Origin of the sequence: Pseudomonas sp. NGC7 (assembly GCF_047159675.1) — a bacterium.
GTDB lineage: Bacteria > Pseudomonadota > Gammaproteobacteria > Pseudomonadales > Pseudomonadaceae > Aquipseudomonas > Aquipseudomonas kermanshahensis.
On record NZ_BAAFZY010000001.1, the window covers coordinates 1468963 to 1582293 of the forward strand.

106 protein-coding genes (2 of these 106 cut by a window edge) are annotated in these 113331 nt (G+C 62.8%); 58 read left to right on the forward strand and 48 right to left on the reverse strand.

Annotation, left to right across the window (positions count from 1 at the left end):
- From hscA to ACMCNM_RS06805, 14 genes are all read left to right on the forward strand, one after another.
- On the forward strand, positions 1 to 1743 hold the 3' portion of the coding sequence (hscA, locus tag ACMCNM_RS06740; protein WP_412764117.1) for a Fe-S protein assembly chaperone HscA. The gene continues 120 nt to the left of window position 1, outside the view; only the last 1743 of its 1863 coding nucleotides appear in the window; its start codon lies off the left edge, out of view; it ends in the stop codon at positions 1741 to 1743.
- A gap of 3 nt (positions 1744 to 1746) precedes the next feature.
- The gene (fdx, locus tag ACMCNM_RS06745) at positions 1747 to 2088 is read left to right on the forward strand and encodes an ISC system 2Fe-2S type ferredoxin (RefSeq protein ID WP_027595546.1); all 342 of its coding nucleotides are present in this window, start codon (positions 1747 to 1749) and stop codon (positions 2086 to 2088) included.
- Between the two features lie 10 nt (positions 2089 to 2098).
- The gene (gene iscX, locus ACMCNM_RS06750) at positions 2099 to 2299 is read left to right on the forward strand and encodes a Fe-S cluster assembly protein IscX (protein ID WP_024762959.1); all 201 of its coding nucleotides are present in this window, start codon (positions 2099 to 2101) and stop codon (positions 2297 to 2299) included.
- Positions 2300 to 2389: 90 nt separating this feature from the next.
- Complete coding sequence (ndk, locus tag ACMCNM_RS06755) at positions 2390 to 2815, forward strand: nucleoside-diphosphate kinase (protein WP_012316140.1); 426 nt, start codon at positions 2390 to 2392, stop codon at positions 2813 to 2815.
- A 28-nt stretch (positions 2816 to 2843) separates the two neighbouring features.
- Positions 2844 to 3989, forward strand: coding sequence for a 23S rRNA (adenine(2503)-C(2))-methyltransferase RlmN (rlmN, locus tag ACMCNM_RS06760; RefSeq protein WP_027595547.1), 1146 nt, complete (start codon positions 2844 to 2846; stop codon positions 3987 to 3989).
- 13 nt (positions 3990 to 4002) lie between these two features.
- A complete protein-coding gene (pilW, locus tag ACMCNM_RS06765) occupies positions 4003 to 4764 on the forward strand; it encodes a type IV pilus biogenesis/stability protein PilW (RefSeq protein ID WP_186675549.1) in 762 nt (253 codons plus the stop codon).
- Positions 4761 to 5792, forward strand: coding sequence for a RodZ domain-containing protein (locus ACMCNM_RS06770; protein ID WP_412764118.1), 1032 nt, complete (start codon positions 4761 to 4763; stop codon positions 5790 to 5792). Before pilW ends, ACMCNM_RS06770 begins: the two co-directional genes overlap by 4 nt.
- A gap of 3 nt (positions 5793 to 5795) precedes the next feature.
- The gene (gene ispG, locus ACMCNM_RS06775) at positions 5796 to 6905 is read left to right on the forward strand and encodes a flavodoxin-dependent (E)-4-hydroxy-3-methylbut-2-enyl-diphosphate synthase (RefSeq protein WP_027595550.1); all 1110 of its coding nucleotides are present in this window, start codon (positions 5796 to 5798) and stop codon (positions 6903 to 6905) included.
- Between the two features lie 25 nt (positions 6906 to 6930).
- The gene (hisS, locus tag ACMCNM_RS06780; protein WP_027595551.1) at positions 6931 to 8220 is read left to right on the forward strand and encodes a histidine--tRNA ligase; all 1290 of its coding nucleotides are present in this window, start codon (positions 6931 to 6933) and stop codon (positions 8218 to 8220) included.
- A 39-nt stretch (positions 8221 to 8259) separates the two neighbouring features.
- On the forward strand, positions 8260 to 8901 hold the full coding sequence (locus ACMCNM_RS06785; protein ID WP_027595552.1) for a tetratricopeptide repeat protein: 642 nt from the start codon (positions 8260 to 8262) through the stop codon (positions 8899 to 8901).
- 1 nt (position 8902) lies between these two features.
- Positions 8903 to 10045, forward strand: a complete 1143-nt coding sequence (bamB, locus tag ACMCNM_RS06790; RefSeq protein WP_027595553.1) for an outer membrane protein assembly factor BamB — start codon at positions 8903 to 8905, stop codon at positions 10043 to 10045.
- Positions 10046 to 10162: 117 nt separating this feature from the next.
- Positions 10163 to 11626: a ribosome biogenesis GTPase Der gene (der, locus tag ACMCNM_RS06795; protein ID WP_186675552.1), complete on the forward strand. Its 1464-nt coding sequence runs from the start codon at positions 10163 to 10165 to the stop codon at positions 11624 to 11626.
- Between the two features lie 208 nt (positions 11627 to 11834).
- Positions 11835 to 12983, forward strand: coding sequence for a pyridoxal phosphate-dependent aminotransferase (locus ACMCNM_RS06800; protein WP_085272640.1), 1149 nt, complete (start codon positions 11835 to 11837; stop codon positions 12981 to 12983).
- A complete protein-coding gene (locus ACMCNM_RS06805; protein ID WP_412764119.1) occupies positions 12971 to 13762 on the forward strand; it encodes an amidohydrolase in 792 nt (263 codons plus the stop codon). Before ACMCNM_RS06800 ends, ACMCNM_RS06805 begins: the two co-directional genes overlap by 13 nt.
- A gap of 162 nt (positions 13763 to 13924) precedes the next feature.
- On the opposite strand, the gene ACMCNM_RS06810 is transcribed toward ACMCNM_RS06805, so the two are convergent.
- A complete protein-coding gene (locus tag ACMCNM_RS06810) occupies positions 13925 to 16480 on the reverse strand; it encodes a PepSY domain-containing protein (protein ID WP_412765905.1) in 2556 nt (851 codons plus the stop codon).
- Between the two features lie 228 nt (positions 16481 to 16708).
- Positions 16709 to 19015, reverse strand: coding sequence for a TonB-dependent receptor (locus ACMCNM_RS06815; RefSeq protein ID WP_186675555.1), 2307 nt, complete (start codon positions 19013 to 19015; stop codon positions 16709 to 16711).
- Between the two features lie 221 nt (positions 19016 to 19236).
- Between ACMCNM_RS06815 and ACMCNM_RS06820 the strand changes: the two genes are divergently transcribed.
- Positions 19237 to 19917, forward strand: coding sequence for a Fe2+-dependent dioxygenase (locus tag ACMCNM_RS06820; protein ID WP_186675557.1), 681 nt, complete (start codon positions 19237 to 19239; stop codon positions 19915 to 19917).
- Between the two features lie 3 nt (positions 19918 to 19920).
- Entirely contained in the window at positions 19921 to 20670 is a 750-nt protein-coding gene (locus tag ACMCNM_RS06825) for a tetratricopeptide repeat protein (protein WP_186675559.1), read from the forward strand.
- Between the two features lie 156 nt (positions 20671 to 20826).
- On the opposite strand, the gene ACMCNM_RS06830 is transcribed toward ACMCNM_RS06825, so the two are convergent.
- Positions 20827 to 21990, reverse strand: coding sequence for a type III PLP-dependent enzyme (locus tag ACMCNM_RS06830; RefSeq protein ID WP_027595561.1), 1164 nt, complete (start codon positions 21988 to 21990; stop codon positions 20827 to 20829).
- 504 nt (positions 21991 to 22494) lie between these two features.
- Here ACMCNM_RS06830 and ACMCNM_RS06835 point away from each other — a divergent pair.
- From ACMCNM_RS06835 to ACMCNM_RS06845, 3 genes are all read left to right on the forward strand, one after another.
- Positions 22495 to 22977 carry a sigma-70 family RNA polymerase sigma factor gene (locus ACMCNM_RS06835; protein ID WP_412764120.1) on the forward strand — a complete coding sequence of 161 codons (483 nt, stop codon included), beginning with the start codon at positions 22495 to 22497 and terminating at the stop codon, positions 22975 to 22977.
- 17 nt (positions 22978 to 22994) lie between these two features.
- Entirely contained in the window at positions 22995 to 23957 is a 963-nt protein-coding gene (locus ACMCNM_RS06840) for a FecR family protein (RefSeq protein WP_412764121.1), read from the forward strand.
- A 108-nt stretch (positions 23958 to 24065) separates the two neighbouring features.
- Positions 24066 to 26495, forward strand: coding sequence for a TonB-dependent siderophore receptor (locus tag ACMCNM_RS06845; RefSeq protein ID WP_412764122.1), 2430 nt, complete (start codon positions 24066 to 24068; stop codon positions 26493 to 26495).
- A 123-nt stretch (positions 26496 to 26618) separates the two neighbouring features.
- Here ACMCNM_RS06845 and ACMCNM_RS06850 read toward each other — a convergent pair whose 3' ends face one another.
- The 4 genes from ACMCNM_RS06850 to ACMCNM_RS06865 are packed head-to-tail and all read right to left on the reverse strand — an operon-like array spanning position 26619 to position 30061.
- Positions 26619 to 27776, reverse strand: coding sequence for a betaine/proline/choline family ABC transporter ATP-binding protein (locus ACMCNM_RS06850; protein ID WP_186675571.1), 1158 nt, complete (start codon positions 27774 to 27776; stop codon positions 26619 to 26621).
- Positions 27773 to 28426, reverse strand: coding sequence for an ABC transporter permease (locus ACMCNM_RS06855; RefSeq protein ID WP_008090677.1), 654 nt, complete (start codon positions 28424 to 28426; stop codon positions 27773 to 27775). The genes ACMCNM_RS06850 and ACMCNM_RS06855 overlap by 4 nt, the downstream gene beginning before the upstream one ends.
- Entirely contained in the window at positions 28423 to 29334 is a 912-nt protein-coding gene (locus ACMCNM_RS06860; protein WP_412764123.1) for a glycine betaine ABC transporter substrate-binding protein, read from the reverse strand. Before ACMCNM_RS06860 ends, ACMCNM_RS06855 begins: the two co-directional genes overlap by 4 nt.
- Before the next feature lie 13 nt (positions 29335 to 29347).
- On the reverse strand, positions 29348 to 30061 hold the full coding sequence (locus tag ACMCNM_RS06865) for an ABC transporter permease (RefSeq protein ID WP_027595567.1): 714 nt from the start codon (positions 30059 to 30061) through the stop codon (positions 29348 to 29350).
- 400 nt (positions 30062 to 30461) lie between these two features.
- On the opposite strand from ACMCNM_RS06865, the gene ACMCNM_RS06870 reads away from it, so the two are divergent.
- The 3 genes from ACMCNM_RS06870 (at position 30462) to ACMCNM_RS06880 (ending at position 32827) form a co-directional block, all read left to right on the forward strand.
- On the forward strand, positions 30462 to 30830 hold the full coding sequence (locus ACMCNM_RS06870; RefSeq protein ID WP_412764124.1) for a type II toxin-antitoxin system RelE/ParE family toxin: 369 nt from the start codon (positions 30462 to 30464) through the stop codon (positions 30828 to 30830).
- Positions 30814 to 31143 carry an XRE family transcriptional regulator gene (locus tag ACMCNM_RS06875; RefSeq protein ID WP_186675581.1) on the forward strand — a complete coding sequence of 110 codons (330 nt, stop codon included), beginning with the start codon at positions 30814 to 30816 and terminating at the stop codon, positions 31141 to 31143. Before ACMCNM_RS06870 ends, ACMCNM_RS06875 begins: the two co-directional genes overlap by 17 nt.
- 100 nt (positions 31144 to 31243) lie before the next feature.
- Positions 31244 to 32827 (forward strand): peptide chain release factor 3, encoded by a 1584-nt coding sequence (locus tag ACMCNM_RS06880; RefSeq protein WP_027595568.1) that lies wholly within the window; start codon positions 31244 to 31246, stop codon positions 32825 to 32827.
- A 74-nt stretch (positions 32828 to 32901) separates the two neighbouring features.
- Here ACMCNM_RS06880 and ACMCNM_RS06885 read toward each other — a convergent pair whose 3' ends face one another.
- The 4 genes from ACMCNM_RS06885 to ACMCNM_RS06900 form a co-directional block, all read right to left on the reverse strand.
- Positions 32902 to 33981 carry a polyamine ABC transporter substrate-binding protein gene (locus tag ACMCNM_RS06885; RefSeq protein WP_412764125.1) on the reverse strand — a complete coding sequence of 360 codons (1080 nt, stop codon included), beginning with the start codon at positions 33979 to 33981 and terminating at the stop codon, positions 32902 to 32904.
- Between the two features lie 52 nt (positions 33982 to 34033).
- Positions 34034 to 34375, reverse strand: coding sequence for a cupin domain-containing protein (locus ACMCNM_RS06890; RefSeq protein WP_099452974.1), 342 nt, complete (start codon positions 34373 to 34375; stop codon positions 34034 to 34036).
- A gap of 32 nt (positions 34376 to 34407) precedes the next feature.
- On the reverse strand, positions 34408 to 35814 hold the full coding sequence (locus tag ACMCNM_RS06895; protein WP_412764126.1) for an NAD(P)/FAD-dependent oxidoreductase: 1407 nt from the start codon (positions 35812 to 35814) through the stop codon (positions 34408 to 34410).
- A 64-nt stretch (positions 35815 to 35878) separates the two neighbouring features.
- On the reverse strand, positions 35879 to 36688 hold the full coding sequence (locus tag ACMCNM_RS06900) for a helix-turn-helix domain-containing protein (protein WP_412764127.1): 810 nt from the start codon (positions 36686 to 36688) through the stop codon (positions 35879 to 35881).
- 231 nt (positions 36689 to 36919) lie between these two features.
- On the opposite strand from ACMCNM_RS06900, the gene ACMCNM_RS06905 reads away from it, so the two are divergent.
- A complete protein-coding gene (locus ACMCNM_RS06905) occupies positions 36920 to 37810 on the forward strand; it encodes a hypothetical protein (protein ID WP_186675596.1) in 891 nt (296 codons plus the stop codon).
- Positions 37811 to 38023: 213 nt separating this feature from the next.
- Here the strand turns inward: ACMCNM_RS06905 and ACMCNM_RS06910 are convergent, their stop codons facing one another.
- The 9 genes from ACMCNM_RS06910 to ACMCNM_RS06950 form a co-directional block, all read right to left on the reverse strand.
- Entirely contained in the window at positions 38024 to 38992 is a 969-nt protein-coding gene (locus tag ACMCNM_RS06910) for a peptide ABC transporter ATP-binding protein (RefSeq protein ID WP_186675598.1), read from the reverse strand.
- A complete protein-coding gene (locus tag ACMCNM_RS06915; RefSeq protein WP_027595573.1) occupies positions 38992 to 39960 on the reverse strand; it encodes an ABC transporter ATP-binding protein in 969 nt (322 codons plus the stop codon). The genes ACMCNM_RS06910 and ACMCNM_RS06915 overlap by 1 nt, the downstream gene beginning before the upstream one ends.
- Before the next feature lie 10 nt (positions 39961 to 39970).
- Entirely contained in the window at positions 39971 to 40897 is a 927-nt protein-coding gene (locus tag ACMCNM_RS06920; protein ID WP_027595574.1) for an ABC transporter permease subunit, read from the reverse strand.
- 10 nt (positions 40898 to 40907) lie between these two features.
- Positions 40908 to 41918 (reverse strand): ABC transporter permease subunit, encoded by a 1011-nt coding sequence (locus ACMCNM_RS06925; RefSeq protein ID WP_016485006.1) that lies wholly within the window; start codon positions 41916 to 41918, stop codon positions 40908 to 40910.
- Between the two features lie 91 nt (positions 41919 to 42009).
- Positions 42010 to 43605 carry an ABC transporter substrate-binding protein gene (locus ACMCNM_RS06930; RefSeq protein ID WP_412764128.1) on the reverse strand — a complete coding sequence of 532 codons (1596 nt, stop codon included), beginning with the start codon at positions 43603 to 43605 and terminating at the stop codon, positions 42010 to 42012.
- A gap of 84 nt (positions 43606 to 43689) precedes the next feature.
- Positions 43690 to 45069 carry an OprD family porin gene (locus ACMCNM_RS06935; RefSeq protein ID WP_412764129.1) on the reverse strand — a complete coding sequence of 460 codons (1380 nt, stop codon included), beginning with the start codon at positions 45067 to 45069 and terminating at the stop codon, positions 43690 to 43692.
- A gap of 223 nt (positions 45070 to 45292) precedes the next feature.
- A complete protein-coding gene (locus ACMCNM_RS06940) occupies positions 45293 to 46885 on the reverse strand; it encodes an ABC transporter substrate-binding protein (RefSeq protein WP_186675604.1) in 1593 nt (530 codons plus the stop codon).
- A 153-nt stretch (positions 46886 to 47038) separates the two neighbouring features.
- Positions 47039 to 48664, reverse strand: coding sequence for an ABC transporter substrate-binding protein (locus ACMCNM_RS06945; RefSeq protein ID WP_412764130.1), 1626 nt, complete (start codon positions 48662 to 48664; stop codon positions 47039 to 47041).
- 398 nt (positions 48665 to 49062) lie between these two features.
- Positions 49063 to 49779 carry an SIMPL domain-containing protein gene (locus ACMCNM_RS06950; protein WP_027595579.1) on the reverse strand — a complete coding sequence of 239 codons (717 nt, stop codon included), beginning with the start codon at positions 49777 to 49779 and terminating at the stop codon, positions 49063 to 49065.
- A gap of 202 nt (positions 49780 to 49981) precedes the next feature.
- Here ACMCNM_RS06950 and ACMCNM_RS06955 point away from each other — a divergent pair, with 202 nt between their 5' ends.
- The 4 genes from ACMCNM_RS06955 (at position 49982) to ACMCNM_RS06970 (ending at position 54349) form a co-directional block, all read left to right on the forward strand.
- On the forward strand, positions 49982 to 51238 hold the full coding sequence (locus ACMCNM_RS06955; protein WP_099428388.1) for an ATP-binding protein: 1257 nt from the start codon (positions 49982 to 49984) through the stop codon (positions 51236 to 51238).
- Entirely contained in the window at positions 51238 to 51798 is a 561-nt protein-coding gene (locus ACMCNM_RS06960; protein ID WP_027595581.1) for a response regulator transcription factor, read from the forward strand. Before ACMCNM_RS06955 ends, ACMCNM_RS06960 begins: the two co-directional genes overlap by 1 nt.
- A gap of 197 nt (positions 51799 to 51995) precedes the next feature.
- Positions 51996 to 52937: an AEC family transporter gene (locus ACMCNM_RS06965; protein WP_085272652.1), complete on the forward strand. Its 942-nt coding sequence runs from the start codon at positions 51996 to 51998 to the stop codon at positions 52935 to 52937.
- A 56-nt stretch (positions 52938 to 52993) separates the two neighbouring features.
- Positions 52994 to 54349, forward strand: coding sequence for an amino acid permease (locus ACMCNM_RS06970; RefSeq protein WP_412764131.1), 1356 nt, complete (start codon positions 52994 to 52996; stop codon positions 54347 to 54349).
- A 25-nt stretch (positions 54350 to 54374) separates the two neighbouring features.
- Here the strand turns inward: ACMCNM_RS06970 and ACMCNM_RS06975 are convergent, their stop codons facing one another.
- From ACMCNM_RS06975 to gatC, 5 genes are all read right to left on the reverse strand, one after another.
- Complete coding sequence (locus ACMCNM_RS06975) at positions 54375 to 55418, reverse strand: calcium/sodium antiporter (RefSeq protein WP_027595584.1); 1044 nt, start codon at positions 55416 to 55418, stop codon at positions 54375 to 54377.
- 61 nt (positions 55419 to 55479) lie between these two features.
- A complete protein-coding gene (locus tag ACMCNM_RS06980; protein ID WP_027595585.1) occupies positions 55480 to 55854 on the reverse strand; it encodes a septal ring lytic transglycosylase RlpA family protein in 375 nt (124 codons plus the stop codon).
- 93 nt (positions 55855 to 55947) lie between these two features.
- Complete coding sequence (gene gatB / locus ACMCNM_RS06985) at positions 55948 to 57393, reverse strand: Asp-tRNA(Asn)/Glu-tRNA(Gln) amidotransferase subunit GatB (protein WP_085272653.1); 1446 nt, start codon at positions 57391 to 57393, stop codon at positions 55948 to 55950.
- An 11-nt stretch (positions 57394 to 57404) separates the two neighbouring features.
- Positions 57405 to 58856, reverse strand: coding sequence for an Asp-tRNA(Asn)/Glu-tRNA(Gln) amidotransferase subunit GatA (gene gatA / locus ACMCNM_RS06990; protein ID WP_085272654.1), 1452 nt, complete (start codon positions 58854 to 58856; stop codon positions 57405 to 57407).
- Positions 58857 to 58871: 15 nt separating this feature from the next.
- The gene (gene gatC, locus ACMCNM_RS06995; protein ID WP_412764132.1) at positions 58872 to 59159 is read right to left on the reverse strand and encodes an Asp-tRNA(Asn)/Glu-tRNA(Gln) amidotransferase subunit GatC; all 288 of its coding nucleotides are present in this window, start codon (positions 59157 to 59159) and stop codon (positions 58872 to 58874) included.
- Positions 59160 to 59364: 205 nt separating this feature from the next.
- Between gatC and mreB the strand changes: the two genes are divergently transcribed.
- The 8 genes from mreB to tldD all read left to right on the forward strand — a co-directional run bounded on the left by mreB (position 59365) and on the right by tldD (position 70462).
- Positions 59365 to 60402: a rod shape-determining protein MreB gene (mreB, locus tag ACMCNM_RS07000; protein WP_003255163.1), complete on the forward strand. Its 1038-nt coding sequence runs from the start codon at positions 59365 to 59367 to the stop codon at positions 60400 to 60402.
- 195 nt (positions 60403 to 60597) lie between these two features.
- Entirely contained in the window at positions 60598 to 61611 is a 1014-nt protein-coding gene (gene mreC / locus ACMCNM_RS07005; RefSeq protein WP_189662653.1) for a rod shape-determining protein MreC, read from the forward strand.
- Positions 61611 to 62099, forward strand: a complete 489-nt coding sequence (mreD, locus tag ACMCNM_RS07010) for a rod shape-determining protein MreD (protein WP_027595590.1) — start codon at positions 61611 to 61613, stop codon at positions 62097 to 62099. Before mreC ends, mreD begins: the two co-directional genes overlap by 1 nt.
- 33 nt (positions 62100 to 62132) lie before the next feature.
- Positions 62133 to 62744, forward strand: a complete 612-nt coding sequence (locus tag ACMCNM_RS07015) for a Maf family protein (RefSeq protein WP_238210397.1) — start codon at positions 62133 to 62135, stop codon at positions 62742 to 62744.
- A 54-nt stretch (positions 62745 to 62798) separates the two neighbouring features.
- A complete protein-coding gene (gene rng / locus ACMCNM_RS07020; protein ID WP_027595592.1) occupies positions 62799 to 64256 on the forward strand; it encodes a ribonuclease G in 1458 nt (485 codons plus the stop codon).
- 82 nt (positions 64257 to 64338) lie between these two features.
- On the forward strand, positions 64339 to 68154 hold the full coding sequence (locus ACMCNM_RS07025) for a YhdP family protein (protein WP_412764133.1): 3816 nt from the start codon (positions 64339 to 64341) through the stop codon (positions 68152 to 68154).
- 14 nt (positions 68155 to 68168) lie between these two features.
- The gene (locus ACMCNM_RS07030) at positions 68169 to 69020 is read left to right on the forward strand and encodes a carbon-nitrogen hydrolase family protein (RefSeq protein WP_412764134.1); all 852 of its coding nucleotides are present in this window, start codon (positions 68169 to 68171) and stop codon (positions 69018 to 69020) included.
- Positions 69021 to 69022: 2 nt separating this feature from the next.
- On the forward strand, positions 69023 to 70462 hold the full coding sequence (gene tldD, locus ACMCNM_RS07035; RefSeq protein WP_412764135.1) for a metalloprotease TldD: 1440 nt from the start codon (positions 69023 to 69025) through the stop codon (positions 70460 to 70462).
- A gap of 117 nt (positions 70463 to 70579) precedes the next feature.
- Here the strand turns inward: tldD and yjgA are convergent, their stop codons facing one another.
- Complete coding sequence (gene yjgA, locus ACMCNM_RS07040; RefSeq protein WP_027595596.1) at positions 70580 to 71098, reverse strand: ribosome biogenesis factor YjgA; 519 nt, start codon at positions 71096 to 71098, stop codon at positions 70580 to 70582.
- A 108-nt stretch (positions 71099 to 71206) separates the two neighbouring features.
- Between yjgA and pmbA the strand changes: the two genes are divergently transcribed.
- From pmbA to ACMCNM_RS07070, 6 genes are all read left to right on the forward strand, one after another.
- Positions 71207 to 72553, forward strand: coding sequence for a metalloprotease PmbA (gene pmbA / locus ACMCNM_RS07045; RefSeq protein ID WP_275749284.1), 1347 nt, complete (start codon positions 71207 to 71209; stop codon positions 72551 to 72553).
- A gap of 251 nt (positions 72554 to 72804) precedes the next feature.
- Positions 72805 to 73206 (forward strand): hypothetical protein, encoded by a 402-nt coding sequence (locus ACMCNM_RS07050; RefSeq protein WP_027595598.1) that lies wholly within the window; start codon positions 72805 to 72807, stop codon positions 73204 to 73206.
- On the forward strand, positions 73199 to 74575 hold the full coding sequence (locus tag ACMCNM_RS07055) for a class II fumarate hydratase (protein WP_412764136.1): 1377 nt from the start codon (positions 73199 to 73201) through the stop codon (positions 74573 to 74575). Before ACMCNM_RS07050 ends, ACMCNM_RS07055 begins: the two co-directional genes overlap by 8 nt.
- Before the next feature lie 49 nt (positions 74576 to 74624).
- Positions 74625 to 75086 carry a hypothetical protein gene (locus tag ACMCNM_RS07060; RefSeq protein WP_027595600.1) on the forward strand — a complete coding sequence of 154 codons (462 nt, stop codon included), beginning with the start codon at positions 74625 to 74627 and terminating at the stop codon, positions 75084 to 75086.
- A gap of 1 nt (position 75087) precedes the next feature.
- A complete protein-coding gene (locus tag ACMCNM_RS07065; protein ID WP_099452995.1) occupies positions 75088 to 75699 on the forward strand; it encodes a superoxide dismutase in 612 nt (203 codons plus the stop codon).
- An 11-nt stretch (positions 75700 to 75710) separates the two neighbouring features.
- Complete coding sequence (locus ACMCNM_RS07070) at positions 75711 to 76604, forward strand: ZIP family metal transporter (RefSeq protein WP_027595602.1); 894 nt, start codon at positions 75711 to 75713, stop codon at positions 76602 to 76604.
- A gap of 136 nt (positions 76605 to 76740) precedes the next feature.
- Here the strand turns inward: ACMCNM_RS07070 and ACMCNM_RS07075 are convergent, their stop codons facing one another.
- From ACMCNM_RS07075 to ACMCNM_RS07120, 10 genes are all read right to left on the reverse strand, one after another.
- Positions 76741 to 77013 (reverse strand): HPr family phosphocarrier protein, encoded by a 273-nt coding sequence (locus ACMCNM_RS07075; RefSeq protein ID WP_186675631.1) that lies wholly within the window; start codon positions 77011 to 77013, stop codon positions 76741 to 76743.
- A 20-nt stretch (positions 77014 to 77033) separates the two neighbouring features.
- A complete protein-coding gene (gene rapZ, locus ACMCNM_RS07080; RefSeq protein ID WP_027595604.1) occupies positions 77034 to 77888 on the reverse strand; it encodes an RNase adapter RapZ in 855 nt (284 codons plus the stop codon).
- A 2-nt stretch (positions 77889 to 77890) separates the two neighbouring features.
- Positions 77891 to 78355, reverse strand: coding sequence for a PTS IIA-like nitrogen regulatory protein PtsN (ptsN, locus tag ACMCNM_RS07085; RefSeq protein WP_099453000.1), 465 nt, complete (start codon positions 78353 to 78355; stop codon positions 77891 to 77893).
- A 12-nt stretch (positions 78356 to 78367) separates the two neighbouring features.
- Complete coding sequence (gene hpf, locus ACMCNM_RS07090) at positions 78368 to 78676, reverse strand: ribosome hibernation-promoting factor, HPF/YfiA family (protein WP_003255135.1); 309 nt, start codon at positions 78674 to 78676, stop codon at positions 78368 to 78370.
- A 79-nt stretch (positions 78677 to 78755) separates the two neighbouring features.
- Entirely contained in the window at positions 78756 to 80249 is a 1494-nt protein-coding gene (locus tag ACMCNM_RS07095) for an RNA polymerase factor sigma-54 (RefSeq protein ID WP_027595606.1), read from the reverse strand.
- Between the two features lie 175 nt (positions 80250 to 80424).
- Positions 80425 to 81150: an LPS export ABC transporter ATP-binding protein gene (lptB, locus tag ACMCNM_RS07100; RefSeq protein WP_027595607.1), complete on the reverse strand. Its 726-nt coding sequence runs from the start codon at positions 81148 to 81150 to the stop codon at positions 80425 to 80427.
- Positions 81151 to 81675 (reverse strand): lipopolysaccharide transport periplasmic protein LptA, encoded by a 525-nt coding sequence (gene lptA / locus ACMCNM_RS07105; protein ID WP_027595608.1) that lies wholly within the window; start codon positions 81673 to 81675, stop codon positions 81151 to 81153.
- Positions 81662 to 82234, reverse strand: coding sequence for an LPS export ABC transporter periplasmic protein LptC (lptC, locus tag ACMCNM_RS07110; protein ID WP_412764137.1), 573 nt, complete (start codon positions 82232 to 82234; stop codon positions 81662 to 81664). Before lptC ends, lptA begins: the two co-directional genes overlap by 14 nt.
- Positions 82235 to 82242: 8 nt before the next feature.
- Positions 82243 to 82767 (reverse strand): KdsC family phosphatase, encoded by a 525-nt coding sequence (locus ACMCNM_RS07115; RefSeq protein WP_186675632.1) that lies wholly within the window; start codon positions 82765 to 82767, stop codon positions 82243 to 82245.
- Positions 82768 to 83742, reverse strand: a complete 975-nt coding sequence (locus ACMCNM_RS07120) for a KpsF/GutQ family sugar-phosphate isomerase (protein WP_027595611.1) — start codon at positions 83740 to 83742, stop codon at positions 82768 to 82770.
- 246 nt (positions 83743 to 83988) lie between these two features.
- Here ACMCNM_RS07120 and ACMCNM_RS07125 point away from each other — a divergent pair, with 246 nt between their 5' ends.
- From ACMCNM_RS07125 to hisC, 10 genes are all read left to right on the forward strand, one after another.
- Entirely contained in the window at positions 83989 to 84798 is an 810-nt protein-coding gene (locus tag ACMCNM_RS07125) for an ATP-binding cassette domain-containing protein (RefSeq protein WP_099453002.1), read from the forward strand.
- The gene (gene mlaE, locus ACMCNM_RS07130) at positions 84798 to 85595 is read left to right on the forward strand and encodes a lipid asymmetry maintenance ABC transporter permease subunit MlaE (RefSeq protein ID WP_027595612.1); all 798 of its coding nucleotides are present in this window, start codon (positions 84798 to 84800) and stop codon (positions 85593 to 85595) included. The genes ACMCNM_RS07125 and mlaE overlap by 1 nt, the downstream gene beginning before the upstream one ends.
- On the forward strand, positions 85595 to 86080 hold the full coding sequence (gene mlaD, locus ACMCNM_RS07135) for an outer membrane lipid asymmetry maintenance protein MlaD (protein ID WP_027595613.1): 486 nt from the start codon (positions 85595 to 85597) through the stop codon (positions 86078 to 86080). The genes mlaE and mlaD overlap by 1 nt, the downstream gene beginning before the upstream one ends.
- 9 nt (positions 86081 to 86089) lie before the next feature.
- Positions 86090 to 86737 carry a phospholipid-binding protein MlaC gene (locus ACMCNM_RS07140; protein WP_027595614.1) on the forward strand — a complete coding sequence of 216 codons (648 nt, stop codon included), beginning with the start codon at positions 86090 to 86092 and terminating at the stop codon, positions 86735 to 86737.
- Positions 86734 to 87036, forward strand: a complete 303-nt coding sequence (locus tag ACMCNM_RS07145) for a lipid asymmetry maintenance protein MlaB (protein ID WP_027595615.1) — start codon at positions 86734 to 86736, stop codon at positions 87034 to 87036. Before ACMCNM_RS07140 ends, ACMCNM_RS07145 begins: the two co-directional genes overlap by 4 nt.
- A 119-nt stretch (positions 87037 to 87155) precedes the next feature.
- A complete protein-coding gene (locus ACMCNM_RS07150; RefSeq protein WP_003255121.1) occupies positions 87156 to 87395 on the forward strand; it encodes a BolA family protein in 240 nt (79 codons plus the stop codon).
- Between the two features lie 23 nt (positions 87396 to 87418).
- Positions 87419 to 88684: a UDP-N-acetylglucosamine 1-carboxyvinyltransferase gene (murA, locus tag ACMCNM_RS07155; RefSeq protein WP_027595616.1), complete on the forward strand. Its 1266-nt coding sequence runs from the start codon at positions 87419 to 87421 to the stop codon at positions 88682 to 88684.
- 170 nt (positions 88685 to 88854) lie between these two features.
- Positions 88855 to 89490, forward strand: a complete 636-nt coding sequence (gene hisG, locus ACMCNM_RS07160; RefSeq protein ID WP_027595617.1) for an ATP phosphoribosyltransferase — start codon at positions 88855 to 88857, stop codon at positions 89488 to 89490.
- A 126-nt stretch (positions 89491 to 89616) separates the two neighbouring features.
- Positions 89617 to 90942: a histidinol dehydrogenase gene (gene hisD / locus ACMCNM_RS07165; protein ID WP_027595618.1), complete on the forward strand. Its 1326-nt coding sequence runs from the start codon at positions 89617 to 89619 to the stop codon at positions 90940 to 90942.
- A gap of 2 nt (positions 90943 to 90944) precedes the next feature.
- The gene (gene hisC, locus ACMCNM_RS07170; protein WP_027595619.1) at positions 90945 to 91991 is read left to right on the forward strand and encodes a histidinol-phosphate transaminase; all 1047 of its coding nucleotides are present in this window, start codon (positions 90945 to 90947) and stop codon (positions 91989 to 91991) included.
- 94 nt (positions 91992 to 92085) lie between these two features.
- Here hisC and ACMCNM_RS07175 read toward each other — a convergent pair whose 3' ends face one another.
- The gene (locus tag ACMCNM_RS07175) at positions 92086 to 93267 is read right to left on the reverse strand and encodes an alkaline phosphatase family protein (protein WP_412764138.1); all 1182 of its coding nucleotides are present in this window, start codon (positions 93265 to 93267) and stop codon (positions 92086 to 92088) included.
- Positions 93268 to 93405: 138 nt separating this feature from the next.
- Between ACMCNM_RS07175 and ACMCNM_RS07180 the strand changes: the two genes are divergently transcribed.
- From ACMCNM_RS07180 to ACMCNM_RS07195, 4 genes are all read left to right on the forward strand, one after another.
- Complete coding sequence (locus ACMCNM_RS07180; protein WP_099428398.1) at positions 93406 to 94056, forward strand: FadR/GntR family transcriptional regulator; 651 nt, start codon at positions 93406 to 93408, stop codon at positions 94054 to 94056.
- Between the two features lie 13 nt (positions 94057 to 94069).
- A complete protein-coding gene (locus tag ACMCNM_RS07185) occupies positions 94070 to 95350 on the forward strand; it encodes a CynX/NimT family MFS transporter (protein WP_412764139.1) in 1281 nt (426 codons plus the stop codon).
- 177 nt (positions 95351 to 95527) lie between these two features.
- The gene (locus tag ACMCNM_RS07190; RefSeq protein ID WP_027595623.1) at positions 95528 to 96004 is read left to right on the forward strand and encodes a nuclear transport factor 2 family protein; all 477 of its coding nucleotides are present in this window, start codon (positions 95528 to 95530) and stop codon (positions 96002 to 96004) included.
- A 17-nt stretch (positions 96005 to 96021) separates the two neighbouring features.
- Positions 96022 to 96306: a GIY-YIG nuclease family protein gene (locus tag ACMCNM_RS07195; RefSeq protein WP_085272663.1), complete on the forward strand. Its 285-nt coding sequence runs from the start codon at positions 96022 to 96024 to the stop codon at positions 96304 to 96306.
- A gap of 25 nt (positions 96307 to 96331) precedes the next feature.
- Here the strand turns inward: ACMCNM_RS07195 and yejK are convergent, their stop codons facing one another.
- Positions 96332 to 97339 carry a nucleoid-associated protein YejK gene (gene yejK / locus ACMCNM_RS07200; protein WP_027595625.1) on the reverse strand — a complete coding sequence of 336 codons (1008 nt, stop codon included), beginning with the start codon at positions 97337 to 97339 and terminating at the stop codon, positions 96332 to 96334.
- 394 nt (positions 97340 to 97733) lie between these two features.
- Here yejK and ACMCNM_RS07205 point away from each other — a divergent pair, with 394 nt between their 5' ends.
- Positions 97734 to 98015: an HU family DNA-binding protein gene (locus ACMCNM_RS07205; protein ID WP_003255106.1), complete on the forward strand. Its 282-nt coding sequence runs from the start codon at positions 97734 to 97736 to the stop codon at positions 98013 to 98015.
- Between the two features lie 52 nt (positions 98016 to 98067).
- Here ACMCNM_RS07205 and rlmF read toward each other — a convergent pair whose 3' ends face one another.
- The 5 genes from rlmF to ACMCNM_RS07230 form a co-directional block, all read right to left on the reverse strand.
- Complete coding sequence (gene rlmF, locus ACMCNM_RS07210; protein WP_412764140.1) at positions 98068 to 99018, reverse strand: 23S rRNA (adenine(1618)-N(6))-methyltransferase RlmF; 951 nt, start codon at positions 99016 to 99018, stop codon at positions 98068 to 98070.
- Between the two features lie 163 nt (positions 99019 to 99181).
- Positions 99182 to 102028: a valine--tRNA ligase gene (locus ACMCNM_RS07215; protein WP_027595627.1), complete on the reverse strand. Its 2847-nt coding sequence runs from the start codon at positions 102026 to 102028 to the stop codon at positions 99182 to 99184.
- 184 nt (positions 102029 to 102212) lie between these two features.
- Positions 102213 to 102578 (reverse strand): DNA polymerase III subunit chi, encoded by a 366-nt coding sequence (locus tag ACMCNM_RS07220; protein ID WP_275749327.1) that lies wholly within the window; start codon positions 102576 to 102578, stop codon positions 102213 to 102215.
- A 5-nt stretch (positions 102579 to 102583) separates the two neighbouring features.
- A complete protein-coding gene (locus ACMCNM_RS07225; protein ID WP_099428403.1) occupies positions 102584 to 103012 on the reverse strand; it encodes a DNA polymerase III subunit chi in 429 nt (142 codons plus the stop codon).
- A 50-nt stretch (positions 103013 to 103062) separates the two neighbouring features.
- On the reverse strand, positions 103063 to 104556 hold the full coding sequence (locus ACMCNM_RS07230; RefSeq protein WP_412764141.1) for a leucyl aminopeptidase: 1494 nt from the start codon (positions 104554 to 104556) through the stop codon (positions 103063 to 103065).
- A gap of 301 nt (positions 104557 to 104857) precedes the next feature.
- Between ACMCNM_RS07230 and lptF the strand changes: the two genes are divergently transcribed.
- Both lptF and lptG read left to right on the forward strand, forming a co-directional pair.
- The gene (gene lptF / locus ACMCNM_RS07235) at positions 104858 to 105973 is read left to right on the forward strand and encodes an LPS export ABC transporter permease LptF (protein WP_027595632.1); all 1116 of its coding nucleotides are present in this window, start codon (positions 104858 to 104860) and stop codon (positions 105971 to 105973) included.
- Positions 105966 to 107027 (forward strand): LPS export ABC transporter permease LptG, encoded by a 1062-nt coding sequence (gene lptG, locus ACMCNM_RS07240; RefSeq protein WP_099453018.1) that lies wholly within the window; start codon positions 105966 to 105968, stop codon positions 107025 to 107027. Before lptF ends, lptG begins: the two co-directional genes overlap by 8 nt.
- Positions 107028 to 107249: 222 nt before the next feature.
- Here lptG and ACMCNM_RS07245 read toward each other — a convergent pair whose 3' ends face one another.
- From ACMCNM_RS07245 to gcvP, 5 genes are all read right to left on the reverse strand, one after another.
- The gene (locus ACMCNM_RS07245) at positions 107250 to 107738 is read right to left on the reverse strand and encodes an RDD family protein (protein ID WP_099428405.1); all 489 of its coding nucleotides are present in this window, start codon (positions 107736 to 107738) and stop codon (positions 107250 to 107252) included.
- Between the two features lie 96 nt (positions 107739 to 107834).
- On the reverse strand, positions 107835 to 108047 hold the full coding sequence (locus ACMCNM_RS07250) for a cold-shock protein (protein ID WP_186675667.1): 213 nt from the start codon (positions 108045 to 108047) through the stop codon (positions 107835 to 107837).
- Positions 108048 to 108404: 357 nt separating this feature from the next.
- A complete protein-coding gene (gcvT, locus tag ACMCNM_RS07255; protein WP_099453020.1) occupies positions 108405 to 109529 on the reverse strand; it encodes a glycine cleavage system aminomethyltransferase GcvT in 1125 nt (374 codons plus the stop codon).
- Between the two features lie 24 nt (positions 109530 to 109553).
- Positions 109554 to 110930 (reverse strand): L-serine ammonia-lyase, encoded by a 1377-nt coding sequence (locus ACMCNM_RS07260; protein ID WP_186675668.1) that lies wholly within the window; start codon positions 110928 to 110930, stop codon positions 109554 to 109556.
- Between the two features lie 147 nt (positions 110931 to 111077).
- On the reverse strand, positions 111078 to 113331 hold the 3' portion of the coding sequence (gene gcvP, locus ACMCNM_RS07265) for an aminomethyl-transferring glycine dehydrogenase (protein ID WP_412764142.1). Its footprint extends 602 nt past the window's final position; the window shows 2254 of its 2856 coding nt (coding positions 603–2856); the start codon falls outside the window, past its right edge — the gene reads right to left on this strand; its stop codon occupies positions 111078 to 111080.

The following is a 113331-nucleotide window of genomic DNA, read 5'->3' on the forward strand; positions in this document are numbered from 1 at the left end:
AGCGAGCCCCTGCCGGATGCGCAGGGTAATGTCATTTTGCCGTCTGCGGTGCGCTACCTCGAAGGGCGCAGCGAAGTCGGGCAGGCTGCGCGCGATGCCGCTTCCAGCGACCCTTTGAACACCGTGCTGTCGGTAAAGCGCCTGATGGGGCGCGGCCTGGCCGACGTCAAGCAGTTGGGCGAGCAGCTGCCGTACCGCTTCATTGGCGGTGAGTCGCACATGCCGTTCATCGATACCGTCCAAGGCCCGAAAAGCCCGGTGGAGGTGTCGGCCGACATCCTCAAGGTGCTGCGCGAACGCGCCGAGCAAACCCTCGGTGGCGACTTGGTGGGGGCGGTGATCACCGTGCCAGCCTATTTCGACGACGCCCAGCGCCAAGCGACCAAGGATGCCGCGCGCCTGGCCGGCCTCAATGTGTTGCGCCTGCTCAACGAGCCGACCGCAGCGGCCGTGGCCTATGGCCTGGACCAGAACGCCGAAGGCGTGGTGGCCATCTATGACCTGGGTGGCGGCACGTTCGATATCTCCATCCTGCGCCTGACGGCCGGTGTGTTTGAAGTGCTGGCCACCGGTGGCGATACCGCCCTGGGTGGCGATGACTTCGACCACGCCATTGCCGGTTGGATCATTGAACAGGCTGGGCTGTCTTCCGACCTCGACCCGGGTACTCAGCGCCAGCTGCTGCAGGCCGCCTGCGCCGCCAAGGAAGCCCTGACCGATGCCGACGTGGTCAGCGTCAGCCACGGTGCCTGGCAGGGTGAGCTCAGCCGGGCCGCCTTCGATGCCATGATCGAGCCGCTGATCGCTCGCAGCCTTAAAGCCTGCCGCCGCGCCGTGCGCGACAGCGGTGTCGAGCTGGAAGAGGTGGGTGCAGTGGTCATGGTCGGTGGTTCGACCCGCGTTCCACGCGTGCGTGACGCTGTTGGCACACTGTTCGGCCGTACCCCATTGACCTCGATCGACCCTGACCAGGTGGTGGCCATCGGTGCTGCCATTCAGGCCGACACCCTGGCTGGCAACCGCCGTGAAGGTGGCGAGTTGCTGCTGCTCGACGTCATCCCTCTGTCCCTGGGCCTTGAGACCATGGGCGGGTTGATGGAGAAGGTGATCCCGCGCAACACCACCATTCCGGTGGCGCGTGCGCAAGAGTTCACCACCTATAAAGATGGCCAGTCGGCCATGATGATTCACGTCCTGCAAGGCGAGCGCGAGCTGATCAGCGACTGCCGCTCGCTGGCGCGCTTCGAGCTGCGCGGCATCCCGGCCATGGTCGCCGGTGCGGCGAAAATCCGCGTGACCTTCCAGGTCGATGCCGATGGCCTGCTCAGCGTCGCTGCCCGCGAACTGGGCTCGGGCGTCGAAGCCAGCATTCAGGTCAAGCCGTCCTACGGCCTGACCGACGGCGAGATCGCCCGCATGCTCAAGGATTCGTTCGAGCACGCAGGCAGCGACAAGCAGGCCCGTCAGCTGCGTGAACACCAGGTTGACGGTGAGCGCCTGCTCGAAGCAGTACAGGGCGCCCTGGACGCCGATGGCGAGCGCCTGCTCAGCAGCGAAGAGCGCGAAGCCATCGAATTCCAGATGCAAGAACTACGTGATTTGCTGACCGGCACCGATGGCCCCGCCATCGAGCAACAGACCAAGCGTCTGTCGCAGGTGACCGATGCATTTGCCGCCCGTCGCCTTGATTCGACGGTCAAAGCCGCACTGGCCGGGCGCAACCTGAATGAGATCGAGGAGTAACCGATGCCGCTGGTGACATTCCTGCCGCACGAGAAGTTTTGCCCGGAAGGGCTGACCGTGGAGGTCGAGCCTGGGACCAACATCCTGGAGCTGGCCCACGAGCATCACATCGAAATGGAAAGCGCTTGCGGTGGGGTCAAGGCCTGCACCACCTGTCACTGTATTGTTCGCAAAGGTTTCGATTCGCTGGAAGAAGCGGACGAGCTGGAAGAGGACATGCTGGACAAGGCCTGGGGCCTGGAAGCCCAGTCGCGCCTCGGCTGCCAGGTGGTCGTCGCCGACCAGGACCTGACCATCGAGATCCCCAAGTATTCGCTTAACCACGCTGCTGAAGCGCCCCACTGAGGATTTTTGCATGAGTCTGAAATGGGTTGATGTACTTGAGATCGCCATCCAGCTTGCAGAAAGCAAGCCGGACGTCGATCCTCGTTATGTGAATTTCGTCGATCTGCACCGCTGGGTGCTGGCATTGCCAGAGTTCAGCGACGATCCGTCACGCGGCGGTGAGAAAGTGCTCGAGGCCATCCAGGCGGCCTGGATTGATGAAGCCGACTAAGCGCGTCGCTGCAGGTTAGGCAATCCCCTGAAACCCGCGTATAATTCGCGGGTTTAATTTTTCGCAACACTCATATTTCTGGAGTTTTCCATGGCTGTTCAACGTACTTTCTCGATCATCAAGCCTGACGCCGTTGCCAAAAACGTCATCGGCAAGATCACCACTCGCTTCGAAGAAGCTGGCCTGAAAATCGTTGCCTCGAAAATCAAGCAACTGTCCAAAGCCGAAGCCGAAGGCTTCTACGCTGAGCACAGCGAGCGCGGCTTCTTCGGCGACCTGGTTGCCTTCATGACTTCCGGCCCGGTTGTTGTTCAGGTTCTGGAAGGCGAAAACGCCATCGCTCTGAACCGTGAGCTGATGGGCGCTACCAACCCTAAAGAAGCTGCTGCCGGCACCATCCGTGCTGACTTCGCCGAGTCGATCGACGCCAACGCCGTTCACGGTTCGGACTCCGAAGCTGCTGCTGCTCGCGAAATCGCTTACTTCTTCGCTGCTACCGAGGTAACCACTCGCTAAGCGAAAGCTTACGGGTGAGGGTGAATCCATGACGACATCTACTGGCAAAATCAACCTGTTGGGCCTGACCCAGCCGGAAATGGAACAATTCTTCGACTCTATAGGGGAGAAGCGCTTCCGTGCCGGCCAGGTGATGAAATGGATTCACCATTTTGGCGTCGATGATTTCGCCGCCATGACGAACGTCGGCAAGGCCTTGCGCGAAAAGCTCGAGGCTGTTGCCGAAATTCGCCCACCGGAAGTGGTCAGTGAAGACATTTCCGCCGACGGCACCCGTAAATGGGTGATCCGCGTTGCCTCTGGCAGCTGCGTCGAGACCGTCTACATTCCTACCGACGACCGCGGCACGCTGTGCGTATCGTCGCAAGCCGGCTGCGCCCTGGACTGCAGTTTCTGCTCCACCGGCAAGCAAGGCTTCAACAGCAACCTCACCGCCGCCGAAGTGATTGGCCAGGTGTGGCTTGCCAACAAATCTTTCGGGACCGTCCCGGCCAAAGTCGACCGCGCGATTACCAACGTGGTCATGATGGGCATGGGCGAGCCTTTGCTGAACTTCGACAATGTCATCGCCGCCATGAAGATCATGATGGATGATCTGGGCTATGGCATTTCCAAGCGTCGCGTCACCTTGTCCACCTCGGGCGTGGTGCCGATGATTGACGAACTGGCCAAGCACATCGACGTGTCGCTGGCCCTGTCGCTGCACGCGCCGAACGACGAGCTGCGTAACCAGCTGGTGCCGATCAACAAGAAGTACCCGCTGAAGGTGCTGCTGGAGTCGTGCATGGGCTACATGGCCACCCTGGGTGGCAAGCGCGTGTTGACGGTTGAGTACACCCTGCTCAAGGACGTCAACGACCAGCCTGAACATGCCGCGCAGATGATCGAACTGCTGCGCGACGTGCCCTGCAAGATCAACCTGATCCCGTTCAACCCGTTCCCGCATTCCGGTTACGAGCGGCCGAGCAACAACGCCATCCGCCGCTTCCAGGACCTGCTCCACCACGGTGGTTTCAACGTCACCACCCGTACCACCCGTGGCGAAGACATCGACGCCGCCTGTGGTCAGTTGGTCGGCCAGGTCAACGACCGCACCCGCCGCAGTGAGCGCTACATCGCTGTGCGCCAGCTCTCTGCCGACGCCGAGCTGCAAGACAGCGCCGCGCGCCACTGACCGAGAACTCGCCATGACCCTGCGCGCCGCGCTGTCGATCCTTGCGCTTTTGCTGCTGGCCGGCTGCGTGTCGGGCGGCGCGGGTGACCCGCTGGCCAGCCGCCAAGGGCGGCAAGAGGCGGGCAGGGCGTATGTGCAGTTGGGGCTTGGTTATTTGCAACAAGGCTTGACCGAACAGGCCAAGGCCCCGCTGGGCAAGGCGCTTGCCCTGGACGCCAGCGATGCCGGCGCGCATGCGGCGCTGGCGCTGGTGTTTCAGGCTGAAGGTGAGCCAGCCCTGGCCGAGCAGCACTTTCAAAAAGCCCTGCAGGCACGCCCTGGCGACACGCGAATTCGCAACAACTACGGCAGTTTCCTTTATGCTCAGGGGCGATTTGCCGAGGCCAAGCAGATGTTTCGCCTGGCCAGTGCCGATACCCTGTATCCTGAACGCTCACGCGTGTACGAGAACCTTGGCTTGACCGCCCTGAAGCTCGAGCGTCGAGACCAGGCGCACGCCTATCTGCTCAAAGCGTTGCAACTCAACCCACGGCAACCCAAGGCGTTGCTGGAAATGGCTGAGTTGTCCTACGAAAACAGGCATTATGTGCCGTCCCTGGACTACTACGATCGTTTCAGCCAGTTGAGCGACCACGACGCCCGTAGCCTCCTGCTGGGCAGCCGCCTTGCCCGGGTGTTCGACGAGCAGGGCACATTGGCCAATTTGGGCCAGCAATTACAACGACTTTATCCCGGTACGCCGGAATATCAGCAATACCTGTCGGAGCAACGATGAACGCCGCGCATCCCGAAGTAGCCGTAGCGCCTGGCCAGAACCCCGGTGAGCTTTTGCGTCAGGCCCGTGAGAAGCGGGACTGGTCACAAGCCGAGGTGGCCCGCAAGCTCAACCTCACTGTCAGTTCGTTGAACCACGTTGAAACCGGCGCCTTCGACAAGTTGCCCGGGCACACGTTCGCCCGTGGCTATATCCGCGCCTACGCCAAACTGATGGACCTGGACCAAGCCACGCTGGTCGAGGCCTTTGACCGTTACACTGGCACCCACGCCAAAGGCAGCGAAGTGCATTCGCTGGGCCGCATCGAAGAGCCTGTACGCCTCTCGCACAACATCCTGCGCGGCGTCAGCCTGTTGCTGCTGGTGGCGGTAGTCGGTGGCGGCTTCGTCTGGTGGCAGGACCAAGGCAGCCTGCGTGGCAAGGACCTGGCCAAGATCGCCCTGGAGCACGTCGAAGTCGAGAGCGCCGACGGCACCACGCAGATTCACCCGCTGGACGAGCCTGAAGACCAGGCCGTGAGCGCCGGCCAGCAACCCGAGAGCGCCCCGTTGCCGCTGGAGCAGCCCGCAGGTGAACAGTCGGCCGCCGCTGCCGAGCAAGCACCCGCCAGCGCTGCGCAGCCCCCTGCAACAACCGTAACACCAGCCCCCGCTCAGCAGCCCCAAGCGGCCACCGCAGCCACTGCGCCAACGCCTGCGCCTGCTCCGGCAGCGCCGGCTGCAACCGCGCCCGTGGCTGCCGCGCCCGCTGCCACTGTGCCCGCCGCGCCCGTCGCAGTGCCGGCCGGTAGCGCCAGTGTCTCGATTCAGTTCAGCGCCAATTGCTGGACCCAAGTCAACGATGGCAATGGCAAGGTGCTGTTCAGCGGCGTCAAGCGCAAGGGCGACAACCTCGAGCTGACCGGCAAGCCGCCGTTCGCGGTACGCCTGGGCTTTGCCCGTGGCGCGCAGGTCAGCTACAACGGCCAGGCCGTCGATGTTGCTCCGTTTACAAGTGGCGAGACTGCTCGCCTGAAGTTGGGACAGTAAGTCATGCACGGCGAATCTCCGATCAAACGTCGCGAATCCCGCAAAATCTGGGTCGGCAATGTGCCGGTGGGTGGTGATGCGCCCATCGCGGTACAAAGCATGACCAACACCGACACCAACGATGTCGATGCCACCGTCGGGCAGATCCAGCGCCTGGTCGATGCCGGTGTCGACATCGTGCGTGTCTCGGTACCAGACATGGACGCCGCCGAGGCGTTCGGCCGCATCAAGCAACGGGTCAGCGTGCCGCTGGTTGCCGACATTCACTTCGACTACAAGATCGCCTTGCGTGTGGCCGAGCTGGGCGTCGACTGCCTGCGCATCAACCCGGGTAACATCGGCCGTGAAGACCGTGTGCGTGCCGTGGTCGATGCGGCCCGCGACCGCGGTATCCCGATCCGTATAGGCGTCAACGCAGGCTCCCTGGAAAAGGACCTGCAGAAGAAGTACGGCGAACCGACTCCAGCCGCGCTGGTCGAGTCGGCGCTGCGCCATGTCGAGCACCTGGACCGCCTGGACTTCCAGGACTTCAAAGTCAGCGTCAAGGCCTCCGACGTGTTCATGGCCGTCGAAGCCTACCGCCTGTTGGCCAAGCAGATCATCCAGCCCCTGCACCTGGGCATCACCGAAGCCGGTGGCCTGCGCTCGGGGACAGTGAAATCCGCCGTCGGCCTCGGTATGCTGCTGGCCGAAGGCATCGGCGATACCATTCGTATCTCGCTGGCTGCTGACCCGGTCGAGGAAGTGAAAGTCGGTTACGACATCCTCAAGTCGCTGCACCTGCGTTCGCGTGGCATCAACTTCATCGCCTGCCCAAGCTGCTCGCGGCAGAACTTCGATGTGGTCAAGACCATGAACGAGCTGGAAGGGCGCCTGGAAGACCTGTTGGTGCCGCTGGACGTCGCGGTGATCGGTTGCGTGGTCAACGGCCCCGGCGAAGCCAAGGAAGCACACGTAGGGCTGACCGGCGGCACGCCGAACCTGATCTACATCGACGGCAAGCCGGCGCAGAAGCTGACCAATGACAACCTGGTCGATGAGCTCGAAAAGCTCATCCGCCAGAAAGCGGCCGAAAAGGTCGAAGCCGACGCGGCGCTGATCGCCCGTGGCTGACACACAGAATTCGTAAGGACTTTTCGTGAGCAAATCGCTGCAAGCCATCCGTGGCATGAACGACATCCTGCCTGAACAGTCGCCACTGTGGCGCTACTTCGAAGGCACCGTGGCCGGCCTGCTGGACACCTACGGGTACAGCCAGATCCGCACACCGATCGTCGAGTTCACCGAGCTGTTCAAGCGCTCCATCGGTGAGGTGACCGACATCGTCGAAAAAGAGATGTACACCTTCGAGGACCGCAACGGCGATTCGCTCACCTTGCGCCCCGAAGGCACTGCCGCCTGTGTGCGTGCCGTGCTGGAGCATGGCATCACCGGCAACGGCCAGGTGCAGAAACTCTGGTACATCGGCCAGATGTTCCGCCACGAGCGCCCGCAAAAAGGCCGCTACCGCCAGTTCCACCAGATCGGCGTGGAAGTGTTCAACCTTGACGGGCCGGACATCGACGCCGAACTGATCATGCTGACCTGGCGCCTGTGGGGCCTGCTGGGCATCCAGGACGCCGTTAAGCTCGAGCTCAACAGCCTGGGTACCAGCGAAGCCCGTGCCCGCTACCGTGATGCGCTGGTCGAGTTCCTCTCGGCACGCCTCGAGCAGCTGGACGAAGACAGCCAGCGTCGCCTGAAGAGCAACCCGCTGCGCATCCTCGACAGCAAGGACCAGAACACCCAGGCGGTGCTGGTTGGCGCGCCGAAGCTCGAAGATTACCTGGACGAAGAATCCCGCGTGCACTTCGAGGGCCTCAAGGCCCGCCTGGAGGCTGCTGGTATCCCGTTCGTGATCAACACCAAGCTGGTGCGTGGCCTGGACTACTACAGCAAGACCGTGTTCGAGTGGGTCACCGACAAGCTCGGCGCCCAGGGCACTGTCTGCGCCGGTGGCCGCTACGACGGCCTGGTCGAGCAGATGGGCGGCAAGCCGACCACCGGCGTTGGTTTCGCCATGGGTATCGAGCGCTTGATTCTGCTGCTGGAGACCCTGGGCAAGGTGCCCGAGTCGATCAGCCGTCAGGTCGACGTCTATCTCTGCGCCTTCGGCGAACAGGCCGAGCTGGCTGGCCTGCGCTTGTCCGAACGCCTGCGTGATCGTCTGCCAGGCCTGCGCCTGGTGGTCAACGCCGGGGGTGGCAGCTTCAAGAGCCAGTTCAAGAAAGCCGACAAGAGCGGCGCGCTGTTCGCTCTGATTCTTGGCGACGACGAGCTGGCCCAGCAAGCGATCGGCTTCAAGCCCCTGCGTGGTCAGGGCGAACAACAGAACATTGCCTGGGATGCTCTGGCTGAGCACCTGGAAACCGCGGTCGCACAGGCGTAACGCGGTCCAACAAGCGAATAGGCGAAAAGGAGTATTGGGGTGTCGAGTACCGATGATGATGACCTGGCAGGGGTCAAGGACTGGTGGAACCGCAACGGCAAGCCGCTGCTGACGGGCGCGTTGCTGGCCGGTGTGGTGGTACTGGGCTGGAATACCTGGCACAAGTACCAGAACAACCAGTCGCAAGGTGCCTCGCAGCTGTACCAGGCTTTGCTTGAAACCAGCCTGACGCCGAGTGGCCAGCCTGACGCAACCAAGGTCGCGGAACTGGCCGGCAAGCTCAAGAGCGAGTTCGGTGGTACCGCCTACGCCCAGTACGGCAGCCTGTTCGTGGCCAAGGTCGCGGTCGAGAGCGGCAAGCTCGACGACGCTGCTGCCGAGCTCAAAGCTGTGTTGGACAAGCCAGCCGATGCCACCCTGGGCGAGATTTCGCGCCAGCGCCTGGCCCGTGTACTGGCTGCCCAGGACAAGGCCGAAGAGGCACTCAAGCTGCTCGACGGCGATGCCGACAAGGCGTTCCTGGCCAGCCGCGAAGAATTGAAGGGTGACCTGCTGGTGCAGCTGGGTCGCGCCGACGATGCTCACAGCGCTTATGAGAAAGCCAAGGCCTCGCTGTCGGATGAAGCAGCGGTCGGTGGCCTGCAACTGAAGCTGGATGACTTGGCCAAAGGGGACGCGTGACGTGATCGGTTGGAAACAAGCAGCAGTGCTGACCCTGGCCGTACTGGCCGCGGGTTGCAGCAGCAACAGCAAGAAGGAACTGCCCCCGGCCGAGCTGACCAAGTTCACCGAGGAAGTGGTACTGAAAAAGCAGTGGAGCCGCTCGATCGGTGACGGCCAGGGCGAGACGTACAACACCCTGGTACCGGCCATCGAAAACGACCGTATCTACGCCTCCGACGTCAACGGCGAAGTCTTCGCCCTCGACCGTATCACCGGCGACGTGGTGTGGAAAAAAGACCTGGACCTGCAAGTGTCGGGCGCTGTCGGCGTGGGTTACGGGCTGGTCATGCTCGGCACCCTCAAAGGCGAGGTCATCGCGCTGGACTCCAGCACCGGTGAAGAGCGCTGGCGTTCGCGCGTGACCAGTGAAGTGCTGGCACCGCCCGCCAACAACGGCGACGTGGTGGTAGTGCAGACCCAGGACGACCGCCTGATCGGCCTCGATGCCGCGACCGGCGACCGCCGCTGGATCTACGAAAACACCCCGGCCGTACTGACCCTGCGCGGCACCGGTGCACCGATCGCGACCAACCGCCTGGCGGTTGCCGGCCTGTCCACCGGTAAAGTGATCGCGGTGGATATCAACAACGGCGTGCCAGTGTGGGAGAGCCGTGTGGCCATCCCGCAGGGGCGTTCCGAGTTGGACCGCGTGGTAGATATCGACGGCGGCTTGCTGCTGTCCGGTGGTACTCTGTACGTCAGCACCTACCAGGGCCGCGTAGCGGGCCTGGACCTGGAAAGCGGCCGCGTGCTGTGGCAGCGTGATGCGTCCAGCTATGTGGGTGTCGCCCAGGGTTACGGTAACGTCTATGTCAGCGAAGCCTCGGGTACCGTTGAAAGCGTCGACGAGCGCTCTTCCAGCGCCCTGTGGACCAACGATTCCATGGCTCGCCGTCAGCTGTCGGCACCGGAAGTGTTCTCCAGCTACGTGGCTGTCGGGGACTTCGAGGGTTACCTGCACCTGCTCAGCCAGGTCGATGGTCGCTTCGTCGGCCGTGAACGAATCGACAGCGATGGCCTGCGCGCCCGGCCCCTGGTGGTCGGCGACACCATCTACGTCTTCGGCAACAGCGGCAAGCTCGAGGCACTGACCGTCCGCTGAAGCTAAGCTCAAGACCGCCAACGGTCTTGAGCCGCGGTGTAGGAAACGCCGCACAAACTCCGGCCGCTGCCTTGCAGCGGCCTTTGCATTTTCAAGAATTCAAGAGTGGAGAGCCGCATGGTTCCCGTAATCGCCCTGGTGGGACGGCCGAACGTCGGCAAATCCACCATGTTCAACCGCCTGACCAAGACCCGCGATGCCATCGTCGGTGACCTGTCGGGCCTGACCCGTGACCGCCAGTATGGTGATGCCTCCTGGCAGGGTCGTTCTTTCATCCTGATCGACACCGGCGGTATCACCGGTGACGAAGTGGGCATGGACGAGAAAATGGCCGAGCAGTCGCTCATGGCCATCGAAGAAGCCGACTATGTGCTGTTCCTGGTCGATGCCCGTGCGGGCATGACCGCAGCCGACCAGATGATTGCCGAGCACCTGCGCAAGCGCAACAAGTCGGCGATTCTGGTTGCCAACAAGATCGACAACATCGACCCCGACGTTGCGCGTGCCGAGTTCTCGCCGATGGGCATGGGCAACGCCATTCCGGTGGCGGGCTCCCAGGGCCGTGGTATCAACGCCCTGATGGAAGCCGTGCTCGGCCACCTGCCGCGTGATGCCGAGGACGAAGCCCTTGACCAGGACGTCGCCGAAGGCGAGGAAGCCGCGCGCATTCCTGGCCCAAGCGAAAAAGATGGCATCAAGATCGCCATCATCGGCCGCCCGAACGTCGGCAAGTCGACCTTGGTCAACCGCATGCTCGGCGAAGAGCGCGTGGTGGTCTACGACGAGCCGGGCACCACCCGAGACAGTATCTACATCCCGTTCGAGCGCGATGGCGACAAGTACACCTTCATCGACACCGCCGGGGTGCGCAAGCGCGGCAAGATCCACGAGGAAGTCGAGAAGTTCTCGGTGGTCAAGACACTGCAGGCGATCAAAGACGCCAACGTGGTCATCTTCGTCATGGATGCCCGCGAAGGTGTGGTTGACCACGACCTGAACCTGCTGGGCTTTGCCCTCGAAGCCGGCCGCGCCATCGTCATCGCCCTGAACAAATGGGATGGCATGGAGCCGGGTGAGCGCGCCTACGTGAAGACCGAGCTGGAACGCCGGCTGTTCTTCGTCGATTTCGCCGACATCCACTTCATTTCCGCGCTTCACGGCACGGGCGTAGGCAACCTGTACAAGTCGGTACAGGCCGCGTTCACGTCGGCGGTCACCCGTTGGCCAACCAGCCGCCTGACGCAAATCCTCGAAGACGCGGTCAGCGAGCACCAGCCGCCGTTGGTCAATGGCCGCCGCATCAAGCTGCGTTATGCCCACCTGGGCGGTGCCAACCCGCCGCTGATCGTGATCCACGGCAACCAGACCGAGAGCATTCCCAAGTCGTACTCGCGTTACCTGGAAAACACCTACCGCCGCGTGCTGAAACTGGTCGGTACGCCGATCCGCATCGAGTACAAGGGCGGTGAGAACCCGTACGAGGGCAAGAAAAACACCCTCACCGATCGCCAGGTCAACAAGAAGCGCCGCTTGATGTCGCACCACAAGAAGGCCGAGAAGAAGCGCCGCGACAAGCGCTGATCAACTCCATGTGGGAGCGGGCTTGCCCCGCGAAGCAGGCAACGCGATGGATGGCACGGGCTTTGCCCGTGTTCGCGGGGCAAGCCCGCTCCCACAGGGTCTCTTGATCCAACGCAATCCCCTATTGTTTCAACCTTTTTCCTGACCGCTCGATCCGCTATGCTCGGACTCCACCCCGTGCCGGATAAACCCCAGGAAAGAGGGCTCCATGATCCGCAGCAAACTGCCGAATGTCGGCACGACCATCTTCACCACCATGTCCCAGCTCGCCGTGCAGACCGGTGCGCTCAACCTTTCCCAAGGCTTCCCCGACTTCAACGGCCCGCAGGCGTTGCTCGATGCAGTGGGCCGGCATGTGGCCGCCGGGCATAACCAGTACGCGCCAATGACTGGCCTGCCGGCTCTGCGCCAGCAGGTAGCGGCCAAGGTCGCACGTTTGTATGGCGCACAGGTGGATGCCGATCACGAAGTGACCATCACCCCAGGTGCCACCGAGGCAATCTTTTGCGCCATTCAGGCGGTGATCCAGGCCGGTGACGAAGTCATCGTCTTCGACCCGTGCTATGACAGCTACGAGCCTTCCGTGGAGCTGGCCGGTGGCCGTTGTGTGCATGTGCAACTGAGCGACGGCGACTTCCGCATCGACTGGCAGCGGTTCAGCGATGCCCTCAGCCCGCGTACCCGCATGGTCATTCTCAACTCGCCGCACAACCCCAGCGGCGCACTGATCACCCGAGAAGACCTGGACCAGCTGGCGCAGCTGATCGCTGATCGCGATATCTACCTGGTCAGCGACGAAGTCTACGAGCACCTGGTGTATGACGGCGTACGCCACGCCAGCGTGCTGGCCCATGCCGAGCTCTATAACCGTGCCTTCGTGGTCAGTTCGTTCGGCAAGACCTACCATGTGACCGGTTGGAAAACCGGCTACGTGATCGCGCCACCGGCCCTGAGCGCCGAGCTGCGCAAGGTGCACCAGTACGTCAATTTTTGCGGCGTCACGCCGTTGCAGTGCGCGCTGGCCGACTTCATGGCCGAGCACCCCGAGCACCTCGATGAACTGCCAGGCTTCTACCAGGCCAAGCGCGACCTGTTCTGCGATTTGCTCGAAGGTTCGCGCTTCAGTTTCCGCCGCACGGCCGGTACCTATTTCCAGCTGGTGGACTATTCGCAGATCCGCCCGGACCTGAACGATGTCGAGATGTCGTTGTGGCTGACCCGTGAGCACGGCGTGGCGACCATTCCGGTGTCGGTGTTCTACCAGCAACCCATCCCCGAGCAACGCCTGGTGCGCCTGTGCTTTGCCAAACGTGAGGAGACGCTGCGTCAGGCGGCGGAAAAACTATGCGCGATCTGAGTACACTGCCCGACCTGAAAATCGCCTTGGTGCAGACCACCCTGGCCTGGCACGACCGCGAGGCCAATTATGCGCACTTCGAGGAACTGCTGAAGCAAGTGGGTGAGGTGGACCTGGTGATCCTGCCAGAGATGTTCACCACCGGCTTCTCGATGCAGTCCGATAGCCTGGCCGAGCCCGAGAACGGCCCGACCTACAAATGGCTCAAGGCCCAGGCGAAGAAGTACAACGCGGTGATCACCGGCAGCGTGATCATCCAGGCCGCCGATGGCAGCCACCGCAACCGCCTGCTGTGGGCGCGCCCGGACGGTGAGATCTTGCACTACGACAAGCGCCACCTGTTCCGCATGGCGGGTGAGCACAAGCATTACACCCCCGGCGAGCGTCAGGTGCAGTTCGAGATCAAGGGCTGGCGGGTACGCCCGTTGATCTGCTACGACCTGCGCTTCCCGGTGTGGAGCCGTGATGCCCAGGACACCGACCTGCTGCTGTATACCGCCAATTGGCCGGCGGCGCGCCGCCAGCACTGGAACCGACTGCTGCCGGCGCGGGGCATCGAGAACCTGTGCTTTGTCGCGGCGGTGAACCGCGTGGGCACCGATGGCAAAGGCTTCGCCTATTCCGGTGACAGCCAAGTGCTGGACTTCCAGGGCGAGAGCCTGCTCAGTGCTGGCGAAGCGGACGGGGTGTTCACGGTGGTGTTGAGAGCGGCGGAGCTGGCGGCGTACCGGGCCAAGTTCCCGGCGAACCTGGATGCCGATACCTTCGAGCTGCACTAAGGCAGTACTGGCCCAGTTGTAGGAGCGGCCTTGCGTCGCGAAAGGGCCGCAAAGCGGCCCTGGGGTTTCGGCGTTACAGCATAAATTGCTGGGGCTGCTTTGCAGTTTTTTCGCGACGCAAGGCCGCTCCTACAGGCCCTCAGTGGCTAGCACGGGCCAGTATCAGTACACATCCCGCCGATACCGCCCATCCTCGATCAGTTGCTCTACAACGGTCTCTCCAAGCATGCCCTTGAGCGCCGCATCAACGCCGGCCGCCATGCCCTGCAAGCTGCCGCAGACGTACACACAGGCGCCATCCGCCACCCAGCGTTTGAACGCTTCAGCCTGCTGCAGCAACACATCCTGCACATACACCTTCTCGGCCTGATCCCGCGAAAACGCCAGGTCCAGGCGTGCCAGGTCGCCGTTGTCGAGCCAGCCCTGCAGTTCATTGCCGCACAGCAGGTCATGCGCGCGGTTACGTTCACCGAACAGCAGCCAATTGCGTTGTTCGCCCGCGTTAACCCGCGCGCGCAGCAGGCTGCGCAGGCCAGCCAGGCCAGTACCGTTGCCGATCAGAATCATCGGCACCGGTGACTCGGGCAGGTGGAAGCCACTGTTGCGGCGCAGGCGCATGCTCAGCAGGCCATTCACCGGCAGGTACTCGGTCAGCCAACCAGACCCCAGCCCGAAATTGCCATCCGGGTGACGTTCCTGGCGCACGATCAATTCCAATACACCGTCACTGGCGATCGACGCGATGGAGTATTCACGCGTGCCGATCGGTACCAGCGCATCGACCAGCGCCTGTGCGTGCAAGCCCACCAACTGATCGCGCCGGCTGGGCAACTGACGGCTGGCCAGCGCCTGGCCCAAGGTTTCGCTCAGGCCGTCGAGCTGTACGGTTGCGTTGGCATCCAGGCCCAGGCCGTCGAGGAAGGCGTCGACCCGCAGCTGAGCATTGCGCGGCAGGATTTCCACCAGGTCGCCGGCTTGCCAGCTGGCAGGCTCCTCGGGGCGCAGGCCGATCAGGTAGACCGGCAAGCCCTGGCTGCCCGGGTTCATCAACTCACGTTGCACCAGCGTCCAGTTGCCGAAACTCGGCGGCTGCCAGGCCGTGACCGGCTGGGCCCCCGTCAGCTGCGCCAGTGCCTGTTGCCATTGTTGCAGCGCCGCCTGGTCGGCGTTGTCCACCTCCACCGGGCTGAACGCCGTGCTGGCGCCGCGTTCCCCCAACCAAGCCTGCAGGCGACGGGCAAAGCCGCAGAAGTGCGGATATTGGCGGTCGCCTAGGGCGAGCACGGCATAGTGCAGGTTGTTCAGCGCCCAGGGTTGGCCAAGCACCTTGCGCTCGAACGCGCGGGCGCTATCTGGCGCTTCGCCATCGCCGAAGGTACTGACCACGAACAAGGCACGACGGGCCTGGCGCAGGTCATCCTCGCCCAGCTCGGCCAAGGCGCGGACTTGCACCGGCAGGCCAGCCGCTTGCAATTGCCCGGCACTTTGCCAGGCCAGCTGTTCGGCGAAGCCGCTCTGGCTGGCAAAGCCGATCAGCCAGCTGTCGCTGCCAACCTGGGTGCTTTCGACGCCGCCTCGGGCAGCGCGAACCTGGCGTTTCTTGCGCCGGCGGTCAAGGTACAGCAGCCAGCCGGTGACGAAGAACAGCGGCATGGTCAGGCTGGCGAGGGTGACGATGATCCGGCCCGGCAAGCCGAAGTATTCGCCTACGTGCAGGGCGTAAACGCTCTGCAGCAACTGCGCCTTGAAGGATTTGTCGGTGTAGCGGTCGTGGCTTTTCACCTGGCCGGTGGCCGGGTCGAGGACCAGCGTGTTGAAGGCGCGCGGGTGCGCGGCATCGTCTACTAGGTAGAAGAGGTTGGCCGGCTGGCCACCTGCCGGTGGCAGGCGAAGGTTGTACATGGCCAGGCCCGGGCCCGCGGCCTCCTTGAGGTTGGCCCAGATAGCGTCGTAGTCGACCACCAGCGGCGGTGCGTTCTTGTCGACCTTCTGTGGCCCGTGGCGGCCACGGCCTTCGCCGCGTTTTTGCTGCTGGCCCGCTGCTGGCGTATCGGCCAGCAGTTTGTTCAGGCCTTCGCGGTACCATTCATAGGACCAGAACAGGCCGGTGAGGGCGAACAGCAGGTAGAACAGCAGGCACCAGGTACCGGCCACGGCGTGCAGGTCCCAGTTGAAGGCCCGGCCTTTCTTGGCCCACTCGAAGGTCAGCCAGACCCGCCAGTTGAGCGCCTTGCGCGGCCAGCGCAGGTACAGGCCAGAGAGGCAGAAGAAGATCAGCATCAAGGTGCAGGCACCGGTGATCTGCCGGCCGCTGTCGCCCATGGCCAGGAACCGGTGCAGGTTGAGCATCAGGTTGAAGAAGTCCTGCCCGGCCACTTCACCCTTGAGCTCGCCGGTGTACGGGTCGGCATAACGCAGCTCACCACGGCGCTGGCCTGGCGGCGGGGTGAAGAAGATCCGCGCAGCGTTGCCTTCGTGCAGGTCCACCCACAGCATCGCGACCTTGTCGCCTCGCGCGGCCTCGACTCGCTGCACCAGTTCGGCGGGCGGTAATACGCCCTCGGGGCGTACTTCGATCTTCAGCACATCGGCATTGAAGGCCCGAAGCAGTTCTTCCTGAAACGACCAGATCGCCCCGGTGATGCCCATCAAGGCCAGCACCAGGCCAGCGGTGATGCCAAAGAACCAGTGCAATTGGAACAGCGTCTTCTTCACCACATCGATCACCTTGTCTTGCCGTTTCAGTTCAGGCGGCGTGCATTATGCCTTGGTATAGGTAAATACGAATCATTGATACACACAAACCCTGTGGGAGCGGGCTTGCCCGCGAATACGTCGGTGAATCCACCAACGCATTCGCGGGCAAGCCCGCTCCCACAGGGTCCACGTTTGCGGCCTAGATCGCAGGTACATCCACCGGCCTTGGCCGGCGGATGTACCTTCACATCAGAAGTGAACGCTGGTGGTCAGCAACGCTGTCCGCCCAGCCGCCTGGTTGGCGAAGTGGGTGGAGAACGCCTTGTCGTAGTACACCTCGTTGGTCAGGTTCTGCACGTTCAGCTGCAGGTCGACGTTCTTGGTCAGCTTGTAGGCGGCCATGGCGTCGTAGCGCACGTAGCTGTCGACCATGGTGGTGTTGGCCACACTGCCGTACACGTCATCCACATAGAACGCGCCACCCCCGACGGTCAGCTTCGGCGTGATCGAATACGTGGTCCACAGGCTGGCGCTGTTGTTCGGCGTGTTCGGCAGCTGGTTGCCATCGTTGGCCTTGCCCAGCGCGCCGCCATCGATCTGGCGCGCCTGCATGTAGGTGTAGCCGGCAAAGACCTGCCACTTGTCAGTGAGCTTGCCGCTGGCCGACAGCTCGATACCCTGCACGCGGGTTTCGCCGACGTTTTCGTAGGTGGTGGTGTCCACCTGAACGCGGGCGTTTTCCTTCTCGGTACGGAACAGCGCGGCGGCCAGGGACAGGCGCTGGTCGAGCAGGTCCCACTTGGTGCCGATTTCGTAGTTGGTGGTTTCTTCCGGCTCCATGTCGCTGCTCAGCAGGTTGCCGGCACGGTCGCTGGTGTTGCCCAATGGGTTGCCTTCGGTGCCCTCGCCGAGCATCGCGCCAGGTGGCGTCGCGGAGGTGGCGTAGGAGACATAGATGCTGCCGTTTTCGGCCGGCTTCCAGACCAGGCCCAGTTGGCCGGTGATGAACTCGCTGGTATCACGGCCCTTGGAGGCCACGCCCTTGGCGTTGACCACGGTGGCGCCAGCGGCATCGTAGGTGCGGTACTGAGTGTCGAAGTGGTCGTAGCGCAGGCCCATGTTCAGCAGCCAGTCAGGCGTCAGCTCCAAGGTGTCGAAGACGTACAGGGCGCGGGTGTTGCTCTTGGTGTCGGTGCCGGCGTAGTTGCGCGAGATCGCGCCATTCCACGGATCATCCGGGTTCGGATTGCTCAACGAGGTGCAGTTGTAGCCACTGTTTGCGCCGATCAGGCTTGGGTTGCACGTCGAGGCAGTGGAGCCCCCCGTGTTGGTATCAACGGTGTACGACGAACGCTTGCTCTCTTCCCGGCTCAGCTCGATACCGGTGGAGAAGCTGTTCTTCATCCCACCCACATAGAACTCACCAAACAGGTCGGTCTGGTTGGTGGTGGTGGCGGTGTTGCCAACGCGGCTGTTGGCGCGGCGCCAGACGCTGCCGTTGTTGACGTTGCCCTTGCTGTCGTCGGGCTGGGTCAGGATGTAATCCTGCATGCTGTTGCCGTGACGCAGGGTGTTCTTGATGGTCAGCGCGTCGGTCAGGTCGTGCTCGATCGCGAAGGTGGCGATGTCGACGCGGCTCTTGCGGAAGTCGCGGCCGGTCAGGCCATAGAAGTTATCACTGTCCCCGCCATCGTACGGTTTGCTCGGGTGCGCCGAGGTACGGGCGCCGCTACCACCGGTAGGAATGGTGTACGGGATGCCGGAATCCGGCAGGTCGTCGCTTTCCAGGTGGTAGTAGTCGAGGTTGACGCGGGTCGGGGTGCCCAAGCCGAAAGCCAGGGACGGGGCGATGCCCCAGCGGTCGTAGTTGACCTTGTCGCGGCCGGCGACGTTGCTCTCGTGGGTCATCAGGTTGAGACGACCGGCCACTGTGTCGCTGAACTGGTAGTTACCATCGAAGGTGTAGCGTTGGGTCTGGTCACTGCCCCAGGTCCAGGCGCCATCCAGCGAGTTGCCCAGGTGCGCGCGCTTGCTCACCAGGTTGATGGTCCCGCCCGCGGCGCCACGGCCGCCGATGGCCGAGTTCGGGCCCTTGGCCACTTCCACCGACTCGATGGCGAAGATCTCGCGGGTTTGCGCGCCGGTATCGCGTACGCCGTCCAGGTAGGTGTCGCCCTGGGCGTCGAAGCCGCGGATGAACGGCCGGTCACCTTGCGGGTTGCCGCCTTCACCGGCACCAAAGGTGATGCCAGGTACCGTGCGCAGGGCGTCCTGCAGGCTGAGGGCGTTGGTGTCCTTGATGACCTGTTGCGGGATCACCGTGACCGAGCGTGGGGTGTCTACCAGCGGCGCGGTGTACTTCTGCGATGAGGCTTTCTCGACCTTGTAGTCGGTGCTGGCCTGTTCGGCCTTGCCGTTGACGCTGGTGGCATCCAGGGTGACGGCGTTGTTGGCGGCAGGCTCGGCAGCGTAGGCGGTCGAGGCAGTGATGGCGACGCCGATGGCAGTCACGATCAGGCGTGGTGAACTCACAGCAGATGGCACGTAGTGACGCATTGGTAAGGACCTTCCCCAAGGTGATAAGGCGGCGGATCTTAATGTAAGCAATTGTGACTAACAATTGAGAGTCGTTACCATTCGTGAAGAATTTACAATCTTTACAGTTTGCCTTTACGGTTTTCAGTGTCTGAAACGTCTTAAGCGGCGAATGGGGCTTGTGGTATGTAAAAGGGAATCAATATCATTGACGCCTTTACATTTGCCCAGGTGCCGCCGCCATGCTGCTTCACATTCCCGGCCTGTTCGATGCCGACGAACTCACGCGTATCCGCGAGGCGCTGGAGCAGGCTGATTGGGCCGATGGTAAGGTCACTGCCGGGTATCAATCGGCCAAGGCCAAGCACAACCTGCAGTTGCCTGAAGGCCACCCGCTGGCCAAGGAGCTGGGCAGCGCGCTGATCGACCGCCTCTGGAACACCCCGCGCTTCATGTCGGCAGCGCTGCCGCACAAGGTGTTTCCACCGCTGATCAACTGCTACCGCGAAGGCGGCAACTTCGGCTTCCACATCGACAATGCGCTGCGCCAGCCCAAGGGCAGCCCGGAGCGCGTGCGTACCGACCTGTCCTCGACGCTGTTCCTCAGCGACCCGGACAGCTACGACGGCGGCGAACTGGTGATTCAGGACACTTACGGCGAGCAGCAGGTCAAGTTGGCAGCTGGCGACCTGGTGCTGTACCCCGGCACCAGCCTGCACAAGGTCAACCCGGTGACCCGCGGCCAGCGTTATGCGGCGTTTTTCTGGACGCAGAGCCTGGTACGCGAGGACAGCCAGCGTGCGCTGCTGTTCGAGATGGACAATGCCATCCAGCAACTCACTGCCGATGTGCCCGATCACCCATCGCTGCTGCAGTTGACGGGGACTTACCACAACCTGCTGCGCCGCTGGGCTGAGGTCTGAACCGTGTCATACCCGTTGCGTCGTGAAGAAGTGGTGGATGTTGCAGGCCTCAAGGCCATGCTCGAAGACAGCCCGGGCAAGGCGGCCCAGGCGATCCTGGCGGCAGCGGGGGAGGGGGTGGTCGAGGCGCAGTTGCTGCTGGGTCAGATTCTGCTGGATGGGCGCGGTATTGAGCAGGATGTAGACCTGGCCCGGCGCTGGTTCGCCATTGCCACGCAGGGAGGCAGTGTCATGGCCTGCAACATGCTGGGGCGTTGCCTGGAGCATGGCTGGGGCGGTGAAGTCAGCCTAACGCAGGCGGCCATTCACTATGCCCGGGCGGCAGACGCCGGGCTGGACTGGGGCCTTTACAATTTGGGCAACCTGCTGGCCACCGGGCGCGGGGTGCCGGCCAATCAGGCCCAGGCCTTGGTCTGTTACGAGAAGGCCGCGCAGTTAGGGCATGCCAAGTCGATGAACCTGTACGGGCGTTACCTGGAGCAGGGCATTGCCACGGCGGCAAGCCCGGCGCGGGCGGTGCGCTGGTATCGGCGTTCGGCCGAGGCGGGGGACTTTCGCGGGATGTTCAGTTTGGCGATGGTGCTGGTTGAGCGGGGGCAACTGGCTGAAGCCGGGCCTTGGCTGGAGCGGGCGCGGGTTGAGGGGAATGTGAATTTCTTGCGCAGTGCGGTAGCGACATTGCGCGGGGCAGGGCCTTTGCTGGCGGGGTATGCAGCAGGGTATGCCGAGGAACTCGAACAGCGCGGGGAATGATGTCTAGACGGCTGGCATCTTCGCGGGGCAAGCCCGCTCCCACAAGTTATCTGTTGCCTGTGGCACATCAGGGTCCTGTGGGAGCGGGCTTGCCCCGCGAAGAGGCCGGCACAAGCCAGCACACATGAAAACGGGGCCTTGCGGCCCCGTTGTTCATTACAGGTAGTAGGCCTTCAGCGGCGGGAAGCCGTTGAATTCCACCGCGCTGTAGCTGGTGGTGTAGGCACCGGTCGACAGCCAGTACAGGCGGTCACCGATCGCCAGGTTCAGCGGCAGGCCGTACTTGTAGTGCTCGTACATGATGTCGGCGCTGTCGCACGTCGGGCCGGCGATGACCACTTCTTCCATCTCGCCTTTCTTCTCGGTCCAGATCGGGAACTTGATGGACTCGTCCATGGTTTCGATCAGGCCCGAGAACTTGCCCACGTCGGTGTACACCCAGCGCTCGACCGCGGTGCGCGACTTGCGCGCCACCAGCACCACTTCGCTGACCAGGATGCCGGCGTTGGCGATCAGCGAACGGCCTGGCTCGAGGATGATTTCCGGCAGGTCGTCACCGAAGTCTTCCTTCAGGAAGCGGATGATCTCTTCGGCGTAGGTTTCGAGGCTGTTGGTACGGGTGATGTAGTTGGCCGGGAAGCCGCCACCCATGTTGATCAGCTTCAGTTCGATGCCGTCTTCTTCTTTCAGGCGCTCGAAGATCACCTTGACCTTGGCGATGGCAGCGTCCCAGACGCTGATGTCGCGCTGCTGCGAGCCCACGTGGAAGGAGATGCCGTAGGGCACCAGGCCCAGGTCGCGGGCGAGGATCAGCAGGTCCATGGCCATGTCGGTCTGGCAGCCGAATTTGCGCGACAGCGGCCAGTCGGCAGTGGTCGAGCCTTCGGTGAGGATACGCACGTAAACCTTGGAGCCCGGTGCGGCCTTGGCGATGTTGCGCAGGTCGGCTTCCGAGTCGGTGGCATACAGGCGCACGCCCTTCTCGTAGAAGTAGCGGATGTCCTTGGATTTCTTGATGGTGTTGCCGTAGCTGATGCGGTCGGCGCTGACGCCACGGTCCATCACTTTGTCCAGCTCGTAGATCGAGGCGATGTCGAAGCTCGAACCTTTTTCTTTGAGCAGGTCGATGATCTCGACCGCCGGGTTGGCCTTGACCGCGTAGTAGACCTTGGCGAATTCGAAACCGGCGCGCAGGTCGTCATAGGCCTGGCTGATCATCTGGGTATCGATGAGTACGAACGGGGTTTCCTGCTTGTCGGCGAACGCCTTCATTTTCTGGAAGGTGTCACGCGCGAAATAGTCTTCGACCTGGATCGACATGCTCAGGGACTCCATGGGCAAACTGAAAAGATAAGTGGCTGCAAACTGAACGTCCTCCGTATCCCCACTTTGGTTCGCCTACTCAGTACTTGAGCCGGATGGATCGTTTCCAGCATGGACGTTCGGCGCGCACTTTAGGGCGTGAAGAATGCAAGATCAACAGGCAATCCGGGCGTGTTCGTCGCGGATCGACGACCTGCCATTTGAATAACCGACTCATGTGACCGGCAGATGTTCCCCTCGATGTTTGAAGCGTTAAATATTGTGGAAGGACCCTCCCGGCCTCTTCGCGGGCAAGCCCGCTCCCACAGGGTTTGCAGGGCTTGTGTGGGAGCGGGCTTGCCCGCGAACAGGCGCAAGGTGTTCATATTTATGGCCACGCTCTTCAGGCACTTCCGTCCATGAAATCCGCAAAAATTTTTTATTACCGACTGGCGGATTTGCCGGTTTTGATGAGAAACATTACTATTCGCACCCTAGTCTGCCTCCCTGACGACCCCCACCGTGTCCGCACACAAAGGCTTCCTCGACCACTACCATGAGCTGATCGGCACCTGGACGCGCAAGCTGCGCAGTCGCCAGCAGGCCGAGGACCTCACGCACGATGCCTTCGTCAGGGTTCTGGAGAACCCCCGCGAGCAGGTCGAGCAGCCACGCGCTTACCTGCACCAGACGGCGCGCAACATTGCCGTGGATGGTTTTCGCCGCGAGGATCGGCGCCAGGCGCTGGAAGTGTTCGGCGAAAGCAGCACAAGCAGCAGCGGCGACCCCGAAGCCTACGTGCACGCCCTGGAGCTGGCCGACAGCGTCGAACGGGCGCTGGCCGAATTGCCCCTCAACTGCCGCCGTGTGTTCATCTGGCAGAAGCTCGAAGGCCTGACCCAGGCCGAGATCGCTCAGCGCATGGGCTTGAGCAAGAACATGGTCGAAAAGTATATGATCCGCACGCTCCGACACCTGCGTGAACACCTGGATGTGTCGGGATGATGAGTCAGGAGACCTCGATGAAACAGCACGGCACCGACACCGTCCGCAAGCAGGCGGCCGAATGGTTCGCCCGCGTGCAGGACGCGCCGCGGGATGCCGAGCTGCAGGCGCGCTTGCACACCTGGTTGGCAGCGGACCCGCGCCATCGCGATGAATTCGAGCAGCTTGCCAGCCTGTGGCGCGCCGCCGACTTCATTCCGCGCCAGCGCCTCGAGGCGCTGTGCCAAGCAGAGCCCGTGCATCAACTGCCACGGCGGCGCCTGGTACGCCAGGCACTGGCGGCCGGGGTGGCAGTGGTTGCCCTGGGGCTGGGTTGGAGTGGCTGGCAGTACCAGCGCCTCAACCATCAGGGCCAGTTGCAGACCGCCTTTGCCGAACGTCGGCAGGTCGAGTTGCCGGATGGGTCGCAGCTGACGCTGAACGGCGGCACGCAACTGCAGGTTGATTTCAGCGCCGGGCGTCGGCACATCCAGCTGAATGCCGGCGAAGCCATGTTCATCGTGGCCCACGACAGCAGCCGGCCGTTTGTGGTCGATACCGCCCAAGGCAGCGTGACCGTCACCGGCACCCGCTTCGATGTGCGCCTGGACCCGGCCGCCACCCGCGTGGCGGTGGAGCAGGGTTCGGTGCGTGTGCAGGGCAAGGATGCCTCGCAGGCGCAACTGACGGCCGGCCTGGGCGCGCATATAGATGCACAAGGCAAGGTCACGCCTCCCTACGCGGTCAATGCCGCCGCGCTCACCGCCTGGCGCCAGGGCAAGCTGGTGTTCGACAACGCCACCCTGGCCGAGGTGGTGGCCGAAGTGTCGCGCTACCGCACTGAGCCGCTGCGCGTTGCCCCCGGCAAGGTGGCGCAGTTGCGCCTGTCCAGCACCTTCAGCAGCGACGACACCGATGCCTTGCTGCGCGCCTTGCCGAGCATTCTGCCGGTGGCCATCAAAGCCCATGAAGACGGTTCTCGCGAAATAATCGCGAAATAGATTCAGGTTTTTTTCAGCCCGTTCGTCTTCCTCGCCAGCTGCAACTGCCAAGCATTTCCATTTGCATGCGGTTGGCGTTTATCCCGAACTTCAGGATGTCTCGACGACGTGAACAACAACAAGCCTTTCCCACGCGTGCGCGCCCTGGCGCTGGCCCTTGCGGTCAGTGCCGTGGCCGTCAACAGCCAGGCCGAGCAGGCCGGCACTGCCATTCAGATCCAGGCGCAACCGCTGGCTTCGGCGCTGAGCCAGCTGGGCCAACAAACCAACCTGCAGCTGTTCTACAGCCCGGAGCTTGTGGCTGGTAAGCAGGCCCCGGCAGTGTCCGGCAACCTGGCGCCGGTGCAGGCGCTGCAACAGTTGCTGCAAGGCAGCGGGCTGACGTTCGAGGTGTCGCAGGACACCGTGGTGGTCAAGCCACTGCCCACCACGCTCGACCTGGGCAGCGGTAGCCTGGAGCTGGCGCCCACTGACATCAACGTTGTCGGCGACTGGCTGGGCGATGCTGACCAGGCCGTGGTCCAGAACCACCCAGGCGCGCGCACCGTGGTGCGGCGTGAGGCCATGGTGGAGAAGGGCGCGATGAACGTGCGCGACGTGCTGCGCGGGATCCCCGGCGTACAGGTGCAGGACTCCAACGGCACCGGTGGCAGCGACCTGTCCCTGAACGTTGGCGTGCGCGGCCTGACTTCGCGTTTGTCGCCACGCTCGACCGTGTTGATCGATGGCATCCCGGCTGCCTTCGCCCCTTATGGCCAGCCGCAGTTGTCGATGGCGCCGATCTCTTCGGGCAACCTCGACAGCATCGACGTGGTGCGCGGTGCCGGCTCTGTGCGCTATGGCCCGCAGAACGTCGGAGGGGTGATCAACTTCGTCACCCGGGCAATCCCGGAGCAGGCCTCGGCACAACTTTCCACCACCCTTGAAACCTCGCAGCACGGCGGCTGGAAGCACACCGAATCGGCCTTCGTCGGCGGCACCGCCGACAACGGCATGGGCGTTGCGCTGTTGTACACCGGGGTGAACGGCAACGGCTACCGCGAGAGCAACAACGGCAACGACATCGACGACGTCATCCTCAAGACCCACTGGGCGCCGACCGACGTCGACGAGTTCTGGCTCAACTTCCACTACTACGATGGCCGTGCCGACATGCCCGGTGGCTTGACCCAAGCTCAGTACGACAGCAACCCGTACCAGTCGCTGCGTGACTACGACTACTTTGCCGGCCGGCGCAAAGACGTGTCGTTCAAGTGGCAGCGCCAGCTCGACGACGCCACCCAGTTCGAAGTGCTGACCTACTACACCGACAGTTTTCGCGGCAGTGCCATCGCCTCGCGTGACATGAAGACCCTGTCCTCGTACCCACGCAACTACCACACCTTCGCCATCGAGCCGCGGGTGTCGCGGATCTTCTTCGCCGGCCCGACCACCCAGGAAGTCAGTTTTGGCTATCGCTACCTGAAAGAAGCCATGCGCGAGCAGTCGACCCGCCTGGCGCTGATCGACAACGTACCGACGTCGACCCCGACCTCCGATGGCCACGTGTTCCAGGACCGCAGCGGCGGCACCGAAGCCAGCGCCTACTACATCGATGACAAGATCGACGTCGGCAACTGGACCATCACCCCGGGCGTGCGCTTTGAGCACATCAACACCGACTGGCGCGACCGCCCGGTGCTGGACGCCAACAACCGCCCGGTGGCGGAGAAAAAGCGCAGCATCACCAGCAACGAGCCGCTGCCGGCGCTGAGTGTGATGTACCACCTCTCCGATGCCTGGAAGGTGTTCGCCAACTACGAGACCTCGTTCGGCAGCCTGCAGTACTTCCAGCTGGGCCAAGGCGGCACCGGCAACAGCACGGCCAATGGCCTGGAGCCGGAAAAGGCCAAGACCTACGAGGTTGGTACGCGTTATGACAATGGCGGCTTCGCCGGTGAGCTGACAGCGTTCTATATCGACTTCGATGACGAGCTGCAGTACATCAGCAACGATGTCGGCTGGACCAACCTGGGTGCGACCAAGCACCAAGGGATCGAGGCGTCGGTGCGCTATGACCTGGCCGGGCTGGATGCACGGCTGGAGGGGTTGTCGGTCAATGGCGGCTATACCTATACCCGCGCGACATACGAGGGGGAGATTCCTGGCTTCAAGGGCCGTGACCTGCCGTTCTATTCACGCCAGGTGGCCACTGCCGGCGTGCGTTACGCGGTCAACCACTGGACCTGGAACCTGGACGCCTACGCTCAATCCAAACAGCGCGCGCCGGGTACCGGTATCAATGCCGATGGCAGCTTCAATGGCGACTACATCACCGAGCCGAGTGCCGATGGGCAGTACGGCGACATTCCGGGCTACGTGACCTGGCATGCCCGCGGTGGGTACGACTTCGGGCCGAAACTGTCCAACCTGACGCTGGCGGCGGGGGTGAAGAACCTGTTCGACAAGCAGTACTTCACCCGCTCCAGCGATAACAATGCGGGCATTTATGTGGGTGAGCCGCGGACGTTCTATGTGCAGGCCAGTGTAGGGTTCTGATATTGCGTCGCCTGCTTCGCGGGACAAGCCCGCTCCCACAGGACTTTTGCAAGCCTTGAGGCTGGTGCTTAACCTGTGGGAGCGGGCTTGCCCCGCGAATGGGGCGCAAAGCGCCCCAGGTTTTTATGAAAGCACTGCCTCAGCCGGCGATACGATCGAAGTCTTCGCCCCCCGCGAACGCCCCGAGCTCAAGTAAGCCGCAATCGACTCCTGCGTCACCTCGCCCAAAAACACCTGCTCGGCATCCAGCACCGGCAACCACGCCCGATTGAACTCGTACATCCGCGACAGCAGGATGCGCAAGTGCTCATCGTGCGACGCCGTGGCGTTGAATTGGCGCAGGAAGTCGCCACAGGTCCCTTGCTGGCGGTGCATGTCGCGCCGACGCACATAGCCCATCGCCTTGTTCTGCGCATCGGTCACTACCACATAGCGGCGGTCGTGCTCGTCCAGCAGCTCCAGCGCATCGCTCACCGGCGTCTCCGGGCTTACCGACGGTGCGTTGTCTGCCGCATCCTCGGCCCGCACCAGCAACAGGCGTTTCAATGTGCTGTCCTGGCCGACGAAGTTGCTGACAAAATCATCCACTGGGTGCGCCAGCAGGGTGTCCGGGTGGTCCAGCTGCAACAGCTTGCCGGCACGGAAGATGGCAATCTTGTCGCCCAGCTTGATCGCTTCGTCGATGTCATGGCTGACCATGATCACGGTCTTGTTCAGCGCCCGCTGCATCTCGAAGAACTCGTTCTGGATCATCTCGCGGTTGATCGGGTCGACCGCGCCGAACGGCTCGTCCATCAACAACACCGGGGCCTCGGCCGCCAGGGCGCGGATCACGCCAATACGCTGCTGCTGGCCGCCGGACAGCTCGCGTGGGTAGCGCTGCAGGTACTGCTTGGGTTCGAGCTTGATCATGTGCATCAGCTCGCGGGCGCGGTCGTGGCACTTCTGCTTGTCCCAACCGAGCAGGCGCGGGACCACGGTGATGTTCTCTTCGATGGTCATGTTGGGGAACAGGCCGATCTGCTGGATCACGTAGCCAATGCGCCGGCGCAGGGTCACTTCGTCCAGCGCGCTGGTGTCTTCGCCATTGATGAACACTTGGCCCGAGGTGGGCGTGATCAGGCGGTTGATCATCTTCAGCGTGGTGCTCTTGCCGCAGCCCGAAGGGCCGAGGAACACGCAGATTTCGCCCTCGTTGACGGTGAGGTTGACCGCGTCGACGGCTTTGACGTCCTTGCCGTTGACGTTGAAGGTTTTGCTGAGGTTCTTGAGTTCGATCATGAGCGCAGTCCTTCTGGAGTCAGGGCACGTTGCAGGGTTTGCAGCAGCAGGTCGGCGATGATCGCCAGCAGGCTGACCAATACGGCGCCGACCAGCAGCATCGACATGTCGCTGCGGCTGATGGAGGTGAGGATGAGGACGCCCAGGCCGCCAGCACCGATGGTCGCGGCAATGGTCATCACGCCGATGTTCATCACTACGGCGGTGCGTACGCCGGCCAGGATCACCGGCACCGCGATGGGCAGCTCGACCATGCGCAGGCGCTGGCCGAAGGTCATGCCGATGCCGCGTGCGGCTTCGCGGATGCCGGGCTCGACGTTGGTCAGCGCCAGGTAGGTGTTGCGCAGAATCGGCAGCAGTGAATAAAGGAACACGGCGGTGATCGCCGGCAGCGGGCCGAGGCCCTGGCCGAACTTGGAATAGAACGGCAGCAGCAGGCCGAACAGGGCGATCGAGGGGATGGTCAGCAGCACCGTGGCACTGGCTTGCAGGGGGCCGGCGACAGCCGGGAAGCGGGTCATCAGGATGCCCAGGGGCACGCCGACGAGGATGGCCAGGCTGACGGCAATGCCGACCAACATGATGTGCTGCCAGGTCAATTGCAGGACCTGGGCCCAATCGAGGTGGGCGAAGGTGTCGAGCAGGCTCATGGCTGTACCTCCTTCAAGGGGTGTTCACGCAGGAAGGCTGCGGCCACGGCGGTCGGGTTCTGGTGTTCGACGTCGACCTTGGCGTTGAGCTGACGCATGGTTTCGTCGTCGAGCTGCTCGGCCAGCGGTTTGAGCAAGGCGGCCAGTTGCGGGTTGGCGTCGAGCACGGCTTTGCGTACGACAGGCGCAGCGGTGTAGTCAGGGAAGTAGTGCTTGTCGTCTTCGAGCAACTTGAGGTCGAACGCGTTCAGGCGCCCGTCGGTGGTGTAGACCAGCCCGGCGAACACCTGGTTGTTGTGCATGGCGGTGTAAACCAGCCCCGCGTCCATCTGGCGGATGTTGGCCCTGCCGACTTGCAGGTCGTACATGGCTTTGAGGCCGACCAGGCCGTCCGGGCGATTGGCGAACTCGGTGTCCAGGGCTACCAGGTGGTTGCGTTTGCTTTCGTCACGTAGCACCTGGTTGAGGTCGCTGATCGTATTCACCTGCGGGTAGGCCTCGGCGATCTGTTTCGGTAGGCCAAGGGCATAGGTGTTGCTGAATTTCGACGGGGTCAGCCAGATCAGGTCTTTTTTCGCATCAAGCGCCTTGACCTTGGCGTAGGTGGCTTCGGCGTTTGGCATGCGTTCATCGATGTGGTTGTACGACACCAACGACACACCGGTGTACTCCCACATCAGGTCGAGCTGGCCGGTTTCCTGCGCCTGGCGTGCAATGCTGCTGCCAAGGCCGGTGGTCACGCGCACATCGAAGCCGTTGGCGCGCAGGTATTGGGCGGTGATTTCGGCAAGCACGGTCTGTTCGGTGAACACCCGCGCGCCGATACGCACCAGCGGTTTGTCCGCTGCCTGGGCCACACCTGCAAACAGCAGGGCTGCGCCGAGCAGCAAGGCGATTCTCTTCTTCATACGTTCCCTCGTCTTATTGGGCCAGGCCACGTTCTAGCCAGCGCTTGCTGGAGAAGCTCACCAGGGCGTCGAGCAGCAAGGCCAGCAGCGCCGTACATGCGGCGCCCAGCAGCAGCTGCGGCTGGTTGTTCAGGGCAATGCCAGGGAAAATCAGGCTGCCCAGGCTGTTGGCGCCAATCAGGAATGCCAGGGGTGCGGTGCCCACGTTCAGCGCCAGGGCCACACGCACACCGCCGACGATGATTGGCACGGCATTGGGCAGTTCCACCTGCCACAGTTGCTGGCGCGGGGTCATGCCGATGCCGGTGGCGGCTTCCTTGAGCGAGGCGGGGACGTTTTTCAGGCCTTCGTAAGTGTTGCGCACGATGGGCAGGAGGGAGGCGAGGAACAGCGCGAAGATCGCAGGCCCGGCGCCGATGCCCAGGATACTGAGCGCGATGGCCAGAACGGCCAGCGGGGGAATGGTATTGCCAACGTTGAAGAACTGCATGAAGCGCTCGGCTTTGTCGACCCGGTGCGGTCGACTAAGCGCAATGCCAGCGGGGATGCCCACGGCCAACGCCGCCGCCATCGAAGCCAGCACCAGTATCAGGTGCGCTTGCAGGTAGAACCCAAGATCGTCGCGGTAACGCGCGATCGTGTCGATGCCGATCCAGTGGATCAGCAGGGCCAGGATGACGAGCACGGTGGCGCATCCCAACAGCCCTTTTCCGTAGCGTGTAGCCACAGGCGGACTCCTTGTGTTGTCGGCGAGCACACTCTTTTTTTGGCCGGCCATACCTGGCAGCGAGTGGTGTGTTCGCGAGTAGCAGCGTGAAGCAACCGAAGGCTGCGATCAGGCCATGAGCCGAACCCCGTCGGGCCCGAAAAAGCTGATGAAACCAGTCCCCAACCGAAGCGGGTTGCAGGGGAGTGGACGTCTCCGAGGGCGTAAAGGTTCCCATCTGAGGCGGCATTTGGCCAGTGTTAATCACTGGGAGAGGTGTTTTTTCATACGAGAAAACAACGTTATTCCTACGTAAAGGCGTTGGTTTACCTGCTATCAATCCAATTGTGCTGATGGACAAAATTCCCCTCTCGGTTCTTTCAATATTTACTTGAGGGAATATTCCTCTGGAGGTATTTTGTTGGCGTGGACGATCAGATTTTGTGAGGAGTTCATCAGCGATTTCGATGCGTTGGATGACAGCGTTCAGGAGCGAATGCTGGGTCACCTGCGGTTGCTGCAATCATCAGTGCCAGCGCTTGGGCGACCTCATGTCGATACATTGAATGGATCCCGATATCCGAACATGAAAGAGTTGAGATTCACTGGGCGCAATGCGGTCTGGCGGGTCGCATTTGCTTTCGATCCTGACCGTCAGGCAGTCATCCTGGTGGCAGGTGACAAGTGCGGTGTTGGGGAGCACAGGTTTTATCAGGGGTTGATCAAGCAAGCAGACGCTCGCTTTGAGAATCACCTGTCGAGAGGAGAGAAAGATGTCCAAGACACTTGATGAGGTCATCAACGGATTGTCCCCTGAACGCAGGGAGCGGGTGGAGCAGCTGGGGCGTCAATTGATTCGCGAAGAAATGACGCTTCAGGCATTGCGTAAACAGCTCGAATTCACTCAAGAAGGTTTGGCAGAGCGTCTGGACATTCGTCAGGCCAACATATCCAAGGTGGAGAAGCGCAGTGACATGTTGATTTCGACCCTGCGTAGTTATGTGGAGGCATTGGGTGGCACCCTGGAGCTCGTCGTTCATATGCCTGGCCGTCCACCTGTAACGCTTGACGGCTTTTGTGAGGATCAGGCAAAGCGCGCCTGATTGACCGTCATTGACCAACGGCGGGGATCAAATTTTGGTCCCCGCCCAACTTCAGGTATGATATCGCCCCTTTTTGAATCCCCCAGTCAGGCGATTTCCCATGACCAACCAGGCCGCCGAAGTCGCGAAACGCCGCACTTTCGCCATTATTTCCCACCCCGACGCCGGTAAGACCACCATCACCGAGAAGCTCCTGCTGATGGGCAAGGCCATTGCCGTCGCCGGTACCGTGAAGTCGCGCAAGTCCGACCGCCACGCCACCTCCGACTGGATGGAAATGGAGAAGCAGCGCGGCATCTCCATCACCACCTCGGTGATGCAGTTCCCCTATCGCGAGCACATGATCAACCTGCTCGACACCCCCGGCCACGAAGACTTCTCGGAAGACACCTACCGCACCCTGACCGCAGTGGACTCGGCGCTGATGGTGCTCGACGGCGGTAAAGGTGTAGAGCCGCGGACCATCGCTCTGATGGACGTCTGCCGCCTGCGCGACACGCCCATCGTCAGCTTCATCAACAAACTCGACCGTGACATCCGCGACCCGATCGAACTGCTCGACGAGATCGAAGCCGTTCTGAAGATCAAGGCCGCGCCGATCACCTGGCCGATCGGTTGCTACCGCGATTTCAAGGGCGTGTACCACCTGGCCGGCGACTACATCATCGTCTACACCCCGGGCCACGGCCATGAGCGTACTGAGGTCAAGATCATCGAGAAGCTCGATTCCGATGAAGCCCGTGCGCACCTGGGTGACGAATATGATCGCTTCCTCGAGCAGCTTGAGCTGGTTCAGGGCGCTTGCCATGAATTCGATCAGGACGAGTTCATCAATGGCCAGCTGACACCGGTGTTCTTCGGTACCGCACTGGGCAACTTCGGTGTCGACCATGTGCTCGACGCCGTTGTCGACTGGGCGCCGCGCCCGCTGGCCCGTGTGGCCCACGAGCGTACCGTGGAGCCGGTGGAAGAGAAGTTCACAGGCTTCGTGTTCAAGATCCAGGCGAACATGGACCCGAAACACCGCGACCGTATCGCCTTCATGCGCATCTGCTCGGGCAAGTACGAGAAGGGCATGAAAATGCGCCACGTGCGCACCGGCAAGGACCTGCGCATCGGTGACGCGCTGACCTTCTTCTCTTCCGAGCGCGAGCAGCTGGAAGAAGCCTTTGCTGGCGACATCATCGGCCTGCACAACCACGGCACCATCCAGATCGGCGACACCTTCACCGAAGGCGAGGCGCTGGGCTTCACCGGTATTCCGCACTTCGCTCCAGAGCTTTTCCGCCGCGTGCGCCTGAAAGACCCGCTCAAGTCCAAGCAGTTGCGTCAGGGCCTGCAGCAATTGGCCGAAGAGGGCGCGACCCAGGTGTTCTTCCCAGAACGCAGCAACGACATCATCCTCGGTGCCGTCGGTGTGCTGCAGTTCGATGTGGTCGCCAGCCGCCTGAAGGAAGAGTACAAGGTCGAGTGCGCCTACGAGCCGATCACTGTGTGGTCCGCGCGCTGGATCAGCTGTGACGACAAGAAGAAGCTCGAGGAATTCCAGACCAAGGCCATGGAGAACCTGGCCATCGACGGTGGCGGTCACCTGACCTACCTGGCGCCGACCCGGGTCAACCTGTCGCTGATGGAAGAGCGCTGGCCGGACGTCAAGTTCCGCGCTACCCGCGAACACCACTGATTTCGGGAGCCTGCTAACTGACCCTGTGGGAGCGGCGAACCGCCGCTCCCACAGTGACCGCGTTACGGCCGCATTCAGTTGCCTGCCTTGATACTGGTCCAGATCCGCGTCCGGATGCGGTCGATCTTGGCCGGCATCGCCTCCAGTGCATACAGTTTGCCCATCAGATCGTCGCTGGGGTAAATCATCGTATTGCCCTTCATCGCCGGGTCCACCAGCCCGTCGGCCTTGAGGTTGCCGTTGGCGTACTGCACATGGTTGCTGATGTTGGCCATCACGTCTGGCTGCAACAAGTAATTCATGTAAGCATACCCGGCCTTCTCATCCGGTGCATCGGCTGGCATGGCGACCATGTCGAACCACATTGGCGCACCTTCCTTCGGGATTGAATACCCCACCTTCACACCATTGTTCGCTTCATCCGCACGGTTTTTCGCCTGTAGCACGTCACCCGAGAAGCCCACCACCACGCAGATATCGCCATTCGCCAGGTCGCCGGTGTATTTGGAAGAATGGAAGTAGCTGATGTACGGCCGTACCTTCATCAACAGGTCCTTGGCCTTCTCGTAGTCCTTCGGATCCTGGCTGTGATGCGCCAAGCCCAAGTAGTGAAGGGCGATTGGCAGCAGCTCGGGGCCGTTGTCCAGCACCGCGACACCACAGCTTTTCAGCTTGCTCATGTACTCAGGCTTGAAGATCAGGTCCCACGAGTCCACTGGCGCGTTTTCGCCAAGTATCGCCTTGACCTTGTCGATGTTATAGCCAATACCGGTACTGCCCCACAGGTACGGAAAACCGTACTGGTTGCCCGGGTCATTGACCTCAAGCGCCTTGAGCAGTACGGGGTTGAGGTTGTGCCAGTTGGGCAACTGCGACTTGTCCAGCGGCTTCAAGGCCTTGCCCTGGATCTGCCGGGCCATGAAGTGGTTGGAGGGGAACACCACGTCGTAGCCGGAGTTGCCGGTCATCAACTTGCCGTCGAGGGTTTCGTTGCTGTCGTACACGTCGTAGGTCGGCACGATGCCCGTGGCTTGCTGGAAGTTTTCCAGGGTGTCAGGGGCAACGTAGCTGGACCAGTTGTAGATTTTCACCGTGTCGGCGGCGCTGGCCACGCTGGCGGCCAGCATCAGGGGTGCGAGAAGGAAGGTGCGCATGTCGGGTTTACCTTGCTTTGTCTGTTGTTATCGAAGGCAGGCGATCAGCGGATCAGAAAATCAGAACGTAGGTCTTGCGCACGGTTTCCTGAATGTCCCAGGTGCCAGTGCTGTTGGCCGGTAGCATCAGTGCGTCTCCGGCTTCTATGGAGAGGGGCTCGCCACCGTCGGGGGTGAAGGTGCAGCGGCCCTTGATGAAGTGGCAGAACTCCTGTTGCACGATCTGCCGCCGCCAGCGCCCCGGGGTGCACTCCCAGATGCCGGTTTCGACGCCATCGCTGCGTTCCACGCAGGTGACCGAGGTGACCGCGACGGGGTCGCCGAGCGGGACTGCTACGGGGTTGGAACTGTCCAGGACGGCGCTGTCGGTGTGTTTGAACTGGGTGATGCTCATGACCGGTGGATCCTGTGTAGGTGAAAGGGAAGTCAGTGCATGAAGCCTTCCATGAAGTCTGCGAGCGAGCTGGCCAGGCGCCGCCTCCAAGGCGCGCTGGCGGGGTTGGCGAGGGTTCGGTCCTCGTGCACGAAGCTTTGGATGATCGCGTTGTAGCCCAGCCAACGGCAGGGCTCGGCAGGCCAGGTGGACAGGCTCGACAGCGGACGATTGTCGAGCACCCAGGGTTGTGCGGTCAGTGCGTTGTGCTGGTTGAGGATCAGCGCAGCCAGGGTGCGCCCGCCGAGGTTGGTGGCTCCGACGCCTTCGCCGCCATAGCCACCGGCCAGGGCAATACCGCGTTGGCGGTCGCACAGCATGTGCGGGCGGAAGCGCCTGGCCATGCCCAGGTTGCCGCCCCAGGAATGGGTGATGCGCACATGCTTGAGCTGGGGGAAAAGCTCGCTGAATAGGTAGCGGCGCAGGTCAACTTCGGCATCGGTCAGGGTGAAGTCTTCGCGTAGCCGGCCACCGAAGCGGTAGCCGCCGCGGGCGCCGAACACCAGGCGATTGTCGGCCGTGCGCTGGCCATAGGTGACCTGGCGGCTGCTTTCGCTGAACGCCTGGCCCTGGCTCAGGCCGATCTGCTCCCAGGTCGACTCCGGCAGTGGCTCGGTAGCCACCAGCAGGCTCTGCACTGGAAGTTGATGCTTGCCCAGCGGTGGCAGGCTGGCGGCGTAACCTTCCACAGCGGGCACCGTCCACTGGCAGCGGATGCGTGCCAGCGGGGTACGCACTTCACCCGGCTGCCAGTCGATGGCAGGGGTGTTTTCGTAAATCGGCGCGCCGAGGTTTTCTACCGCCAGGGCCAGGCCGCGCGCCAGCTTGGCCGGCTGGATCGTTGCGGTGTGCGGGCTGTAGATCGCACCGTAGGCGTTACTGACCCGCAACTGGGCGTCCAACTGCTCGGGGCGCAGCCAGCGGTAGTCATCCTCGGTCATGCCCTGGCGATAGAGGTCGTCCAGGTAGGCGCGCAGGCTGCGCTCCTGCTCGGGGTAGCGGGCAGCGCAATACAGCACGCCACCTTTGCGGTAGTCGCAGTCGATGGCTTCGCGTTGCAGCACGGCGTGCACTTCATCGGGAATGCCGTGCAACAGGTCGATGCTGGCGCGGCGTTGTTGCGGCGACAGGGTGGCGAGCAGGCGGTCCTCGCCGAGCAGGTTGCCCATCAGCCAGCCGCCATTGCGCCCGGAGGCGCCGAAGCCGGCGATGTTGGCCTCGATCACCGCGATGTTCAGCTGTGGCGCCTGGCGCTTGAGGTAGTACGCGGTCCACAGGCCGGTATAACCGGCGCCGATGATGCACACGTCAACGTCGAGGTCATCGCGCAGTGCCGGGCGCGCGCACAGCGGCTCGTCGAGCTGGTCCATCCACAGGCTGAGCGTGCGCAGGGGTTGCATCGGGTTTGGCTCCACATCGGTCAAGGTCTGTGGGCGATCCTAGTGCTGTCAGCCAGCGGCTGTCTTACGTGCGTGCACGCAGAGAAATTTGCTTGAGGTAGGCCTTGGGCGTGAGTCCGGTGTTTTCGCGGAAGCACTTGTAGAACGCCGACAGCGAATTGAAGCCCGCGCTGAATGCCAGGTCGTCGATCGGAGCCTGGGCAGTATTGTCGTCCAGGCTGGCCATCAGGTGCTGCAGGCGCGCCTGGTTGACGTAGCGGTAGAAGCTTTGGCCCAGCACTTGGTTGAGCAGGTAGGAGATCTGGTTGCGGCTATAGCCGCTGGCATCGGCGACCTGTTGCAGGTCCAGTTCCGGGTCGAGGTAGGGGCGTTGACGCTGAAAGTAGTGCTCAAGGTCCTGGGCCATGGTCGACAGCTGGCGCGGCGAAAGCCCGAGGCGGCTGGTGGCCGGTCGCGGGCCGGCGTTGGTCAGGCCCTTGCCCTGTTGTCGCACCAGCGTGGCGTATTCGTTGACCCGCCAGATCAGGCCATCCTTGACGGTGATGGCCTCGCTGGACTGGAACGCGACCAGGCCTTCGCCGCCTTGCACGGTGACTTGGTACTGGATGAAAGCTGTGCAGCCATCGACGCGGATACGGTCGCTGTGGACGATATCTTCACCCGCCTCACGTGGCAGGCTGGCGCGTACGTAGTCGCGCAGGTCGTTGAAGCCGAGCACGCGGTTCTGGAAGAAGTCGTGGTACCGCACGTCTGGGTGATACAGCGCAATGACGCCGTCGAGGTCGCGGTGCTTCCAGCACAGGTGATAGCGCATCACGGTCTCGGCGGTGATGGGCGTCTGTTCGGGGCCGTCGGCAGGGGGGTTAGAACGCATTCGCAAATAGTGCCGGGGGCAGGGGCGGTAGGCAAGCCAGGGGCGCGGCCAGCGGACATTGCATAAACCCTGAGCCTATACGAGCAATCCGGGTGTTTTGCACGACTCCAGGAAACGCGTTTGAGCTAACCCGTTGATTCGCTTGAAAGTCATTTTTTGACACATGTGGCACGGCCTCTGCACCGATCATCACGCGACTGGTCCCGATGCTCACAATAAAGGCGAAAAACCATGATCCCCTCTGCCGAATATCCCTATGTCGATTCCCAGAATCGTTCAGGCGTGTCCTGGGCGGCCATCTTCGCGGGTGCCGCTGCTGCTGCCGCGCTGTCTTTGATCCTTGTGGTGCTCGGTGCGGGGCTTGGCTTTGCCGCCACTTCGCCCTGGGCAGATGAAGGTGCCAGCGCCCAGACCTTGGGCGTGTCGGCGATCATCTGGTTGTTGTTGACGCAGATTCTCGCTTCAGGCCTGGGCGGCTATATCGCCGGCCGGCTGCGGGTGAAGTGGGCCAATCTGCATGGCGATGAAGTGTATTTCCGCGACACGGCCCATGGCTTCCTCGCCTGGGCAGTGGCCACGCTGGTTGCGGCCATGCTGATCGTTGGCACCGTCGGTGGTTTGGCCGGTGCGGGCGTGCAGGCGGGGGCGACGGCGGTTGGGGCGGCTGCGAGCATGGCGCCCAAGCCTGATGCCAATGGTTACTTCGTCGACAGCCTGTTCCGTAGCGATGGCCCGGCAGCGGTCAGCGACGATGCTGCCAACGGCGTAGCGGCGCGCATCCTGGCCAAGTCTATCGCCCAGGGTGGCGCGATGGCTGAAGGTGACCGCGCGTATCTCGCGCAATTGGTGGCCCAGCGTACCCGCTTGAGCCAGGCGGAAGCCGAAGCACGGGTGGATGAAGTGTACGCCCAAGTGCAGCAGGCCAAGGTGCAGGCAAAACAGGCAGCTGATACGGCGGCCAAAGTGGCAGCCTGGACCGCGCTGTGGACCTTCGTTGCGCTGCTCTGCGGTGCGTTCTTTGCCAGCCTGGCTGCGTTGTTCGGTGGCCGTCAGCGTGATCGCGTGCTGTGGCTGGAAGGGGAAGGCGTGGGCTACACGACCCATCGAAGCATTCAACGTTAAGGAAGGAGAAACAACATGCGCTCATTACTGCTGTGGATGCTTGGGGTACCGATTCCGGTGATCATCTTGATCGCGATATTCATGCATTGAGACGATGGGGCCGCTTTGCGGCCCTTCGCGGGGCAAGCCCGCTCCCACAGATATCACACTGTTCTTGAGGGCGGTGTGATATCTGTGGGAGCGGGCTTGCCCCGCGAAGAATGTCACACCGACCTAGAGAAATTGCTCTGCATAATGGCAGGCAACTTGCCGGGTTCCCACTTGCCTGAAGGCCGGCACTTCAACAGCACAGCGCTCCGTCGCATACGGGCAACGCTTGTGAAACGCGCAGCCATCCGGCGGGTTCAACGGGTTGGGTAATTCCCCTGCAATGCGAATCTTAGGCTTCAACGGGTCTGGATGAATCGCCGGCGTTGCCGACAGCAATGCCTGGGTATAAGGGTGCAGCGGCTTCTCGTAGATATCCGCCTTCGGCCCCATCTCCGCCGGCCGCCCCAGGTACATCACCAACACCTGATCCGCCACATGCCGCACCACCGCCAGGTTGTGCGAGATGAATACGTAAGCGGTGTTGAATTCCTTCTGCAGGTCCATGAACAGGTTCAGCACCTGTGCCTGGATCGACACGTCGAGTGCAGAGGTCGGCTCGTCCGCCACCAGCACCTTGGGCTGCAGCATCATGGCCCGGGCCAGGGCGATGCGCTGGCGCTGCCCCCCCGAGAACATGTGCGGGTAGCGCTGGTAGTGCTCGGGTCGCAGGCCGACCTGCTCCATCATCTTCTGCACTTTCTCGCGCCGCTCGGCCTTGCTCAGCGAGGTGTTGATCAGCAAAGGCTCGGCCAATTGGTCGCCGATCTTCTGGCGCGGATTCAGCGAGGCATACGGGCTTTGGAAGACCATCTGCACATCGCGGCGCAATTGCTTGCGCTCGGCCTTGCTGGCGCCTGTGACCTCGGTGCCGGCGATCTGTAACGAGCCGGAGGAGGGCTCTTCGATCAGGGTCAGGGCGCGCGCCAGGGTCGATTTGCCACAGCCGGATTCACCGACCACAGCCAGGGTCTTGCCGGCCTCCAGTTCGAACGATACGCCATTGAGCGCACGCACCAGGGCGTGGCCCTTGAACAGGCCGCGGGACACTTCGTAATGGCGAGTCAACTCGCGGGCAGTAAGTACGACGGCCATCACGCCACCTCCTGGTTCAGCGGGTAGAAGCAACGCACCAGGCTGTGTGCCTGGGGGGCGAGGGGCGGGCGCTGTTGCCGGCAGTTGTCCTGCACGTACGGGCAGCGCGGCGACAGCAGGCAACCTTGCGGCCGGTCGTAACGGCCAGGGACGATGCCGGGCAGGGTGGCCAGGCGCTCGGCGCCCAGGCTGTGCTCGGGGATCGCCGCCAGCAGGGCTTCGCTGTAGGGGTGGGCGGGGACGTCGAACAGCTCGGGCACCTGGCCCACTTCTACCGCTTGCCCGGCGTACATCACACACACGCGCCGGGCGGTTTCAGCCACCACGGCCAGGTCATGGGTAATGAGAATGAGCGCCATGTTGCGCTCTTTCTGCAGGTTGACCAGCAGCTCCATGATCTGCGCCTGGATGGTCACATCGAGGGCGGTGGTAGGTTCGTCGGCGATCAGCAGCTTGGGTTCGCCGGCAATCGCCATGGCGATCGCCACGCGCTGGCTCATGCCGCCAGACAGCTGGTGCGGATACGCGTCCAGGCGGCTTTCCGCGGCCGGGATCTCGACTTTTTTCAACAGTTCCAGGGCCCGCTGGCGCGCAGCCTTGCCCTTCAGGCCCAGGTGCTGGCGCAGCACTTCTTCGATCTGATAGCCCACGGTGAAGCTCGGGTTGAGCGCGGTCATCGGGTCCTGGAAGACCATGGCGATGTCCTTGCCCACCACCTTGCGCCGCTGGCGGCCGCTGAGCTTGAGCATGTCGGTGCCGTTGAACGTCATGGTATCGGCGGTGATGCGCCCGGGGGCGTCGATCAGGCCCATCAGGGCCATCATGGTGACGGATTTGCCCGAGCCGGACTCGCCAACGATGGCCAGGATCTCTCCGGCATCCACGGCCAGGTCCAGGCCGTCCACTACCGGTACTGCATGGGCGTCGCCGAAGCGCACATTGAGGTTGTTGATCTGCAACAGTGACATGGCGTTCTCCTCAGGCGGCGTTCTTGAGTTTCGGGTCCAGCGCATCGCGCAGTCCGTCGCCCATCAGGTTGATTGCCAGCACGCTGAGCAGAATGGTCACCCCCGGCAGGCTCACCACCCACCAGGCCCGCTCGATGTAGTCGCGGGCCGAAGCCAGCATGGTGCCCCACTCGGGGGTGGGCGGTTGCACGCCCAGGCCGAGGAAGCCCAGGGCCGCGGCGTCGAGGATCGCCGAGGAGAAACTCAAGGTAGCCTGCACGATCAACGGCGCCATGCAGTTGGGCAGCACGGTGACGAACATCAGCCGCGGCAAGCTGGCACCGGCCAGGCGGGCGGCGGTGACGTAGTCGCGGTTGAGTTCGCCCATTACCGCGGCGCGGGTCAGCCGCACATAGGCAGGCAGCGAGACAATGGCGATGGCGATCACGGTGTTGATCAGGCCAGGGCCGAGGATGGCGACGATGGCCACGGCCAGCAGCAGCGAGGGCAGGGCCAGCATCACGTCCATGAGGCGCATGATCGAGGGGCCGAGGAAGTGCGGGAAGAAGCCGGCCAGCAGGCCCAGCAGAATCCCTGGGATCAGCGACATCACCACCGACGACAGGCCGATCAGCAATGACAGCCGGGCGCCCTGGATCAAGCGCGACAGCAGGTCGCGGCCCAGTTCGTCGGTGCCGAGGATGAACTGCCAGGTACCGCCTTCGAGCCACACCGGCGGGGTCAGCAGGAAGTCGCGGTACTGCTCGCTCGGGTCATGCGGGGCGACCCAAGGGGCGAACAGGGCGCAGAACACCACCAGGCACATGAAGGCCAGGCCCATCACCGCGCCTTTGTTGCGCGAGAAGGCGTGCCAGAATTCCTTGTACGGCGAGGGGTAGAGCAGGCTTTGGTCCACCGGGCTGGCCGGTGCGACGGATTTTGCAATCGGGCTAGTCATGGCGAAGGCCTCAGCGCTGATGACGGATGCGTGGGTTGGCCAGGCCGTAGAGGATGTCCACGACGAAGTTGACCAGAATCACCAGGCAGGCGATCAACAGGATGCCGTTCTGGACCACGGGGTAGTCACGGGCACCGATGGCTTCGATCAGCCATTTGCCGATGCCCGGCCAGGAAAAGATGGTTTCGGTGAGCACGGCGCCGGCCAGCAGTGTGCCGACTTGCAGGCCGAACACGGTGAGCACCGGGATCAGCGCGTTGCGCAGGCCGTGCACGAACACCACGCGGGCGGGCGACAGGCCCTTGGCGCGGGCGGTACGGATGTAGTCTTCGCGCAGTACTTCGAGCATGGACGAGCGGGTCATGCGGGCGATCACCGCCAGCGGAATGGTGCCCAGCACGATGGCCGGCAGGATCAGGTGCATCACCGCGTCCTTGAACGCGCCTTCTTCGTCGCTCAGCAGGGTGTCGATCAGCATGAAACCGGTTTTCGGCTCGATGTCGTAGAGCAGGTCGATGCGCCCGGACACCGGCGTCCAGCCCAGGCTGACCGAGAAGAACATGATCAGGATCAGGCCCCACCAGAAAATCGGCATGGAGTAGCCAGCGAGCGAGATGCCCATCACCCCATGATCGAACAGCGAGCCTCGCTTCAGTGCCGCGATCACCCCGGCCAGCAGGCCGACGATGCCGGCGAACAGCAGGGCGGCGAAGGCCAGCTCCAAGGTGGCGGGGAACAGGGTGAGGAATTCGGTCCACACGCTCTCGCGGGTACGCAGCGATTCGCCCAGGTCACCCTGGGCGAGCTTGCCCACATAGTCCAGGTACTGGACCGGCAGTGGCTTGTTCAGGCCCAGGCGCTCCATGGCCTGGGCGTGCATTTCGGGGTCGACCCTGCGCTCGCCCATCATCACTTCCACCGGGTCGCCGGGGATCAGGCGTATGAGCGCGAAGGTGAGCAAGGTGATACCGAAGAAGGTCGGGATCAGCAGGCCCAGGCGCCGGGCAATAAAACTCAACATTGTCGGGGTTACCTCTTCAGGCCTGGCGGCAGTCAGCACGCCACGGCAGTGCCGCCGGTCCCCGTGTGGGCTGCCGGCGGTCGTTGTTTTTCTACTTCACCCGGGTGGTGGCGAAGTTGTTGTTGGTCAGAGGGTTGATCACGTAACCCTCCACGTTGTCACGCATGGCGGTAAACACCTTCGGGTGGGCCATGTTGATCCAGGGCTGGTCGTCATCGTACACCTTCAATGCCTCGCTATAGAGCCTTGCACGCGCGTCGTTATCGATCACCTCGCGAGCTTGGGTGATCAACGCCTGGAATTTCGAGTTGCACCAGCGCGCGTAGTTCTCGCCATTTTTCGCCGCCTCGCAGCTGAGCAGCGGGGTGAGGAAATTGTCTGGGTCGCCGTTGTCGCTGGCCCAGCCGGTGGACACCAGGTCGGCTTCGCCTTTTTTTGCCCGGCGCAGCATCTCGGCCCACTCCATGACGCGGATGTCGAGCTTGATGCCGACCTTGGCCAGGTCTGATTGCAACATCTCGGCGGACAGCCGCGGGTTGGGGTTGGTCGGGCCGCCGCCGTTGCGGGTGAACAGGGTGATGACCGTGCCTTCCGGTACACCGGCCTCCTTGAGCAGCGCACGTGCCTTGTCGAGGTCGCGGGGCGGGTTTTTGTTGTCGCGGTTGAAGCCGATCATTGACGGCGGGTAGGGGTTGATAGCGACCAGGGCGTTGCCTTTGCCGAACAGCTGATCGACGTGGGTCTGGCGGTCGAAGGCCATGTCGATGGCTTTGCGCACCCGCACATCGCTGAGGTATTTGTGCTCGGTGTTCATCGCGATGTAGCCGGTAACCAGTGCTTCGGTGTTGGCGATCTTGAGCTTAGGGTCAGCCTTGATCGACGGCACGTCCTCGGGCTTGGGGTACAGCGCTACCTGGCATTCGTTGGCGCGCAGCTTCTGCAGGCGGACGTTGCTGTCGTTGGCGATGGCAAAGATCAGGGCATCGGCCGGTGGCTTGCCACGGAAGTAGTCTGGGTTGGCCTTGTAGCGGACCTGTGCGTCCTTGCTGTAGCGCTGGAAGATGAACGGGCCGGTACCGATCGGCTTGCTGTTGAGGTCGCCTGTCTTCCCTGCCTTCAGCAACTGGTCGCCGTATTCGGCGGAGTAGATCGAGGTGAAGCCCATGGCCATGTCACGCAGAAACGGTGCTTCCGGGCGGGTGAGGGTGATCACCACGGTGTGATCGTCAGTCTTGTCTACCGACTTGAGCAATTTGCCAAAGGCCATGCTTTCGAAATACGGGTAGCCGACGCTGGTCTTGTCGTGCCAGGGGTGTTGAGGGTCGAGCTGGCGGCGCAGGCTCCACAGCACGTCGTCGGCATTGAAGTCGCGGGTGGGCGTGAAGTAGTCGGTGGTGTGGAACTTAACCCCATGGCGCAGGTGGAAGGTGTACGTCAGCCCATCAGCGGAGATGTCCCAGCGTTCCGCCAGTGCCGGCTGGATGTCGGTCGTCCCGGGGGTGAAATCGACCAGGCGGTTGAACAGGGTTTCGGACGAGGCATCGAACGTCACGGCCGTGGTGTACTGGACGACATCGAAGCCCTCGGGGCTGGCTTCGGTACACACCACCAGCGGCTTGGCCGCAAGCGGCGCGGCGCTGCCCAGGATGAGCGCTGCCAGGGCAGCGCGGAGCGGTAGCGATTTCATGAATACTCCCTGCAAGCTTTGATTCCAGCGTAGCCGCCACGGCCTGTTTTTTTCAGTGGGCGAAGCAGGCCGTGGCGTCATGGGTCAGAGGATGTTGAACGGAATGGTGGTCACCACGCGGAACTCGTCCAGGCTGCCATCGGCCTGGGCCTTGCTGGCGCGGTGTGCGGTGTAGGTGGCGCGGATACTGGTGTCTTTCAGCGGGCCGCTCTGCACCGCGTAGCTGGTGCCGATACCCCACTCGTAGTGGGTCTCGCCGTCCAGCCCCTTCACGTCATAGGCGGTGCCGCGGTAGTGGGTGCCGTCGATGCCCCAGCCGCGGGCGTTGTACAGGTTGAACTTCAGGCCCGGCACGCCGTAGGGCGCCATGTTCAGCACATAGGAAATCTGCAAGGATTTCTCGTTGGGGCCGTTGAAGTCCGAGAGCAGCGAGTTGGCCAGGTAGATGCCGTTGGTTTCGTGCAGGTAGTCGAAGTACTCGTTGCCGTTGACCTGCTGCCAGGCGGCGGAGAGTGTGTGGGCCTGGTGGGTCAGGCCAAGCGACAGGCTGTAGGTGTCGTTGTCGATCTCACCCATCTTCTTGCTGCCTTCGTCCACGGTCTTGTAGTAGTTCAGACCGGTGCTCAGGCTGAGTACGGCGCTGTCGCCCAGCACGTGGTTGGCGCCGAAGTAGTACTGGTTCCAGAAGTCGTCGACTTTGGTGGCGTACAGGCTGGTGGTCAGGCTCTTGAACGGCTGGTAGTTGACCCCGGTGGTGCTGGCGCGGTCGGTCTCGACGCCAGCGGCGCCATACTCGCTGCGGAACTTGCTGAGGCTTTGCTCGGTGCGCGGCGAGACGCGGTCGAAGGTGCCCAGGTCGAACGAGAGGTTGTCGAATTCGGCACTGTGCAGAAAGGCACCCTGGAAGCTCGAAGGCAGGGCGCGGTTGCCGATGTAGGCGATCATCGGCGTGTCCACCGACTGGCGGCCGACGGTGAGTGTGGTGTTGGACACACGGGCTTTGATGTTGCCCAGGCCCAGTTTGCTCCACTGGCCGATGGGGTCGCCGTCGCTGTGGGTCAGCGTCCGGTTGTTGGGGCCGGCGATGGCCTCGCGGTCTTGTAGCAGGGCAACAGCGTTGTAGCCGGCCGCCTCGACGGCAAAGCCCACGGTGCCTTGGGTAAAGCCCGAGCTGTAGTTGAGGATGGTGCCTTGCAGCCAGTTCTCGCGGCTGTGGGTGTCGTGGCGGGTGCCGTCGCTTTTGTAGTACTTCCACAGCGGGGCGCGGGCGGCGCGCTCGCGGGCGTACCAGTTGCGGGTCGAGCCGGACAGGCTCTGGCCGTCGACGAAGCCGGTGGCTTGTTCCTGTTCGCTGCCGGTCTTGAGGGTGAGCGGGACGTAGTCCTGGCGCTGAGGGTCGGCTTCGACCACGGAGCAAAAGCTGCCAATGGTTAAGGCCAGTGCGGTTGAGGTGAATATTCTCAAGGTGAAAGCTCCCTTTCCTTTTTCTAGTTATTACCGGCCTTGTGAGCCGGGTTTTTTGCTGCGGTGTTGCCAGGGTTGCCTGGGGTTGCCGGGCTAATCAGGGGGAGGTGTGTTGCCAGTGCCGGCCTCTTCGCGGGGCAAGCCCGCTCCCACAGGTTCCCCACTACCTGCAGTACCTGTGGGAGCGGGCTTGCCCCGCGAAGAGGCCGGTACTGGTTAATGCCTAATCAACACTCACACCGGAAAAATCATTGCGGCCAAAGGGGCTGACCTTGAAGTCGGAAACCTTGACACTGATCGGCTGGTTCACCGTGGAATGCGCCACCGGGGTAATCGGCACCTGTTGCTTGAGCCGTTGCTGGGCCTGGCGGTAGAGGGCGGTGCGTTGTTCGCGGTCGGTCACCTGCTTGGCCCGCTTGACCAGGCTGTCGTACTGCGGGTCGCACCACAGGGAGTAGTTGTTGCTGCCGATGGCGTCGCAGTTGTAGAGGGTGCCGAGCCAGTTGTCGGGGTCGCCGTTGTCGCCGGTCCAGCCGATCAGGGCGATGTCGTGCTCGCCGCTTTTCATGCGCTTGAGGTACTCGCCCCATTCGTAGCTGACGATGCGCACCTTGAAGCCCAGCTTGTTCCAGTCGGCCTGGAGCATCTCGGCCATGAGCTTGGCGTTGGGGTTGTACGGGCGCTGCACCGGCATGGCCCATAGGGTGACTTCGGTGCCGTCCTTGACCCCGGCCTGCTTGAGCAGTTGCTTGGCTTTTGCTGGGTCGAAGGGGGCGTCCTTGAGGCTGTCGTCATAGGACCATTGGGTGGGCGGCATGGCGTTCACCGCCAGTTGCCCGGAGTCCTGATACACCGCCTGCAGGATCGCCTGCTTGTTGACTGCCATGTCCATGGCCTGGCGCACTTCCAGGCGGTCGAAGGGCGGGTGCTGGGTGTTGTAGGCGATGTAGCCGAGGTTGAAGCCGGGCCGTTGCAGCACCTCGAGCGTCTTGTCGGCCTTGAGCGCTGGCAGGTCGGCCGGCCGAGGGTGCAAGGTGACCTGGCATTCGTTGCGGCGCAGCTTCTGGATGCGCACCGAAGGGTCGGTGTTGATCGAGAACACCAGGTTGTCGATCTTCACCTCATCCGGAGCCCAATAGTCCTTGTTGCCCTTGAAGCGGATCTGCGCGTCCTTCTGGTAGCGCTGGAACACGAACGGCCCGGTGCCGATGGGCTGCTGGTTGATGTCGCTAGGGCGCCCGCGGGTCATCAATTGCTCGGCGTATTCGGCAGACAGGATGGACGCGAAGCTCATGGCAAGGTTCTGGATGAACGCGGCGTCGACCTTGTTCAGGGTGAACACCACGGTCAACGGGCCGGCCTTCTCGATGCGGGCGATGTTCTTGTCCAGGCCCATGCTGACGAAGTAGGGGAACTCGGTGGGGTAGGCCAGCCGGAACGGGTGGCCTTTGTCGAGCATGCGGTTGAAGGTGAACAGCACGTCGTCGGCATTGAAGTCGCGGCCTGGGGTGAACGCCTTGTTGGCGTGGAACTTCACGCCCTCGCGCAGGTGGAAGGTGTAGCGCAGGCCATCCTCGGAGATGTCCCATTTGGTTGCCAGGGCCGGGTGCACGGCAGTGCCGCCGCGTTCGAATTCGACCAGGCGGTTGTAGATCGGCTCGGCGGCGTCGTTGTCGGTGGCGCTGGTGTACTGGGCGGTGTCGAAACCCGCCGGGCTGCCTTCGGAACAGAACACCAGGTTTTTCGCGAGCAGGGCCGGGGATTGGCTCATCAGGCCCAGCGCGAGCAGGGTCGAAACGGCGGTGGCATGGCGCATGGCAAGTCCTTGTTCGTCTGTTTCGCCGCCTCGGGGTACGAATGGCGGCAACAGGTTGCCTATCCCGCTGCGGGTAGCAGCAGGCAGGCGTGATGGAGGTTGGCTGTGGTGGGGCAGGCACCCGCCGCGCGGCGGGTGCCGGGGGCTACCCTATTAGTTGTCCACGCTGACGCCGTAGAAGGCATTCAGCCCAAACGGACTGATCTTGAAGTCCTTCACCTTGACACTCATGGGCTGGTACACGGTGGAGTGGGCGATCGGGGTGATCGGCACCTGCTGCTTGAGGATGTGCTGCGCCTGTTGATACAACTCGGTGCGTTTGGCTTGGTCAGAGGTGGCTTTGGCCTGTTTGATCAGGTCGTCGTAGGGCTTGTAGCACCACTTGGAGAAGTTGTTGCCGTCGATCGCATCGCAGCCATAAAGCGTACCTAGCCAGTTGTCCGGGTCACCGTTGTCGCCGCTCCAGCCGATTAGCATGGCGCCCTGTTCACCGCCTTTGGAGCGCTTGATGTATTCGCCCCATTCATAACTGACGATCTTCGCCTTGATGCCGATCTTGGCCCAGTCCGATTGCAGCATTTCGGCCATCAGCTTGGCATTGGGGTTGTACGGGCGTTGCACGGGCATGGCCCACAGGGTGATCTCGGTGCCCTCCGGGATGCCGGCTTGCTTGAGCAACTGCTTGGCCTTTTCCGGGTCGTAGGGGGCGTCCTTGATGCTGTCGTCATAGGACCACTGGGTAGGCGGCATGCCGTTTACCGCCAGCTGGCCGGCCCCCTGGTAAACCGATTCGATGATCTTCTTCTTGTCCACCGCCATGTCCAGTGCCTGACGCACTTCGAGCTTGGCCATGGGGTTGGGCACGCTGCTGTCCTTGATCTTGTCCATCACGTTGTAGGCAATGTAGCCGAGGTTGAAGCCGGCCTGTTGCGGCATCTGCAGGCTCTTGTCGGCCTTGAGCGGCTCGATGTCGGCCGGGCGCGGGAACAGCGTGACCTGGCACTCGCCTTTCTTGAGCTTCTGCATGCGCACCGAGGCATCGGTGGTGATGGCGAAGATCAGGTTTTCGAGCTTCACGTCCTCGGGTTTCCAGTAATCCTTGTTGCCCTTGAAGCGGATTTGCGCGTCTTTCTGGTACTTGCTGAACACGAATGGGCCGGTGCCGATCGGTTTCTGGTTGAGGTCGGCGGCCTTGCCGCCTTTCAGCAGTTGGTCGGCATACTCGGCCGACTGGATGGACGCGAAGCTCATCGCCAGGTTCTGGATGAACGCGGCGTCCACCTCGTTGAGGGTGAAGCGCACAGTGTGCTCGTCGACCTTCTCGAGCTTGGCGATGTTCTTGTCCATGCCCATGTCGGTGAAGTAGGGGAATTCGGTGGGGTAGGCCTTACGGAACGGGTGGTTCTTGTCGAGCATGCGGTTGAACGTGAACAGCACGTCATCGGCATTGAATGTGCGGGTGGGCTTGAAGTAGTCGGTGGTGTGGAACTTGACCCCTTCGCGCAGGTGGAAGGTGTAGGTCTTGCCGTCGTCGGACACTTCCCATTTAGTCGCCAGGCCCGGGATCACGGCGGTACCGCCGCGTTCGAACTGGGTCAGGCGGTTGAACACGGTCTCGGCCGAGGCGTCGAAGTCGGTTCCCGTCGTGTATTGCCCTGGGTCGAAGCCAGCCGGGCTGCCTTCGGAGCAGAACACCAGGTTGGACGCTGCGTGGGCGAGCGGGGCGCCGGCCAGCAAACCTGCACCTAGCAGGAACGGAATGACTGCGTGTTTGAGCATGGTGGCCTCATTGTTGTCATTTTTGATTGAGGTGGCCTCGTGAGCCGACCTGAGGATACTTATGCAGGGGCTGTTCCCAATGCAACACTCAGAAGGATAGTTGGCGCCAGAAAGGTGGCACGAGCGTACATGGATGTCGCATCGGTATAACTTTCGACGAAGTTGAACGTTTGCGCGGGCAAAATGATGGCAATTGCAGGATGTTTCGAGGGGGAGGGATATGTAAGCTGCACCTTAAAAGTGCGTAGGAAATGTCTTAAATTGCAGAATTGGGGCTGCTTTGCAGCCCATCGCGACGCAAGGCCGCTCCTACAGGTGCAGCGCAAGCCTTAGGATCTGCGCTGCCCCTGTGGGAGTCGGCTTGCCGGCGATTGGGCCGCAAGGCGGCCCCATTCAGATCAGGGCATCTGAACTTCGATCAAACCATCGGCATTCATGCTCACTTCGCTGGTACCCGCTTCGATATCCGGGGCCGGCGCCGCTTCGTCAGCGCCCATGGCTTTCATGGCCATCGGTGCGCTGCGCAGGTACGGGCGTGGGTAGCCGCTGCTGTTGAGGTTCAGGTTGACCACTTTGTAGCCCTTGCCCCCCAGCGCCTCGGTGGCCAGCTGTGCGCGTGCCTTGAAGGCATTGACCGCGTCCTTGAGCAAATCATCTTCGCTGGCCTTGCGCGTGGCCGGGGCGATGGAGAAGTCCATGCCGCCCATTTTCAGGTCTTGCAGCAGGTCGGCGGTCAATTGCGACAGGGCTGGGAAGTTGGCGCTTTCCAGGCGCAGCTCGGCGCGTTCACGCCAGCCGGTGATCTTCTGCCCTTTGCTGTCATAGACCGGGTAGCTGTTGCGGCTGCCCTGGCTGATCTTCACATCCTTGACCTGGCGAGACTGCTGCACAGCCTTGTTCATGGTCTCGGTGATCTCTTTGGCAAGTTTGCCCGGGTCGGTGTTCTGCGCTTCGCTGTAGAGGGTCACGACCATCAGGTCGCGTGGCACTTCCTTGCTGACTTCGGCACGCAGCGACACCTGGTTGAAGCGCGGCTCATCGGCCGCCAGCGCAGGCAGGCTGGCGAGCAGGCCGCAAGACAGGATCAAGGCAGTGCCGCGACGAGGGATTTGCATGTAAGACTCCTTGGCAATAAAAGGGCGTGGGTGCTGGCTCTCCATTCCACGCATGGCCCATCAGACCGGGAACAGTGTAGTGGGTTCAAAAGTGCCATCATGAACCTGTGACAAAGTGTGGCGCTTTGCCGCATCGCTGCAGCGAGGCGCCCGGCTTCGGTATACTCGAGCCGATTTTCTGGAGCACTCATCAGGAGAGCTCATGCTCGCCGACGTACAACCGTTGTCCGCTACACGTCAGAACCTCTGGCGCCTGACTGTTATTCGCGTGCTGGTCCTGGCTGCCCAGGCAGGCTCCGTGGGCGTCGCCTACTGGACCGACCTGCTGCCCTTGCCGTGGTTTTCGCTGGCGGCGACGCTGGCCCTGTCGTCCATCTTGTGCGCCTTCACCGCGTTGCGCCTGCGCCTGTCGCTGCCGGTCACCGAAATGGAATATGCACTGCAGCTTGCCTGTGACCTGCTGATCCACAGTGCCTTGCTGTATTACTCCGGCGGCTCGACCAACCCGTTCGTTTCGTATTACCTGGTGCCGCTGGCCATTGCTGCGGTGACCTTGCCCTGGCTCTATTCGCTGATTCTTTCGGGCATTGCCCTGACGGCCTACAGCCTGCTGCTGGTGCAGTTCTACCCGCTGGAAGGGCTGCCGCTGGCGCGCGACAAGATGCAGGTCTACGGCATGTGGCTGAGCATCGCCCTGGCGGCAGCGGTCATTACCTTCTTTGCCGCGCGCATGGCCGAAGAACTGCGCCGCCAGGAACAGCTGCGTTCCGAGCGCCGTGAGGAGAGCCTGCGCGATGAGCAGTTGCTGGCCGTGGCCACCCAGGCCGCTGGCGCTGCCCACGAACTGGGCACCCCGCTGGCGACGATGAGCGTGCTGCTCAACGAAATGCGCCAGGACCACCCCGACCCGCTGTTGCAGGAAGACCTGCAGATCCTTCAGGACCAGGTCAAACTGTGCAAGGAGACCTTGCAGCAACTGGTGCGTGCCGCCGAGGCCAACCGCCGCCTGGCGATGGTCGAGCAGGACGTTACTGCCTGGCTGGACGAAGCGCTGAACCGTTGGCACCTGATGCGGCCCGAGGCCAGCTACCGCTTCCAGCGCCTCAGGGATGGCCAGGTACCGCGCCTGACCCCGCCACCGGACCTGACCCAGGCGCTGCTGAACCTGCTGAACAATGCAGCCGACGCGTGCCCGGACGACCTTGAGGTGCGCCTTGACTGGGACGCCCAGGACATTGTCATCAGTATCCGTGACCATGGCCCCGGTGTGCCCCCAGCGATCGCCGAGGCGATTGGCAAACCCTTTATTACCACCAAGGGCAAAGGCTTCGGCCTGGGCCTGTTCTTGAGCAAGGCCAGCGTGACGCGTGCGGGCGGTTCGGTGAAACTCTATAGTCATGAGCAGGGTGGCACCCTGACCGAATTGCGCCTGCCCTATGGCAAGCGAGGAGATGAATGATGAGTGACGAAACCCAGCTTGAAAGCGAAGAGCTGCCGCACCTGCTGCTGGTGGATGACGATGCCACCTTCACCCGGGTCATGGCGCGCGCCATGAGCCGTCGCGGGTTCCGCGTGAGCACTGCAGGCTCCGCCGAAGAAGGGCTGATCCTGGCCCAGCAGGATCTGCCAGACTACGCCACGCTGGACCTGAAGATGGAAGGCGACTCGGGGCTTGTGCTGCTGCCCAAGCTGCTAGAGCTGGACCCGGAAATGCGCGTAGTGATCCTGACGGGTTATTCCAGCATCGCCACCGCGGTCGAGGCGGTCAAGCGCGGCGCCTGCAACTACCTGTGCAAGCCGGCCGATGCCGACGATGTACTGGCTGCACTGCTTTCCGAGCATGCCGACCTGGATGCCCTGGTGCCAGAAAACCCGATGTCGGTCGACCGCCTGCAGTGGGAGCACATCCAGCGCGTGCTGAACGAGCACGAGGGCAATATCTCGGCCACGGCGCGGGCGCTGGGCATGCACCGGCGGACCTTGCAGCGCAAACTGCAGAAGCGGCCGGTTCGGCGCTGAATCGGCGTTGACCCTTTCGCGGGGCAAGCCCGCTCCCACTGAGCCCGAGAAGGGTGGTTACCTGTGGGAGCGGGCTTGCCCGCGAAGGGGCCGGCACTGACAGAAATTGCCCTGTATCGCATCCCGAACCCCGCAACTCGCAGCCGTTGACGTATCATTAGCCCCCTAACGGCAACCCCCTGCAGGATCGCTTGCGCATGCTCGCCCTTCTTATCCAGACGCTGAACATCACGGCACCTGTCTTCGCCATGCTGTTCATGGGCGTGCTGCTCAAACGCATCCACCTGATCGACGACAACTTCAACCGCGTCGCCTCACAGCTGGTGTTCAACGTCTGCATGCCGGCGCTGCTGTTCCTCGGCATCTACCACGCCGACCTGGCAACGGCGGTCAAACCGGGCGTGCTGCTGTATTTCGTCGCGGCCACCCTGGTTGGCTTTGGCGTGGCCTGGGGGCTGGCCATCTGGCGTTGCCCGCCAGCGGACCGCGGCATCTACACCCAAGGCGCGTTTCGCGGCAACAACGGCGTAATCGGCCTGGCCCTGGCCGCCAGCCTGTATGGCGACTACGGCATCTCGCTGGGCGCGGTGCTGGCAGGCCTGGTGATCCTCCTGTACAACTCGCTGTCGGCGGTGGTGCTGGCGGTGTACAGCCCGGACCTCAAGTCCGACCCGTGGAGCATCTGCAAGAACATCTTCAGCAACCCATTGATCATCAGTGTGCTGGTAGCAACGCCCATGGCCTATGGCCAGGTGCCATTGCCCAACTGGTTGCTCACTTCAGGCGACTACCTGGCGCAGATGACCTTGCCGCTGGCATTGATGTGCATCGGTGGCACCCTGTCGCTGGCGGCGCTGCGTGACAGTGGCAGGCTGGCCATCGATGCCAGCCTGGTGAAGATGGTCTGGTTGCCGCTGATCGGCACACTGGGTGCGTGGCTGTGCGGGTTCCGCGGTGCCGAGCTGGGCATTTTGTTCCTGTACATCGGCAGCCCGACGGCGGCAGCCAGCTATGTCATGGCGCGGGCGGCCAACGGCAACCATGAGTTGGCGGCTTCGATCATCGTGATCACTACGCTAATGGCGGCGATCACCACCAATATCGGTATTTTCATCTTGCAGTGGGGCGGATGGATCTAGATCCTTGACTGCAAATAACAGCAATAACACTGCCTCACTGAGCTAAAGGACACTTCATGCAATACCAGAGCACGCCCGAGCGCTTGCAGCGCGGGCTGAAGAATCGCCATATCCAGCTGATCGCGCTGGGTGGGGCCATCGGCACCGGGCTGTTCCTGGGGATCGCCCAGACCATTCAACTGGCCGGCCCTTCCGTTTTGCTGGGCTACGCCATCGCCGGCCTGATGGCTTTCTTCATCATGCGCCAGTTGGGCGAAATGGTGGTCGAAGAGCCGGTAGCCGGCAGCTTCAGCCACTTCGCCCACCAGTATTGGAGCGAGTTCGCAGGCTTCGTTTCGGGCTGGAACTACTGGGTGGTGTACGTGCTGGTGGGCATGGCCGAACTGACCGCCGTGGGCATCTATGTGCAGTACTGGTGGCCCGATTTCCCCACCTGGGCGACGGCGGCGATCTTCTTCGTGGCGATCAACCTCATCAACCTGACCCAAGTGAAGGTCTACGGGGAGATGGAGTTCTGGTTCGCCTTGGTCAAGGTAGTGGCCATCGTCAGCATGATTGGCTTTGGTGCCTGGCTGCTGAGCAGCGGCCACGGCGGCCCGGACGCCAGCGTGGCCAACCTGTGGCAATACGGCGGGTTCTTCCCGAATGGCGTCACTGGCCTGATCATGGCCTTGGCTGTGATCATGTTCTCTTTCGGTGGGCTGGAGCTGGTGGGTATCACCGCCGCCGAGGCAGATAACCCGCGTCAGAGCATTCCCAAGGCCACCAACCAGGTGGTCTACCGCATCCTGATTTTCTACATCGGCGCCCTGGCGGTGCTGTTGTCGCTGTACCCGTGGCAGAAGGTGGTGCAGGGGGGCAGCCCGTTCGTGATGATTTTCCATGAGCTGGACAGCGACCTGGTGGCGACCATCCTCAATGTCGTGGTGCTGACGGCGGCGCTGTCGGTCTACAACAGCTGCGTCTACGCCAACAGCCGCATGCTGTTCGGCCTGGCCAGCCAGGGGGATGCGCCGCGCCAGCTGCTCAAAGTCAGCCGCAGTGGTGTGCCGCTGACGGCGCTGGGGGTTTCGGCGTTTGCTACGGGCATGTGCGTACTGATCAACTACCTGATGCCCGGTGAAGCCTTTGGCTTGCTGATGGCCCTGGCAGTGTCGGCGCTGGTGATCAACTGGGCGAGCATCAGCATCACCCACCTCAAATTCCGCAAAGCCAAGCTGGCGTCGGGTATTACCCCGTTCTACCAGAGCTGGGGGCACCCGGTTACCAATTACCTGTGCCTGGCATTCATCGTGCTGATTCTGGTCGTGATGTACCTGACGCCGCCGATTCGCATCTCGGTGATGCTGATTCCGGGTTGGATTGCGGTGCTTTGGGTCGCGTTCCGGTTGAAGAAGGCCCGGCAGGGCTGAGGGCTTGTGGCGCCCTCCGCTGGCCTCAGTGCTGCCGCCGCCACGCACGTACGGTGGTGTACAGCAGCACCAAGGCCAGCACTGGCAGGACATAGAACAGCATGAGCCGCTCCAGGCGGCCGGCCAATGGCATGCCGGTGGTAAAGGCCACCACATGCAGCCCATAGGCCAGGTACAGGCAGAGAAACACCAGGCCTTCAGCGCGGGTGATCCGGTAGCCCGAATAGAACACGGGTAGGCTCAAGACGGCGACGCCCAGCATCACGGGCAGGTCGAAGGCCAGCGCGTTGGGTGAGATCGACAGCGGTTCAGGGGTGATCAGCGCGGTCAGGCCCAGCACGCCCAGCAGGTTGAACAGGTTGCTGCCGATCACCGTGCCAACGGCGATTTCCCGTTCGCCGCGAAGGGCGGCAATCATCGCGGCGGCCAGCTCTGGCAATGACGTGCAGACCGCGACCACGGTCAGGCCGATGATGCGTTCGGAAAGGCCCAGGTCAGTCGCCACCTCAACGGCGGCTTCCAGCAGCAAGTGGCCGGCCAGGCTCAGCAGGCCAAGGCCAAGCGCAATCTGCAGCAGCGTGCTTGACCAGAAGCGTGCGCCACTGACCTTGATGTTGCTGGGCGCGGGGTAGGTGCGAGCGTAATGGCGTGATTGATGCCAGAGCATGACCAGGTAGCCCACCAGCGCCAGCAACAGCAGCAGGCCCTCCCCGCGGCCCAGGTAGCCATTGGCGGCCAGCGCATACACCAGCGCACTGGCGACGATCATCAAGGGGATGTCCAGACGAACCAGTTGGCGTGAAACACGCAGCGGGATGATCAGCGCGGCCAGGCCAAGAATCACCAGTACGTTGAAGATGTTGCTGCCAATCACGCTGCCGACGGCGACATCCGGTGCGCCCTGGAAGGCGGCCTGTAGGCTTACCGTGAGCTGCGGTGCGGTGCTGCCGAAGGCCACCAGGCTCAGCCCGATGATCAGTGGGCGCACGTGCAGGCGCAAGGCCAGGCGCAGGGCCATGCGTACCAGCAGCTCGGCACCGCAGGCCAGCAGCAACAAGGCGACGCCCAGTTGCAGGAGGCTGAAGGTGGGAAGGGTGGCCAGGTCGAAAATGGTCAGGGCTCCAGTAGGGTCAGTCGCTCAGACCTTGTACCCGGACGCGCGCCGTTCCGCTACGGAGCATGCCGATTTTTTCTGCTGCAGCGCGTGACAGGTCAATCAGCCGGCCGCGTGTATGCGGGCCGCGGTCATTGATGCGCACCACCACGCTGCGTTGGTTGGCGAGGTTGGTGACCAGCACGCGGCTGCCGAACGGCAGGCTGCGGTGAGCGGCGGTAAGGCCGTGCTGGTTGAAAGGTTCGCCACTGGCCGTGCGTTTGCCGTGGTGGCGCGAGCCGTAATAGGAGGCGGTGCCGGTCTTGTCGTAGCCGCGGGGGTCGATGTCGTGGCTGGCACAGCCGGCCAGCAGGGAGAATAGGGCGAGGGTCCCGAGGGATCGTTTTAGCAAGTCTGATGCTCCGGTGCTGCCATTGGGGCCGCTGTGCGGCCTTCGCGGGCTTGCCCCGCGAACGAGGGCGCAGCCCTCGCCGCATTTTTCAGCTCACCCTTCGAGCTTGGCTTTGAGCAATTGGTTCACTTGCCCCGGGTTGGCCTTGCCCTTCGACGCCTTCATCGCCTGGCCGACGAAGAAGCCGAACATCTTGCCGCGCTTGGCCTCGTCGGCGGCGCGGTACTGTTCGACCTGTTCGGCATTGGCAGCCAGCATTTCGTCGAGCATCTTGTCGATCGCACCGGTGTCGGTGACCTGCTTCAGGCCCCGGCTCTCGATGATGCTGTCTGCATCGCCTTCACCGGCGGCCATGGCCTCGAACACGGTTTTGGCGATCTTGCCGCTGATGGTGTTGTCGCTGATACGCAGCAGCATGCCACCCAGCTGCTCGGCGCTGACCGGCGCCTGGTCAATCTCGACGCCCAGCTTGTTCAGCAGGCTGCCCAGCTCGACCATGACCCAGTTGGCTGCCAGCTTGGCGTCGCCACCAATCTTCACCACTTGTTCGAAGTAGTCTGCCTGTTCGCGGCTCGATGCCAGCACGTTCGCGTCGTAGGCCGACAGGCCGTACTGGCTCTGGAAGCGCTCGACCTTCTGCGGCGGCAGCTCTGGCAGGCCGGCGCGGATGGTGTCGAGGAAGCTGTCCTCGATGACCACCGGCAGCAGGTCTGGGTCGGGGAAGTAACGGTAGTCGTTGGCTTCCTCCTTGCTGCGCATGGAGCGGGTCTCGTCCTTGTTCGGGTCGTACAGGCGGGTTTCCTGGATGACCTTGCCACCGTCTTCGATCAGGTCGATCTGGCGCTGGATCTCGCTGTTGATCGCGCGTTCGATGAAGCGGAACGAGTTGACGTTCTTGATCTCGCAGCGGGTACCGAACTCGGCCTGGCCTTTTGGCCGGATCGACACGTTGCAGTCGCAGCGCAGCGAGCCTTCGGCCATGTTGCCGTCGCAGATGCCCAGGTAGCGCACCAGGGCGTGGATCGCCTTGACGTAGGCCACGGCTTCTTTGGCGCTACGCATGTCCGGCTCGGAAACGATTTCAAGCAGCGGCGTGCCGGCGCGGTTCAGGTCGATGCCGGTGGAGCCGCTGAAGTCTTCGTGCAGGCTCTTGCCGGCGTCTTCCTCCAGGTGCGCACGGGTCACGCCGATGCGCTTGATGGTGCCGTCTTCCAGAGCGATGTCCAGGTGGCCCTTGCCGACGATCGGCAGGTCCATCTGGCTGATCTGGTAGCCCTTGGGCAGGTCGGGGTAGAAGTAGTTCTTGCGCGCGAACACGTTGCGCTTGCCGATCTCGGCATCGATCGCCAGGCCGAACATGCACGCCATGCGCACGGCTTCCTGGTTCAGCACCGGCAGTACACCGGGCATGCCCAAGTCAACCAGGCTGGCCTGGGTGTTCGGCTCGGAGCCGAAGGTGGTGGCGCTGCCGGAGAAGATCTTCGACTGGGTGGCGAGCTGAGTATGAATTTCCAGCCCGATCACAACTTCCCATTGCATGTGTGAACTCCTCAGAAGCCGTTGGGGGCGCGGGTGTGCCAGTCGGTCACTTGCTGGTAGCGGTGCGCGACGTTGAGCAGGCGGCCTTCCTGGAAGTAGGGCGCCAGCAGTTGCACGCCGACCGGCAGGCCATCGACGAAGCCAGCCGGCATCGACAGGCCCGGCAGGCCCGCCAGGTTGGCGGTGATGGTGTAGACGTCTTCCAGGTAGGCGGCGACGGGGTCGCTGCTCTTGGCGCCGAGCTTCCAGGCCGGGTTCGGCGTGGTCGGGCCGAGGATCAGGTCAACACCTTCGAACGCGGCCATGAAGTCGTTCTTGATCAGGCGACGAATCTGCTGGGCTTTGACGTAGTAGGCGTCGTAGTAGCCGGCCGACAGGGCGTAGGTGCCCACCATGATGCGGCGCTGCACTTCGGCACCGAAGCCTTCGCCACGGGAACGCTTGTACAGGTCGGTCAGGTCTTTTGGCGCTTCGCAGCGGTAGCCGAAGCGCACGCCGTCGAAACGCGACAGGTTGGAGGATGCCTCAGCAGGCGCGATCACGTAGTACGCCGGGATGGCGTGCTGCATGTTCGGCAGGCTGATTTCCTTGACCACGGCGCCGAGCTTTTCCAGCTCCTTGACACTGGCTTGCACCAGGTCAGCGATGCGCGGGTCCAGGCCTGCGCCGAAGTATTCCTTCGGCAGGCCGATGCGCAGGCCTTGCAGCGAAGCGTTGAGGTTGGCGCTGTAGTCCGGCACCGGCTCTTCGATGCTGGTGGAGTCCTTGGTATCGAAACCGGCCATGCCTTGCAGCAGCAGCGCGCAGTCTTCGGCCGTGCGGGCCAGCGGGCCGCCTTGGTCGAGGCTGGAGGCGTAAGCGATCATGCCCCAGCGCGAAACACGACCGTACGTCGGTTTCAGGCCAGTCAGGTTAGTCAGCGCTGCCGGCTGTCGGATCGAGCCGCCAGTGTCGGTGCCGGTGGTGGCCGGCAGCAGGCGCGCGGCGACTGCCGCAGCCGAGCCGCCCGACGAACCGCCCGGGACGTGCTCCAAGTTCCACGGGTTTTTCACCGGGCCGTAGTGGCTGGATTCGTTGGCCGAACCCATGGCGAATTCGTCCATGTTGGTCTTGCCCAGGGTGACCATGCCGGCTTCAGCCAGCTTGGCGACCACGGTGGCATCGTACGGCGCCTTGAAGTTGTCGAGCATCTTCGAGCCGCAGCTGGTGCGTACGCCGTTGGTGCAGAACAGGTCCTTGTGGGCAATGGGCGCACCCAGCAGGGCGCCAGCCTCGCCAGCGGCGCGACGGGCGTCAGCGGCACGGGCCTGGCCCAGGGCCAGTTCCTCGGTGACGCTGATGAAGCTGTTGATTTGCGGGTCGAGCTGTTTGATGCGCGCCAGCAGGGCGCCCGTCAGCTCTTCGGAGGAAAACGACTTGTCGGCGAGTCCGCGGGCGATCTCGGCCAGGGTCAATTGGTGCATGGCAGGCTCTATCCCTTACTCGATGACTTTGGGAACCAGGTACAGACCGCTTTCGGTCGACGGTGCGATGGCCTGGTAGGTCTCGCGCTGGTTGCTTTCGGTGACCTGGTCGGGACGCAGTCGCTGGCTGGCCTCCAGGGGGTGGGCGAGGGGCTCGATGCCAGTGGTGTCGACCGCTTGCATCTGGTCGACCAGCCCGAGAATGCTGTTCAGTGCATCGGTAATGCGTGGCAGTTCGCCATCATTCAGCCCCAGACGGGCCAGATGGGCGATCTTTTCCACGTCGCAGCGTTCAAGCGCCATGGGGATCTCCAGGGGAAACAAAGAACGGAATTAGGGTCCGTGATGAGGAACATGTCGGCATTCTGGCGGTCATACGGCCGCGATCATCTGCTGGCGTGCTCGGAAAAACGACCAATTTAACATATTGGCTCCTTGCCCAAAATCCCTGCCATTGTTAGAGTTTGCCGCACTTTTTTACCCACGCTTTCCCCAGGGTCACTTTCCCATGTTCAAGAAACTGCGTGGCATGTTTTCCAGCGATCTTTCCATCGACCTGGGTACTGCCAACACCCTTATTTACGTGCGTGAGCGCGGTATCGTCCTGAATGAGCCCTCGGTTGTTGCCATCCGTACCCATGGCAATCAGAAAAGCGTCGTCGCCGTCGGTACCGAAGCCAAACGCATGCTGGGCCGTACGCCCGGCAACATTGCTGCCATTCGTCCGATGAAGGACGGCGTCATTGCCGACTTCAGCGTTTGTGAAAAAATGTTGCAGTATTTCATCAACAAGGTTCACGAGAACAGCTTCCTGCAGCCCAGCCCTCGCGTGCTGATCTGCGTGCCGTGCAAGTCGACCCAGGTAGAGCGCCGCGCGATTCGCGAGTCGGCCCTGGGTGCCGGTGCCCGTGAAGTGTTCCTGATCGAAGAGCCAATGGCCGCCGCCATCGGTGCCGGCCTGCCGGTCGAAGAAGCCCGTGGTTCGATGGTCGTCGATATCGGTGGTGGTACCACTGAAATCGCCCTGATCTCGTTGAACGGCGTGGTTTACGCCGAATCCGTCCGCGTCGGCGGCGACCGCTTCGACGAAGCCATCGTGACCTACGTGCGCCGCAACTACGGCAGCCTGATCGGCGAGTCCACCGCCGAGCGCATCAAGCAGGAAATCGGCACCGCCTACCCAGGTGGCGAAGTGCGCGAAGTTGATGTCCGCGGCCGTAACCTGGCCGAAGGCGTACCGCGTGCCTTCACCCTGAATTCCAACGAAGTGCTGGAAGCCCTGCAAGAATCCCTGGCGACCATCGTCCAGGCGGTCAAAAGCGCCCTGGAGCAATCGCCGCCGGAGCTGGCCTCCGACATCGCCGAGCGTGGCCTGGTGCTGACCGGTGGTGGCGCGCTGCTGCGCGACCTCGACAAACTGCTGGCCCAGGAAACTGGCCTGCCGGTGATCGTCGCCGAGGACCCGCTGACCTGTGTCGCCCGTGGCGGCGGTCGCGCCCTGGAGATGATGGACAAGCACGCGATGGACCTGCTCTCCAGCGAGTGATGCTGCTCGCTGTTCCTGAGCGCCCGGTTTACAGGTAGCACGCACAGTGCTACCTGTATGCGCTGGGCTGGCGTCCGTCCGGGCGTCGTTTCCGTCAACCCGCAACCAGGCTGGTGCGTTGTCCCATGTCCAATGACCTCCTGAGTCGTCCACGAGGAACGGCCCATTAAACCGCTTTTCTCCAAGGGCCCTTCGCTGGGCGTTCGTCTGCTCGTATTGGTGGTGCTGTCGGTCGCGCTGATGGTGGTCGATGCACGCTTTGCCGTGCTCAAACCCGTGCGCAGCCAGATGGGCCTGGTATTGATGGAGTCGTACTGGATCACCGATTTGCCGCAGCGTTTGTGGCAAGGCGTGGCAGGCCAGTTCGGCAGCCGTACCGAACTCATCGCGGAAAACGAAAAACTCAAGACCGAGGCCCTGCTGTTGCAGGGGCGCCTGCAGAAGCTGGCGGCCCTGACCGAGCAGAACGTGCGCTTGCGTGAACTGCTCAACTCATCCGCCCTGGTCAACGAAAAGGTTGAAGTGGCCGAGTTGATCGGCGTCGACCCCAACCCGTTCACGCACCGCATCCTGATCAACAAGGGCGAGCGCGATGGCGTGTTCCTCGGCCAGCCAGTGCTCGATGCCCGCGGCCTGATGGGCCAAGTGGTCGAGTTGATGCCCTACACCTCGCGGGTACTGTTGCTGACCGATACCACCCACAGCATTCCGGTGCAGGTCAACCGCAACGGCCTGCGCGCCATCGCCAGTGGCACCGGCAACCCGGAGCGCCTGGAGCTACGCCATGTGGCCGATACCGCCGACATCAAGGAAGGCGACCTGCTGGTCAGTTCCGGCATGGGCCAGCGCTTCCCGGCGGGTTACCCGGTGGCCACGGTCAACGAAGTGATTCACGACTCCGGCCAGCCGTTCGCCATCGTTCGCGCCATCCCTACCGCCGCGCTCAACCGCAGCCGCTACATGCTGCTGGTGTTCAGCGACCGACGCAGCCCGGAGCAACGCGCCACTGACGCCGCGATCGCGCAGGAAGAGGCCGACCGCAAAGGCACGTCGGTGGGCGTCCAGCCTGGCGCCAATGGCGAGCAGGGCGCGCCTGCCACCCCGGCGGCGACGCCTGCAGCACCTGCAGCCGCTACCCCGCAGCCAACCGCGGCCCCTATAGCGCCGGCCGCACCTGCGGCAGCGCCCGCCCAACCTCGGAGGCAATGATGGCTGCATCACGCCGTAATAATGGCTGGGTCATTTGGCTGACGTTCGCCATCGGCCTGCTGCTCAGCGTTTCGCCGATGCCGCAGTTCATGGAAGTGTTCCGGCCTATGTGGCTGGCGTTGCTGGTGTCGTTCTGGACACTCGCGGTACCGAGTAAGGTCGGCATGACCACGGCCTTCGTACTAGGGCTCGCCGAGGATGTGCTGTATGGCACGTTGCTGGGGCAGAACGCGCTGATCCTGACCTTGATCACCTTCCTGGTGCTGTCATTGCAACAGCGCCTGCGCATGTTCCCGATGTGGCAGCAGAGCCTGGTGATTCTGGTGATTTTCGGTATTGCCCAGTTGATCCAGCTGTGGCTCAGTGCCTTGACCGGTAACCGCCTGCCGACCTTGGCGCTGGTGTGGTCAGCCGTCATCAGTGCCTTGCTCTGGCCATGGATCAGCTTTGCCCTGCGCGACCTGCGCCGACGCTTGCGTATAAATTGACGGCGTTGCCGCGACTGACAGGGAGATGTCTACATGAACCCGCTTTACCTGGCCTCTGGCTCGCCACGTCGTCGTGAATTGCTGACCCAGATCGGCGTACCGTTCACCACGGTCAGCGCCCCCATCGATGAAACCCCGCTCGCCGACGAAGGCGCCGCAGCCTATGTCGAGCGCCTTGCCCGGGCCAAGGCAGAGGCTGGCCTGGCCTGCCTCCAGGGCCCGGCTGTCGTCCTGGGCGCAGATACGGCGGTGGTCCTCGAAGGCCGTATTCTCGGCAAACCCGAAAACCGCGAACATGCCCTGGCCATGCTGGCCGACCTGTCTGGCCGCGAGCATCAGGTGCTGACGGCTGTCGCCCTGAGCGATGGCCAGCGCAGGCAAAGCCTGTGCGTCAGCAGCAACGTCCGTTTTCGTACCATCAGCGCCGATGAAGCCGCCCGTTATTGGGCCAGCGGCGAGCCTGCCGACAAAGCCGGTGGCTATGCCATCCAGGGGCTGGCGGCGGTATTCGTCACCGCCCTGACGGGCAGCTACTCCGCCGTGGTCGGCTTGCCGTTGAGCGAGACCGCCGATCTGCTGGCCCAGTTCGGCATTGCCTGCTGGCAGTTGCCCGCGCTTTCTTCAGAGGTAACAAACCCGCGGTAGCCAGTACCGCGTACGCGATCCATCATTATCCAAGACCTTTGACGAGAGCCTGCCATGAGTGAAGAGATCCTGATCAACATCACCCCGATGGAGTCACGTGTGGCGGTGGTGGAAAACGGGGTGCTGCAGGAAGTGCACGTCGAGCGCACCCTGCGCCGCGGCATCGTCGGCAATATCTACAAGGGCAAGGTGGTGCGCGTGCTGCCCGGCATGCAGGCGGCCTTCGTCGACATCGGCCTGGAGCGGGCGGCGTTCATCCACGCCTCGGAGATCTCCCAGCGCGAAGGCTCGGCGGTAGAGAACATTACCGCGCTGGTGCATGAAGGCCAGGCCCTGGTGGTACAGGTGACCAAAGACCCGATCGGCACCAAGGGCGCACGCCTGACCACGCAGTTGTCGATCCCTTCGCGTTACCTGGTGTACATGCCGCGCAGCAGCCATGTCGGTATTTCCCTGAAGATCGAAGACGAAGCTGAGCGTGATCGCCTCAAGCAGGTGGTCAGCAGCTGCATGGACAGCGAGAACATCAAGGATGCCGGTGGTTTCATCTTGCGTACTGCCGCCGAAGGCGCGCGCGCTGAAGAAATCCTCCAGGACATCCGCTACCTGCGCCGCCTGTGGGAGCAGATCGGCAGCCAGATCCAGAGCTGCGGCGCACCCACGGTAATCTACGAAGACCTCGGCCTGGCACTGCGTACCCTGCGCGACCTGGTCAACCCGAAGATCGAGAAAATCCGCATCGATTCGCGCGAAACGTTCCAGAAAACCACGCAGTTCGTCGGCGAGCTGATGCCGGAAATCGCCGATCGCCTCGAGCATTACCCTGGCGAACGGCCGATCTTTGACCTGTACGGCGTCGAAGACGAGATCCAGCGCGCCCTGGAGCGCAAGGTGCCGCTCAAATCCGGCGGCTACCTGGTGGTCGACCCGGCTGAAGCGATGACCACCATCGACGTCAACACCGGCGCCTTTGTCGGCCATCGCAACCTCGAAGAGACCATCTTCAAGACCAACCTCGAAGCCGCCACCGCCATTGCCCGGCAACTGCGTCTGCGCAATATCGGCGGCATCATCATCATCGACTTCATCGACATGGAAGATGAAGAGCACCAGCGCCAGGTGCTGCGCACCCTGGAAAAACAGCTCGAGCGTGATCACGCCAAGACCAACATCATTGGCATTACCGAGCTGGGCCTGGTGCAGATGACCCGCAAGCGCACCCGCGAGAGCCTCGAGCAGGTGCTGTGCGAGCCGTGCTTGGCTTGCCAGGGGCGCGGCAAGCTGAAAACCCCCGAGACCATCTGCTACGAAATCTTCCGTGAAATCCTCCGCGAGGCCCGTGCCTATCAGGCCGAGGGCTACCGCGTGCTGGCCAATCAGAAGGTGGTCGACCGGCTACTGGACGAGGAGTCCGGCAACGTTGCGGAGCTTGAAACCTTCATCGGCCGAACTATCCGCTTCCAGGTCGAGTCGATGTACTCGCAGGAACAATACGATGTGGTGCTGCTCTGAGGCTTCGCGAAACGCGCCACAGGATGGCCGGGCTGGCAAAACCGGCACTTAGGGCCATCATGGATAAACGACCTGGAGGGCCATGGCCATGGGACGTCTGACCCGCGTTCTTGTCGCCTCGACCCGCTGGGGGCTGGGCATTTGCGCGCTGCTGGCGGTGTTGGTGGCGCTGTACGTTAGCGTTGGCCGGCAACTGGTGCCGCTGGTGGCCGAATACCGGGCCGATGTCGAGCACAAGGCCGAGCAAGCGTTGGGCTTGCCGGTGCACGTTGGTGCCCTGGAGGGCCGCTGGAGCGGGCTTGCGCCTGTACTGCGCGTTCGCGACCTGCAATTGGGCGAAGGTGCTGGCGCGTTGCGCCTGGACGAGGTCAAGCTGGTGCCAGACCTCTGGGCCAGCCTGACCTCCCGTGAGGTGCGCCTGGCACGTATCCAGCTGGGTGGCTTGCAACTGATCCTGCGCGAAGACGCGCAAGGCGCCTGGAACCTCGAAGGGCTGCCGAAGAAGGATGATGCCCCGCTCGACCCCGCCGAGTTGCTGCAGCGCCTGCGCCAGCTGGGGCGCATCGATGTGTTCGACAGCCAGGTAACCCTGCATCCCTGGCAGCGCGACCCCCTGACCTTGACCTACGTGAGCGTGGGCTTGCAGGCCGGTGCCTCGCGCCAGGCCCTCGACCTGCGCGCCACGCTGCCTGACGGCCAGCCCCTGGCGCTGAACCTGCGCAGCCGCGCGTCGGCCGAGGCCTGGCGCGATGGCCAGGTTGCCGCCTACCTGAGCCTGCCGCAAAGCGACTGGGCACGCTGGTTGCCGCCGAGCCTGCTGGGCAAGTGGCACGCCAGCGCATTGCGCGCGGGTGGCGAGTTCTGGGTCGACTGGGGCAAAGGCCAGTTGCAGCAAGCCGTGGTCCGGCTCAATGCGCCCCAGCTACAAGGCGCTTATGCCGAGCGCAAAGCAGCGACCTTGGAGAACCTGGCGTTGTCTGCGTGGTTCCAGCGCAACGAGCAAGGTTTTGATGTGATGGTCGATTCCCTGGCCATGAATATCGGCAAGAACCGTTGGGAATCCCACCTTCAATTACGTCAGCGCCCAGGGCAGGCTCCCGCTGATGAGCGCTGGCAAGTGCAGGCCGACCGCCTCGACCTCACCCCCTTGACCCCGTTGATCGATGCCTTGGCACCGCTGCCGGACAACCTCATGGCCGTGGTTGATGGCCTGAAAGTCACCGGCGCGCTGCGCAACGTGCGCCTGGAGGCGCGGCCCAAAGCCGAAGGCGACCAGCGCCTGCAGTTTGCCGCCAACCTAGAGAAGGTTGGTTTCAACGCATACCACGGTGCCCCCGCGGCCGGCAATGTCAGCGGCAGCGTCAGTGGTGACCTGGGCCACGGCGAGCTGCGGCTGGATACCGATGCGTTCATGCTGCACCTGTACCCGATCTTCGCCAAACCCTGGCATTACCAGCAGGCCAATGCGCGCCTGACCTGGGCCCTCGACAAAGAAGGCTTCACCCTCGTCGCGCCCTACCTGAAGGTACTGGGCGAGGAGGGCAAGATCGCCGGTGACTTCCTCATTCGCCTGCTGTTCGAAGAGGGCCGCGAGGACTACATGGACCTGCGCGTCGGCTTGACCGAGGGCGATGGCCGCTACACGGCCAAGTACCTGCCCGAAGTGCTGAGCCCGGCCCTCGACGAATGGCTGCGCAGTGCGATCGTCAAAGGCACCGTGGACGAGGGTTACTTCCAGTACCAAGGCTCGCTGAACCATGGCGCCGCGCCAGAGGCGCGCAGTATCAGCCTGTTCTTCAAGGTGCGCGACGCGGTATTGGACTTCCAGCCCGGCTGGCCACAGGTGCAGCAGGTGGACGGTGATGTGCTGATCGAGGACAGCGGTGTGCGCATCAAGGCTCACCATGGCCTGTTGCTCGACACCAAGGTCAGTGACGTCAGTGTCGATATCCCCCACGTCGAGGGTGACCAGCACAGCCACCTGTATCTCGATGGCGATTTCGACGGGGGCCTGGACGACGGCCTGAAAATTCTCAAAGAGGCGCCGATCGGCACGGGCGAGATCTTCGCCGGCTGGGAAGGCGAGGGCCCGCTCAAGGGCAAGGTCAAGCTCGATATCCCCCTGGCCCACGGGGAACGGCCCAAAGTTCAGGTGGACTTCGCCACCGCTGATGCCCGCCTCAAGGTGGCCCCGCCTAGCCTGGAGTTGAACCGCCTGAAAGGCGACTTCAGCTTCGATTTGGACAAAGGGCTCAGTGGCAAGAACATCAGCTTGCAGGCGTTCGGCAAGCCGGTCACCGCGCAGATCGTTGCCGAGGGCGCGCCAGGGCAGATGCAGACCCGCATCAACGCCAATGGCCAGGTCGCGCTGAAGGCGCTGACCGAGTGGCTGCAATTCAACCAGGCCTTGCCGGCCTCGGGCGACTTGCCGTATCAGTTGCAGCTCAACCTGGGCAGCCGGGACAACAGCCTTAGCGTCAATTCCTCACTCAAGGGCCTTGCCATCGACTTGCCTGCGCCCTTCGGCAAGGCCGCTGCGGACACCCGCGACAGCCGTTTCAGCATGAACCTGCAAGGCTCGGAGCGACGCATTGACGCCGGTTATGCCGACCTCGCGCGCTTCGCCTATGCCGCGCCTTCCGACAAGCTGGCCCAGGGCCGCGGCGAATTGCTGCTGGGCAAGGGGCAGGCGCAAGTACCGGCCGGCCAAGGCTTGCGCGTACGTGGGCGCCTGGAAACACTCGACCTGGCCCCGTGGCAGGCCAAGGTGGCCAGCCTGGGCGGTGATGACCCCGGTGGCAGTGCGCGGCAGATCCTGCAAAGCGTCGACCTGAGCATTGGCCAACTGAAGGCCTTCGGCATGGACCTCAACCAGGCGGTGGTACGCCTGGCCCGGGGTGGCCCGGCGTGGGACCTGCGGCTGGACAGCAAGGAAGTCATCGGCAACGCACGCGTGCCGGATGCCAAGGGCGCGCCCATGTCGATTCGCTTGCAGACCTTGCGCCTGCCGGCGGCCGACCCGGCCCAGGCCCAGGCCGAGGAAGGGCCTGACCCGTTAGCCTCGTTCGACCCGCGCAAGGTACCTGCGCTGGACCTGAGCATCGACAAGCTCTACCGCGGCGACGACCTGTTCGGCAGCGCCTCGATCAAGCTGCGCCCAACCGCGCGCGGCGTGTCGGCAGACGATATCGACCTGGACTTCAAAGGCCTGCGCATCGACGGCGGCGGTGGCTGGGAAGGCCAGCCGGGCAGCACCAGCAGCTGGTACAAAGGGCGCCTGGATGGCAAAAACCTGGCCGATGTGCTCAAGGCGTGGGGGTTCGCGCCTACCGTGACCAGCCGCGATTTCCGCCTGGATGTCGATGGCCGTTGGCCCGGTTCACCTGCCTGGGTGGGCCTGAACCGCTTCTCTGGGAGCATGGACGCGGCATTGCGTACCGGCCAGTTTGTCGAAGTCGAAGGCAGTGCCCAGGCCTTGCGCGTGTTCGGCCTGCTCAATTTCAACTCCATCGGTCGTCGCCTGCGCCTGGACTTCTCCGACCTGTTCGAAAAAGGGCTGGCCTATGACCGGGTCAAGGGCCTGCTGGTGGCCAGTAATGGCGTGTACGTGACCCGTGAACCGATTACGGTGACCGGCCCTTCGAGCAACTTCGAGCTCGAGGGCACCTTGGACATGGTCCGTGACCGGGTGGATGCCAACCTGCAGGTGACCCTGCCGGTCACCAACAACCTGCCGCTGGCTGCGTTGATCGTCGGTGCTCCAGCGGTCGGGGGCGCGCTGTTCCTTGTGGATCGGTTGATCGGCGACCGGGTCTCACGTTTTGCCAGCGTGCATTACCGCGTCGAGGGGCCGTGGAAAGAGCCTAGAATCACATTTGTGAAACCTTTCGAGAAATAGCGCCAGGAGTAGTCATGAAGGCAGCGGTGATCCAGATGGTCAGCCAGGACGACGTGCTGGCCAACCTGCAGCGGGCCGGCGCCCTGCTTGAGCAGGCCGCGCTCGGTGGCGCACGCCTGGCCGTGCTGCCAGAGAACTTCGCTGCGATGGGGCGCAAGGATGCTGCGGCGATCGGGCGTGCCGAAGCCTTGGGGGAAGGGCCTATCCTGCCCTGGTTGAAACGCACGGCGCGCGACCTCAAGTTATGGATTGTCGCCGGCACGTTGCCGTTGCCACCGGTCGGCCAACCTGATGCCAAGGCCCATGCCTGCTCGTTGTTGATCGATGAAGACGGTGAAGTGGCCGCGCGCTATGACAAGTTGCACCTGTTCGACGTGGACGTCGCCGACAACCGCGGCCGTTATCGCGAGTCTGACGATTATGCCCATGGCGCACAGGTGGTGGTGGCCGATACCCCGGTGGGGCGCCTGGGCTTGAGCGTATGCTATGACCTGCGCTTTCCCGAGTTGTACAGCGCATTGTGCGCAGCCGGGGCAGAACTGATCACCGCACCTGCCGCCTTCACGGCGGTGACGGGGGCGGCGCACTGGGACGTGCTGATTCGCGCGCGCGCCATCGAGACCCAGTGCTACCTGTTGGCCGCAGCACAGGGCGGCACCCATCCAGGGCCACGGGAAACCCATGGCCATGCAGCGATCATCGACCCTTGGGGGCGGATCGTTGCGCAGCAGGCGCAGGGCGAAGCGGTATTGCTCGCCGAGCGCGACATTGACGAACAAGCGTCCATTCGGGCGCGCATGCCGGTGGTATCGCACCGGCGCTTTTTCTCGCAGGACGCCTTGCGGCCTGCGCACACCTCGGAGTGACTATGAGCCAGATGTTATCCACCGTCAGCGAGCAGCTCCTGGCCCCAGGCGGATTGACCCTGGACAGCCTGCAGGCTGTGCTGGGTGAGTTGGCCGGCCCGGGCATCGATGCCGCCGACTTGTATTTCCAGGGCCAGATCTCGGAAACCTGGGCGCTCGAGGACGGCATCGTCAAAGAGGGCAGCTTCAACCTGGATCAGGGCGTGGGCGTACGTGCCCAATCCGGTGAAAAGACCGGCTTCGCCTACAGCAATGCCATCAACCTGGAAGCCTTGACCTCGGCGGCCCGCGCCGCGCGTTCGATTTCCCGCGCTGGGCAGAATGGCACGGTACAGGCGTTCCGTAGCCAGGATGTGACCGCCCTGTATGCTCCGGACAACCCGCTGGATGTGCTGACGCGCGCCGACAAGGTCGACCTGCTCAAGCGTGTCGACGCGGAGACCCGTGCGCTGGACCCGCGTATCCAGCAGGTCAGCGTGAGCATGGCCGGGGTCTGGGAGCGCATTCTCATCGCCGCGGCTGACGGCAGCCTGGCCGCCGACGTGCGCCCGCTGGTGCGTTTCAACGTCAGTGTCATCGTCGAACAGAATGGCCGCCGCGAACGCGGTGGCCAGGGCGGTGGCGGGCGTACCGACTACCGGTTCTTCACCAAAGAGAAGGTCATGGGCTATGCCCGTGAGGCCTTGCGCCAGGCGCTGGTGAACCTGGAAGCGATTCCAGCGCCGGCGGGCACCTTGCCGGTGGTGCTGGGCTCGGGTTGGTCGGGTGTGTTGTTGCATGAGGCGGTAGGCCATGGCCTGGAAGGCGACTTCAACCGCAAGGGCAGCTCGGCGTTCAGTGGCCGCATCGGTGAGCAGGTGGCGTCGAAGCTGTGCACCATCGTCGACGACGGCACCCTTGAAGGCCGCCGTGGCTCACTGAGCGTGGATGACGAAGGCACCCCGACCGAGTGCACCACGCTGATCGAAAACGGTGTGCTCAAAGGCTACATGCAGGACAAGCTGAACGCCCGCCTGATGGGCATGGCGGTGACCGGCAACGGCCGTCGCGAGTCCTACGCGCATCTGCCGATGCCACGTATGACCAACACCTACATGCGTGCCGGCGAGAGCGACCCGCAAGAAATCATCGCCTCGGTGAAAAAAGGCATCTACTGCGCCAACCTTGGTGGTGGCCAGGTGGATATCACCAGCGGCAAGTTCGTGTTCTCCACCAGTGAGGCGTACCTGATCGAGGACGGCAAGATTACTGCGCCGGTCAAAGGGGCAACGCTGATTGGTAACGGACCGGAGGCGATGAGCCGCGTGTCGATGGTCGGCAATGACCTGGCCCTGGACAGTGGTGTCGGGACCTGCGGCAAGGATGGGCAATCGGTGCCGGTAGGGGTAGGGCAGCCGACGCTGAAGCTGGATGCGATCACAGTTGGCGGTACTGGCGCGTGATGGCGTTGGGGACCGCTTTGCGGTCCTTTCGCAGCGCAAGGCTGCTCCTACAGGTATCGCATGCCTCTGTAGGAGCAGCCTTGCGCTGCGAATGGGCCGCAACGCGGCCCCACGGCATCAACGCAAGCCGCGCTGCAGCTCGTCGAGGTCGCGGATGTACTTGAACACCTTGCGCGCAGCAGCAGGCGGCTTGTTCCGCGCTTTTTCGTGCTGGGCATGGCGGATCAGCGAGCGCAGTTGCTGGCGATCGGTGTCGGGGTATTCGTTGACGAAGCGCTCGAGGTCTTCGTCATTACCGTCGATGAGCCGGTCGCGCCAGCGCTCCAGGCCGTGGAAGCGTTCGTTGTACTGGCGGGTCGAGCTGTCCATCTGTTCGAGCAAGGCATGGATGGCGTCCAGGTCCTGGACGCGCATCAGCTTGCCGACGAACGACATGTGCCGTTTGCGGGCTCCGTGAGCTGTGTGCTTGCTGGCCTCGGCCAACGCTTTGCGTAGCTCGTCGGTCAACGGCAGGCGTGCCAGGGTGTCAGCCTTGAGCGTAGTGAGGCGCTCGCCGAGTTCAACCAGTTCATGCAGTTCGCGCTTGATCTGGGTTTTGCTTTTTTCGCCGTCGTAGGCGTCGTTTGAATCAACCATGGTGGCAGTCCGCTAGAAATCGCCGCCATGATAACCAGTCGGGGGCCGCTTGTCCGGCCCGGTCGTAGAATGACCCTCGCCGAACGCAGAATTTGAGTGGAGAGAACCATGAGTGCAGTCCAGAGCGTAGGTCCGAAAGACCTGCCAGCGTTGCAGGAACAGGTCGAAGCGATCATCGCCGAAGCGCGTCGCCAGGGTGCCAGTGCCTGCGAAGTTGCGGTGTCGCTGGAGCAGGGCCTGTCCACCACGGTGCGCCAGCGTGAGGTCGAAACGGTCGAGTTCAACCGTGACCAAGGCTTTGGCATCACCCTCTATGTCGGCCAGCGCAAAGGCTCCGCCAGCACCTCCGCGAGTGGCCCAGACGCGATCCGCGAGACCGTTGCCGCAGCCTTGGCCATCGCCAAGCACACCTCCGAAGACGAGTGCTCGGGGCTGGCCGATGCCGCGTTGATGGCGCGGGAAATCCCGGACCTGGACCTTTATCACGACTGGGATATCGAACCCGAGAAGGCGATCGAGATGGCCCTGGCCTGCGAGGCCGCGGCGTTCGACGCTGATGCCCGCATTCTCAACGCCGATGGCACCACCCTTAACACCCATCAAGGGTGCCGGGTGTACGGCAACAGCCACGGATTCATCGGTGGTTATGCGTCGACCCGGCACAGCCTGAGCTGTGTGATGATCGCTGAGGGCGAAGGGCAGATGCAGCGTGACTACTGGTATGACGTAAACCGCCAAGGCACCTTGCTGGCTGACCCGCGTAGCATCGGCCAGCGCGCAGCCCAGCGTGCGGCCAGCCGCCTCGGCGCGCGCCCCGTACCAACGTGCGAAGTGCCGGTGCTGTTCTCGGCGGAGCTGGCCGGCGGCCTGTTCGGCAGCTTCCTTTCGGCGATTTCCGGTGGCAACCTGTACCGCAAGTCATCGTTCCTTGAAGGCACACTCGGCCAGCGCCTGTTCCCAAGCTGGCTGACCCTCGATGAGCGCCCGCATATTCCTCGGGCCTTGGGCAGTGCCGCGTTCGATGGCGATGGCTTGGCAACTTATGCCAAACCGTTCGTCGACAAAGGTGAGTTGGTGTCGTACCTGCTGGGCACCTATTCCGGGCGCAAGCTCGGGCTGCCGAGCACGGCCAACTCCGGTGGTGTTCACAACTTGTACGTAACCCATGGCGTCGAAGACCAGGCTGCCCTGATCCGCCGCATGGGGCGTGGCTTGCTGGTGACCGAGCTGATGGGGCATGGCCTGAACATGGTGACCGGCGATTATTCGCGTGGGGCTGCGGGTTTCTGGGTCGAGAACGGCGAGATTCAGCATGCGGTGCAGGAAGTGACCATCGCCGGGAACATGAAGGATATGTTCCAGCAAATTGTCGCGATCGGTAACGATCTAGAGACACGCAGCAATATCCATACAGGCTCGGTGCTGATCGAGCGAATGACGGTTGCAGGGAGCTGATAGGTAACCTGCTCTGGCCTCTTCGCGGGTAACCCGCTCCCACAGGATCACCGACTGGCTTCAGGTACTGTGGGAGCGGGTTTACCCGCGAAGAGGCCGGCACAGCCCAGTCTGTTTCAGACTGATTTAGAGAACCCGGCCCTGGTGCCGGGTTTTTTTTATGCGTCCGACCTCACTGCTTTAGTCTATTCATACTTGAAGTGATTCTATTTATCACTTAATAATGAATATCATTACCCAGTTGCTTGGCGATGGTGTTCATGAAATCCGTCCTTCACGAATTGCCCTATTTGGAAAACTGGCGCTGGCTCAGTCGGCGCATTCGCTGCGCGCTCGAGCCCGATGAGCCGCGCCTTATCGAGCACTACCTGGCCGAAGGCCGTTACCTGGTGTGCTGCACCGAAACCTCGTCCTGGACGGTGGCGTTGACCTCCTTCCGCCTGCTGCTGGATACCGCCTGCGACCGCATGCTGCCGTGGCATTGGCGCTGCCTGTGCCTGGACCAGGCCTGGCGCCCGTTGCTGGACCTGCGCAACCTCGACCGCCGCGAACAGAACCAACGCTGGCAGCCCTACGCCCTGCAGTTGGCCAACTGCGTGCTGCTGCCTTCGATTTCTCCCGATGAACTGATGCAAGGATTAGACGATGAGTAATACCCGTATCGAGCGTGACAGCATGGGTGAGCTTCAGGTGCCTGCCGAGGCCCTGTATGGCGCCCAGACACAGCGCGCGGTCGACAACTTCCCGATCAGCGGCCAGCGCATGCCGGCCCAGTTCATTCGCGCATTGCTGCTGGCCAAGGCGGCAGCGGCCAAGGCCAACATCGAGCTGGAGCAAGTGACCGCCGACCAAGGCCAGGCCATCGTGAAGGCGGTCGAGCAACTGCTTGCGGAAGACTTTATCCAGCATTTCCCGGTGGACGTGTTCCAGACAGGTTCCGGCACCAGTTCGAACATGAACGCCAACGAAGTGATCGCCACCCTGGCCAGCCGGGTGCTCGGTGATGCGGTCAATGCCAACGACCATGTGAACTGCGGCCAGAGCAGCAACGACATCATCCCGACCACCATCCATGTCAGTGCCGCCTTGGCGCTGCAGGAGCAGCTACTGCCAGCGTTGCGGCACCTGGTGCAGGTGATCGAGGCCAAGTCGGTGCAGGTGCACGCCTTTGTAAAAACCGGCCGCACTCACCTGATGGACGCCATGCCCGTGCGCATGAGCCAGGTGCTCGACGGCTGGGCGGCGCAAATCAACGGCGCGCTGGCGCACATTGAAGCGACCCTGCCGAGCTTGCAGGCGCTGGCCCAGGGCGGTACGGCCGTCGGGACCGGCATTAACGCCCATCCACAGTTCGCTGCCGGTTTCGCGCGTCAGCTGAGTGCCCTGACCCAGGTCGAGTTCACCCCCGGGCAAAACCTGTTTGCGCTGATCGGCTCGCAAGACACGGCGGTGGCCCTTTCCGGCCAGCTCAAGACCACCGCCGTGGCACTGATGAAAATCGCCAACGACCTGCGCTGGATGAACTCCGGCCCCTTGGCCGGCCTTGGCGAGATCGAGCTGCAAGGCTTGCAGCCGGGCTCGTCGATCATGCCGGGCAAGGTCAACCCAGTGATCCCGGAAGCCACCGCCATGGTCGCCGCGCAGGTGATCGGCAATGACGCGACCATCGCCATCGCCGGGCAGTCGGGCAACTTCGAGCTGAACGTCATGTTGCCGGTGATTGCCCGCAACCTGCTGGAAAGCATCGAGCTGATGGCCAACGTCAGCCGCCTGCTGGCCGACAAGGCCATCGCCACCTTCAAGGTCAATGAAAGCAAGCTCAAAGAGGCGCTGGCGCGCAACCCGATCCTGGTCACTGCGCTGAACCCGATCATCGGCTACCTCAAGGCTGCCGAAATCGCCAAGACCGCCTACAAGCAGGGCCGCCCGATCATCGACGTGGCGCTGGAACACACCGACTTGTCGCGTGACCAGCTCGAGGCTCTGCTGGACCCGGAAAAACTCACGGCCGGCGGTATCTGACTCAGCGTCACCGCCGAGCGTACGAGCCATTGCGCTCAGGAGAAACGTCATGCAGCACTGGAAACGCACCACTGAAACCGCCAACCGCCTGTTCGAGCAAGGTGAATGGGTCGATGCCCGGGAACACTACCTGCAAGCCTTGGCCTTGGCCCAGGTGCTGTTCGAGCGCTGGCATGACGTCGACGAAGCGGTGGCGGTGTTCGTCATCGCTCACCACAACCTGGCCGACCTGCACCTGCGCCTGAACCAGCCGCACGAGAGCGCCGACTACCTGTGCTCTGCACACCAGCGCCTGCTCCAGGCCAGCCAGGAAGCGCGCTTGCCCCAGGCGCTGCGGGATGCAGCGCTGCGCCACAGTTCACGCACCTACACCGAATTGCTGAGTTTCATTGCCGAGTACGGACAGTACCCGCGCACCGAGCGCCTGCTCAACCGTCACGCCCCCGCCGCCAGCGAGCTGGCCGCGCAAACAGGCGTGACACCCAGAACCCACGCTTACGGAATCCATTGATATGCCACATACCTTGCCTGCGTTGCCTTATGCCTACGATGCGCTGGAGCCGCACATCGATGCCCAGACCATGGAAATTCACCACAGCAAGCACCACCAGACCTACATCAACAACCTCAACGCTGCCATCGAAGGCACCGAATGGGCCGAATGGCCGGTGGAGCAGCTGGTAGGCGCGGTCAAGCAGTTGCCAGAAAAGCTGCAGGCTGCCGTGATCAACCAAGGCGGCGGCCACGCCAACCACACACTGTTCTGGACGGTGATGGCGCCACACGGCGGCGGCCAGCCACACGGTCAGGTTGCCAAGGCCATCGAGGCCGAGCTGGGTGGGTTCGACGCGTTCAAGGACGCCTTCACCAAAGCAGCGCTGACCCGCTTTGGCAGTGGCTGGGCCTGGCTCAGCGTCACCCCGGGTAACACGTTAGTGGTCGAAAGCAGCGGTAACCAGGACAGCCCGCTGATGCACGGCAACACGCCGATTCTCGGGTTGGACGTGTGGGAGCACGCCTACTACCTGAAATACCAGAACCGTCGCCCTGAATACATCGGTGCCTTCTACAACGTCGTCGACTGGGCGGAAGTGGAACGTCGTTATCTCGAAGCCTTGAAGTGAGTCGATCCGGTATGCGTTCACAGGTGTTGTCCGTCAGCAGCGTGCGTCTGTTTCGTCTGGCGATAGGAACCTTGCTGTTGCTGGCGGGCACAGCATTGCTGCTGGCGCAGGGCATTGCCTGGCTGGGCCTGGAGCCGCGCATGCTGCGTGCCCTCGAAGGGGGCGCATTGTGTGCGTTGGGGACAGCGCTGGGCGCGGTACCGGTGTTGGTGATTCGTAACATGCCGGTGGCGCTGGCCGACACACTGCTGGGCTTCGGCGCGGGTGTGATGCTGGCGGCCACCGCGTTTTCCCTGATCATCCCGGGGCTGGAGGCGGCGCAAGGCATAGGCTTCAGCCCTTGGGGCGCGGGCGGCCTGATCAGCTTTGGCCTGATGTTTGGCGCCTTGTGCCTGTTCCTGGTCGACCTCAAGGTCTCCGGTGCCTCGCCAGAAGCCTTGGTCGGCACGGACAACCAGCCAGTGATCGCCGCGCGAATCTGGTTGTTCGTGATCGCCATCATCGCCCACAACATTCCTGAAGGCATGGCCATCGGCGTGTCTGCGGGCGGCGGCATGGCCGATGCCGACAGTTTGGCGATGGGCATCGCTTTGCAGGATGTGCCGGAAGGGCTGGTGATTGCGCTGGTGCTGGCGGGGGCGGGCATGCCGCGTTTCAAGGCATTCCTGATTGGTGCCGCTTCAGGCCTGGTCGAACCGGTGGCAGCGGTTATCTGTGCCTGGCTGGTGAATGTTGCCGAACTACTGTTGCCGTTGGGCCTGGCGTGTGCCGCAGGGGCGATGCTGCTGGTGGTGACCCAGGAGATCATCCCCGAGTCGCGTAGCAATGGGCATCACCGTCTGGCCAGTTTGGGGTTGTGTATCGGCTTTTGCCTGATGATGGTGATGGACACGGCGATGTCTTGAATTGATTGCGCCATGATGATTGTGTCGTGGTTGCGACCGTTCGGCGGGAGATTGTCTGGGCCTGTAAGGCCGAGCGCCGCCCGCGCGGCGCTCGATCTCACAGGCGCTGAAGGTGTTGTGACAAGCCCAGCGTTCCCTACTCGCCTTCGTCGAAGTAGTTGTTGATCAACTCGACCAGCGCGTCCAGCGCGTCGTTGTCCTGTTCGCCTTCGGTCAGCAAGTGCACTTCGGTGCCTTTGCCTGCCGCGAGCATCATCACCGCCATGATGCTCTTGCCGTCCACCAGCTTGTCTGGCGCGCGGCCTACCCTGACCTGGCAGGGAAAGCGCCCGGCCACGCCGACGAACTTGGCCGCCGCCCGGGCATGCAGGCCCAGCTTGTTGATGATGGTGATTTTGCGGGCGGGCATCGTGGGGTGGATCCTGTGGGCTAGAGGTCGCGGTGGCGGACCTGGACGTTTTTCAGGGATTGCTGCAGCAACGTGCCGAGGCGTTCGGTCAGGTACACCGACCGGTGATGGCCACCAGTGCAGCCAATGGCGATGGTGACATAGGCGCGGTTGCTGGCGGCGAAGCGGGGCAGCCATTTAAGCAGGTAGCTGGAAATGTCGTTGAACATCTCTTCGACGTCCGGCTGGGCGGCGAGGTAGTCGATTACCGGTTGTTCGAGACCAGAATGCTCACGCAATTCGGGCTTCCAGTAGGGGTTGGGCAGGCAGCGCACGTCGAACACCAGGTCGGCATCGACCGGCATACCACGCTTGAAGCCAAAGGATTCGACCAGGAACGCGGTGCCAGGCTCTGGTTGGTTGAGCAGGCGCAGCTTGATCGAGTCGCGCAACTGGTAAAGGTTGAGGCTGGTGGTGTCGATCTTGAGGTCGGCAAGGTCGGCGATCGGCCCCAGCATGTCGCTTTCAACGCGTATCGCCTCTGCCAAGGAACGGTCGGCATTGGTCAGCGGGTGGCGCCGACGGGTCTCCGAAAAGCGCTTGAGCAGGGTGTCTTCGTCGGCATCCAGGTACAGCACATCACACTTGATATGCCGGGCACGGGCCTCTTCGAGCAGCTCGGGGAAACGCGTCAGGTGGCTGGGCAGGTTGCGCGCGTCAATCGACACGGCGACCTTGGGTTGCAGCAACTCGGTATTGATCAAGGCATCTTCCGCAAGCTGCGGCAGCAGCCCGGCGGGAAGGTTGTCGATGCAATAGAAACCGTTGTCTTCCAGGACATCGAGGGCGGTGCTCTTGCCGGAGCCGGACCGGCCGCTGACGATGATCAGGTGCATGTTCAGTGCTCGTTCTGTACGTCCAGGACAACCTGGTACAGGGCCTCGTCACTGCTGGCGGCACGCAGGCGATCACGAACCTCTTTGCGATCGAGCATGCTGGCGATCTGGCGCAGCAGTTCCAGGTGCGCATCGGTGGCAGCTTCGGGCACCAGCAGGACGAACAGCAGGTCCACAGGCGCGCCATCGATGGCGTCGTAGTCGATCGGTGCCTCCAGGTGCAGCAATGCGCTGACCGGGGCGGTACATCCTTCGAGTCGGCAGTGGGGGATGGCGATGCCGTTGCCGAAACCGGTCGAGCCGAGCTTTTCACGGGCGACCAGTTTTTCGAAGACGTCTTGCATCTCCAGTTCTGGCACTTGGTTGGCGATGAGATTGGCGACCTTTTCGAGGGCGCGCTTCTTACTGCCGCCCGGCACGTTCACGAGGGAACGGCCGGGGGTCAGGATGGTTTCAAGTCGGATCATGGATGAGGGGGATCAGCGGGCAGCTGCACCTTGCAGCAGGCTTTGCTGTTTTTCCTTGTGTTTTTTCAGTTGGCGGTCGAGCTTGTCGGCCAAGGCGTCGATCGCTGCATACATGTCTTCGTGTTCCGCGTTGGCTACCACTTCACCGCCCGGAATCTGCAGGGTCGCTTCGACCTTCTGCTGCAGCTTCTCGACCTTCATGATGACCTGCACGTTAGTGATCTTGTCGAAGTGACTTTCCACGCGGGCGAGCTTTTCAAGCACATAATCGCGCAGCGGCTGGGTGACTTCTACATGCTGTCCACTGATATTGACTTGCATACAGCTTCTCCTTTATTGCCCGTGCATAAAGAGGCAAGTCTTGCACCTGCCCCAAAAACGCTGTGGCACATACCAGGTGCTACATCAGTCGCTTGCGCTCGCTCGACGGTGCGATGCCGAGAGACTCGCGGTACTTGGCGACGGTGCGACGGGCTACCTGGATGCCTTGTGCCTCCAGTAAACCAGCGATCTTGCTGTCACTCAATGGCTTTTTCTGATTTTCCGCCGCAACCAGTTTCTTGATGATCGCGCGGATCGCTGTGGACGAGCATTCTCCGCCTTCGGCGGTGCTGACGTGGCTTGAGAAAAAGTATTTCAGTTCGTAGATGCCGCGGGGCGTGTGCATGTATTTTTGCGTGGTGACCCGCGAAATGGTCGACTCGTGCATCCCGACGGCTTCGGCGATGTCATGCAGGACCAACGGCTTCATCGCTTCGTCGCCATGGTCGAGGAAGCCGCGCTGATGCTCGACGATCTGCGTGGCCACTTTCATCAGGGTTTCGTTGCGGCTTTGCAGGCTCTTGATGAACCAGCGCGCTTCTTGCAGCTGATTGCGCATGAAGGTGTTGTCGGCGCTGGTGTCGGCGCGGCGGACAAAGCCTGCGTACTGCGGGTTGACGCGCAGGCGCGGGATGGCTTCCTGGTTAAGCTCCACCAGCCAACGGTCGCTGTCCTTGCGCACGATGACGTCGGGCACGACGTACTCGGGCTCGCTCGATTCGATCTGCGAGCCAGGGCGCGGGTTGAGGCTTTGCACCAGTTCGATGACCTGGCGCAGCTCGTCTTCCTTGATCTTCATGCGCCGCATCAGCTGGCTGTAGTCGCGGCTGCCGAGCAGGTCGATGAAGTCGGTGACCAGGCGTTTGGCCTCGGCCATCCACGGCGTGCTGGCCGGTAGCTGGCGCAGTTGCAGCAGCAGGCATTCGCCCAGGTTGCGTGCGGCGATGCCGGCAGGCTCGAACTGCTGAATGCGGTGCAGGACCGCTTCGACCTCATCCAGCTCGATATCCAGTTCGGGGTCGAAACCGGCGCAGATCTCTTCGAGGGTGTCTTCGAGGTAGCCCTGGCCATTGATGCTGTCGATCAGGGTGACGGCGATCAGGCGATCGGTGTCGGACATCGGCGCCAGGTTCAACTGCCACAGCAGGTGGCTTTGCAGGCTTTCGCCGGCCGATGTGCGGGTGGTGAAGTCCCACTCGTCGTCATCGTTGCTCGGCAGGCTGCTGGCGCTGGTCTGGTAGATGTCTTCCCAGGCGGTATCGACGGGCAACTCGTTGGGGATTCGCTCGCTCCACTCGCCGTCTTCCAGGTTTTCGGCACTGTTGGTGCTTTCCTGGAAGCTGTTGTCCTGGACTTCGGCGGCCGGTTTGTTCTCGGCGTTATCGGCCATCGGGTCGCTGTTGTCGAAGTCCTCGCCGTCTTCCTGACGTTCGAGCATCGGGTTCGATTCCAGCGCTTCCTGGATTTCCTGTTGGAGGTCCAGGGTCGAGAGCTGGAGGAGGCGGATGGCCTGTTGCAACTGAGGCGTCATCGTCAGTTGCTGGCCCATTTTTAGGACGAGCGATGGTTTCATGGCAGGGGCTTAATACCTTGTTCGCCGGCGCGCATGCGCCATCCACTACACGAGGGCGCCGGAGCGCCAAATTCAAGCAAGTTTTATGCCTTAAATTGTAGCGTTTGCCTAGAGCACCGTAACAACTTAAACCCCGACAGGGTCGATTTGCCAGTGCTCCAGGTGCGTCCCGGGGTCAGAGCCGGAACTCGTGACCCAGGTAAACCTCTTTGACCAGTTCGTTGGCCAGGATGGTCTCGGCGTCGCCTTCGGCGATCAGTCGGCCATCATTGACGATATAGGCGGTTTCGCAGATATCCAAGGTCTCACGCACGTTGTGGTCGGTAATCAGTACGCCGATCCCCTTGGCCTTGAGGTGATGGATGATCTGCTTGATGTCACCGACGGAAATCGGGTCGACGCCCGCGAAGGGTTCGTCGAGCAGGATGAACTTCGGTGCGGTCGCCAGGGCGCGTGCGATCTCGACACGGCGGCGTTCGCCACCCGAGAGGCTCATGCCGAGGTTGTCGCGAATGTGGCTGATGTGGAACTCCTGCAGCAGGCTTTCCAGCTCCTTGCGGCGGCCGTCGCGGTCGAGCTCCTTGCGGGTCTCGAGGATCGCCATGATGTTGTCGGCCACCGACAGCTTGCGGAAAATGGAAGCTTCCTGCGGCAGGTAGCCGATGCCGGCACGCGCGCGACCGTGCATGGGCTGGTGGCTGACATCGAGGTTGTCGATCAGCACGCGCCCTTGCTCAGCCTGGACCAGGCCGACGATCATGTAGAAGCAGGTGGTCTTGCCGGCGCCGTTGGGGCCGAGCAGGCCGACGATCTGGCCGCTGTCGATCGACAGGCTGACGTCGCGCACGACTTGCCGACCCTTGTAGCTCTTGGCCAGGTGCTGGGCTTTGAGGGTTGCCATTTACTCGGCCTTCTTCTTCGGCTGGATCACCATGTCGATGCGCTGACGTGGTTGAGTCACGTTGCCACCACGACCGGCGGTCGCAACCTGGGTCTTGGTGTTGTAGACGATCTTCTCGCCTTCAGTGGTGTTGCCTTCATTCTCGACCTTGGCGCGGTCGGTGAGGATCACCGTGTCTTTCTGCGCCTGGTACTGAATGGTCACGGCCCAGCCTTTCATCTTGTCCGGCTTGGCGGTGCTCTGCTGCTGTTCGAAGTAGGCCAGGTTGCCCACCGAGGTGACCACGTCGATGTCGCCATTGGCGGCGCGGGTCATGGTCACGGTGTTGCCTTTGATCATCATCGAACCTTGGGTGATGATGACGTCACCGGTATAGGTGGCCACGCCTTGCTTGTCGTCCAGGTGCGCGTTGTCGGCCTGGATGCGGATAGGCTGGTCACGGTCGGTCGGCAGTGCGAAGGCGCTCGCGCTTCCCAGTGCTGCGCTCAGGCTGAGCAAAAGGGGGAGGGTTTTAACGAGCCTCATACTGTCCTCTTACGTTAGAGAGCAGGTCCATCCTGCCTTCTTTCAAATACGCTTTCATTCCATTGCCCGTGGTCGTGCCACCGGCGCCGTCGATTCTAACGGCTTGCTCGGTCTGCGCATATTGCTTCTGCGGGAATACGGTCATGCGTGAGCTGGTGATAATCGTTTCACGCTTCTTTTCGTCGGTGCGGGCAATGCGCACCTGGTCGATCAGCTCGACCTCGGTGCCGTCCGGGTTGACCTCGGCACGCACGCTTTGCACGTGCCACGGATACTCGGTGCCGCGGTACATGTGCAGGTCTGGCGTGGTCACCAGTGTGACCTCGGTGGCCGTCAGGTGTTCGACCTTGTCGGCGGTCATTTCATACTGCAACTTGCCGTCGGGCAGGAACTGCACGCTGTGGGCATTGATCGCGTAGTAGTCGATGGCGCTCTCGTCGACCTGGGCCGTGGGCTGGTCGAGGAAGCTCTCGGGGCTGACATTCCAGTAGCCGATCGCCGCCAGCAGGGCGCCGATGGCCACGAGCAGCACAATATTGCGGGCTTTCTTGCTGAACATGAGCAGCCTTAAAGGTAATGTGCGTTGGCAGCGTCCAGGGTGCCCTGGGCCTGCATGATCAGTTCACAAAATTCACGCGCCGCGCCTTCACCGCCGCGGGCCTGGGTCACCCCGTGCGCATGTTGGCGAACGAAGGGGGCGGCGTTAGACACCGCCATGCCCAGGCCGACCCGGCGGATCACCGGCAGGTCAGGCAGGTCGTCGCCCAGGTAGGCGACTTGTTCATAGCTTAGGCCGAGTTCGGCGAGCAAGCCGTCGAGTACCACCAATTTGTCCTCGCGGCCCTGGTACAGGTGCGGGATGCCGAGGTTTTTCGCACGGCGCTCGACCACCGGGGTTTTGCGCCCGCTGATGATTGCCGTGGTCACGCCCGATGCCATGAGCATCTTGATGCCCTGGCCGTCGAGGGTGTTGAAGGTCTTGAACTCGCTGCCGTCTTCGAGGAAGTACAGGCGGCCGTCGGTGAGCACGCCGTCAACGTCGAACACGGCAAGCTTGATGGCCTGGCCACGTTGAATCAAATCCTGGGTCATTTACATTACTCCGGCGCGCAACAGGTCGTGCATGTTCAGGGCGCCGGTCGGGCGGTCGTCCTGGTCGACCACCACCAGCGCGTTGATCTTGTGGTCTTCCATGATTTTCAGGGCCTCGGCGGCCAGCATTTCGGCGCGGGCGGTCTTGCCATGCACGGTCATCACCTGGTCGATCAAGGTGGTGTGCATGTCGATATTGCGGTCCAGGCTGCGGCGCAGGTCGCCGTCGGTGAAGATCCCGGCCAGTTTGCCGTCCGGTTCGAGGATCACGGTCATGCCCAGGCCTTTACGCGACATTTCCAGCAGCGCGTCCTTGAGCAGGGTGCCGCGTGCCACCTGGGGCAGTTCGGCGCCTGCGTGCATCACGTTCTCGACCTTGAGCAGCAGGCGGCGGCCAAGGGCGCCACCGGGGTGCGAAAAGGCGAAGTCTTCGGCAGTGAAGCCACGGGCTTCGAGCAGGGCGATGGCCAGGGCGTCGCCCAGCACCAGCGCTGCGGTGGTCGAAGAGGTGGGGGCCAGGTTCAGTGGGCAGGCCTCCTGGGTGACGCGGGCGTCGAGGTTGACCTCGGCAGCCTGGGCCAGGGGCGAATCGGCATTGCCGGTCAGGCTGATCAGCTGGATGCCGAGACGCTTGATCAGCGGCAGCAAGGTGATGATTTCTGCGGTGCTGCCGGAATTGGACAGGGCCAGGATGACATCGTCCCGGGTGATCATGCCCATGTCGCCATGGCTGGCTTCGGCCGGGTGCACGAAGAACGCAGGCGTGCCGGTGCTGGCCAGGGTGGCGGCGATCTTGTTGCCGATATGCCCCGACTTGCCCATGCCGACCACCACGACCCGGCCCTTGCTGGCCAGAATCAGCTCGCAGGCCTTGACGAAGTTGGCGTCGATACGCGGCGCCAGGCTTTCCACGGCCTCGACTTCGAGGCGCAAGGTGCGCAGGGCGGACTGGATCAGCTCACTGGATTGGCTCATGTCGTCAAACAATGCCTGATGAAAAGGCGGCGATTATAGCCGCAATGGAAGAAAGCCTCATCCTTTCGATTGCCCGGCAAATGCCATGGAAGTCTGTCGTTGTGCTGAACGACACGTTCCATGGCCTTGGGGCCGCCCTGTCAGCGGTGCTATAGTTCGCCGCTATTCGGCCTGTCAGGGGCACGTGTGCCTTCACGATGAGGGCAAGCGTCCACTAGGACGAGGCTGCACTAGCAAGGAGTCTAGATGAGTGTGGATAGCGCCTACGCGGTCGAGTTGAAGGGGCTTACCTTCAAGCGCGGTTCGCGCAGCATTTTCAGCAATGTCGACATACGCATCCCGCGCGGCAAGGTCACCGGCATCATGGGGCCATCGGGTTGCGGCAAGACCACATTGCTACGCCTGATGGGTGCGCAACTGCGTCCGTCCAGCGGCGAGGTATGGGTTGCCGGGCAGAACCTGCCGACGCTGTCGCGCAGCGACCTGTTCGACGCGCGCAAGCAGATGGGCGTGCTGTTCCAGAGCGGCGCGCTGTTCACTGACCTCGATGTGTTCGAGAACGTGGCCTTCCCGCTACGCGTGCACACCCAGCTGTCGGAAGAGATGATTCGCGACATCGTGTTGATGAAACTGCAGGCTGTCGGCCTGCGCGGTGCCATCGACCTGATGCCTGACGAACTGTCCGGTGGCATGAAGCGCCGGGTGGCGCTGGCGCGTGCAATCGCCCTGGACCCGCAGATCCTCATGTACGACGAACCGTTCGTCGGCCAGGACCCGATCGCCATGGGGGTACTGGTGCGCCTGATCCGCCTGCTCAACGATGCCTTGGGCATCACCAGCATCGTGGTTTCCCACGACCTGGCCGAAACCGCCAGCATTGCCGACTACATCTACGTGGTAGGGGATGGCCAGGTGCTGGGGCAGGGCACGCCTGACGAGCTGATGGGCTCGGACAACCCGCGTATTCGCCAGTTCATGAAAGGCGACCCGGATGGCCCGGTACCCTTCCACTTTCCCGCGCCTGATTACCGCGCCGACCTGCTGGGGGCGCGTTGATGCGCAGAAAATCCTTACTCGAACGTGTTCGCCTGTTCGGTCGCTCGGCGATCGACGTGCTGGCCGTGCTCGGGCGTTCCTGTCTGTTTCTGTTTCATGCGCTGATCGGGCGTGGCGGTATTGGCGGTGGCTTCCAGCTGCTGACCAAGCAGCTGTACTCGGTGGGCGTGCTGTCGCTGGCGATCATCGTTGTGTCTGGTGTGTTCATCGGCATGGTGCTGGCGCTGCAGGGCTACAGCATCCTGACCAAGTACGGCTCTGAACAGGCGGTCGGGCAGATGGTGGCCCTGACCCTGTTGCGTGAGCTTGGGCCGGTGGTGACCGCACTGTTGTTCGCCGGCCGCGCAGGGTCTGCGCTGACCGCCGAGATTGGCAACATGAAGTCCACCGAGCAGCTGTCGAGCCTGGAAATGATCGGCGTCGACCCGCTCAAGTACATCGTTGCGCCACGCCTGTGGGCCGGCTTTATCTCGCTGCCGCTGCTGGCGCTGATTTTCAGCGTGGTCGGCATCTGGGGTGGGTCGTGGGTCGCCGTGGATTGGCTGGGCGTCTACGAGGGCTCGTTCTGGGCCAACATGCAGAACAGTGTTTCCTTCACCGACGACGTGCTGAACGGCTTGATCAAGAGCCTGGTGTTCGCCTTCGTCACCACCTGGATCGCCGTATTCCAGGGGTACGACTGTGAGCCCACCTCAGAAGGGATCAGCCGTGCCACCACCAAGACCGTGGTCTATGCCTCGTTGGCTGTCCTGGGTCTGGACTTTATTCTGACCGCCTTGATGTTTGGAGATTTCTGATGCAAAACCGCACCCTGGAAATCGGTGTCGGCCTGTTCCTCCTGGCCGGGATCCTGGCGCTGCTGCTGCTGGCCTTGCGAGTCAGCGGGCTGTCGGCCAGCCCGAGCAGCGATACCTATAAAGTTTATGCGTACTTCGACAATATCGCCGGTTTGACGGTCAGAGCTAAAGTGACCATGGCCGGTGTGACGATCGGCAAGGTCACCGCCATCGATCTGGACCGTGATTCCTACACCGGTCGGGTGACGTTGCAGCTGGACAAGACCGTCGACAACCTGCCGACAGACTCCACTGCTTCGATCCTGACCGCCGGGTTGCTGGGCGAGAAGTACATCGGCATCAGCGTGGGCGGCGAAGACGACGTGCTCAAGGATGGCGCGACCATCCACGACACCCAGTCGGCACTGGTGCTGGAAGATCTGATTGGCAAGTTCCTGCTCAACTCCGTTGGCAAGGAACCGAAAGAAGCGCAACCGGCTAATTAAGGAGTTTCCATGATTTCGATCCTGCGACGTGGCCTGCTGGTCCTGCTGGCGGCCTTCCCTTTGCTGACCGTGGCGGCGCAGACGCCTCACGATGTGGTGCAAGGCACGACCAACGAATTGCTTGGCGACCTCAAGGCCAACAAGGAGCAGTACAAGTCCAACCCCAACGCCTTCTACGATGCGCTCAACCGCATCCTGGGCCCGGTGGTGGACGCTGACGGCATTTCCCGCAGCATCATGACGGTGAAGTATTCGCGCAAGGCCACGCCTGAGCAGATGCAGCGCTTCCAGGAAAACTTCAAGCGCAGCCTGATGCAGTTCTATGGCAACGCCCTGCTGGAATACAACAACCAGGGTATCGTCGTTGACCCGGCCAAGGCTGATGACGGCAAGCGTGCCAGCGTCGGCATGAAGGTGACCGGCAACAACGGCGCCGTGTACCCGGTGCAGTACACCCTGGAAAACATTGCCGGCGAGTGGAAGGTGCGTAACGTCATCGTCAACGGCATCAACATCGGCAAGCTGTTCCGCGATCAGTTCGCCGATGCCATGCAGCGCAACGGCAACAACCTGGACAAGACCATCGACGGTTGGGCCGGTGAAGTGGCCAAGGCCAAGGAAACCGCCGATAAGTCGCCCGAGAAGGCAGTGCAATGAGTGAGGCTGGCGTAAGCATGGCCGAGCCGGGCGTACTGCGTTTGACCGGCGTGCTGGACTATCGCAGCGGCCCGGCCTTGCGCAAGCAAGGCAAGGCATTGATCGACGCCTCGCGCGAGCCGCACATGGTGCTGGATTGCTCGGCCGTGGCGAAATCGTCCAGCGTCGGCCTGTCGCTGCTGCTGGCGTTTATCCGCGATGCCCAGGCGGCCGGCAAGGCCTTCGAAGTACGCGGTATGCCCGACGACATGCGGGAAATTGCCGGGGTTTATGACCTCGATGAAGTGCTGGCCACTTGATGGCTATGCACTGAAGGATGGCCCCTCGGTCAGCGCACGCCCTCAGTGGGCTTCGCAGGCGAGGGGCTTTTTTGTATGATGGCCGACCCGTGCGCATCGGGCGCCGATTGAGGTTGAGCATGCAGGCCGTAGAAGTTAAAAGCTTCCTTGAAGAAAAATTGCCGGGATCCCGGGTCGAAGTTGAAGGCGAAGGCTGCAACTTCCAGTTGAACGTGATCAGCGACGAGTTGGCTGGCCTGAGCCCGGTCAAGCGTCAGCAGGCGATCTATGCTCACCTTAATCCCTGGATCGCCAATGGCAGCATCCATGCGGTAACCATGAAATTTTTCAGCAGCGCAGCCTGGGCTGAGCGCACCTGAGCCAACTTGGCGGCGAGACTCCAATGGACAAACTGATTATTACTGGCGGCGCTCGCCTTGACGGCGAGATCCGCATTTCGGGCGCGAAGAACGCGGCATTGCCGATTCTGGCGGCGACCCTGCTGGCTGACGGCCCGGTCACCGTGGCCAACCTGCCGCACCTGCACGACATCACCACCATGATCGAGCTGTTCGGGCGCATGGGCATCGAGCCTGTGATCGACGAAAAGCTGGCCGTGGAAATCGACCCACGCACCATCAAGACGCTGGTCGCGCCGTACGAGCTGGTCAAGACCATGCGCGCCTCGATCCTGGTGCTGGGCCCGATGGTTGCGCGTTTCGGCGAGGCTGAAGTAGCCCTGCCTGGCGGTTGCGCCATCGGTTCGCGCCCTGTCGACCTGCACATCCGTGGCCTTGAAGCCATGGGCGCGAAGATCGAAGTCGAAGCCGGCTACATCAAGGCCAAGGCACCTGAGGGTGGCCTGCGCGGTGCGCACTTCTTCTTCGACACCGTCAGCGTGACCGGTACCGAGAACATCATGATGGCCGCTGCACTGGCCAAAGGCCGCAGCGTGCTGCAAAACGCTGCCCGTGAACCTGAAGTGGTCGACCTGGCCAACTTCATCAACGCCATGGGCGGCAATGTTCAGGGCGCTGGCACCGACACCATCACCATCGAAGGCGTCGAGCGCCTGCACTCGGCCACTTACCGCGTCATGCCCGACCGTATCGAAACCGGTACCTACCTGGTCGCCGCAGCCGTCACCGGCGGCCGCGTCAAGGTCAAGGACACCGATCCGACCATCCTTGAGGCCGTACTGGAAAAACTCAAGGAAGCGGGCGCCGACATCACCACTGGTGAAGACTGGATCGAGCTGGACATGCACGGCAAGCGGCCCAAGGCTGTCAACCTGCGTACCGCGCCGTACCCAGCGTTCCCGACCGACATGCAGGCGCAGTTCATCTCGCTCAACGCCATCGCCGAAGGCACTGGCGCGGTGATCGAGACGATCTTCGAAAACCGCTTCATGCACGTCTACGAAATGCACCGCATGGGCGCGCAGATCCAGGTCGAAGGCAACACCGCCATCGTCACCGGCGTCAAGACGCTGAAGGGCGCGCCAGTCATGGCCACCGACCTGCGTGCTTCCGCCAGCCTGGTACTGTCGGCGCTGGTGGCCGAAGGCGATACGCTGATCGATCGCATCTACCACATCGACCGTGGTTACGAGTGCATCGAGGAAAAACTGCAGATGCTGGGCGCCAAGATCCGCCGCGTACCGGGTTAACAGCCCGCAGGCGCACGATGTGGGGGCGGGCTTGTCCCGCGAAGGAGGCACTGCGGTGTATGGCACCAGCGTTGCCGCTGTTCGCGGGGCTAGCCCGCTTCCACACACGAATTGAATGAGGTCGGGCCTAGGCCCGGCCGGCAGTAGCCGCTTAAGGACCGACGTTTCCCATGTTGACCATCGCGCTATCCAAAGGCCGAATTCTCGACGATACCCTGCCATTGCTGGCCGAGGCCGGTATCGTGCCGACCGAGAACCCGGACAAGAGCCGTAAACTGATCATCCCCACCACGCAGGACGACGTGCGCCTGCTGATCGTGCGTGCCACTGACGTGCCGACCTACGTCGAGCATGGCGCCGCCGACCTCGGTGTGGCTGGCAAGGACGTGCTGATGGAGTACGGCGGCCAGGGCCTGTACGAGCCGCTGGACCTGCAGATCGCCCGCTGCAAGCTGATGACCGCTGGCGTGGTCGGCGCACCTGAGCCCAAGGGCCGTCTGCGCGTGGCCACCAAGTTCGTCAACGTCGCCAAGCGGTATTACGCCGAGCAGGGCCGTCAGGTCGACATCATCAAGCTGTATGGCTCGATGGAGCTGGCCCCCCTGATCAACCTCGCCGACAAGATCATCGACGTGGTCGACACTGGCAACACCCTGCGCGCCAATGGCCTGGAACCCCAGGAAATGATCGCCACGATCAGCTCCCGCCTGGTGGTCAACAAAGCATCGATGAAGATGCAGCATGCCCGTATCCAGAGCCTGATCGACACCCTGCGCAAGGCCGTCGAATCGCGACACCGCGGCTGACTCCTGCGCGCGACCTCCGCTGTCGCGCCCGTCTATCCGCGTCATAGCCACTTTTCTCGGGTGCCCGCGCGGATGGACTGGTAGCCTAGGGCGCCTGAGCATTCGCTAATAATCGAGGCCCTCGCCATGACCGTGTCCACTGCAATTGCCCGTCTCAACGCCGCTGATCCGGATTTCGCCCGACATCTGGATCATCTGCTGAGCTGGGAAAGTGTGTCCGATGACGCGGTCAACCAGCGCGTGCTCGACATCATCAAGGCCGTTCGCGAACGCGGCGATGCGGCGCTGGTGGAGTTCACCCAGCGCTTCGATGGTGTCGATGCTAAGTCCATCGATGACCTGATTCTTGGCCGTGAACGCCTTGAGCTTGCCCTGACGCGCATTACCGACACCCAGCGTGCAGCCCTGGAAAAGGCCGCCGAGCGCGTGCGCATCTACCACGAGCGGCAAAAGCAGGATTCCTGGCAGTACACCGAAGCCGACGGCACCGTGCTGGGCCAGAAGGTCACGCCGTTGGACCGCGCTGGCCTGTACGTACCGGGTGGCAAGGCGTCGTACCCGTCCTCGGTACTGATGAACGCCATTCCGGCCAAGGTCGCGGGCGTGACCGAAGTGGTCATGGTGGTGCCGACCCCGCGTGGCGAGGTCAACGAACTGGTGCTGGCCGCTGCCTGCATCGCCGGTGTCGACCGTGTGTTCACCGTGGGTGGCGCACAGGCCGTCGCCGCGCTGGCCTATGGCACCGAGAGTGTGCCGCAGGTGGACAAGATCGTCGGCCCGGGCAACATCTATGTCGCCACCGCCAAGCGCCACGTGTTCGGCCAGGTTGGCATCGACATGATCGCCGGCCCGTCGGAAATTCTCGTGGTGTGTGACGGCCAGACCGACCCGGACTGGATCGCCATGGACCTGTTCTCCCAGGCCGAGCACGACGAAGACGCCCAGGCCATCCTGGTCAGCCCGGACGCTGAGTTTCTCGACCGCGTTGCCGCCAGCATCGATAAGCTGCTGCCGACCATGGAACGCGCCGAGATCATCGAGAAATCGGTCAATGGCCGCGGCGCGCTGATCCAGGTGCGTGACATGCAGCAGGCCATCGACGTGGCCAACCGCATCGCCCCTGAGCACTTGGAGCTGTCGGTCGCCGACCCGCAGGCCTGGTTGCCGCAGATTCGCCACGCCGGTGCGATCTTCATGGGCCGCCACACCAGTGAAGCACTGGGTGACTACTGCGCAGGCCCCAACCACGTGTTGCCAACCTCCGGCACCGCGCGTTTTTCGTCGCCACTGGGGGTGTATGACTTCCAGAAGCGTTCGTCGATCATCTTCTGCTCCGAGCAGGGCGCGTCCGAGCTGGGCCACACCGCTTCGGTCCTGGCCCGTGGCGAGTCGCTGACCGCCCACGCCCGCAGCGCCGAATACCGTATCCTGACCCAAGAGAAGGGGAACTGAGCATGAGTCGATTCTGGAGCCCCTTCGTCAAGGACCTCGTGCCTTACGTGCCGGGCGAGCAACCCAAGCTGGCCCGCCTGGTCAAGCTCAACACCAACGAGAACCCCTATGGCCCGTCGCCCAAGGCGCTGGAAGCCATGCGCGGCGAGCTGAACGACAACCTGCGCCTGTACCCGGACCCGAACGGTGACCGGCTCAAGCAGGCGGTGGCCGAGTATTACGGCGTCACCCCGGGGCAGGTGTTTGTCGGCAACGGCTCGGACGAGGTGCTGGCGCACATCTTCCACGGCCTGTTCCAGCACGATGCACCGCTGCTGTTCCCGGACATCAGCTACAGCTTCTATCCGGTGTACTGCGGCCTGTACGGCATTGCCTACGAGCAAGTAGCGCTGGACGAGCAGTTCCAGATCCGCGTCGAGGACTACAAAAAGCCGAATGCCGGGATCATCTTCCCCAACCCGAATGCGCCGACCGGCTGCCTGATGCCGCTGCAAGCGGTCGAGCAGCTGCTGCAGGGCAACCCGGATTCTGTGGTGGTGGTGGATGAGGCCTACATCGACTTTGGTGGCGAGACGGCCATCAGCCTGGTAGACCGCTACGACAACCTGCTGGTGACCCAGACCTTGTCCAAGTCCCGTTCGCTGGCTGGCCTGCGCGTTGGCTTGGCAGTGGGCCACCCGGACCTGATCGAAGCGCTGGAGCGGATCAAGAACAGCTTCAACTCCTACCCGCTGGACCGTGCGGCCATCGTCGGTGCGGCCGTGGCGTTCGAAGACCGTGCTTACTTCGAAGAAACCTGCCGCAAGGTGATCGACAGCCGTGAAGTGCTGGTCGAGCAACTGACGGCCAAAGGCTTCGAGGTACTGCCCTCGGCGGCCAACTTCATCTTCGCCCGTCACCCGCAGCAGGATGCGGCCGAGTTGGCGGCTCGCTTGCGTGAGCAAGGCGTGATCGTGCGGCACTTCAAGCAGGCGCGGATTGCCCAGTTCCTGCGGATTACCATCGGTACGCCGGAAATGAACCAGGCGTTGCTTGATGCGCTGAACTGATCAAGGCGGGCTCACGTAGCCGCCTGCTTCGATCTGACCCCGCCTGGCACTGATTGCCAGGCGGGGTTTTTGCTTTCAGGGCTGAACCTGGCTCTCAATAGGCGATTTCCTCGATGCTGTACGGCATGCCGGCAGGCCTGTTGCGCACGGCTGCCGGGGTGCCATCGAGTAGCAGCACATAGTCGTTGACGTCATCCATACCGTCCGGGTCGGTCCACTGCTCGGCCCCAGCCGGTACTTGTGCAACCACATGCCCGTTCTTGAGGATGGTTACGTAGCCCTTGGCAGTACTGTGCCAGCGCAGGCGGGCAGTGGCTTCATCGGCCCTTGCTTTGCGAGCGCCCGTGTTACCCAGCAGGGGTGTGCCGTCGAGTAGCCATTGCGGCTCGAGTGTCAGCCCCATGTGGCGCAGGACGGTGGGTGCCACTGAGGTCTGCGCAGGCAGACGGTACAGGTTGTTTGGCCCTGGGTTTTCTTTCGGAATACTGGGCTGAGTCAGTTCTTTGTTCAGCGGTTTATTGCTGGCGATGAAGATGGTCTTTTCCTGTTCTGTGACGCCGCCATGGCCTTTGCCCCAATAGTCGCGGCCATGGTCCGTGCTGACAATCACCAGCCAGTCTTCACGCAGATGGCGGCGGCTGCGTAGGTCGACCGCGTCCAGCAGTTCCCCCACTTGGTTGTCGGCCTTTCGCAGTGCCTGCTGGTAGCGGTTGTCGAAGCCACCGTTGTGGCCGGCTGCATCAGGTTCGCCCAACTGGATGAAGGTGAAGTCGGCGGGCGTGGTCTCCAGTATCTGCAGCGCCCGCGCGATGACGTTTTCGTCGGATAAGCCACTTTCGCGTACGTCGTTGCCGTGGGCGTCCTCGAGCAGGAACGCGGTGTTGATCGGCGACCAGTTCACCACACTGGACAGGTAGGCGGTGGGCAGCGCCTGGCGCAGCCGTTTGAACAGGCTAGGGAAGGCCGGGGCGACCCGCAGCGACTCGGCATTCGAGTTAACGCCATGCTTGTTGCTCCAGACCCCGGTGAGCAGGGTGACCCAGCCAGGGCCGCTGAGCGTTGGCTGTTCGCTGGCCTTGCCAGTGATGCCGCCGGTGTAAGCGCTGCCGTAATACAGGCGTTGCTGCAGATTGCTGGCGTCGCCCAAGGCTTCGTAACGATCGAGTTGCACGCCTTCGATGCCGATGATCAGGGTTTTCGGTTGCCGCGCATGCTGCGCCGGCTCGCAGGCTGCCAGCAGCGTCAGTGTCATCAGAAGCAGGGCTGATAATCGCATGAAGGGGCATCCGGGAACGGTAGAGCGAGCGTTGCAATAAAGCGTGCCGCTCACAACTGGCAGAAATACCAGGTGGTTTGCTGTTCGGAGGGCTTTCCATTAGGCTGCAGTAATTCATCGGATGATTGGTTGAATGTAATGAGCGTAGAGTTGGCCAAGCGTTCCCTGGTCGAACTTGCCGTGGAGCGCATGCGCGAGCGCATCCTCAACGGCGACTGGCAGGTAGGGCAGCGCCTGCCGACTGAGCCGGAGCTGGCCCAGGAATTGGGCATCAGCCGCAATACCGTGCGTGAGGCCATGCGCGTGCTGGCGTTCAGCGGCCTGGTGGAAATACGGCAGGGCGATGGCAGTTACCTGCGCACGGCCCAGGACCCGTTGATGGCGGTGCAGGCGATGTCCCGCTGCACCCCCGAGCAGGCGCGGGAGACTCGCCATATCCTCGAAGCCGAGGCCATCGGCCTGGCAGCGCTGCGCCGCACCGACGCCGACCTGCACGGGTTGCGTGAAGCCCTTGCGGGCAGCGCCGGGCATTTTCACGGTGACATCGATGCGTATGTGAGCTGCGACCTGGTGTTTCACCAGCGCTTGGTGGACGCCGCCCACAACCCGGCATTGAGTGAGTTGTACCGGTACTTTTCCGGCGTGGTGGCCGCTGCGCTGCAGCACAACATGACCACTGTTCCGCGCTGCCAGTCCACGTTCGATCTGCACGGGGAAATCCTCGACGCCATCGAGCAACGTGATTCGGAGCGGGCCAAGCGCCTGAGCCGGACCCTCATCGAATCCTGACCACGAGAAGCCCATGGCTGAATCAATGACCCGTAGCAACCCGCCCGGCGAGCGGGAGCTCGACGAACTGCTGATCGACGCCGAAGCCGATGACGAGCAGGTGCAGCAACAGCCTGTGCTGCTGCGCCGGCCCTGGCTGTTGCTGCTGGGCCTGGTACTGGTGGCGCTGAACCTGCGGCCGGCCTTGTCGAGCATGGCGCCGGTGCTGGGCCTGGTGTCCGAAGGCCTGGGTTTGAGCGCCTCACAGGCTGGCTTGCTGACCACCTTGCCGGTGCTGTGCCTGGGCCTGTTCGCGCCACTGGCGCCGGTGCTGGCGCGGCGTTTTGGCAGTGAACGGGTGATCCTCGGCATTCTCCTGACCTTGGCCTTGGGTATTGCAGTGCGCAGTGCCTTTGGGGTGGCCGGGGTGTTCCTGGGCAGCCTCATGGCCGGCGCCAGCATTGGCATTATCGGCGTGCTGTTGCCGGGCATCGTCAAGCGCGACTTCCCACAGCATGCCGGCACCTTGACCGGGGTCTACACCATGGCGCTGTGCCTGGGGGCGGCCATGGCGGCCGGCGCCACGGTGCCCCTGGCCCAGCACTACGAAGGCAACTGGGCGCTGGGGCTGGGCTTCTGGGCCGTGCCGGCACTGTTGGCCATGTTGGTCTGGCTGCCGCAGGCGCGCCAGGGGCATGGCCTGCACAAGGTTGCCTATCGAGTGCGTGGCCTGTGGCGTGACCCACTGGCCTGGCAGGTGACCTTGTACATGGGCCTGCAATCGTCGCTGGCCTATATCGTCTTCGGTTGGTTGCCTTCGATTCTGATGGGTCGTGGTCTGAGCCCAACCGAGGCGGGGCTGGTGCTGTCGGGCTCGGTGATCGTGCAATTGATCAGCTCGCTCAGTGCGCCCTGGCTGGCCACGCGCGGCAAGGACCAGCGCTTGGCCATCGTGATTGTCATGCTGGTGACCCTGGCCGGGCTGTTTGGCTGTCTGTATGCGCCTATTTCCGGGCTGTGGGGGTGGGCGGTGCTGCTGGGCCTGGGGCAGGGTGGGACGTTTGCCCTGGCGTTGACGTTGATCGTGCTGCGCTCCAAAGACGCCCATGTGGCGGCGAACCTGTCGAGCATGGCGCAAGGGGTGGGTTACACACTGGCGTCGATGGGGCCGTTTGCGGTGGGGTTGGTGCATGACCTGACCGGTGGCTGGGCGGCACTGGGGTGGATCTTTGCCGTGCTAGGCCTGGGTGCCATTGTTTTCGGGCTTGGGGCTGGGCGGGCGTTGCATGTGCAGGTGACCAGCGAAAAAGTCTGAGACTGATTGTGCCAGTGCCGGGCCATTCGCGGGACAAGCCCGCTCCCACAGGATGGGAGTGCTTTCAGGGCTGCGGGCTCCTGTGGGAGCGGGCTTGTCCCGCGAATGGGCCGGCACTGGCGTAAGCGCATCGAGCAGATTATCGTGCACCTTTCGATCCCAGGATGGACCTGCACCATGAGCGACGCCAACCGCGACCTGATCACCCGCTTCTACCAGGCCTTCCAGCGGCTGGATGCCGAGGCCATGGTGGCTTGTTACAGCGACGATATCGTCTTCAGCGACCCGGTCTTCGGTACCCTGCGCGGCAAGGATGCAGGCGACATGTGGCGGATGCTCACCACCCGCGCCAAGGACTTCACCCTGACCTTCGACAACGTCCGTGCGGACGAACGCGGTGGCAGTGCGCACTGGGTCGCGACCTACCTGTTCAGCCAGACCGGCCGTACTGTGGTCAACGCTATCCAGGCACGTTTCGTCATTCGCGATGGCTTGATTTGCCAGCATGACGACAGCTTCGACCTTTGGCGCTGGTCGCGTCAGGCATTGGGGGCGCCCGGGGTGCTGCTCGGCTGGTCGCCGCTGATTCAGAACAAGGTACGCCAGCAGGCGTTCAAAGGCCTGCGGGCGTTTCAGCACAGCCAAGGCAACTAACGGAAAGAGCAGGCGTCGTGAGTGAAGCAGTGCCGGATCAGGCAGTAAAACCTTGGTATGTCTACCTGGTGCGGGCGGCCAATGGGTCGCTGTATTGCGGGATCAGTGATGACCCGCAGCGGCGCTTTCTGGCGCATCAGAAAGGGCAGGGGGCGCGGTACTTCAAGACCAGCCCGGCGCAGGCGCTGGTGTATGTCGAGCAGTGGCCCGACAAAGGCGAAGCGCTGCGCCAGGAGCGGCTGGTGAAGCGGCTGCGTAAATCGGCCAAGGAGGCGCTGGTGGCCTCGTTCAGCAACCCCTAGGGCGCGCTACGCGCCCCAGGCGGTATCAGTCCTTGCGCCGCTTCAGCTGATCGATCAACTGCGTCGGCAGCCCCTTGATGATCAAGGTCCCCGCCACCTCGTCATACTCCACCTTGTCGCCCAGCAGGTGCGCCTCGAAGCTGATCGACAGCCCCTCGGCACGGCCAGTGAAGCGGCGGAACTGGTTGAGGGTGCGTTTGTCTGCAGGGATCTCCGGCGACAGGCCGTAGTCTTTGTTGCGGATGTGGTCGTAGAACGCTTTCGGGCGGTCTTCATCGATCAGGCTGGACAGTTCTTCAAGGGTCACCGGCTCGCCCAGCTTGGTTTGGGTGGTGGCGTAGTCGACCAGGGTCTGGGTCTTCTCGCGGGCCGATGCCTCCGGCAAGTCTTCGCTTTCGACGAAGTCGCTGAAGGCCTTGAGCAGGGTACGGGTTTCACCTGGGCCGTCGACGCCCTCCTGGCAGCCGATGAAGTCACGGAAGTAGTCGGAGACCTTCTTGCCGTTCTTGCCCTTGATGAACGAGATGTACTGCTTGGAATTCTGGTTGTTCTTCCACTCGGACAGGTTGATGCGCGCCGCCAGGTGCAGTTGGCCGAGGTCCAGGTGGCGCGATGGCGTCACGTCGAGGTCCGCGTTCACCGCCACGCCTTCGCTGTGGTGCAGCAGGGCGATCGCCAGGTAATCGGTCATGCCTTGCTGGTAGTGGGCGAACAGGATGTGCCCGCCGGTGGACAGGTTGGACTCTTCCATCAGCTTTTGCAGGTGTTCGACGGCGATGCGGCTGAACGCCGCGAAGTCCTTTTCTGCTTCCAGGTACTGCTTCAACCAGCCACTGAGCGGGTAGGCACCCGATTCGCCGTGGAAGAAGCCCCACGCCTTGCCTTGCTTGGCGTTGTAGCTGTCGTTGAGGTCGGCCAGCAGGTTTTCGATGGCATCGGAGGCGCCCAGTTCGGTATCGCGTGCGTGCAGCACGGCGGGGCTGCCATCGGGCTTCTTGTCGATCAGGTGAACGATACAATGACGGATAGGCATGAAGTCCTCGGCGAGTCTGGGGGCGGTGCACGGCCGCGCTGCAAAAGTCGTCCAGTTTACCCCAGAGACAAGGTGATGCAGTGGCCGGATGTTGGCAGAAATGCCGGTTGTTCGTTTTTTGTTCAGTTTTGTGCGTTTTAAGCTAAAACCCCCGAAAAACCTGCATTAAATCGAAGTGCGCAGCGGATATTTATCCATTCCTGTGGTAGCTTTGCGCGGTCTTGCGCCCCTCGCGTGGCGCATTGCTGGCAGCACGCTAGCGTCGTGTCGAACCAAACGCCGATTTACGTATCTACATACGCGATTGGCGCGGCCCTCCAGAATTCAGGGGCTGGCCCGATAACGTCGTAGCTCGCTGCTTAACTACTGAATTTGATAGGGAAGGAACATCACCATGGCATTGACCAAAGACCAACTGATTGCCGACATCGCCGAATCGATCGCCGCGCCAAAAGCCACCGCCAAAAACGCACTGGAGCAACTGGGCCAGATCGTTGCTGACCAACTGGAAAACGGCGCTGAAATCACCCTGCCAGGCATCGGCAAGCTGAAAGTCTCCGAGCGTCCTGCCCGTACCGGCCGCAACCCTTCGACTGGCGCTGCCATCGAAATCGCTGCCAAGAAAGTCGTCAAGTTCGTGCCAGCCAAAGTGCTGACCGACGCCATCAACAAGTAATTGTTGACGCTGTGACGAAACCGCGCCCGGGCTTGCCCGGGCGCGGTTTTTTTCAGCCTTGTGTTTTACGCCGTGCGTGCCAGGCCTGGCGCGCGTTGTCGTCCTGGAAGCTCCAGGCGACCATGCGGCTCTGCTTCTGCCCTTGGCCCATCTCGATGATGCGCACGGCCTTGGCGCCCGCTTTTTTCAGCGCAGCCTCGATGCCTGGCAGGTTGCTGGCCTTGGACACCAGGCTGGTGAACCACAGCACGCTTTCGGCGTACTGCGCGCTTTCCCCGACCAGTTGCGTCACGAAGCGGATCTCGCCGCCCTCACACCACAGTTCGTTGTTCTGGCCGCCGAAATTGAGCACGGGCAGTTTGCGCTTGGGGTCCTGCTTGCCCAGGTTTTTCCACTTGCGCTGGCTGCCGCGGGTGGCTTCATCGCGTGAGGCATGGAAGGGCGGGTTGCACAGGGTCAGGTCGAAGCGCTCGTCCGCCTGCAACAGGCCGCTGAGAATGTGCGTGCGGTTGGCCTGCTGGCGCAGGGTAATGGCCTTGCTCAGGCCATTGGCCTGGACGATGGCCTTGGCCGACGCCAGCGCCACAGGGTCGATATCCGACCCCAGGAAGCGCCAGCGGTAGTCGCTGTGGCCGATCAGCGGGTAGATGCAGTTGGCACCCACGCCGATGTCCAATGCGCGCACCTGGGCGCCCTTGGGGATCTCACCCGCATTGTCTTCGCCCAGCAGGTCGGCGAGCACATGGATGTAGTCGGCGCGACCGGGGATGGGCGGGCACAGGTAGTCGGCGGGGATGTCCCAGTGCTGGATACCGTACTGGGCCTTGAGCAAGGCGCGGTTGAACACCCGTACCGCCTCGGGGTTGGCGAAGTCGATGCTGGGTTTGCCGTGCGGGTTGGTGATGGTGAAGCGGGCCAGGTCAGGGTGGGCCTTGATCAGGCTGGGGAAGTCGTAGCGACCCTGGTGGCGGTTGCGCGGGTGCAGGGTGGGTTTCTGGTTCATGGTCAGGTCCGGTGCTGCAGGCCTTGGGGCTGCTGTGCAGCCCTTTCGCGACACAAGGCCGCTCCTACAGAATAGCGGCGCCTTTCAAACCGGCGCCGTCTCTGTAGGAGCGGCCTTGTGTCGCGAAAGGGCCGCACAGCGGCCCCATCGGTCTATCAGATTGTTACAGCGCTGCAATCCGCGCATGCTGCTCGGTGAAGTTGGCCAGGGCCTGTTCGGACTCTGCCAGCTTGGCGCGTTCCTTCTCGATCACCGCAGGCGGTGCCTTGTCGACGAAGGCAGCGTTGGACAGCTTGCCGCCCACGCGCTGGACTTCACCCTGCAGACGCTGGATCTCCTTGTTCAGGCGAGCCAGTTCGGCGTCCTTGTCGATCAGGCCGGCCATCGGCACCAGTACCTGCAGATCACCCACCAGTGCGGTGGCCGACAGTGGCGCTTCGTCGGCATCGCCAAGCACGGTGAACGACTCGACCTTGGCCAGTTTCTTCAGCAGGGCTTCGTTTTCCTGCAGGCGGCGCTGGTCGTCGGCATTGGCGTTTTTCAGGAACAGAGGCAACGGCTTGCCCGGGCCGATGTTCATTTCGGCGCGGATGTTGCGCAGGCCGACCATCAGCTCCTTGAGCCACTCGATGTCACCTTCGGCAGCGGCATCAATGCGGCTTTCATTGGCCACCGGCCACGGCTGCAGCATGATGGTCTTGCCCTGAATGCCAGCCAGCGGCGCGATGCGCTGCCAGATTTCTTCAGTGATGAACGGCATGAACGGGTGCGCCAGGCGCAGGGCCACTTCCAGCACGCGCACCAGGGTGCGACGGGTGCCACGGGCGCGCTCGACCGGGGCGTTCTCGTCCCACAGCACAGGCTTGGAGAGTTCCAGGTACCAGTCGCAATACTGGTTCCAGATGAACTCATACAGGGCCTGGCTGGCCAGGTCGAAGCGGAACTGCTCCAGCTGGCGGGTCACTTCGGCTTCGGTACGCTGCAGTTGCGAGATGATCCAGCGGTCGGCCAGCGACAGCTCGTAGGCTTCGCCGTTCTGGCCGCAGTCCTCGCCCTTGTCCAGCACGTAGCGGGCGGCGTTCCAGATCTTGTTGCAGAAGTTGCGGTAGCCTTCGACGCGGCCCATGTCGAACTTGATGTCGCGGCCGGTCGAGGCCAGCGAGCAGAACGTGAAGCGCAGGGCGTCGGTGCCGTAGCTGGCGATGCCGTCCGGGAACTCGGCCTTGGTCTGCTTGGCGATCTTCTCGGCAAGCTTGGGCTGCATCATGCCGCTGGTGCGTTTTTCCAACAGGGCGTCGAGGGTGATGCCGTCGACGATGTCCAGCGGGTCCAGGACGTTACCCTTGGACTTGGACATCTTCTGGCCCTGGCCATCGCGCACCAGGCCGTGCACGTACACGGTCTTGAACGGAACCTGCGGGGTGCCGTCCTCGTTCTTGATCAGGTGCATGGTCAGCATGATCATGCGCGCAACCCAGAAGAAGATGATGTCGAAGCCGGTGACCAGCACATCGGTGGAGTGGAACTTCTTGAGGAACTCGGTCTGTTCTGGCCAGCCCAGTGTCGAGAAGGTCCACAGGCCCGAGCTGAACCAGGTGTCGAGTACGTCGTCGTCCTGGCGCAGGGCAACATCGGCGCCCAGGTTGTGCTTGGCGCGGACTTCAGCCTCGTCACGGCCGACATAGACCTGGCCGGCCTCGTCGTACCATGCCGGGATGCGGTGGCCCCACCACAGCTGGCGGCTGATGCACCAGTCCTGAATGTCGCGCATCCAGGAGAAATACATGTTCTCGTACTGCTTGGGCACGAACTGGATGCGGCCATCTTCCACGGCGGCGATGGCAGGCTCTGCCAGCGGCTTGGTGGAGACATACCACTGGTCGGTCAGCCAGGGTTCGATGACAGTGCCCGAACGGTCGCCTTTCGGCACTTTCAAGGCGTGGTCGTCGATGCTGACCAGCAGGCCCTGGGCATCAAGGTCGGCGACGATCTGCTTACGCGCGACAAAGCGGTCGAGGGTGGCGTACTGGGCGGGCAGGGTGGTGTCGACCTGCTCGTTGACGCTGCCGTCGAGGTTGAAGGCCTGGGCATTGGCCAGGACCATCGCGTTCTTGTCGAAGATGTTCAGCAGCGGCAGGTTGTGGCGCTTGCCGACTTCGTAGTCGTTGAAGTCGTGTGCCGGGGTGATCTTCACGCAGCCGGTGCCGAATTCCGGGTCGCAGTAGTCGTCGGCGATGATCGGGATGCGGCGGCCGACCAACGGCAGCTCGACGAACTTGCCGATCAGGGCCTGGTAGCGCTCGTCGTTCGGGTTGACCGCGACGGCAGCGTCACCCAGCAGGGTTTCCGGACGCGTGGTGGCAACCACCAGGTAGTCCTTGCCTTCGGCGGTCTTGGCGCCGTCGGCCAACGGGTAGCGCAGGTTCCACAGGTGGCCCTTCTCGTCGTGGTTTTCCACTTCGAGGTCGGAGATGGCCGTGTGCAGCTTGGTGTCCCAGTTGACCAGGCGCTTGCCGCGGTAGATCAGGCCGTCTTCGTGCAGGCGCACGAAGGCTTCCTTGACGGCTTCGGACAGGCCGTCGTCCATGGTGAAGCGCTCACGGCTCCAGTCGACCGACGAGCCCAGGCGACGGATCTGACGGCTGATGTTGCCGCCGGACTGGTCCTTCCACTCCCAGACTTTTTCCAGGAACTGTTCCCGGCCCAGGTCATGACGGTTCTGGCCTTTGGCTTCGAGTTGGCGCTCGACCAGCATCTGCGTGGCGATACCGGCGTGGTCGGTGCCCGGCTGCCACAGGGTGTCGCGACCCTGCATGCGGCGGAAACGGATCAGGGCGTCCATGATCGCGTTGTTGAACCCATGGCCCATGTGCAGGCTGCCGGTGACGTTCGGCGGCGGGATCATGATGGTGTAGGACTCACCTGCACCTTGTGGAGCGAAATAGTTCTCGGACTCCCAGGTGTTGTACCAGGAAGTTTCGATGGCGTGCGGCTGGTAGGTCTTATCCATGCGCGGCGGGACCCTGTGCATTTATTCGGGAAAGCCGAAAAGTATAACGAAGGCACAGGGTTTAGGCGACAGGCCGGGGGCTGCTTTGCAGCCCTTTCGCGACACAAGGCCGCGCCCACAGGCACCGCGATCCCTGTAGGAGCGGCCTTGTGCCGCGAATGGGCCGCAAAGCGGCCCCGAAATATCACTCAGAACGCTTGATCAAGCGCTCGATACGCGCATCCAGCCGGCGCTTGATTTCGTTCTCGATATGCGGGGTAAAGTCATTGATCACGTCTTGCATGATCGCCTGCGCTGCGGCGCGCAGCTCGCTTTCCAGGTGCAGCAAGGTGTCCTGGCGGCGGGTTTGCGGGTCTTCCTCAGGGGCTGCGGCGATCGGCTCGACGGCCGGCACGGCGTTGCCGCCGGGCTCGTCCAGCAACAGTGGAATCTGCTCCACCGTCTCGGTCAGCAGCGGCGGTTGCAGGTCGGCGTCGCCAAGCAACTGGCGGATCGACTCGAGGTCATCGAGCAGATGGGCGGAGTCGGGTAAAGGGGAAGGCTTGTCCATCGTCGTCAAAGTCGCTGTAAGCGGTGGTCTTGCAGAGCATAGCCCTGTTCGCGGTAGAAACGGAACCGCTCACGGGCCGATTGGCGGATGCCTGGCTCCTCGACGACGATCTCGGCCACCCGTTCGAACTGGCCGACGAACGCGGGCACGCCAGCGCCCAGGTTGATCAGCAGGTCACTGTGTTGCCCGGCATCTTCAGCAATCCCTAAGGCCACCGTGGCATCCGCGTGCAACTCCGCGAGGTCGTGGGGCACGAAGGCTTCGCCCTTGAAGTGCCAGAGGCGTTGGTCCAGTTCGCTGCGCTGTTCGGCATCCTGGCAATGCAGGTAGACCCGGTGGCCGAGGCGCCAGGCTTTTTCGCACAGCTTGCAGGCGAAATCGAGCCGCGCCGACAAGGCGTCGGTGGGCAGGATGTAAAAATCGACTTTGCTCATGGTGGTCTCTGCCGGCCGGTGGCGCGCGAGGCGCCACCGGCCTCAAGGCATCAGGCGCCAGCGCGGTCCAGCAGGTACTGGGTCAGCAGCGGGACCGGTCGGCCAGTGGCGCCCTTGTCCTTGCCACCGCTGATCCAGGCCGTGCCGGCGATGTCCATGTGCGCCCAGTTGTAGGCCTTGGCGAAGCGCGACAGGAAGCAGCCTGCGGTGATGGTGCCGGCCTTCGGCCCACCGATGTTGCCCATGTCGGCGAACGGGCTGTCCAGTTGTTCCTGGTACTCGTCGAACAGCGGCAGCTGCCAGGCACGGTCGTCGGCGCGCTTGCCGGCATCCAGCAGTTGGCCGACCAGGTCGTCGTTGTTGCCCATCAGGCCCGAGGTGTGGCTACCCAGGGCGACGATGCAAGCGCCGGTCAGGGTGGCGATGTCGATCACCGCCTGGGGCTTGAAGCGTTCGGCGTAGGTCAGGGCGTCGCACAGCACCAGGCGGCCTTCGGCGTCGGTGTTGAGGATTTCGACGGTCTGGCCGCTCATGGTGGTGACGATGTCGCCCGGGCGGGTAGCGCCGCCGCTCGGCATGTTTTCAGCGCAGGCCAGCAGGCACACCAGGTTGATCGGCAGCTGCAGTTCGAGCACCGCACGCAGGGTGCCGAACACGCTGGCGGCGCCACACATGTCGTATTTCATCTCGTCCATGCCGGCGCCTGGCTTGAGGCTGATGCCACCGGTGTCGAAGGTGATGCCCTTGCCCACCAGCACGAACGGCTTGTCTGCCTTCTTGCCGCCCTGGTAATTGAGGACGATCAGGCGTGGCGGCTGGTCGCTGCCCTGGCCCACGGCGTAGAACGCGCCCATGCCCAGGTCTTTGATCTTTTTCTCGTCGAGCACTTCGACCTTGAGGCCTTTGTGCGCCTTGCCCAGCTCCTTGGCCTGTTCGGCGAGGAAGGTTGGGTGGCACAGGTTGGGCGGCAGGTTGCCCAGGTCGCGGGTGAAGGCCATGCCGGTGGCAATCGCCGTGGCGTGCTTGACGGCACGCTCGACCTCGGCCAGGCCGGCCTTGTCGGCCAGCAGGGTGACCTTTTTCAGGGCGCGTGGCTCGGCCTTTTGGCTTTTGAAACGGTCGAACACGTATTCGCCGTCTTGCAGGGTCTCGGCCAGCAGGCGGTACTTGCCGTAGTGGGCGTCGCGGTTGCTGACGGCGATATCATCCAGGGCGAGCACGGCGTCGCCACCGTTGAGGCCTTTCAGCACGCCGGCGACGCTGGCCACCAGTTTGCGCCAGGCGCGGTCGCCCAGGGCTTCGTCCTTGCCGCTGCCAACCAGCAGCACGCGTTCGGCCTTCAGGCCTGGCAGGCTGTGCAGCAGCAGGGTCTGCCCCGGTTTACCGGCCAGGTCGCCACGTTTGAGCACGGCGCTGATGGCACCTTCGCAGGCTTGGTCGACGGCCTTGGCAACAGCGCCGAGCTTGCGGCCTTCACCTACCGGTACAACCAGCGTGGCGGTTTTTACGGATGCAGCAGCTACGCTTTTTACAACCAGTTCCATGTCAGGGTCCCCGAATGATCGATACAGTTGGCGCTTTGCATTCAAGCGCTCTGGGCGGGCCAGGCCGCGTGGTCGCGTACCCGTGGAAAAGCTGCCAGTTTGAGCCTGCGGCCAGCGTGCTGACAACCCTGTTTTGCGGCTTCATGCGCGGCCAAGTGACAGGGGCGGTCAATCACAGGATAATGCGCGCACTTTACATGGAGGTTCGCCTGTGGCGAACCGACATTGGTCTTGGCTGTACTAAGTCATTGTTTGGCGCCAATGTTTGGCAGTCCGCCCTGACAACCCAGGAGTGTCTGGTTTGATCGTCTTTCGTTATCTGTCCCGCGAGGTCCTGGTGACCTTGAGCGCCGTCAGCGCCGTGCTGCTGGTGATCATCATGAGTGGGCGTTTCATCAAGTACCTGGCCCAGGCGGCGCAGGGCGTGCTCGACCCGAGCGTGCTGTTCCTGATCATGGGCTTCCGCCTGCCGGGTTTCTTGCAACTGATCCTGCCTTTGGGGCTGTTCCTCGGCATTTTGCTGGCCTACGGCCGTTTGTACCTGGAAAGCGAAATGACCGTGCTGTCGGCCACGGGCATGAGCCAGCAGCGCCTGCTGGGCCTGACCATGGCACCCGCCGCCCTGGTGGCCTTGCTGGTTGCCTGGCTGAGCCTGAGCCTGGCGCCCCTGGGCGTGGCCCAGGTGCAGCAGATCATCAGCCAGCAGGATGCCCTGACCGAGTTCGACACCCTGGTGCCTGGGCGTTTCCAGACCCTGCGTGATGGCTCACGGGTGACCTACACCGAGCAGCTGTCGGACGACCGCATCAACCTTGGTGGCGTGTTCATCTCCGAAAAACGCTTCAACCAGGACAAAACCAAGGACCGCGCCCCGTCGGTACTGGTCGCCGAAAAAGGCCACCAGGAAGTGCAGGCCGATGGTAACCGCTACCTGGTGCTGGAAAACGGCTACCGCTACGACGGCAACCCTGGTCAGGCCGATTACCGTGCCATCAAGTACGACACCTATGGCGTACTGCTGCCCAAGCCTGAAGTCAGCGAGGAAGTGACCGAGCGCGAAGCTATTCCGACTTCGCAATTGTTCGGCCAGGAGGGCTTGCGCGAACGCGCCGAGCTGCAATGGCGGTTGTCGTTGCCGATCCTGGTCTTCGTCGTGACCCTGTTGGCAGTGCCGCTGTCGCGGGTCAACCCACGCCAGGGGCGCTTCCTCAAGTTGCTGCCGGCGATTCTTCTGTACATGGCCTACCTGACAATGCTGATTTCCGTACGCGGCGCCCTCGAGAAGGGCAAATTGCCGATCGCCCTGGGCATGTGGTGGGTGCACGGCCTGTTCTTGCTGATCGGGCTTGGGCTGATGTACTGGGAACCGCTGAGCCTCAAACGCGCTGCCCGTCGTGCGGAGGTGGCCCGTGGTTAAACTGGATCGCTACATCGGCATGAGCGTGCTCATGGCCATTTTGGCCGTGCTGGGGATCATCCTCGGCCTGGCTTCGCTGTTCGCCTTCATCGATGAGATGAGTGACCTGAGCGACACCTACACGGTGATGGATGCCGGCTGGTTCACGCTGCTGACCGCTCCGCGCCGTTTGTATGACATGTTGCCGATGGCGGCATTGATTGGCTGCCTGATCGGCCTGGGCAGCCTGGCCAGCAGCAGCGAACTGACCATCATGCGCGCTGCTGGTGTATCCATCGGCCGTATTGTCTGGGCGGTCATGAAGCCGATGCTGGTGCTGATGCTGGTGGGCGTGTTGATTGGCGAGTACGTGGCGCCGGTCACCGAAAACAAGGCCCAGGCCGACCGTTCCCTGGCCCAGGGTGGCGGTGAGGCGCAGAGCTCCAAGCGGGGTATGTGGCACCGTCAGGGCGAAGAGTTCGTGCACATCAACGCCGTGCAGCCCAATGGTTTGTTGCTGGGCGTGACCCGCTACCGTTTCGACAGTGAGCGCAAGATCGTCACCTCCAGCTTCGCCCGCCGGGCGCAGTACAACGACGACCACTGGCAGCTCAGCGATGTGAGTACCACGTATTTCCGTGGTGACCACACCGAAGTGGTGAAGACGCCGGAAGAACGCTGGGACGTTTCGGTCACGCCGCAACTGCTCAATACCGTGATCCTGGCGCCGGAATCGCTGTCCATTACCGGCTTGTGGGAGTACATCCACTACCTGTCCGACCAAGGCTTGAACAATGCCCGCTACTGGCTGGCGTTCTGGACCAAGGTGTTGCAGCCGGCCGTGACCGCGGCACTGGTGCTGATGGCGATTTCCTTCATCTTCGGCCCCCTGCGCTCGGTGACCCTCGGCCAGCGGGTATTCACCGGTGTGCTGGTGGGCTTCGTGTTCCGCATCGCGCAGGACCTGCTAGGCCCTTCGAGCCAGGTGTTCGGGTTCCCGCCGTTGCTGGCGGTCGTGATACCGGCCGGGATCTGCGCACTGGCAGGGTTGTGGTTACTCCGCCGAGCGGGTTGAGGGTTTGATCGATGTACAAAAGCCGACCTCAGGGTCGGCTTTTTTGAGGGTTCAATTCTGTCTTTAGGCGTGTGCTTGACCTTGGCCTGTAGGCGCAGCCTTGTGCTGCGAAGAGGCCGGGGACAGCACAATCAATCTTGGCTGCTGTCACGGGCCTCTTCGCAGCACAAGGCTGCTCCTACAGAGACGGTGGCCGCATTGAAGAGTGTGCGTAACTGCGCGTCATTTCTTCTGCTTCGGCACCCGCACCAGCTGTGTCTCCGAATAGATGTCATGCCACCCGCGTTTGCGCTTGTCGATCAACGCCCAGAAAAAACCCAACCCCAGGCACAGCCACGACGCGATCGAGACCACGAAGCGCAACAGCGCCTGCCACAGGCTGATGGCACTGCCATCGGTATTCTGCACCCGCACGCCCCACACCTGCATGCCCAGGGTCTGCCCGCCGTGGGTCCAGAATTTGGCAAAGAAACCAAACAGTGCGAACACCAGAATCGTCGACAACAACGGGTCGCCATCCAGCGCCCCGGCATCGGTCAGCTCACGCATGCGGGCCTCGCCGATAATCGCCATCTGGATCATCTTGTAAGCGCCCGCCGTTACGATCAGCAGGGCAGTGCACAGCAAAAAGTCATAGAACATCGCCGCCAGCCGGCGGCCTAGACCAGCGGGCGGAAAGTCACCCTGAGGCAAGAGGGGAGGCTTGGACATTACGCTGCAGCTCCAGATGGCAAAGGCCCATTTTAGGGAACTGCGGGCAAAAAAAAGCCCCTGCGCGTCAACGCAGGGGCTCTTTTTTAGGGATTATCAGGCTTCGGCCTGGACTTCGTCAGCCTGCATGCCTTTTTGGCCTTGAACGGCTACGAAGGTAACCTTCTGGCCTTCTTTCAGGCTTTTGAAGCCGTTGCCTTGAATGGCACGGAAGTGTACGAACAGATCCGGACCGCTGTCTGGAGTGATGAAACCGTAACCTTTCTCGTCATTGAACCACTTGACGGTACCGTTCTGACGCTGTGTCATTTTCTTATTTCCTATGAATCTATTAATTTGATAACAGTTACTTTCACATCGTTATTGAATGAAAGCTGACTGGGCTGGGTTGCTGGAAAGTAAGAGACGTCGAACGGGTTGTAGCAGATTGCGGCTACTGGCCCAGGTCACGAACTGTTGCGACCCATGCAAACACAGTGCAGTGACTCTACGCCAACTCCTGCGCGAAAAACAAGCCCTTGCTCGTCAGGAAAACTGGGCTTTTGCCGATAGCCGAACAATTTGTCGCAAACGGCATGGCGCCTGGGCTGGCGCCATGTTCGTTCGTTATTGAACAGGTTCGAAATCGAATAGGGCGAGCCTGTTCACCGACCTCATGTTCTGCATTCAGCCACGGTAGTAACGTTGCGGTACGAAAGGCATTTTGCTGACTTTCAAGGCAACCTTCTTGCCCCGTACCAATGCAAACAGTGATGTGTCTAGCGCGCCATGTTCGATATCGACATAACCCATTGCAACCGGTGCGCCAAGTGTTGGGCCAAAGCCACCACTGCAGACTTTGCCCACCGGGTTACCGTATGCATCGACAATCTCTGCGCTTTCTCGTACCGGTGTACGTTCTTGCGGCAGCAAGCCGACACGCTTTTGTTTTACACCGTGCTGCTGCTGGCCAAAGATGATGTCAGCACCGGGGAAGCCGCCAGCACGTTCGCCGTCGGCGCGGCGCACTTTCGAGATGGCCCACAGCAGGCTGGCCTGAATCGGCGTGGTCTGGGTGTTCATGTCGTGGCCATAGAGGCACAGGCCGGCTTCCAGGCGCAGCGAGTCGCGCGCACCCAGGCCGATTGGTTGCACTTCGGGCTCGGCCAGCAGGCGGCGGGCCAGGGCGTCGGCGGCGTTGGCCGGCACCGAAATTTCGTAACCGTCTTCACCGGTGTAACCTGAACGGCTGACGTAGCAGTCTTCGCCGAGCAGGGTGACCGGGCGGAACTGCATGAAGGTCATGCCAGCCACTTCCGGGGCCAGGCGTTCCAGCACCTTGACCGCCGCCGGGCCTTGCAGGGCCAGCAGCGCGCGGGCCTCGAACAGCGGCTGAATCTCGCAGCGGCTGCCGATGTGTTTTTGCAGGTGGGCCAGGTCCTGGTCCTTGCAGGCGGCGTTCACCACCAGGAACAGCACGTCATCGCCCAGGTTGGCGACCATCAGGTCGTCGAGGATGCCGCCTTGTTCGTTGGTGAACATGGCATAGCGCTGCATGCCCACTGGCAGGTCGATGATGTCCACGGGCACCAGGCTTTCCAGCGCCTTGGCAGCGTCGCTGCCGCGCAGGATGATCTGGCCCATGTGCGAGACGTCGAACAGGCCTGCCTGCTCGCGGGTGTGCAGGTGCTCCTTAAGCACGCCCAGCGGGTATTGCACCGGCATGTCATAGCCGGCGAATGGCACCATGCGCGCGCCCAGCTCGAGGTGCAGGGCGTGCAGCGGGGTCTTGAGCAGTGTTTCGGACATCAGTGACTCCTTGGTGTTGTTATCGGGTCAACACTCGATGATGTTGACGGCCAGACCGCCGCGGGCGGTCTCCTTGTATTTGCTTTTCATGTCGGCGCCAGTCTGGCGCATGGTGCGGATGACCTTGTCGAGCGAGACGAAGTGCTGCCCGTCACCGCGCAAGGCCATGCGCACGGCGTTGATCGCCTTCACCGAGCCCATGGCGTTGCGTTCAATGCAGGGCACTTGAACCAACCCACCAATCGGGTCGCAGGTCAGGCCCAGGTTGTGTTCCATGCCGATCTCGGCGGCGTTCTCGACCTGTTGCACGCTACCGCCCATGACTTCGCACAGGGCTCCGGCGGCCATCGAGCAGGCCACGCCAACTTCGCCCTGGCAGCCAACCTCGGCGCCGGAGATGGAGGCATTTTCTTTGTAGAGAATGCCGATGGCCGCCGCCGTGAGCAGAAAGCGCACCACGCCGTCTTCGCTGGCACCCGGTACAAAGCGCATGTAGTAGTGCAAGACCGCCGGGACGATGCCCGCAGCGCCATTGGTGGGTGCGGTGACCACGCGGCCGCCGTAGGCGTTCTCTTCGTTTACCGCCAGCGCGTAGAGGTTGACCCAGTCGAGCACCGACAGCGCATCGCGCAGGCTGGCTTCCGGGTGTTGGCTGAGTTGCCGGTACAACGCCGGTGCCCGGCGCTTGACCTTGAGCCCACCCGGCAAAATGCCTTCATGGCGGTAACCGGCCTCGACGCAATCCTGCATCACCTGCCAGATACGCAGCAGGCCGGCACGGGTCTCGGCCTCCGGGCGCCAGGCCGCCTCGTTGGCCAGCATCACCTGGCTGATCGACAGGTGTTGCGCGGTGCAGTGCCCGAGCAGCGCCTTGGCGGACTTGAATGGGTAGGGGAGCGGCGTGCTGTCCTCAACGATACGGTCGTGGCCGGCAGCGTCCTCGTCGACCACGAAACCGCCGCCTACCGAGTAGTACTCGCGGCTGCGGATCTGCAGGCCGGCGTGGTCGAAGGCGCGGAAGATCATGCCGTTGGGGTGGTAGGCCAGTGGCTTGCGGATCATCGCCAGGTGCTGCTTTTCGACGAACGCGATGCCGTGTTCGCCGAGCAGGCGCAGGTGGCCGCTGTCGCGGATGGCCTGCAGGCGGGCGGGGATGGCTTCGGTATCGACGGTATCGGGGTGCTCGCCTTCCAGGCCGAGTAACACCGCCTTGTCGCTGCCGTGGCCTTTACCCGTGGCGCCGAGCGAGCCATACAGCTCGGCCTTGACGCTGACCGTGCTGGCCAGCAGGCCGTCGCGGCGCAGGCCTTCGGCAAAACGTGCGGCGGCGCGCATTGGGCCGACCGTGTGGGAGCTGGAGGGGCCGATGCCGATCTTGAACAGGTCGAAGACGCTCAGTGACATGCTGCTTCCTCCGTTTAAACCGTTGGGGCTGCTGCGCAGCCCATCGCCGGCAAGCCAGCTCCCACAGGGATGGCGCATGCCTAGAGGTCTGCGCTGACCTGTGGGAGCTGGCTTGCCGGCGATGGGCCGCGAAGCGGCCCCACGCTATCAGGCGTCCTGGTAGCTCTCGATCGACGGGCAGGCGCAGACCAGGTTGCGGTCGCCGAACACGTTGTCGACCCGGCCGACAGGTGGCCAGTACTTGCTTTCCACCAGGCTCGGCAGCGGGTACACCGCCTGTTCACGGCTGTAGCCGTGGGCCCATTCGCCAACCAGCTCCGCTGCGGTGTGCGGGGCGTTTTTCAGTGGGTTGTCGTCCTTGTCCAGGCTGCCGTTCTCGACGGCGCGAATTTCTTCGCGGATCTGGATCATCGCGTCGCAGAAGCGGTCCAGCTCTTCCTTGGACTCGCTTTCAGTCGGCTCGATCATCAGCGTGCCGGCCACCGGGAAAGACATGGTCGGGGCGTGGAAACCGAAGTCGATCAGGCGCTTGGCCACGTCGTCGACGCTGATACCGCTGGTGTCCTTCAGCGGGCGCAGGTCGAGGATGCACTCGTGGGCAACCAGGCCATTACCACCGGTGTACAGAACAGGATAGTGCTCTTCCAGGCGGCGGGCGATGTAATTGGCGTTGAGGATGGCCATTTGCGACGCGCGCTTGAGGCCGGCACCGCCCATCATGCGGATGTACATCCAGGTGATCGGCAGGATGCTGGCGCTGCCGAACGGTGCGGCGCACACCGCGCCCTGCGGGTTCTCCAGCTGCGCGTGGCCGGGCAGGAACGGCGCCAGGTGCGACTTGACGCCGATCGGGCCGACGCCCGGGCCGCCACCACCGTGCGGAATGCAGAAGGTCTTGTGCAGGTTCAGGTGCGAAACGTCGCCGCCGAACTTGCCAGGGGCACACAGGCCGACCATGGCGTTCATGTTGGCGCCGTCGATGTAAACCTGGCCGCCGTTGTCGTGGATGATCGCGCAGATTTCGCCGATCGCTTCTTCGAACACGCCGTGGGTCGACGGGTAGGTGATCATGATGGCGGCCAGGCGCTCGCGGTGTTCGATAGCCTTGGCGCGCAGGTCCTCGACATCGACGTTGCCACGGGCGTCACAGGCGGTGACCACCACACGCATGCCCGCCATGTTCGCGGTCGCAGGGTTGGTGCCATGGGCCGAAGACGGGATCAGGCAAATGTCACGGTGGCCTTCGCCGCGGCTGCGGTGGTAGGCGCGGATGGCCAGCAGGCCGGCGTACTCGCCCTGGGAACCGGCGTTGGGTTGCAGCGACACCGCGTCGTAACCGGTGGCGGCGCACAGCATGGCTTCCAGCTCGGTGGTCATCTGCAGGTAACCCTGGCTTTGTTCAGCCGGAGCGAACGGGTGCAGGTTGCCGAATTCGGCCCAGGTGACCGGGATCATTTCACTGGCAGCGTTGAGCTTCATGGTGCACGAACCCAGCGGGATCATGCTGCGGTCCAGCGCTAGGTCCTTGTCGGCCAGGCGACGCAGGTAACGCATCAGCTCGGTTTCGCTGTGGTAGCGGTTGAACACCGGGTGTTCGAGGATCGCCGACTGGCGCAGCAGGTTGGCCGGCAGCAGCGAGCCCGTGCTGGCCGCGAGGGCGGCGAAGTCCGGTTGCGGTTGGTCGCCGGCCAGCAGTTGCCAGAGCGCTTCGACATCCGCCTGGGCGGTGGTCTCGTCGAGCGACAGGCCGACGTGGCCAGCGTCGACCTGGCGCAGGTTGATGCGCTGGTCACGGGCTTTGGCATGCAGGCTGGCGGTGGCTTCGCCGGTGGCCAGGGTCAGGGTATCGAAGGCGCTGTCGCCGACGACCTGAACGCCCATGGCCTTGAGGCCGGCGGCGAGGATGGCGGTCAGTGCATGGGTGCGTTGGGCGATGCGCTTGAGGCCGGCCGGGCCGTGGTACACGGCGAACATGCTGGCGATGTTGGCCAGCAGCACCTGGGCGGTGCAGATGTTGCTGGTGGCCTTCTCGCGGCGGATGTGCTGTTCGCGGGTTTGCATGGCCAGGCGCAGGGCGGTTTTGCCGAAGCGGTCGATCGACACGCCGACCAGGCGGCCTGGCATATCGCGCTTGAACGCATCGCGGGTGGCGAAGTAAGCCGCGTGTGGGCCGCCAAAGCCCAGTGGCACGCCAAAGCGTTGGGCGCTGCCGATGGCCACGTCGGCGTCGAACTCGCCTGGTGGGGTCAGCAGGGTCAGGGCCAGCAGGTCGGCAGCCACGGCCACCAGGGCGTTGGCCGCGTGGAAGCGCTGAACCAGGTCGCGGTAGTCGAACACGTCACCGTTGCTGGCCGGGTACTGCAGCAGTGCGCCGAAGAAGGCGCTGACATCGGTCAGTTCG

Excerpts from the sequence above, each read along its gene's own strand:
- fdx (WP_027595546.1), top strand. The coding sequence starts at position 1,747 with ATGCCGCTGGTGACATTCCTGCCGCACGAGAAGTTTTGCCCGGAAGGG.
- iscX (WP_024762959.1), top strand. The coding sequence starts at position 2,099 with ATGAGTCTGAAATGGGTTGATGTACTTGAGATCGCCATCCAGCTTGCA.
- ndk (WP_012316140.1), top strand. The coding sequence starts at position 2,390 with ATGGCTGTTCAACGTACTTTCTCGATCATCAAGCCTGACGCCGTTGCC.
- rlmN (WP_027595547.1), top strand. The coding sequence starts at position 2,844 with ATGACGACATCTACTGGCAAAATCAACCTGTTGGGCCTGACCCAGCCG.
- pilW (WP_186675549.1), top strand. The coding sequence starts at position 4,003 with ATGACCCTGCGCGCCGCGCTGTCGATCCTTGCGCTTTTGCTGCTGGCC.
- ACMCNM_RS06770 (WP_412764118.1), top strand. The coding sequence starts at position 4,761 with ATGAACGCCGCGCATCCCGAAGTAGCCGTAGCGCCTGGCCAGAACCCC.
- ispG (WP_027595550.1), top strand. The coding sequence starts at position 5,796 with ATGCACGGCGAATCTCCGATCAAACGTCGCGAATCCCGCAAAATCTGG.
- der (WP_186675552.1), top strand. The coding sequence starts at position 10,163 with ATGGTTCCCGTAATCGCCCTGGTGGGACGGCCGAACGTCGGCAAATCC.
- ACMCNM_RS06800 (WP_085272640.1), top strand. The coding sequence starts at position 11,835 with ATGATCCGCAGCAAACTGCCGAATGTCGGCACGACCATCTTCACCACC.
- ACMCNM_RS06805 (WP_412764119.1), top strand. The coding sequence starts at position 12,971 with ATGCGCGATCTGAGTACACTGCCCGACCTGAAAATCGCCTTGGTGCAG.
- ACMCNM_RS06815 (WP_186675555.1), bottom strand. The coding sequence starts at position 19,015 with ATGCGTCACTACGTGCCATCTGCTGTGAGTTCACCACGCCTGATCGTG.
- ACMCNM_RS06820 (WP_186675557.1), top strand. The coding sequence starts at position 19,237 with ATGCTGCTTCACATTCCCGGCCTGTTCGATGCCGACGAACTCACGCGT.
- ACMCNM_RS06830 (WP_027595561.1), bottom strand. The coding sequence starts at position 21,990 with ATGTCGATCCAGGTCGAAGACTATTTCGCGCGTGACACCTTCCAGAAA.
- ACMCNM_RS06840 (WP_412764121.1), top strand. The coding sequence starts at position 22,995 with ATGAAACAGCACGGCACCGACACCGTCCGCAAGCAGGCGGCCGAATGG.
- ACMCNM_RS06850 (WP_186675571.1), bottom strand. The coding sequence starts at position 27,776 with ATGATCGAACTCAAGAACCTCAGCAAAACCTTCAACGTCAACGGCAAG.
- ACMCNM_RS06855 (WP_008090677.1), bottom strand. The coding sequence starts at position 28,426 with ATGAGCCTGCTCGACACCTTCGCCCACCTCGATTGGGCCCAGGTCCTG.
- ACMCNM_RS06860 (WP_412764123.1), bottom strand. The coding sequence starts at position 29,334 with ATGAAGAAGAGAATCGCCTTGCTGCTCGGCGCAGCCCTGCTGTTTGCA.
- ACMCNM_RS06875 (WP_186675581.1), top strand. The coding sequence starts at position 30,814 with ATGTCCAAGACACTTGATGAGGTCATCAACGGATTGTCCCCTGAACGC.
- ACMCNM_RS06880 (WP_027595568.1), top strand. The coding sequence starts at position 31,244 with ATGACCAACCAGGCCGCCGAAGTCGCGAAACGCCGCACTTTCGCCATT.
- ACMCNM_RS06885 (WP_412764125.1), bottom strand. The coding sequence starts at position 33,981 with ATGCGCACCTTCCTTCTCGCACCCCTGATGCTGGCCGCCAGCGTGGCC.
- ACMCNM_RS06890 (WP_099452974.1), bottom strand. The coding sequence starts at position 34,375 with ATGAGCATCACCCAGTTCAAACACACCGACAGCGCCGTCCTGGACAGT.
- ACMCNM_RS06895 (WP_412764126.1), bottom strand. The coding sequence starts at position 35,814 with ATGCAACCCCTGCGCACGCTCAGCCTGTGGATGGACCAGCTCGACGAG.
- ACMCNM_RS06900 (WP_412764127.1), bottom strand. The coding sequence starts at position 36,688 with ATGCGTTCTAACCCCCCTGCCGACGGCCCCGAACAGACGCCCATCACC.
- ACMCNM_RS06905 (WP_186675596.1), top strand. The coding sequence starts at position 36,920 with ATGATCCCCTCTGCCGAATATCCCTATGTCGATTCCCAGAATCGTTCA.
- ACMCNM_RS06910 (WP_186675598.1), bottom strand. The coding sequence starts at position 38,992 with ATGGCCGTCGTACTTACTGCCCGCGAGTTGACTCGCCATTACGAAGTG.
- ACMCNM_RS06915 (WP_027595573.1), bottom strand. The coding sequence starts at position 39,960 with ATGTCACTGTTGCAGATCAACAACCTCAATGTGCGCTTCGGCGACGCC.
- ACMCNM_RS06920 (WP_027595574.1), bottom strand. The coding sequence starts at position 40,897 with ATGACTAGCCCGATTGCAAAATCCGTCGCACCGGCCAGCCCGGTGGAC.
- ACMCNM_RS06925 (WP_016485006.1), bottom strand. The coding sequence starts at position 41,918 with ATGTTGAGTTTTATTGCCCGGCGCCTGGGCCTGCTGATCCCGACCTTC.
- ACMCNM_RS06930 (WP_412764128.1), bottom strand. The coding sequence starts at position 43,605 with ATGAAATCGCTACCGCTCCGCGCTGCCCTGGCAGCGCTCATCCTGGGC.
- ACMCNM_RS06940 (WP_186675604.1), bottom strand. The coding sequence starts at position 46,885 with ATGCGCCATGCCACCGCCGTTTCGACCCTGCTCGCGCTGGGCCTGATG.
- ACMCNM_RS06945 (WP_412764130.1), bottom strand. The coding sequence starts at position 48,664 with ATGCTCAAACACGCAGTCATTCCGTTCCTGCTAGGTGCAGGTTTGCTG.
- ACMCNM_RS06950 (WP_027595579.1), bottom strand. The coding sequence starts at position 49,779 with ATGCAAATCCCTCGTCGCGGCACTGCCTTGATCCTGTCTTGCGGCCTG.
- ACMCNM_RS06955 (WP_099428388.1), top strand. The coding sequence starts at position 49,982 with ATGCTCGCCGACGTACAACCGTTGTCCGCTACACGTCAGAACCTCTGG.
- ACMCNM_RS06960 (WP_027595581.1), top strand. The coding sequence starts at position 51,238 with ATGAGTGACGAAACCCAGCTTGAAAGCGAAGAGCTGCCGCACCTGCTG.
- ACMCNM_RS06965 (WP_085272652.1), top strand. The coding sequence starts at position 51,996 with ATGCTCGCCCTTCTTATCCAGACGCTGAACATCACGGCACCTGTCTTC.
- ACMCNM_RS06970 (WP_412764131.1), top strand. The coding sequence starts at position 52,994 with ATGCAATACCAGAGCACGCCCGAGCGCTTGCAGCGCGGGCTGAAGAAT.
- gatB (WP_085272653.1), bottom strand. The coding sequence starts at position 57,393 with ATGCAATGGGAAGTTGTGATCGGGCTGGAAATTCATACTCAGCTCGCC.
- gatA (WP_085272654.1), bottom strand. The coding sequence starts at position 58,856 with ATGCACCAATTGACCCTGGCCGAGATCGCCCGCGGACTCGCCGACAAG.
- gatC (WP_412764132.1), bottom strand. The coding sequence starts at position 59,159 with ATGGCGCTTGAACGCTGCGACGTGGAAAAGATCGCCCATCTGGCCCGT.
- mreB (WP_003255163.1), top strand. The coding sequence starts at position 59,365 with ATGTTCAAGAAACTGCGTGGCATGTTTTCCAGCGATCTTTCCATCGAC.
- mreD (WP_027595590.1), top strand. The coding sequence starts at position 61,611 with ATGGCTGCATCACGCCGTAATAATGGCTGGGTCATTTGGCTGACGTTC.
- ACMCNM_RS07015 (WP_238210397.1), top strand. The coding sequence starts at position 62,133 with ATGAACCCGCTTTACCTGGCCTCTGGCTCGCCACGTCGTCGTGAATTG.
- rng (WP_027595592.1), top strand. The coding sequence starts at position 62,799 with ATGAGTGAAGAGATCCTGATCAACATCACCCCGATGGAGTCACGTGTG.
- ACMCNM_RS07025 (WP_412764133.1), top strand. The coding sequence starts at position 64,339 with ATGGCCATGGGACGTCTGACCCGCGTTCTTGTCGCCTCGACCCGCTGG.
- ACMCNM_RS07030 (WP_412764134.1), top strand. The coding sequence starts at position 68,169 with ATGAAGGCAGCGGTGATCCAGATGGTCAGCCAGGACGACGTGCTGGCC.
- tldD (WP_412764135.1), top strand. The coding sequence starts at position 69,023 with ATGAGCCAGATGTTATCCACCGTCAGCGAGCAGCTCCTGGCCCCAGGC.
- yjgA (WP_027595596.1), bottom strand. The coding sequence starts at position 71,098 with ATGGTTGATTCAAACGACGCCTACGACGGCGAAAAAAGCAAAACCCAG.
- pmbA (WP_275749284.1), top strand. The coding sequence starts at position 71,207 with ATGAGTGCAGTCCAGAGCGTAGGTCCGAAAGACCTGCCAGCGTTGCAG.
- ACMCNM_RS07050 (WP_027595598.1), top strand. The coding sequence starts at position 72,805 with ATGGTGTTCATGAAATCCGTCCTTCACGAATTGCCCTATTTGGAAAAC.
- ACMCNM_RS07055 (WP_412764136.1), top strand. The coding sequence starts at position 73,199 with ATGAGTAATACCCGTATCGAGCGTGACAGCATGGGTGAGCTTCAGGTG.
- ACMCNM_RS07060 (WP_027595600.1), top strand. The coding sequence starts at position 74,625 with ATGCAGCACTGGAAACGCACCACTGAAACCGCCAACCGCCTGTTCGAG.
- ACMCNM_RS07065 (WP_099452995.1), top strand. The coding sequence starts at position 75,088 with ATGCCACATACCTTGCCTGCGTTGCCTTATGCCTACGATGCGCTGGAG.
- ACMCNM_RS07070 (WP_027595602.1), top strand. The coding sequence starts at position 75,711 with ATGCGTTCACAGGTGTTGTCCGTCAGCAGCGTGCGTCTGTTTCGTCTG.
- ACMCNM_RS07075 (WP_186675631.1), bottom strand. The coding sequence starts at position 77,013 with ATGCCCGCCCGCAAAATCACCATCATCAACAAGCTGGGCCTGCATGCC.
- rapZ (WP_027595604.1), bottom strand. The coding sequence starts at position 77,888 with ATGCACCTGATCATCGTCAGCGGCCGGTCCGGCTCCGGCAAGAGCACC.
- ptsN (WP_099453000.1), bottom strand. The coding sequence starts at position 78,355 with ATGATCCGACTTGAAACCATCCTGACCCCCGGCCGTTCCCTCGTGAAC.
- hpf (WP_003255135.1), bottom strand. The coding sequence starts at position 78,676 with ATGCAAGTCAATATCAGTGGACAGCATGTAGAAGTCACCCAGCCGCTG.
- ACMCNM_RS07095 (WP_027595606.1), bottom strand. The coding sequence starts at position 80,249 with ATGAAACCATCGCTCGTCCTAAAAATGGGCCAGCAACTGACGATGACG.
- lptB (WP_027595607.1), bottom strand. The coding sequence starts at position 81,150 with ATGGCAACCCTCAAAGCCCAGCACCTGGCCAAGAGCTACAAGGGTCGG.
- lptA (WP_027595608.1), bottom strand. The coding sequence starts at position 81,675 with ATGAGGCTCGTTAAAACCCTCCCCCTTTTGCTCAGCCTGAGCGCAGCA.
- lptC (WP_412764137.1), bottom strand. The coding sequence starts at position 82,234 with ATGTTCAGCAAGAAAGCCCGCAATATTGTGCTGCTCGTGGCCATCGGC.
- ACMCNM_RS07115 (WP_186675632.1), bottom strand. The coding sequence starts at position 82,767 with ATGACCCAGGATTTGATTCAACGTGGCCAGGCCATCAAGCTTGCCGTG.
- ACMCNM_RS07120 (WP_027595611.1), bottom strand. The coding sequence starts at position 83,742 with ATGAGCCAATCCAGTGAGCTGATCCAGTCCGCCCTGCGCACCTTGCGC.
- ACMCNM_RS07125 (WP_099453002.1), top strand. The coding sequence starts at position 83,989 with ATGAGTGTGGATAGCGCCTACGCGGTCGAGTTGAAGGGGCTTACCTTC.
- mlaE (WP_027595612.1), top strand. The coding sequence starts at position 84,798 with ATGCGCAGAAAATCCTTACTCGAACGTGTTCGCCTGTTCGGTCGCTCG.
- mlaD (WP_027595613.1), top strand. The coding sequence starts at position 85,595 with ATGCAAAACCGCACCCTGGAAATCGGTGTCGGCCTGTTCCTCCTGGCC.
- ACMCNM_RS07140 (WP_027595614.1), top strand. The coding sequence starts at position 86,090 with ATGATTTCGATCCTGCGACGTGGCCTGCTGGTCCTGCTGGCGGCCTTC.
- ACMCNM_RS07145 (WP_027595615.1), top strand. The coding sequence starts at position 86,734 with ATGAGTGAGGCTGGCGTAAGCATGGCCGAGCCGGGCGTACTGCGTTTG.
- ACMCNM_RS07150 (WP_003255121.1), top strand. The coding sequence starts at position 87,156 with ATGCAGGCCGTAGAAGTTAAAAGCTTCCTTGAAGAAAAATTGCCGGGA.
- murA (WP_027595616.1), top strand. The coding sequence starts at position 87,419 with ATGGACAAACTGATTATTACTGGCGGCGCTCGCCTTGACGGCGAGATC.
- hisG (WP_027595617.1), top strand. The coding sequence starts at position 88,855 with ATGTTGACCATCGCGCTATCCAAAGGCCGAATTCTCGACGATACCCTG.
- hisD (WP_027595618.1), top strand. The coding sequence starts at position 89,617 with ATGACCGTGTCCACTGCAATTGCCCGTCTCAACGCCGCTGATCCGGAT.
- hisC (WP_027595619.1), top strand. The coding sequence starts at position 90,945 with ATGAGTCGATTCTGGAGCCCCTTCGTCAAGGACCTCGTGCCTTACGTG.
- ACMCNM_RS07175 (WP_412764138.1), bottom strand. The coding sequence starts at position 93,267 with ATGCGATTATCAGCCCTGCTTCTGATGACACTGACGCTGCTGGCAGCC.
- ACMCNM_RS07180 (WP_099428398.1), top strand. The coding sequence starts at position 93,406 with ATGAGCGTAGAGTTGGCCAAGCGTTCCCTGGTCGAACTTGCCGTGGAG.
- ACMCNM_RS07185 (WP_412764139.1), top strand. The coding sequence starts at position 94,070 with ATGGCTGAATCAATGACCCGTAGCAACCCGCCCGGCGAGCGGGAGCTC.
- ACMCNM_RS07190 (WP_027595623.1), top strand. The coding sequence starts at position 95,528 with ATGAGCGACGCCAACCGCGACCTGATCACCCGCTTCTACCAGGCCTTC.
- yejK (WP_027595625.1), bottom strand. The coding sequence starts at position 97,339 with ATGCCTATCCGTCATTGTATCGTTCACCTGATCGACAAGAAGCCCGAT.
- ACMCNM_RS07205 (WP_003255106.1), top strand. The coding sequence starts at position 97,734 with ATGGCATTGACCAAAGACCAACTGATTGCCGACATCGCCGAATCGATC.
- rlmF (WP_412764140.1), bottom strand. The coding sequence starts at position 99,018 with ATGAACCAGAAACCCACCCTGCACCCGCGCAACCGCCACCAGGGTCGC.
- ACMCNM_RS07215 (WP_027595627.1), bottom strand. The coding sequence starts at position 102,028 with ATGGATAAGACCTACCAGCCGCACGCCATCGAAACTTCCTGGTACAAC.
- ACMCNM_RS07220 (WP_275749327.1), bottom strand. The coding sequence starts at position 102,578 with ATGGACAAGCCTTCCCCTTTACCCGACTCCGCCCATCTGCTCGATGAC.
- ACMCNM_RS07225 (WP_099428403.1), bottom strand. The coding sequence starts at position 103,012 with ATGAGCAAAGTCGATTTTTACATCCTGCCCACCGACGCCTTGTCGGCG.
- ACMCNM_RS07230 (WP_412764141.1), bottom strand. The coding sequence starts at position 104,556 with ATGGAACTGGTTGTAAAAAGCGTAGCTGCTGCATCCGTAAAAACCGCC.
- ACMCNM_RS07245 (WP_099428405.1), bottom strand. The coding sequence starts at position 107,738 with ATGTCCAAGCCTCCCCTCTTGCCTCAGGGTGACTTTCCGCCCGCTGGT.
- ACMCNM_RS07250 (WP_186675667.1), bottom strand. The coding sequence starts at position 108,047 with ATGACACAGCGTCAGAACGGTACCGTCAAGTGGTTCAATGACGAGAAA.
- ACMCNM_RS07260 (WP_186675668.1), bottom strand. The coding sequence starts at position 110,930 with ATGTCACTGAGCGTCTTCGACCTGTTCAAGATCGGCATCGGCCCCTCC.